Annotated in this window: 102 protein-coding genes, 1 tRNA gene and 1 pseudogene (2 of these 104 running past the window's edge); 46 read left to right on the forward strand and 58 right to left on the reverse strand. The window is 70.0% G+C overall.

Annotation, left to right across the window (positions count from 1 at the left end):
• Both ABIE38_RS09590 and ABIE38_RS09595 read left to right on the forward strand, forming a co-directional pair.
• Positions 1–649, forward strand: partial view of an aspartate aminotransferase family protein gene (locus ABIE38_RS09590; RefSeq protein ID WP_354055727.1) — the 3' end only. 713 nt of this gene lie to the left of the window's left edge; only the last 649 of its 1,362 coding nucleotides appear in the window; its start codon lies beyond the left edge, outside the window; its stop codon occupies positions 647–649.
• Positions 650–655: 6 nt separating this feature from the next.
• Positions 656–1,087 (forward strand): phage holin family protein, encoded by a 432-nt coding sequence (locus tag ABIE38_RS09595; protein WP_354055728.1) that lies wholly within the window; start codon positions 656–658, stop codon positions 1,085–1,087.
• Between the two features lie 174 nt (positions 1,088–1,261).
• On the opposite strand, the gene ABIE38_RS09600 is transcribed toward ABIE38_RS09595, so the two are convergent.
• The 6 genes from ABIE38_RS09600 to ABIE38_RS09625 form a co-directional block, all read right to left on the reverse strand.
• Positions 1,262–2,419, reverse strand: a complete 1,158-nt coding sequence (locus ABIE38_RS09600; RefSeq protein WP_354055730.1) for a glycerophosphodiester phosphodiesterase family protein — start codon at positions 2,417–2,419, stop codon at positions 1,262–1,264.
• Between the two features lie 322 nt (positions 2,420–2,741).
• Positions 2,742–3,842 carry a peptidoglycan recognition protein family protein gene (locus ABIE38_RS09605; protein ID WP_354055732.1) on the reverse strand — a complete coding sequence of 367 codons (1,101 nt, stop codon included), beginning with the start codon at positions 3,840–3,842 and terminating at the stop codon, positions 2,742–2,744.
• A gap of 343 nt (positions 3,843–4,185) precedes the next feature.
• The gene (gene leuA, locus ABIE38_RS09610) at positions 4,186–6,048 is read right to left on the reverse strand and encodes a 2-isopropylmalate synthase (protein WP_354055734.1); all 1,863 of its coding nucleotides are present in this window, start codon (positions 6,046–6,048) and stop codon (positions 4,186–4,188) included.
• Positions 6,049–6,204: 156 nt separating this feature from the next.
• Positions 6,205–6,642 (reverse strand): GNAT family N-acetyltransferase, encoded by a 438-nt coding sequence (locus ABIE38_RS09615; protein ID WP_354055736.1) that lies wholly within the window; start codon positions 6,640–6,642, stop codon positions 6,205–6,207.
• Between the two features lie 73 nt (positions 6,643–6,715).
• Entirely contained in the window at positions 6,716–7,627 is a 912-nt protein-coding gene (locus ABIE38_RS09620; RefSeq protein WP_354055737.1) for a trypsin-like serine protease, read from the reverse strand.
• Positions 7,628–7,879: 252 nt separating this feature from the next.
• Positions 7,880–8,779, reverse strand: coding sequence for a DMT family transporter (locus tag ABIE38_RS09625; protein ID WP_354055738.1), 900 nt, complete (start codon positions 8,777–8,779; stop codon positions 7,880–7,882).
• 71 nt (positions 8,780–8,850) lie between these two features.
• Here ABIE38_RS09625 and ABIE38_RS09630 point away from each other — a divergent pair, with 71 nt between their 5' ends.
• The gene (locus ABIE38_RS09630; protein WP_354055740.1) at positions 8,851–10,113 is read left to right on the forward strand and encodes an aspartate kinase; all 1,263 of its coding nucleotides are present in this window, start codon (positions 8,851–8,853) and stop codon (positions 10,111–10,113) included.
• Positions 10,114–10,210: 97 nt separating this feature from the next.
• Here ABIE38_RS09630 and ABIE38_RS09635 read toward each other — a convergent pair whose 3' ends face one another.
• A complete protein-coding gene (locus ABIE38_RS09635; protein WP_354055742.1) occupies positions 10,211–11,065 on the reverse strand; it encodes an endonuclease domain-containing protein in 855 nt (284 codons plus the stop codon).
• A 366-nt stretch (positions 11,066–11,431) separates the two neighbouring features.
• On the opposite strand from ABIE38_RS09635, the gene ABIE38_RS09640 reads away from it, so the two are divergent.
• The 3 genes from ABIE38_RS09640 to ABIE38_RS09650 all read left to right on the forward strand — a co-directional run bounded on the left by ABIE38_RS09640 (position 11,432) and on the right by ABIE38_RS09650 (position 14,553).
• On the forward strand, positions 11,432–12,466 hold the full coding sequence (locus ABIE38_RS09640) for an aspartate-semialdehyde dehydrogenase (protein ID WP_354055744.1): 1,035 nt from the start codon (positions 11,432–11,434) through the stop codon (positions 12,464–12,466).
• Between the two features lie 201 nt (positions 12,467–12,667).
• A complete protein-coding gene (locus tag ABIE38_RS09645) occupies positions 12,668–13,705 on the forward strand; it encodes an ABC transporter ATP-binding protein (RefSeq protein WP_354055746.1) in 1,038 nt (345 codons plus the stop codon).
• Between the two features lie 62 nt (positions 13,706–13,767).
• Positions 13,768–14,553 (forward strand): ABC transporter permease, encoded by a 786-nt coding sequence (locus ABIE38_RS09650; protein ID WP_354055748.1) that lies wholly within the window; start codon positions 13,768–13,770, stop codon positions 14,551–14,553.
• 57 nt (positions 14,554–14,610) lie between these two features.
• Here the strand turns inward: ABIE38_RS09650 and ABIE38_RS09655 are convergent, their stop codons facing one another.
• From ABIE38_RS09655 to ABIE38_RS09675, 5 genes are all read right to left on the reverse strand, one after another.
• Positions 14,611–15,573: an NAD(P)-dependent oxidoreductase gene (locus ABIE38_RS09655; protein WP_354055750.1), complete on the reverse strand. Its 963-nt coding sequence runs from the start codon at positions 15,571–15,573 to the stop codon at positions 14,611–14,613.
• Entirely contained in the window at positions 15,570–16,931 is a 1,362-nt protein-coding gene (locus ABIE38_RS09660) for an MFS transporter (protein WP_354055752.1), read from the reverse strand. Before ABIE38_RS09660 ends, ABIE38_RS09655 begins: the two co-directional genes overlap by 4 nt.
• Before the next feature lie 134 nt (positions 16,932–17,065).
• Positions 17,066–17,605 (reverse strand): 3-isopropylmalate dehydratase small subunit, encoded by a 540-nt coding sequence (locus ABIE38_RS09665; RefSeq protein ID WP_354055754.1) that lies wholly within the window; start codon positions 17,603–17,605, stop codon positions 17,066–17,068.
• Positions 17,602–18,858: a 3-isopropylmalate dehydratase large subunit gene (locus tag ABIE38_RS09670; protein ID WP_354055756.1), complete on the reverse strand. Its 1,257-nt coding sequence runs from the start codon at positions 18,856–18,858 to the stop codon at positions 17,602–17,604. Before ABIE38_RS09670 ends, ABIE38_RS09665 begins: the two co-directional genes overlap by 4 nt.
• A gap of 3 nt (positions 18,859–18,861) precedes the next feature.
• Positions 18,862–19,728, reverse strand: a complete 867-nt coding sequence (locus ABIE38_RS09675) for an isocitrate lyase/PEP mutase family protein (protein ID WP_354055758.1) — start codon at positions 19,726–19,728, stop codon at positions 18,862–18,864.
• A gap of 165 nt (positions 19,729–19,893) precedes the next feature.
• On the opposite strand from ABIE38_RS09675, the gene ABIE38_RS09680 reads away from it, so the two are divergent.
• The 6 genes from ABIE38_RS09680 to ABIE38_RS09705 all read left to right on the forward strand — a co-directional run bounded on the left by ABIE38_RS09680 (position 19,894) and on the right by ABIE38_RS09705 (position 24,163).
• Positions 19,894–20,700: an IclR family transcriptional regulator gene (locus ABIE38_RS09680; RefSeq protein WP_354055760.1), complete on the forward strand. Its 807-nt coding sequence runs from the start codon at positions 19,894–19,896 to the stop codon at positions 20,698–20,700.
• A 131-nt stretch (positions 20,701–20,831) separates the two neighbouring features.
• Positions 20,832–21,062 (forward strand): helix-turn-helix transcriptional regulator, encoded by a 231-nt coding sequence (locus ABIE38_RS09685; protein WP_095717175.1) that lies wholly within the window; start codon positions 20,832–20,834, stop codon positions 21,060–21,062.
• Entirely contained in the window at positions 21,059–21,589 is a 531-nt protein-coding gene (locus tag ABIE38_RS09690; RefSeq protein WP_354055762.1) for a hypothetical protein, read from the forward strand. Before ABIE38_RS09685 ends, ABIE38_RS09690 begins: the two co-directional genes overlap by 4 nt.
• Before the next feature lie 196 nt (positions 21,590–21,785).
• The gene (locus ABIE38_RS09695; protein WP_179524352.1) at positions 21,786–22,040 is read left to right on the forward strand and encodes a BatC protein; all 255 of its coding nucleotides are present in this window, start codon (positions 21,786–21,788) and stop codon (positions 22,038–22,040) included.
• Between the two features lie 6 nt (positions 22,041–22,046).
• On the forward strand, positions 22,047–23,270 hold the full coding sequence (locus tag ABIE38_RS09700; RefSeq protein WP_354055764.1) for a cupin domain-containing protein: 1,224 nt from the start codon (positions 22,047–22,049) through the stop codon (positions 23,268–23,270).
• Between the two features lie 2 nt (positions 23,271–23,272).
• Positions 23,273–24,163 carry a ferredoxin family protein gene (locus tag ABIE38_RS09705; RefSeq protein ID WP_354056090.1) on the forward strand — a complete coding sequence of 297 codons (891 nt, stop codon included), beginning with the start codon at positions 23,273–23,275 and terminating at the stop codon, positions 24,161–24,163.
• A 14-nt stretch (positions 24,164–24,177) separates the two neighbouring features.
• Here the strand turns inward: ABIE38_RS09705 and ABIE38_RS09710 are convergent.
• Positions 24,178–25,148 (reverse strand): annotated as a pseudogene (locus ABIE38_RS09710) (VOC family protein).
• A 960-nt stretch (positions 25,149–26,108) separates the two neighbouring features.
• Positions 26,109–27,266: a DNA cytosine methyltransferase gene (locus ABIE38_RS09715; RefSeq protein WP_354055766.1), complete on the reverse strand. Its 1,158-nt coding sequence runs from the start codon at positions 27,264–27,266 to the stop codon at positions 26,109–26,111.
• Between the two features lie 221 nt (positions 27,267–27,487).
• Between ABIE38_RS09715 and ABIE38_RS09720 the strand changes: the two genes are divergently transcribed.
• From ABIE38_RS09720 to ABIE38_RS09730, 3 genes are read left to right on the forward strand one after another with little or no spacing between them, the layout of a single operon-like run.
• Positions 27,488–29,275, forward strand: a complete 1,788-nt coding sequence (locus ABIE38_RS09720) for a hypothetical protein (RefSeq protein ID WP_354055768.1) — start codon at positions 27,488–27,490, stop codon at positions 29,273–29,275.
• Positions 29,275–30,648 carry a hypothetical protein gene (locus tag ABIE38_RS09725; RefSeq protein WP_354055770.1) on the forward strand — a complete coding sequence of 458 codons (1,374 nt, stop codon included), beginning with the start codon at positions 29,275–29,277 and terminating at the stop codon, positions 30,646–30,648. Before ABIE38_RS09720 ends, ABIE38_RS09725 begins: the two co-directional genes overlap by 1 nt.
• A complete protein-coding gene (locus tag ABIE38_RS09730) occupies positions 30,645–35,615 on the forward strand; it encodes an FtsK/SpoIIIE domain-containing protein (RefSeq protein WP_354055771.1) in 4,971 nt (1,656 codons plus the stop codon). The genes ABIE38_RS09725 and ABIE38_RS09730 overlap by 4 nt, the downstream gene beginning before the upstream one ends.
• A 450-nt stretch (positions 35,616–36,065) precedes the next feature.
• On the opposite strand, the gene ABIE38_RS09735 is transcribed toward ABIE38_RS09730, so the two are convergent.
• The 4 genes from ABIE38_RS09735 to ABIE38_RS09750 all read right to left on the reverse strand — a co-directional run bounded on the left by ABIE38_RS09735 (position 36,066) and on the right by ABIE38_RS09750 (position 39,687).
• Complete coding sequence (locus ABIE38_RS09735; protein WP_354055773.1) at positions 36,066–36,371, reverse strand: transposase; 306 nt, start codon at positions 36,369–36,371, stop codon at positions 36,066–36,068.
• Positions 36,372–36,597: 226 nt separating this feature from the next.
• Positions 36,598–37,068 (reverse strand): very short patch repair endonuclease, encoded by a 471-nt coding sequence (locus tag ABIE38_RS09740; RefSeq protein ID WP_354055774.1) that lies wholly within the window; start codon positions 37,066–37,068, stop codon positions 36,598–36,600.
• 268 nt (positions 37,069–37,336) lie between these two features.
• Positions 37,337–38,434 (reverse strand): Rv3169 family protein, encoded by a 1,098-nt coding sequence (locus ABIE38_RS09745; protein WP_354055776.1) that lies wholly within the window; start codon positions 38,432–38,434, stop codon positions 37,337–37,339.
• 74 nt (positions 38,435–38,508) lie between these two features.
• Positions 38,509–39,687 (reverse strand): phosphotransferase family protein, encoded by a 1,179-nt coding sequence (locus tag ABIE38_RS09750; protein WP_354055778.1) that lies wholly within the window; start codon positions 39,685–39,687, stop codon positions 38,509–38,511.
• Positions 39,688–39,994: 307 nt separating this feature from the next.
• On the opposite strand from ABIE38_RS09750, the gene ABIE38_RS09755 reads away from it, so the two are divergent.
• Positions 39,995–40,975, forward strand: a complete 981-nt coding sequence (locus ABIE38_RS09755) for an LLM class flavin-dependent oxidoreductase (protein WP_354055780.1) — start codon at positions 39,995–39,997, stop codon at positions 40,973–40,975.
• Positions 40,976–41,019: 44 nt separating this feature from the next.
• Positions 41,020–41,640, forward strand: a complete 621-nt coding sequence (locus tag ABIE38_RS09760) for a maleylpyruvate isomerase family mycothiol-dependent enzyme (protein WP_354055782.1) — start codon at positions 41,020–41,022, stop codon at positions 41,638–41,640.
• Between the two features lie 44 nt (positions 41,641–41,684).
• Here the strand turns inward: ABIE38_RS09760 and ABIE38_RS09765 are convergent, their stop codons facing one another.
• Positions 41,685–42,209 (reverse strand): putative immunity protein, encoded by a 525-nt coding sequence (locus ABIE38_RS09765; protein ID WP_354055784.1) that lies wholly within the window; start codon positions 42,207–42,209, stop codon positions 41,685–41,687.
• Positions 42,210–42,304: 95 nt separating this feature from the next.
• Between ABIE38_RS09765 and ABIE38_RS09770 the strand changes: the two genes are divergently transcribed.
• Positions 42,305–43,783: a glutamine synthetase beta-grasp domain-containing protein gene (locus ABIE38_RS09770; protein WP_354055786.1), complete on the forward strand. Its 1,479-nt coding sequence runs from the start codon at positions 42,305–42,307 to the stop codon at positions 43,781–43,783.
• A gap of 39 nt (positions 43,784–43,822) precedes the next feature.
• Positions 43,823–44,668 carry an SDR family oxidoreductase gene (locus ABIE38_RS09775; RefSeq protein WP_354055788.1) on the forward strand — a complete coding sequence of 282 codons (846 nt, stop codon included), beginning with the start codon at positions 43,823–43,825 and terminating at the stop codon, positions 44,666–44,668.
• Positions 44,669–44,704: 36 nt separating this feature from the next.
• Here ABIE38_RS09775 and ABIE38_RS09780 read toward each other — a convergent pair whose 3' ends face one another.
• Positions 44,705–45,577 (reverse strand): oxidoreductase, encoded by an 873-nt coding sequence (locus ABIE38_RS09780; protein WP_354055789.1) that lies wholly within the window; start codon positions 45,575–45,577, stop codon positions 44,705–44,707.
• Between the two features lie 131 nt (positions 45,578–45,708).
• Here ABIE38_RS09780 and ABIE38_RS09785 point away from each other — a divergent pair, with 131 nt between their 5' ends.
• Positions 45,709–46,143, forward strand: coding sequence for a winged helix-turn-helix transcriptional regulator (locus tag ABIE38_RS09785; RefSeq protein WP_354055791.1), 435 nt, complete (start codon positions 45,709–45,711; stop codon positions 46,141–46,143).
• 40 nt (positions 46,144–46,183) lie between these two features.
• On the opposite strand, the gene bioD is transcribed toward ABIE38_RS09785, so the two are convergent.
• The 4 genes from bioD to bioB are packed head-to-tail and all read right to left on the reverse strand — an operon-like array spanning position 46,184 to position 50,712.
• The gene (gene bioD / locus ABIE38_RS09790) at positions 46,184–46,954 is read right to left on the reverse strand and encodes an ATP-dependent dethiobiotin synthetase BioD (protein WP_354055792.1); all 771 of its coding nucleotides are present in this window, start codon (positions 46,952–46,954) and stop codon (positions 46,184–46,186) included.
• Complete coding sequence (locus ABIE38_RS09795) at positions 46,951–48,210, reverse strand: 8-amino-7-oxononanoate synthase (protein WP_354055794.1); 1,260 nt, start codon at positions 48,208–48,210, stop codon at positions 46,951–46,953. Before ABIE38_RS09795 ends, bioD begins: the two co-directional genes overlap by 4 nt.
• Positions 48,207–49,571, reverse strand: a complete 1,365-nt coding sequence (locus ABIE38_RS09800) for an adenosylmethionine--8-amino-7-oxononanoate transaminase (protein WP_354055796.1) — start codon at positions 49,569–49,571, stop codon at positions 48,207–48,209. Before ABIE38_RS09800 ends, ABIE38_RS09795 begins: the two co-directional genes overlap by 4 nt.
• A gap of 1 nt (position 49,572) precedes the next feature.
• A complete protein-coding gene (gene bioB / locus ABIE38_RS09805) occupies positions 49,573–50,712 on the reverse strand; it encodes a biotin synthase BioB (RefSeq protein ID WP_354055798.1) in 1,140 nt (379 codons plus the stop codon).
• A 118-nt stretch (positions 50,713–50,830) separates the two neighbouring features.
• On the opposite strand from bioB, the gene ABIE38_RS09810 reads away from it, so the two are divergent.
• Positions 50,831–51,367: a TetR family transcriptional regulator gene (locus ABIE38_RS09810; RefSeq protein ID WP_354055799.1), complete on the forward strand. Its 537-nt coding sequence runs from the start codon at positions 50,831–50,833 to the stop codon at positions 51,365–51,367.
• Positions 51,368–51,556: 189 nt separating this feature from the next.
• On the opposite strand, the gene ABIE38_RS09815 is transcribed toward ABIE38_RS09810, so the two are convergent.
• Positions 51,557–52,102, reverse strand: coding sequence for a CAP domain-containing protein (locus ABIE38_RS09815; RefSeq protein WP_354055800.1), 546 nt, complete (start codon positions 52,100–52,102; stop codon positions 51,557–51,559).
• A 137-nt stretch (positions 52,103–52,239) separates the two neighbouring features.
• A complete protein-coding gene (locus ABIE38_RS09820; RefSeq protein WP_354055802.1) occupies positions 52,240–52,830 on the reverse strand; it encodes a CAP domain-containing protein in 591 nt (196 codons plus the stop codon).
• 221 nt (positions 52,831–53,051) lie between these two features.
• On the opposite strand from ABIE38_RS09820, the gene ABIE38_RS09825 reads away from it, so the two are divergent.
• Both ABIE38_RS09825 and ABIE38_RS09830 read left to right on the forward strand, forming a co-directional pair.
• Positions 53,052–54,158, forward strand: coding sequence for a baeRF3 domain-containing protein (locus ABIE38_RS09825; protein ID WP_354055804.1), 1,107 nt, complete (start codon positions 53,052–53,054; stop codon positions 54,156–54,158).
• A 68-nt stretch (positions 54,159–54,226) separates the two neighbouring features.
• Positions 54,227–56,290: an oxidoreductase gene (locus ABIE38_RS09830; RefSeq protein ID WP_354055806.1), complete on the forward strand. Its 2,064-nt coding sequence runs from the start codon at positions 54,227–54,229 to the stop codon at positions 56,288–56,290.
• A 182-nt stretch (positions 56,291–56,472) separates the two neighbouring features.
• Here ABIE38_RS09830 and ABIE38_RS09835 read toward each other — a convergent pair whose 3' ends face one another.
• Positions 56,473–58,053, reverse strand: a complete 1,581-nt coding sequence (locus ABIE38_RS09835) for an MFS transporter (protein WP_354055807.1) — start codon at positions 58,051–58,053, stop codon at positions 56,473–56,475.
• Positions 58,054–58,267: 214 nt separating this feature from the next.
• Here ABIE38_RS09835 and ABIE38_RS09840 point away from each other — a divergent pair, with 214 nt between their 5' ends.
• Both ABIE38_RS09840 and ABIE38_RS09845 read left to right on the forward strand, forming a co-directional pair.
• Positions 58,268–59,041, forward strand: a complete 774-nt coding sequence (locus ABIE38_RS09840) for a SurA N-terminal domain-containing protein (RefSeq protein ID WP_354055809.1) — start codon at positions 58,268–58,270, stop codon at positions 59,039–59,041.
• A 45-nt stretch (positions 59,042–59,086) separates the two neighbouring features.
• Positions 59,087–60,700 (forward strand): hypothetical protein, encoded by a 1,614-nt coding sequence (locus tag ABIE38_RS09845; RefSeq protein ID WP_354055811.1) that lies wholly within the window; start codon positions 59,087–59,089, stop codon positions 60,698–60,700.
• Positions 60,701–60,863: 163 nt separating this feature from the next.
• On the opposite strand, the gene ABIE38_RS09850 is transcribed toward ABIE38_RS09845, so the two are convergent.
• Complete coding sequence (locus ABIE38_RS09850; protein ID WP_354055812.1) at positions 60,864–61,742, reverse strand: universal stress protein; 879 nt, start codon at positions 61,740–61,742, stop codon at positions 60,864–60,866.
• Between the two features lie 128 nt (positions 61,743–61,870).
• On the opposite strand from ABIE38_RS09850, the gene ABIE38_RS09855 reads away from it, so the two are divergent.
• Both ABIE38_RS09855 and ABIE38_RS09860 read left to right on the forward strand, forming a co-directional pair.
• A complete protein-coding gene (locus ABIE38_RS09855; RefSeq protein ID WP_354055814.1) occupies positions 61,871–62,311 on the forward strand; it encodes a Fur family transcriptional regulator in 441 nt (146 codons plus the stop codon).
• A 55-nt stretch (positions 62,312–62,366) separates the two neighbouring features.
• Positions 62,367–63,893 (forward strand): catalase, encoded by a 1,527-nt coding sequence (locus tag ABIE38_RS09860; protein ID WP_354055816.1) that lies wholly within the window; start codon positions 62,367–62,369, stop codon positions 63,891–63,893.
• Between the two features lie 141 nt (positions 63,894–64,034).
• Here the strand turns inward: ABIE38_RS09860 and ABIE38_RS09865 are convergent, their stop codons facing one another.
• The 17 genes from ABIE38_RS09865 to ABIE38_RS09945 form a co-directional block, all read right to left on the reverse strand.
• The gene (locus ABIE38_RS09865) at positions 64,035–65,096 is read right to left on the reverse strand and encodes a phosphotransferase family protein (protein ID WP_354055818.1); all 1,062 of its coding nucleotides are present in this window, start codon (positions 65,094–65,096) and stop codon (positions 64,035–64,037) included.
• Positions 65,093–66,217, reverse strand: coding sequence for a TIGR03857 family LLM class F420-dependent oxidoreductase (locus ABIE38_RS09870; protein WP_354055820.1), 1,125 nt, complete (start codon positions 66,215–66,217; stop codon positions 65,093–65,095). Before ABIE38_RS09870 ends, ABIE38_RS09865 begins: the two co-directional genes overlap by 4 nt.
• Positions 66,218–66,354: 137 nt before the next feature.
• On the reverse strand, positions 66,355–66,834 hold the full coding sequence (locus ABIE38_RS09875; RefSeq protein ID WP_354055822.1) for a Na+/H+ antiporter subunit E: 480 nt from the start codon (positions 66,832–66,834) through the stop codon (positions 66,355–66,357).
• Positions 66,831–68,612: a proton-conducting transporter transmembrane domain-containing protein gene (locus ABIE38_RS09880; RefSeq protein WP_354055824.1), complete on the reverse strand. Its 1,782-nt coding sequence runs from the start codon at positions 68,610–68,612 to the stop codon at positions 66,831–66,833. Before ABIE38_RS09880 ends, ABIE38_RS09875 begins: the two co-directional genes overlap by 4 nt.
• Positions 68,609–70,132, reverse strand: a complete 1,524-nt coding sequence (locus tag ABIE38_RS09885) for a proton-conducting transporter transmembrane domain-containing protein (RefSeq protein WP_354055826.1) — start codon at positions 70,130–70,132, stop codon at positions 68,609–68,611. Before ABIE38_RS09885 ends, ABIE38_RS09880 begins: the two co-directional genes overlap by 4 nt.
• The gene (locus ABIE38_RS09890; protein WP_354055827.1) at positions 70,129–71,637 is read right to left on the reverse strand and encodes a complex I subunit 5 family protein; all 1,509 of its coding nucleotides are present in this window, start codon (positions 71,635–71,637) and stop codon (positions 70,129–70,131) included. Before ABIE38_RS09890 ends, ABIE38_RS09885 begins: the two co-directional genes overlap by 4 nt.
• Positions 71,634–72,002, reverse strand: a complete 369-nt coding sequence (locus ABIE38_RS09895; protein ID WP_354055828.1) for an NADH-quinone oxidoreductase subunit K — start codon at positions 72,000–72,002, stop codon at positions 71,634–71,636. Before ABIE38_RS09895 ends, ABIE38_RS09890 begins: the two co-directional genes overlap by 4 nt.
• A complete protein-coding gene (locus ABIE38_RS09900) occupies positions 72,003–73,058 on the reverse strand; it encodes a hydrogenase subunit MbhD domain-containing protein (RefSeq protein WP_354055830.1) in 1,056 nt (351 codons plus the stop codon).
• Positions 73,055–73,354, reverse strand: coding sequence for a cation:proton antiporter (locus ABIE38_RS09905; protein WP_354055832.1), 300 nt, complete (start codon positions 73,352–73,354; stop codon positions 73,055–73,057). Before ABIE38_RS09905 ends, ABIE38_RS09900 begins: the two co-directional genes overlap by 4 nt.
• Entirely contained in the window at positions 73,351–73,611 is a 261-nt protein-coding gene (locus ABIE38_RS09910) for an MrpF/PhaF family protein (RefSeq protein WP_354055834.1), read from the reverse strand. The genes ABIE38_RS09905 and ABIE38_RS09910 overlap by 4 nt, the downstream gene beginning before the upstream one ends.
• A gap of 19 nt (positions 73,612–73,630) precedes the next feature.
• A complete protein-coding gene (gene mgtE, locus ABIE38_RS09915) occupies positions 73,631–75,079 on the reverse strand; it encodes a magnesium transporter (RefSeq protein WP_354055836.1) in 1,449 nt (482 codons plus the stop codon).
• Positions 75,072–75,449, reverse strand: coding sequence for a cation:proton antiporter (locus ABIE38_RS09920; protein ID WP_182645712.1), 378 nt, complete (start codon positions 75,447–75,449; stop codon positions 75,072–75,074). Before ABIE38_RS09920 ends, mgtE begins: the two co-directional genes overlap by 8 nt.
• On the reverse strand, positions 75,446–75,703 hold the full coding sequence (locus ABIE38_RS09925) for an MrpF/PhaF family protein (RefSeq protein WP_182645711.1): 258 nt from the start codon (positions 75,701–75,703) through the stop codon (positions 75,446–75,448). The genes ABIE38_RS09920 and ABIE38_RS09925 overlap by 4 nt, the downstream gene beginning before the upstream one ends.
• Positions 75,700–76,065, reverse strand: coding sequence for a Na+/H+ antiporter subunit E (locus ABIE38_RS09930; protein ID WP_354055838.1), 366 nt, complete (start codon positions 76,063–76,065; stop codon positions 75,700–75,702). The genes ABIE38_RS09925 and ABIE38_RS09930 overlap by 4 nt, the downstream gene beginning before the upstream one ends.
• Complete coding sequence (locus ABIE38_RS09935; protein WP_354055840.1) at positions 76,062–77,774, reverse strand: monovalent cation/H+ antiporter subunit D family protein; 1,713 nt, start codon at positions 77,772–77,774, stop codon at positions 76,062–76,064. Before ABIE38_RS09935 ends, ABIE38_RS09930 begins: the two co-directional genes overlap by 4 nt.
• Positions 77,771–78,184 carry a sodium:proton antiporter gene (locus ABIE38_RS09940; protein ID WP_182644693.1) on the reverse strand — a complete coding sequence of 138 codons (414 nt, stop codon included), beginning with the start codon at positions 78,182–78,184 and terminating at the stop codon, positions 77,771–77,773. The genes ABIE38_RS09935 and ABIE38_RS09940 overlap by 4 nt, the downstream gene beginning before the upstream one ends.
• Entirely contained in the window at positions 78,181–81,072 is a 2,892-nt protein-coding gene (locus ABIE38_RS09945; protein ID WP_354055842.1) for a DUF4040 family protein, read from the reverse strand. The genes ABIE38_RS09940 and ABIE38_RS09945 overlap by 4 nt, the downstream gene beginning before the upstream one ends.
• 167 nt (positions 81,073–81,239) lie before the next feature.
• Here ABIE38_RS09945 and ABIE38_RS09950 point away from each other — a divergent pair, with 167 nt between their 5' ends.
• Positions 81,240–82,772, forward strand: coding sequence for a hypothetical protein (locus ABIE38_RS09950; RefSeq protein ID WP_354055844.1), 1,533 nt, complete (start codon positions 81,240–81,242; stop codon positions 82,770–82,772).
• On the opposite strand, the gene ABIE38_RS09955 is transcribed toward ABIE38_RS09950, so the two are convergent.
• The 4 genes from ABIE38_RS09955 to ABIE38_RS09970 form a co-directional block, all read right to left on the reverse strand.
• Positions 82,696–84,792, reverse strand: coding sequence for an acyl-CoA dehydrogenase family protein (locus ABIE38_RS09955; protein ID WP_354055846.1), 2,097 nt, complete (start codon positions 84,790–84,792; stop codon positions 82,696–82,698). The genes ABIE38_RS09950 and ABIE38_RS09955 overlap by 77 nt on opposite strands.
• Before the next feature lie 118 nt (positions 84,793–84,910).
• Positions 84,911–84,984: transfer RNA gene (locus ABIE38_RS09960), tRNA-Pro, on the reverse strand.
• Between the two features lie 69 nt (positions 84,985–85,053).
• Complete coding sequence (locus ABIE38_RS09965; protein ID WP_182609467.1) at positions 85,054–86,040, reverse strand: metallophosphoesterase; 987 nt, start codon at positions 86,038–86,040, stop codon at positions 85,054–85,056.
• A gap of 47 nt (positions 86,041–86,087) precedes the next feature.
• Entirely contained in the window at positions 86,088–88,472 is a 2,385-nt protein-coding gene (locus ABIE38_RS09970) for a transglycosylase domain-containing protein (RefSeq protein ID WP_354056092.1), read from the reverse strand.
• 271 nt (positions 88,473–88,743) lie between these two features.
• On the opposite strand from ABIE38_RS09970, the gene ABIE38_RS09975 reads away from it, so the two are divergent.
• Positions 88,744–89,121, forward strand: coding sequence for a WhiB family transcriptional regulator (locus ABIE38_RS09975; protein WP_170114850.1), 378 nt, complete (start codon positions 88,744–88,746; stop codon positions 89,119–89,121).
• Between the two features lie 100 nt (positions 89,122–89,221).
• Here ABIE38_RS09975 and bagB read toward each other — a convergent pair whose 3' ends face one another.
• A complete protein-coding gene (gene bagB / locus ABIE38_RS09980) occupies positions 89,222–90,328 on the reverse strand; it encodes an ArsA family ATPase (RefSeq protein WP_354055848.1) in 1,107 nt (368 codons plus the stop codon).
• Position 90,329: 1 nt separating this feature from the next.
• The gene (bagA, locus tag ABIE38_RS09985; RefSeq protein WP_354055850.1) at positions 90,330–91,406 is read right to left on the reverse strand and encodes an ATPase BagA; all 1,077 of its coding nucleotides are present in this window, start codon (positions 91,404–91,406) and stop codon (positions 90,330–90,332) included.
• A 65-nt stretch (positions 91,407–91,471) separates the two neighbouring features.
• On the opposite strand from bagA, the gene ABIE38_RS09990 reads away from it, so the two are divergent.
• From ABIE38_RS09990 to ABIE38_RS10000, 3 genes are read left to right on the forward strand one after another with little or no spacing between them, the layout of a single operon-like run.
• Positions 91,472–91,642, forward strand: coding sequence for a DUF4177 domain-containing protein (locus ABIE38_RS09990; RefSeq protein WP_179524409.1), 171 nt, complete (start codon positions 91,472–91,474; stop codon positions 91,640–91,642).
• Positions 91,642–92,121, forward strand: a complete 480-nt coding sequence (locus tag ABIE38_RS09995) for a RidA family protein (protein WP_354055852.1) — start codon at positions 91,642–91,644, stop codon at positions 92,119–92,121. Before ABIE38_RS09990 ends, ABIE38_RS09995 begins: the two co-directional genes overlap by 1 nt.
• A 9-nt stretch (positions 92,122–92,130) precedes the next feature.
• Positions 92,131–92,970, forward strand: coding sequence for an MBL fold metallo-hydrolase (locus ABIE38_RS10000; protein ID WP_354055854.1), 840 nt, complete (start codon positions 92,131–92,133; stop codon positions 92,968–92,970).
• A 124-nt stretch (positions 92,971–93,094) separates the two neighbouring features.
• On the opposite strand, the gene ABIE38_RS10005 is transcribed toward ABIE38_RS10000, so the two are convergent.
• On the reverse strand, positions 93,095–93,799 hold the full coding sequence (locus ABIE38_RS10005; RefSeq protein ID WP_182610554.1) for a cyclic nucleotide-binding domain-containing protein: 705 nt from the start codon (positions 93,797–93,799) through the stop codon (positions 93,095–93,097).
• Between the two features lie 317 nt (positions 93,800–94,116).
• On the opposite strand from ABIE38_RS10005, the gene nth reads away from it, so the two are divergent.
• From nth to ABIE38_RS10025, 4 genes are all read left to right on the forward strand, one after another.
• The gene (gene nth, locus ABIE38_RS10010) at positions 94,117–94,911 is read left to right on the forward strand and encodes an endonuclease III (RefSeq protein ID WP_502914757.1); all 795 of its coding nucleotides are present in this window, start codon (positions 94,117–94,119) and stop codon (positions 94,909–94,911) included.
• Positions 94,908–95,573 carry a TlpA family protein disulfide reductase gene (locus tag ABIE38_RS10015; protein ID WP_354055856.1) on the forward strand — a complete coding sequence of 222 codons (666 nt, stop codon included), beginning with the start codon at positions 94,908–94,910 and terminating at the stop codon, positions 95,571–95,573. Before nth ends, ABIE38_RS10015 begins: the two co-directional genes overlap by 4 nt.
• Before the next feature lie 77 nt (positions 95,574–95,650).
• Positions 95,651–96,520: an NUDIX hydrolase gene (locus ABIE38_RS10020; protein WP_354055858.1), complete on the forward strand. Its 870-nt coding sequence runs from the start codon at positions 95,651–95,653 to the stop codon at positions 96,518–96,520.
• Entirely contained in the window at positions 96,517–97,713 is a 1,197-nt protein-coding gene (locus ABIE38_RS10025; protein WP_304812227.1) for a MarP family serine protease, read from the forward strand. The genes ABIE38_RS10020 and ABIE38_RS10025 overlap by 4 nt, the downstream gene beginning before the upstream one ends.
• An 82-nt stretch (positions 97,714–97,795) precedes the next feature.
• Here ABIE38_RS10025 and ABIE38_RS10030 read toward each other — a convergent pair whose 3' ends face one another.
• From ABIE38_RS10030 to ABIE38_RS10045, 4 genes are all read right to left on the reverse strand, one after another.
• Positions 97,796–98,614 carry an alpha/beta fold hydrolase gene (locus tag ABIE38_RS10030; protein ID WP_502914758.1) on the reverse strand — a complete coding sequence of 273 codons (819 nt, stop codon included), beginning with the start codon at positions 98,612–98,614 and terminating at the stop codon, positions 97,796–97,798.
• A 146-nt stretch (positions 98,615–98,760) separates the two neighbouring features.
• On the reverse strand, positions 98,761–99,276 hold the full coding sequence (locus ABIE38_RS10035; RefSeq protein ID WP_354055862.1) for a phage holin family protein: 516 nt from the start codon (positions 99,274–99,276) through the stop codon (positions 98,761–98,763).
• Positions 99,277–99,357: 81 nt separating this feature from the next.
• Positions 99,358–101,325: an acetate--CoA ligase gene (gene acs, locus ABIE38_RS10040; protein ID WP_354055863.1), complete on the reverse strand. Its 1,968-nt coding sequence runs from the start codon at positions 101,323–101,325 to the stop codon at positions 99,358–99,360.
• A gap of 144 nt (positions 101,326–101,469) precedes the next feature.
• Positions 101,470–102,123, reverse strand: coding sequence for a PRC-barrel domain-containing protein (locus tag ABIE38_RS10045; RefSeq protein WP_354055865.1), 654 nt, complete (start codon positions 102,121–102,123; stop codon positions 101,470–101,472).
• A 160-nt stretch (positions 102,124–102,283) separates the two neighbouring features.
• On the opposite strand from ABIE38_RS10045, the gene ABIE38_RS10050 reads away from it, so the two are divergent.
• Positions 102,284–103,042 (forward strand): Fic family protein, encoded by a 759-nt coding sequence (locus ABIE38_RS10050; protein WP_354055867.1) that lies wholly within the window; start codon positions 102,284–102,286, stop codon positions 103,040–103,042.
• Between the two features lie 453 nt (positions 103,043–103,495).
• On the opposite strand, the gene ABIE38_RS10055 is transcribed toward ABIE38_RS10050, so the two are convergent.
• Positions 103,496–104,326 (reverse strand): HAD family hydrolase, encoded by an 831-nt coding sequence (locus tag ABIE38_RS10055; RefSeq protein ID WP_354055869.1) that lies wholly within the window; start codon positions 104,324–104,326, stop codon positions 103,496–103,498.
• Between the two features lie 297 nt (positions 104,327–104,623).
• On the opposite strand from ABIE38_RS10055, the gene ABIE38_RS10060 reads away from it, so the two are divergent.
• The 7 genes from ABIE38_RS10060 (at position 104,624) to ABIE38_RS10090 (ending at position 109,466) form a co-directional block, all read left to right on the forward strand.
• Complete coding sequence (locus ABIE38_RS10060; RefSeq protein WP_354055871.1) at positions 104,624–105,703, forward strand: CpaE-like family protein; 1,080 nt, start codon at positions 104,624–104,626, stop codon at positions 105,701–105,703.
• Positions 105,693–106,877, forward strand: a complete 1,185-nt coding sequence (locus ABIE38_RS10065; protein WP_354055873.1) for a TadA family conjugal transfer-associated ATPase — start codon at positions 105,693–105,695, stop codon at positions 106,875–106,877. The genes ABIE38_RS10060 and ABIE38_RS10065 overlap by 11 nt, the downstream gene beginning before the upstream one ends.
• A complete protein-coding gene (locus ABIE38_RS10070) occupies positions 106,874–107,770 on the forward strand; it encodes a type II secretion system F family protein (RefSeq protein WP_354055875.1) in 897 nt (298 codons plus the stop codon). Before ABIE38_RS10065 ends, ABIE38_RS10070 begins: the two co-directional genes overlap by 4 nt.
• Positions 107,767–108,429 carry a type II secretion system F family protein gene (locus ABIE38_RS10075; protein WP_354055877.1) on the forward strand — a complete coding sequence of 221 codons (663 nt, stop codon included), beginning with the start codon at positions 107,767–107,769 and terminating at the stop codon, positions 108,427–108,429. Before ABIE38_RS10070 ends, ABIE38_RS10075 begins: the two co-directional genes overlap by 4 nt.
• Positions 108,430–108,496: 67 nt before the next feature.
• Positions 108,497–108,733, forward strand: coding sequence for a DUF4244 domain-containing protein (locus ABIE38_RS10080; protein ID WP_354055879.1), 237 nt, complete (start codon positions 108,497–108,499; stop codon positions 108,731–108,733).
• Between the two features lie 47 nt (positions 108,734–108,780).
• Positions 108,781–109,092: a TadE family type IV pilus minor pilin gene (locus tag ABIE38_RS10085; protein ID WP_354055881.1), complete on the forward strand. Its 312-nt coding sequence runs from the start codon at positions 108,781–108,783 to the stop codon at positions 109,090–109,092.
• A gap of 56 nt (positions 109,093–109,148) precedes the next feature.
• Positions 109,149–109,466 (forward strand): Rv3654c family TadE-like protein, encoded by a 318-nt coding sequence (locus ABIE38_RS10090; RefSeq protein WP_354055882.1) that lies wholly within the window; start codon positions 109,149–109,151, stop codon positions 109,464–109,466.
• On the opposite strand, the gene ABIE38_RS10095 is transcribed toward ABIE38_RS10090, so the two are convergent.
• Positions 109,461–111,797, reverse strand: a complete 2,337-nt coding sequence (locus tag ABIE38_RS10095) for a DEAD/DEAH box helicase (protein WP_354055884.1) — start codon at positions 111,795–111,797, stop codon at positions 109,461–109,463. The two genes, ABIE38_RS10090 and ABIE38_RS10095, sit on opposite strands and share 6 nt — an antisense overlap.
• 250 nt (positions 111,798–112,047) lie before the next feature.
• Here ABIE38_RS10095 and ABIE38_RS10100 point away from each other — a divergent pair, with 250 nt between their 5' ends.
• Positions 112,048–112,251 carry a cold-shock protein gene (locus ABIE38_RS10100; RefSeq protein WP_107749373.1) on the forward strand — a complete coding sequence of 68 codons (204 nt, stop codon included), beginning with the start codon at positions 112,048–112,050 and terminating at the stop codon, positions 112,249–112,251.
• Positions 112,252–112,341: 90 nt separating this feature from the next.
• Positions 112,342–112,841, forward strand: partial view of a hypothetical protein gene (locus ABIE38_RS10105; RefSeq protein ID WP_354055886.1) — the 5' portion only. It continues 88 nt past the right edge of the window; 500 of the gene's 588 nt are visible here — the first part of the coding sequence; the start codon lies at positions 112,342–112,344; the stop codon falls past the right edge of the window.

Below are 112,841 nucleotides of genomic sequence, written 5' to 3' on the forward strand. Positions count from 1 at the left end.
GATCTGCGACAAGTACGGGATCGTCATGATCTGCGACGAGGTCATGTCCGGCTTCGGCCGCACCGGTGCCTGGCTGGCCCTGGACAACTTCCGGTCCGGAGACGACGACTGGGCCCCCGACCTCATCACCTTTGCCAAGGGCTCCAACTCCGGCTACGTCCCGCTCGGCGGGGTGATCCTGCACGACCGGATCGCCGCGTCTTTCGAGAACACCCCCTACACCGGTGGCCTGACCTACGCCGGGCACCCGCTCGCCTGCGCCTCCGTGGTGGCCACGATCAACCTGATGCGGGACGAGAGGATCGTCGAGAACGCCCGCACGATCGGCGAGGACGTGATCGGTCCGCGCCTGCGCGAGCTCGCTGAGAAGCACCCGTCGATCGGCGAGGTCCGCGGCCTGGGAGTGTTCTGGGCCGTGGAGATGGTGGCCGACCGCGAGACACGCGAGCCCCTCGCCCCCTACGGTGGGACATCGGAGGCCATGGCCAGGACCTTCGCCGCCGCCAAGTCCGACGGCGTGCTGTTGTTCATGAACTACAACCGATTCCACATCGTTCCGCCCTGCATCATCACGGCCGACGAGGCGAACGCGGGGCTCGACGTGTTCGACCGCGCACTCGATGTGGCCGATTCCTATGTGGGGAGCTGACCGGACATGGCGCTGATACTGGGCCTGATCGTCAACGCCGTCGCCCTGTGGGTGGCGACTCTGATCGTGCCGGGGATCTCCCTGTACGAGACCGCCGGTGTCGCCGACATGGACGCCGGCGCCATCGACAACGAGGTGAGCGTGCCGACCATCGCGGCGCTGCTCATCGTGGCCGTGGTGTTCACGCTGATCAACGCGGTGGTCAAGCCGATCGTGCAGCTGCTCTCGCTGCCGCTGACCATCCTCACGCTGGGGCTGTTCCTGCTGGTGATCAACGCGCTGATGCTCATGCTCACCAGCTGGGTCACCACGACGTTCCAGCTGTTCGGAGCCGAGTACCAGGTGAGTGGGTTCTGGGCGGCGTTCTTCGGGGCGATCGTGATCGGCCTGGTCAACTGGGTGCTCGGCATGGTGATCCCCACGCGCGCCCGCGACTGAGGCCCGGCCCGCCGCACGCGCCGGCGACTGAAGCCCGGCCCGCCCGTCGCCGCTCACGCGCGCCCCGCAGGCCGCCCCGCCCGTCGCGCCAACGAGAAGAGCGTTCCGCACACATCGCCCGAGTGGGGGTGTGCGGAACGCTCTTCTCGTTGGTGCGGCGGCCCCGGGGTCAGCTCACCCCGCGGTGGCGTACTGCCGCGGAAGCGCCCGGCCCCGCTCCGCCATGATGTCCCGGAGCAGGTTCGGGTAGTCGGTGATGATCCCGTCGACGCCGATGTCCATGAGGTACTCCATGGTCGGAACGTTGTTCACCGTCCACGGGATGATCCTCAGCCCGTGCGAGTGCGCGCTCTGGACCATCTTCTCCGTGACGTACGCCCGGCAGGCACTCTCGCCGACCGTGCAGCTCTGGTCCGGGTACGTGGCGACCGGCGAATAGGCAACCACCCCGTCGATGGACGCCGCAGCGGCCACGCCGTCACCGTTGAAGTCCGCGATGTCGATCCCCCCGAGCCACGGTGAGGGCGCCTCGGAGTCGATGCCGAGGAAGTCGTGGTTCGTCAGGGCGACGAGCGGCAGTCTCGGGGCGAGCTCGTGCATCGCCATCAATGCGCCCCAGTCGAACGACTGGACGGTGATCTGCTGCTCGAGACCCGAGTTCGCGATCTCCTCGTGCACCGCTGAGACGAACTCCTCGCGCGGTGCGGTCTGGTCCGGGGCTCCGGCCTCCACCTTCGTCTCGATGTTCATCCACACCCCGTCCCGCCCGTCGGCCCCGTGGGCCTTGACGAGGTCGAAGAGTTCGGAGAGGAGCATCATCCTCTCGCCCGGGTGTGTCTGCTGGTCGGGGTAACCGGGACGACGGAGCGAACCACAGTCGAGCGTCCGGACCTGCTCGAGCGTGAGCTGGTGGATGTAGTTGTCCATGTAGGGGAACAGCGGGTCGTCCTCCACGACAGGCGCGGTGTCCTGGCAGACGTCGGCCCGGGGGCGTCGGTCGTGCGTGACTACCACCGCGCCGTCGGCGGTGACCTGGGTATCGAGTTCCAGGGTGCTCACACCCAGTTCGAGTGCAGCCGAGAAGGCCTGCGGGGAGCTCTCGACGTGAAGGCCCACGCCGCCGCGGTGTGCCTGGAGATCGAAGTCGCGCTCACCGGCACCGAGCGAACCGAGGACGTCGAGTGAGCCCGCCGGTGCGTCGGCGCCCAGTGCGCCCGCCGTCGCCCCGCCGAGTGATCCGGTCGCCGCTGTGGCCACGGTCAAGGACGAGGCGGTGAGGAGACAGCCGAGGGCGGTGGCGCCGACCGTGAAGAGGGCACGTGTGATGAGCATGGGAACCTCGCCGGAAGTGGTGTCGGCATGCCGGGAGAAGTCCCGGGTGCCACTTGCCGGCGTGACGTTATGCGGCGTCGTCTACGGGCGGTTCGACCCGGGGTGAACGCAGGATGACGGCTAGGACAGCCCTTCGGCGGGGATCGGCCACCCCGCGCACGAACCACCCCGCGCACGAGCCACCCCCGCGCCCGCGCACGAGCCACCCCGCACACGAGCCACCCCGCGCCCCGCACACGAGAAGAGCGTTCCGCACACATCGCCCGAGTGGGGGTGTGCGGAACGCTCTTCTCGATGGGAGGGCGGGTTCGTCAGACGAGGCTCAGGAGCCGAAGACGGCCGAGGAGACCGCGTTCGGGGCCCAGCCGCGCGCGGCGGTGTCGCGGATGAACTGCATCTGCGGGTAGAACGAGTTGCCCGGGCAGGCGGTCCCGCCCCAGTCGCGGTGGCCCGAGACGGCCGGCATGTTTCGCGTGGCCCCACCCTGCGGGTTGCGGTAGGTGATGCCGCCGCGCGGGTTGATGCCGGTGGTCGAACAGAGGGCACGGACGCAGTCGATGGTCGCACCCACGGCGGCGGGGGTCGGCGGTGCTCCGGTGAAGTCGCCCAGCACGCAGATGCCGATATTGCCGTTGTTGACGCCGCCTGTGTGGCCCGCGGTGACCACCGGCGGAGCGATGCCGGCGACCGGGGGCACCTGAAAGACCGGGGTGCCGCCGACGGTTCCGCCGCGGCCCTGGTAGATGCGGCCCTCGGGGTCGATGAGCAGGTGGTACCCGACGTCGCCCCAGCCCAGCGTGTTGGCGTGGTAGTTGTAGATCGCGCGCACACTCGCGGCGCGGTCCGGTCCGACGGGCGAGGCCGTGTGGTGGATCGTGATCGCCTGTGCCGGGAAGAACTGCGGCGCCCAGCGGTTCCCCGAGACGTCACCGGGGCCCCATGCCGCCCGAGGGATGATCGGCAGGCCGAGCGTTCCGACGCTGCCCAGGCTGTAGTTTCGCGGTGCAGCCCGGCCGTCGTCGAACGCGGTGGCGCGGGCGCCCGCGGGTGCGTCGACCTCGTAGCCCACGGAGCCCTGCGGCGCGGCGACGAGATCGGACGCGGGAGTGCTACCGCTGTCCGGGGCGGAGTCCATCGCCTCGAGCGGGATCCAGTCGCCCACCGAACCATCGGGGAACGCGAAGCGGATCCGGCCGGCGATTTCCTCGGCGCTGGGGAAGGTGACCCCCACGTAGCCGAGCGGGCCGTTCGGCTGGATCATCCCGCTGCCGGTCGGGACCGACTTGAGCAGGTCCTGGGCCATGCCGAGGGAACCGGTGTCGAACGGGTTGGCCCCGGCGAGGGGACCACGGACGGAGGAGGCGACTGCGACGCCCACCCCGACTGACGCGGCGGTGAGAAACCCACGGCGTGAAACGGGCATAAGGGGGTACTCCAGACTTGTACTGCAGAAACTGACGCCTGGCATATCGGCGCGATCGACCGCCACATTACGCGCTCGACGTAATCAAATCGAGACCTTCGTTACCGGAGTGATATATGTGACGAGTGAGGCTCATGAGGCGGATCCGAAGCCTCTCCTAGGGGAATCCGCGGGCCCCACGCCGGGCCACGGGCCTACTCGGTCGCCGCTCACGCACGCCCCGCAGGCCACCCCGCAAGCCGCCCCGCCCAACGAGAAGAGCGTCCCGCACACCCCGCTCTCGGGCGATATGTGCGGAACGCTCTTGTCGACGGAGCCGGCCCCTGGGAGCAGCCCCCGGCTGTCAGGGAGCCCAGGTCCGGGCGCCCACCGTGCTGCCCACCGTCTCGTCGGAGACCACGGCCTCGTCGGCGTACGCGCGGTTCACGGCCGAGACCACGGCGCGCAGTGTCGCGGTGGTGATGGAACCGGCCCGGCCGACTCCCCAGAACACCCGGTTGCCGAACTGCACCTCGACGTACGCCGCCGCGGTGGCGTCATCGCCGGCGGTCATGGCGTGCTCCGAGTAGTCGAGGATGCGTACCTCGTCGTCGAACATCTCGTTGAGCGCGGCAACGAACGCCGCCAGGGGACCGTTTCCGGACCCCGTCAGCTCCTTGGTCTCGCCCTTCCACTTGACCACGGCGTCGATCGAGTCCACGCCGTCGTCGGTCTCGGCCGGGTCGAGCTGCTGGGAGATCCGCTCCATGGGTGAGACGCGGTCCAGGTACTCGAGGGTGAAGATGTCCCACATCTGCTTGGGCGTGACCTCGCCACCCTCGGAATCGGTGACGTTCTGCACCAGCGCGGAGAACTCCATCTGCAGGCGCCGCGGCAGCTGCAGGCCGTAGTCGCTCTTCATGATGTACGCCACGCCGCCCTTGCCGGACTGCGAGTTCACGCGGATCACGGCCTCGTAGGTGCGGCCCTCGTCCTTGGGGTCCACGGGCAGGTAGGGGACCTCCCACGTGATGTCGGTGATGTCCTCGCCCCGCGCGTCGGCCTCGACCTGCAGGGCGTCGAAGCCCTTGTTGATCGCGTCCTGGTGTGAGCCCGAGAACGCGGTGAAGACCAGGTCGCCGCCGTAGGGGTGACGCTCGGGTACGCGCAGCTGGTTGGCGTACTCGACGGTGCGGCGGATCTCGTCCATGTCCGAGAAGTTGATCTGCGGGTCGACGCCGCGGGTGAGCAGGTTCATGCCCAGCGTCACCAGGCAGACGTTGCCGGTGCGCTCGCCGTTGCCGAACAGGCAGCCCTCGATGCGGTCGGCGCCGGCCTGGAACGCCAGCTCGGCGGCGGCCACGCCGGTGCCGCGGTCGTTGTGCGGGTGCAGCGACAGGATCGTGGAGTCGCGGCGCGCCAGATTGCGGTGCATCCACTCGATCTGGTCGGCGTACACGTTGGGCGTGGCCATCTCGACCGTCGCCGGCAGGTTGAGGATGATCGGGTTCTCCGGAGTGGCGCCCACGACCTCGGTGACGGCGTCGCAGACCTCCTTGGAGAACGCGAGCTCGGTCCCGGTGAACGACTCGGGCGAGTACTCCCAGCGCCAGTTGGTGTCCGGGTAGTCCTTCGCGATGGCGGTCACCAGCTCGGCGGCGTCGGTGGCGATCTTCTTGATCGCGTCGCGGTCCTTACGGAACACGACCTTGCGCTGCAGGATCGAGGTGGAGTTGTAGAAGTGCACGATCACGTTGGACGCGCCCTCGCACGCCTCGAACGTGCGGCGGATCAGGTCCTCCCGACACTGCACCAGCACCTGGATGGTGACGTCGGAGGGGATCGCCTCGTCCTCGATGATCTCGCGGACGAAGTCGTAGTCCGTCTGCGAGGCCGACGGGAACCCGACCTCGATCTCCTTGTAGCCCATCCGGACCAGCAGTTCGAACATCCGGCGCTTGCGGGCCGGGCTCATGGGGTCGATCAGCGCCTGGTTGCCGTCGCGCAGATCCACGGCGCACCACTGGGGCGCGTGGGTGATGACCTTGTCCGGCCACGTGCGGTCGGGCAGCGAGACGTCCTCGACCTCCTCGGCGAAGGGCCGGTACCGGTGGGCCGGCATCGAGGAGCCCTTCTGTCGGTTCCACGACGGCTGGTCGGGGCGTCCGGGCTTGGAGGGGGGAGTGATGGTCGACGACGACGAGACGAATGCGTCAGCGGGATTCATTGCGGGGCTCTACTTCCGTGGAATCGATCTGTGGGGATCGGACCGGCGCGACGAGATCCCGCGACGGGGAGCCGGTCCGCCTCAGCGGGCCCCGCCGCGGCACCCAAGAAGGAGCACGCGCTGCATGGGGGTCACGATACACGGTTCCGCAGGGTGTCACGGAATCGGGATGACGAAGGTCGTGGACCCCGTGGTCGTCTCCGGCGGGGAGAGCGGGGAGTCGGCGCCCAACTCCTGGTCATGGTGCATCGACCCCCACAGCCTGCGACAGCCGGCCTCCTCGGCTATACCGAGGGCCTTGTCCACCAGTCGATGGGCGATCCCTCGGCCGCGCAACGGCTCGCTCACCCGGATCCCGTAGACGAAGAGGTCCGGGCTGGCGCCCAGGTAACCGGTCTCCACCGCCACCAGCATCCCCACGGGGACCTCGTCCTGCAGCGCCAGCAACAGCAGGTTGGATCCGTTGTCGAGGAAGTCCCGGGTCCACTCGGCGGTGGGCGGGTAGCTGAACAGGTCGTCGGCGGTCAGCACCAGGTCGAGATCGCCGCGCGAGGCGCGACGGATCACGAGCTCCGGCTGCTCCGGCGAGGTCATCTGTTCAGTGTGACAAATACACGGGCGGTCCGGTGCGCGTGAGTGACGGCCGGGTGCGACCGGTCCCTCGTCGTCATCGGTTGGCGATCATCCAGTCGATCCAGCCGTTCTGGAACGGGACCGACTCGAACCAGGCCGGATTGGTGCCGTCGGGCTGGCGTCGTGCGTGGTCGGAGCCGGAATGGATACCCACCAGCAGGTCGCCGTGGAAGACGGGCCCGCCGGAGTCCCCGGCCCCGTACCCGCCCTGGATGGTGTGGGACCGGCCGATGCGGGAGCCGGCTCGCGGCTCCATCCGCTCGAGGCGGGTGAGTCCGGTGCGCAGCTCCGCGGCGCGCTGACCGCCGGGGGAGGTGGCGCCGAAGCCGTGGAATCGCAGCACGTCGCCGGCCACGGGTTCCCTGCCCGCGCGCTTGACGGAGGGGGACGGCGCCGGATGCGCCAGCTTGAGCAGCATGACGTCCCCGGCAGGCGCGTGGTAGGCGGCGACGGGGGTGTGGCGGCCGATGCTGCCGGTCTCGAGGGATCCGAACGCACCGACGATCTGGGGGCTGGCGAGCGAGGCGGTCTCCGCGAATCCGCCCGGGACGGTCGCCCCGTTGCCGAATCCCAGTGTGTAGGCGTTCGGTATGGCGGGGCCGCAGTGCTTGGCGGTCGCCACCCAGTACGGGGCCACCACCACTCCGGAGCAGGGGGTGCCGGGGATCCCGCTGAACGTGGTGATCTGGACGGCCCATGGCGCCGGCCCGGAGGGGGTGCCGTTGACCACGGCCCCGGCGGTGGGCGCGGAGGCGGCGAGCGGGGCGATGACCGCGGCGACCGAGGCGAGCGTCGTCGCCACGAGGCGGGACGTGCGGCGTGAGGCACGGCCGGTGACGCCGTCGGGAGCCCGGCGTGAGGCGCGGCCGGTAGCGGAGTCGGGAACGTCGCCGCCCTGCTCGACGCGGCTGTTTCTCAAGGTGCCGCTGGGGCGGGTGAGACGCATGAGGCTCAGCGTAAGCGATGGGATCGACGTGCGCTGCCGCTCGGGGTGGGTCCTCATGGCTCTGGAATCGCGGCCCGCCCGGCCCGCGTTACCCCGGCGGCCGGCTCCGCTCGGCGCGGGTCACCCCCGGCGGCCGGCTCCGCTCGGCGCGGGTCACCCCCGGCGGCCGACTCCGCTCCGCCCGCGTCACCCCCGACGGCCGGCTCCGCTCCGCCCGCGTCACCCCCGGCGGCCGGCTCCGCTCGGCGCGAGTTACCCCGACGACCGGCTCCGCTCCGCGCGCGTCACCCCGGGACCGACTGCGCCTCCTGGGTCGACCTCCTTGTTGGCCAACCGCACGGTCGCCACCACCATCAGGACGAGGGTCGCGGCCAGGATCGCCAGCTCGGGGCCGTCGACGGTGAACCACTCGCCCAGGACCACCACCCCCAGTCCCAGCGCGACGACGGGAGTGGTGACGGTGGAGGCGGGCACCGCCTGGTGCACGGCCCCCGCGGAGAACGACATCTGCTGCAGCGTCAGTGCGATCACCGCCGCCGCCACCAGCCCGTACACCTCGCCGGTGGTGAACACCTCGAGCAACCCGCCCGAGTACCACCGGTCGGCGACACCCTTGGTGAGCAGCGCCACGTAGGCGAACGCGAGTCCGCCGGCGACGCCCAGGAGCAGCGCGCGGTTGCCGTTGCGGCGTCGGTTCCGGGACAGGCGCAGCAGCACGGCGATGACCACCAGCCCGCCTGCGCACGCGAGCGCCCACTCGTACCAGGGCGGGTGCGCGTCACCTCCCGTCGGTCGCCCGTAGATCACCAGGACGACCACACATCCCGCCAGGACGTACCCCCAGAACAACTCGGTCTTGGTCACCCGCCGGCCCGTCACCCACGCTCCGAGCGGGAGCGCGAAGGTCAGTGAGAGGACGGTGATGGTCTGCACGAGGATGAGCGAGCCGAACGCCAGCGCCACACCCTGGAAGCCGAATCCGGCCAGGCTGATCGCCATGCCCGACCACCAGTACCTGCTGGCCAGAACGCCGAATCGACCCTCGAGCCGGCCCCCGGCGCGGTCCTTGGTGCGGTGCCGCATCACGGTGCCGAAGGCCTGGCTGAGGGCGGAGGCGAGGGCCAGGAGGACGGCCAACCACGTTTCAGTCATCGATGATGAGTAAACACCTCCCGTAATGTAGGGCTGCGTTAAGCCGATCAACACCGGAAGGGTGTGACCGCGTGGCACTCGTAGTGCAGAAGTACGGCGGCTCCTCCGTGGAGTCCGCAGAACGTATCCGTCGGGTGGCCGAACGGATCGTCGAGACCAAGAAGGCGGGCAACGACGTCGTCGTCGTCGCCTCCGCGATGGGGGACACGACCGACGAGTTGTTGGACCTGGCGGACCAGGTCTGCCCGGCGCCCCCGCAGCGCGAGATGGACATGCTGCTGACCTCGGGCGAGAGGATCTCCAACGCGCTGCTGGCCATGGCCATCAGCTCGTTCGGGATGGAGGCGTACTCGTTCACCGGCTCGCAGGCCGGGATCATCACCACCACCAAGCACGGCGACAGCCGGATCATCGACATCACCCCGGGGCGGGTCCGCGACGCCCTCGACCAGGGCAAGATCGCGCTGGTCGCCGGGTTCCAGGGTGTGTCCCGGGAGACCCGCGACGTCACGACTCTCGGTCGCGGCGGTTCGGACACCACCGCGGTGGCCATGGCGGCGGCCCTGGGTGCCGACGTCTGCGAGATCTACTCGGACGTCGACGGCATCTACACCGCCGACCCCCGGATCGTCCCCGACGCCCGCAAGCTCGACACCATCTCGTACGAGGAGATGCTGGAGATGGCGGCCGTCGGTTCGAAGATCCTCAACCTGCGGAGCGTCGAGTTCGCCCGCCGGTACCACGTGCCCCTGCGCGTGCGCTCGTCGTATTCGACCAACCCGGGCACGCTCGTGGCCGGAAAAGTGGAGGACATCCCCGTGGAAGACGCAGTCCTGACCGGAGTCGCTCACGACGCCTCGGAGGCCAAGATCACGGTCGTCGGAATCCCGGACCAGCCGGGGTACGCCGCCAAGATCTTCCGCGTGGTGGCCGACGCCGAGATCAACATCGACATGGTCCTGCAGAACGTCTCCAAGGCGGAGGGCAAGACCGACATCACCTTCACCTGTCCCCGTGAGGTCGGGGCCAGGGCCGTCGAGGTTCTCTCGCAGGCCAAGGACGACCTCGGGATCGACCAGGTGCTGTACGACGACAACGTCGGCAAGGTCTCCCTGGTCGGCGCCGGCATGAAGTCACATCCGGGCGTCACCGCGACGTTCTGCGAGTCGCTGTCCGAGGCCGGGGTCAACATCGAGCTCATCTCCACCTCGGAGATCCGCATCTCGGCGCTGGTCCGCGAGGACGAGCTCCCCGAGAGCGTCCGCGCGCTGCACGCGGCGTTCGAGCTGGGCGGCGAGGAGGAGGCCCAGGTCTACGCCGGCACCGGCCGCTGACCTGAGCGCCTGCACCCCCCCCACATCGAGTAGGCACTTCGGCCCACATCGCCCGAGAGCGAGCGTGCGGAACTGTCTTTTCGTCGGCGCACCGCCGTCAGCCGCCGCGCTCGCGGACGCCGGCCCGGATGTCGGCGGCGGTCGCCTGCGCGTCGCGGGTGACCATCGTGGTGGTGAGGGGGTAGACCAGCCATCCCGCGCGACGAAGTCGGTTCCAGCGGGTGAGGTCCTTGGCGTGTTGCGCCGGGTCGCGGTGGTACTCGCCGTCGTACTCGACGCCGACCTTGAGGTCCCGGCGCCCGAGGTCGAGGTGATAAGGAAGGCCGGGCACGGGCACCTGCGTCTCGAACCCCGTGAGACCGTGATTCATCAGGAACAGTCGGGTCCGGGTCTCCCACGGTGACTGGGCGCCGATGTCACACAGGTCGAGCGCCGCCAGGACCTGGCGTTTGCCGGGGATCCGTCGGGGGTTCATCGCGAGTGGCCGGACGTCGCGCTCCGGGTCGACGCCGATGGACGGACCCGCATCCAGCGCGCAGACGGCGCCCGTCAGGTCACCTCGCCGCGCGATGTCGAACAGCGCCCATGCGGGGCTCGCGGCCAGGCCGGCACCCGCGGTTCCGGTCAGGTGGCACACGTGTTCCCGTGGGATCGTGTACTGGCGGCCGATCATGCCGGGCCGACGTACCCGCGTCGAGCCGGCGGCGAACTCGTCGGGGTAGTCCCGCGGCGGAAACGGGTGGCCGTGTGCGTCGGCGGCCAGCCAGCCGGTCGCGATCGCGCCGGGGTACAGCTCGGTGATCGCCGTGATCCGGGTGAGCGGGTGGTTGCGGTCGGTGGTGCGCGGGACCCACAGGCCTCGGTGGTGCGGGACGAGGCCGCTGGAGTGCAGGCGCCGCCCGCGTTCGGCGACGAGGTCGCGGGTGCGGCGGGGTGACGGGTCGGGGCGCATGGGGCAAGCGTCGACGACGACGAGCGTGGCATCCCTCGTCCATCCCGCGATTTCGGCATCGTCTGTGGAGACGGGCGGCCCTGTGGAGCATCGGACCCGCCGGCCCGCCCGAGAAGAGCGTTTCGCGCACCTCCCTTTCGGCCGACGTGAGCCGGACCGACTTCTCGTTGGTCGGCGATGGCGAGGTGGGGCGCGGACGGCGCGGACGGCGGGGGCGGTGTGACGAGAGTCGCTGGAGGGGCTTCGCACGGCCGGTAGACTGGGTGATCATCGGCCGACCCGAGCGCTGGGTGGAGCTCCCACCCGCGGGCGGCCGACTGCAGAGCCCCCACGGGCCACCGAGCACACCAGGAGATGACCTCACAGATGACCACTGTCGCCGTAGTCGGAGCCACGGGCCAGGTGGGGCGCGTGATGCGTGCCCTACTGGAGGAGCGGGAGTTCCCGGCCGACGAGGTGCGCTTCTTCGCCTCCGCTCGGTCGGCGGGCACCACGCTGCCGTTCCGTGGCGAGGACATCGTGGTCGAGGACACCGCCGCGACCACTGACGAGGAACTCGCGGGCATCGACATCGCCCTGTTCTCGGCCGGCGGCACGATGTCCAAGGAGCAGGCGCCGAGATTCGCGGCGGCCGGCGCCGTCGTCGTCGACAATTCCAGCGCCTGGCGCAAGGACCCCGACGTCCCGTTGATCGTCTCCGAGGTCAACCCCGAGGCCGCGCAGAACCCGCCCAAGGGCATCATCGCCAACCCCAACTGCACCACCATGGCCGCGATGCCGGTGCTGAAGGTGCTCCACGACGCCGCCGGGCTCAAGCGCCTCGTCGTCTCCACCTACCAGGCGGTGTCCGGGTCGGGTCTCGCCGGCGTCGACGCGCTCAACGATCAGGTGACCGGCAATATCGGCGCGGGCCACGAGCTCGTGCACGACGGGCGGGCGCTGAGCGTGGACGACACCGGGCCGTACACGGCGCCGATCGCGTTCAACGTGCTGCCGCTGGCGGGCGCGCTGGTCGACGACGGGTCCGACGAGACCGACGAGGAGCAGAAGCTGCGCAACGAGTCGCGCAAGATCCTCGGACTGCCGGAGCTGCTCGTGGCCGGCACCTGCGTGCGCGTGCCGGTGTTCACCGGTCACACGCTGAGCATCAACGCCGAGTTCGAGCGGGACATCACCCCGGAGCAGGCGCGCGAGCTGCTGTCGGAGGCGGCCGGCGTCAAGGTCGTGGACGTGCCGACCCCGCTGGACGCCGCGGGCATCGACGAGTCGCTGGTGGGCCGCATCCGCCAGGACCAGTCGATCGAGGGCAGTCGCGGCCTGAACCTCATGGTGGCGGGCGACAACCTGCGTAAGGGCGCCGCGCTCAACACCATCCAGATCGCGGAGCTACTGGTCAAGTAGCGCGCGCTGCGGGGCTGCGGGGCTGCGGTTCCCACGTCCGCTGGCGTTCCCGCCTCCGTGTCGATAAGAGCGTTCCGTCCACCCGCCTCTCGGGCGATGTGTGCGGAACGCTCTTGCCGTCGAGGCGTGAGCCCAATGGTCTCCGCGGCCAAGCGTCACAAAGTCCTATGCTTGTCACGTCAACAGCGATCGGGGGACTGTGTGGGCGGGAACGACGACGCCGGGCGCCGCGATGGCCGCACGGAAATGGTCCGCGACGGCCGGACGGAGGCAGCCCGCGACGCTCGGACCGAGGAGCGCGTCGACGATCCGATGATCGAGGTCCGCGACTTGCGCAAACAGTACGGTCGCCGTGGCCCGGTCGCGCTCAAGGGCATCGATTTCACGGTCGGTCGCGGCGAACTCTTCGGACTGCTCGGGCCCAACGGCGCCGGCAAGACCACGACGCTCGGGATTCTCACCACGCGCGTGAGGCCGACCTCCGGCAGCGCGCGGATCGACGGGATCGACGTGGTGGCCGGGCCGCAGGCGGTCAAACGGCGGATCGCGGTGATGCCTCAGCAGAGCAACCTGGACCGCTCGCTGACCGCCCTGGAGAACCTGACGTTCCACGGCGCCTACTACGGCATGCGGCTGAGGGACAGGCGACGGCGCTCGCGCGAGCTGCTGGAGCAGTTCGGGTTGGCGGACCGCGCCGACGAGCAGGTGGAGAACTTCTCCGGCGGGATGGCGCAGCGACTGCTCATCGCGCGGGCGCTCATGCACCGTCCGCCGCTTCTCTTCCTCGACGAACCGACCACCGGCCTGGATCCGCAGTCGCGGTTGTTCCTCTGGGACCGGGTGACCGACCTCCACCGATCCGGCACCACGATCATGTTGACCACGCACGACATGGCGGAGGCGGATCGCCTGTGCGAACGGATCGCGATCGTCGACCACGGTGAGCGCATCGCGTTGGACACCCCGGCCGGTCTGCGGGATCTGTTGCCGGGCGGTCGCGGCATCGAGCTCGTGCTGGACGCACCCGACGATCCCGCTCCGCTGCTGGCAGAACTCGGGGAGACGGAGTCCGCCGAGCTCGAGCAGGGTCGGTGGCGGGTGCGGTGCTATGGCGACAGTCGGCTGGGCGAGGCGATCGCCGTCGCCGAACAGCGAGGGGCCGTGGTCCGCGACGTGCGCCGGCTCGAGGGCAGCCTGGAGGACGTGTTCGTGCACCTGACCGGGCGGGAGCTGCGATGAGTGACGTGACGCCAGACAGTGATCTGGCGAGAGACAGTGACCTGACGAGAGACTCGGACCCGATGCTGGCGCGCGCGACCGGTGTCCGCGCCTTCCTGGGCCTGCTGCAGCGAGACATCTGGAACACCCTCCGTCACGAGCTGGGGGGTTTCCTCGCGCAGTCGCTCATGCAACCGTTGGCGTTCCTCTTCGTCTTCGGCCTGGTCCTGCCGGAGATCGGCGCGGTGGATGAGGCCTACGCGACGCAGTTGTTGCCGGGCATCATCGCGCTGACACTCGTGCTGACGGCGCTGCAGAACGTGGCGTTGCCGTTGGTGATCGAGTTCTCGTACACCAAGGAGATCGAGGACCGGCTGCTGGCGCCCATCTCACCGCTGATGGTGGGGGTGGAGAAGCTGGTGTTCGCGACCGGACGGTCCCTGATCGCGGCGCTGCTGATCCTGCCGCTCGCGGCTCTGATCCTGCCGGGTGGGGTGCAGGCCGGAGGTGCGAACTGGGGGGTGTTCGCGCTGCTCCTGATCGTCGGTGGTTTCGCCGGGGCGTCGATCGGGCTGGTGCTGGGCACCTCGGTTCCGGCGCGACGCATCAACATGGTGTTCGCGTTGGCCCTGACTCCGCTGATCTTCACCGGCGCGACGTTCTACCCGTGGCAGCTGCTCGATTCCCTGCGGTGGTTCCAGGTGCTGACGCTGTTCAACCCGCTCACCTATGTCTCGGAGGGCATGCGCGGCGCCCTGACCTCGTCGCCGCATCTGGGGGCGGAGTGGATCGCGCTCGGGCTCGGGGTCTCGACGGTGGCCTTCGCTGCCGTCGGTCTGCGCGGGTTCATCCGCCGTGCGGTGGATTGACGACTCCCGCATCGTGCGCGCGACGGGCTCACCCCTCGGGTCGCGAGGGGTGGGCCGTCAGTAGCCGCGGCCGTACTCGACCACGGAGAGCAGGTCCTCGCCGTCGACGAACCTGCGCAGGTTCTCCGCGAGCGGCCCGGCCATCTCCTCGGTGAGCCGCCCGGCCGGGTTGGCGACGTGGGGGGTGACCACCACGTTGTCCAGGCCGAACAGCGGGTCATCCGGCGCGGGCGGCTCCGGATCGGTCACGTCGAGCGCGGCGCCGCCGATCAGTCCACCGGCGAGGGCGCGGTAGAGGGCCGCCTGGTCGATGAGGGGCCCGCGGGCCACGTTCACGATCCAGGAGTGCGGGCGGAGCAGCGCCAGGGTGCGGTCGTTGATCAGGTGACGGGTCTCCGGGGTGTCGGGCGCGGCCAGCACCACGTGGTCCGCCTGCGCGAGCACCTCGTCGGTCCGCTCGGCCGGTGCCGTGAGGGCGGCCCCCTCGACCGGGCGGCCGGACCTGGTGACGGCGAGGGTTCGCGCTCCGCACGCGGTGAGCAGGGGCACGAGTTCGCGCCCGATGCCGCCGGCGCCGATGATCGCGACCGAGGCGCCCCGGAGCGTGCGGACCGCCGGATCGACCGCATCCTTGGCCCAGCGGGTGTGGGCTGAACGGACCACCTGCCGGGTGCCCGCAAGCAGCAGGGCGAGCGCATGCTCGGCGACGCCCCGGGCGTAGAAGCCGGAGGCGTTGGTCCAGGTCCGGTGGTCGTCGAGCGCGCCCGCGGCCACGAAGTTCTCGATGCCCGCGGTGCTCAGCGCCACCCACTCGACCCGGTCGGGCAGGGCCGGGAACCCCTCGGGCCCGCCGATCCACACCAGGACCCGGGCCTCGTCGAGCGACACCACCGAGCCGCCCGCGCCCTCCACCGCGGCGACGAGGTGGGGGTCGCGGGTCGGCTCGACGGCCACACGCAATGCGGCGTCACCATTCCCGGGCCGGTCGGCGCCGTCCGCAGAGGGTGGCGAGGGGATCATTTCGGAAGGGCCTTCTTTCCCGTCTCGGCGATGGTGGACACGGTGAGGAGTCCGATCACGCAGACCCCGATGACCCAGTATGCGGGCGCCATGCCGCTGCCGGTCCAGGCGACGAGCTGCGCGGCGAAGTACGGCGCGGTCCCTCCCGCGACGATCGTCCCGATGTTGAAGCCCAGGGCGACGCCCGTGTAGCGGACGCTCCGGCCGAAGAGCTCGGTGAACAGCGGGAACGCGGGCACCTGCACCACGCCGTTGAGGACCATGTAGACGAAGTACACCAGCCCCACCACGACGATGCTCTGCGTGGCACCCAGCACCATGAACACGGGGACCGCGATCACGATGTAGGACAGGTACCCCGCGATCAGCACGGGCTTGCGGCCGAAGCGGTCGGTGAGGGCGCCGCTGATCGGGAAGGTGGCGCACGCGCAGGCGATCGCGATGGCGGACGTCCAGTACACGGCGCTCTTGCTGAACCCGAGATCGTTGGTGAGGTAGACGCTGAAGTAGGTCAGCGCGATGTAGCCCGAGCCGTTCATCGCCACGGCGACGCCGACGACCTTGGCCACCGACCACGGGTGGTCCCGGAGGACGCCGAGGAGGGGGTTCTTGACGACCTCCTTCTTCTCGGCCATCGCCTCGAACTCCGGGGTGTCCTCGAGCTTCATCCGGATGCGCAGGCACACAAAGGCGAGGGGGAGGGCGAGGAGGAACGGGATGCGCCAGCCCCACGAGGCCATGGCCTCCTCGCCGACGATCAGGGTGACCAGGCCGACGACGGCGGCGGCCACCGCGAACCCGAGGGTGGCTCCGATCGGGGTGAAGGAGCCGAAGAAGCCCCGTCGGCTGGCGGGCACGGTCTCGGCGATGTACGTCGCCGCGCCGCCGATCTCGCCGCCGGCCGAGAAGCCCTGCGCGAGGCGGACCAGGACGAGCAGGATCGGAGCGGCGACGCCGATCGCGGCGTGGGTCGGGAGCATCCCGAGGATGCCGCTGGCGACGCCCATGGCCACGACGCTGGCGATCAGCGCCGTCCGGCGGCCGATCCGGTCACCGAGGCGACCGAAGAAGATGCCGCCGACCGGTCGCGCCACGTAGGCGACGCCGAACACCGCGAGGGTCGAGAGGATCGACGCGGCGGGGTCCTGCGACGGGAAGAAGAGGGGGGCGATGAAGATCGCCAGGAACCCGTACACGGCGAAGTCGTAGTACTCGATGAGGGTGCCGACGCCGCCGGCGAGCGCCGCCCTGCGGGTGAGCCTGGGGTCGGGGGTGCGGTGCGTGGCATCCGCCGTGGGGTGGGCGGTCGCAGGAGGGGCAGCCGCGTCATGTTCCTGCGGCTGGTGAACTTCGGTCATGGTGTCGCGTCCTTGCAGTTCAGGAGGAGCAGTGGGTCAGGAGGAGCAGTAACGAGGGGGAGTGGGGAGGGGGAGTTGGGAAGGAGGAGCGGGGAGTGGGAATGCGGCAGTGGGGAATGAGGTGGGGAGGCCGGTCAGGTCGGTAGTGAGGTCCGCGCGGGAGCGTGCTCGGCCAGCAGTAGGTCGTAGGAGCTGCCGGCCTCGATGATCGCGACGGTACGAGGGTTGGGTGGGGTCCCTGTGATCCGGGTGCCGGTGGTGGCCTCCAGGGTCGCGGTGCGCCAGTCGAGCGTGATCTCGTCGCCCTGCGAGACCGCCGCGGTGATTCCCGGGATGGTGATCAGGGGCATTCCGTTGAACGTCTCGCCCCGCCAGAAACCGGGGGAGAACGATTCGGCGACGACGGCGGCGATCCCCAGGTCCCGGAGGGCGATCATCGGCGGGTAGTGCGGGTGGCCGTACCCGAAGTTCCGGCCTCCTACGACGATGTCGCCGGGCCGGACACGTTCGACGAAGCCGGGGTCGAGGTCCTGCATGCACGCCGCCCTCAGGAGTTCCCGGTCGTAGGTCTTGATGTTGGCCACGCCCACCACCAGGTCGATGTCGAAGTCGTCGCCGAAGACCCAGGCGACGCGGCCGGTGATGAGGTCGGGCGGCGGCGGGTACGCGCTCATCGGGAGGCCTCCCCGATGGTGCCGGTGATCGCACTGGCGGCCACGGTGTACGGCGAGCCCATGTAGATGTTCGCCTCGGGGCTGCCCATTCGGCCGGTGATGTTGAGGACGCCGGTGGAGATGCAGTTCTCGTCGGGCTGGAGGGGCTGCTGGTAGCCAAAGCAGAAGTCGCAGCTCGACTCGGCGATCGTGGCCCCGGCGGTGCGTAGGACGTCGAGGATCCCCTCCGCCTCGGCCTGGGCGAAGACTTTCTTGGACGTGGGGACGATGTTGAGCTCGACCGTCGGGGCCACCTTCTGCCCGTCGAGGACCAGGGCGGCTGCCCGCAGGTCCTCGATCCGTCCGCTGGCACACGAGCCGATGAAGGCCCGGGTGATGGGGGTGCCCTCGAGCTCGGCAGCGGTAGAGGTGTTGGCCACGCGCGCCGAGCCCGGTCGGACGACGCGGGGGACGAGAGTCGACAGGTCGATGCTGTGGCGGGCGGCGTAGGTGGCGTCGGCGTCGGGGTACACGGGCTCGAACTCCCCGCGCGCCACCTCGGTGGCGTAGGCGATCGAGACGTCGTCGGGCTCGAAGATCGCCGACACCGCGCCGGTGAACATCGCCATCCCGCACAGGCCCTGCCGGTGGTCGATCGCCATGGCGCGGGCGCCGGGGCCGCCGAACTCCATGACCTGGTGGGCGCAACCGTCGGCGCCGACGAGTTCGATGATGGTGTGGACCAGGTCGCGGCTGTCCACCCCGTCCGGGAACGTCCCCGTGAGCTCGAACCGGGTGGTCCGGGGGATGTCCACGTGCACCTGCCCGGTGACCCAGGCCTCGATGAGGTCGCGTCGGATGCCCCAGCCGAGGGCGTTGAAGGCGCCCACCCCGCTGATGTGGCCGTCGAAGTGGACCAGGAAGTCGCCGGGGGTCGCCAGGCCGAGTTCGGCGGTCAGTTGGTGGCCGATGCCCTCGGCCTCGTGCAGCTCGATGCCGTAGAACTCGCACCAGTCACGGGTCACCTTGTGGACCTCGGTCTCCCGCTGGTCCTTCCTGGTGAGCATGTGGTCGATAAACACGACGTACCGGCCTGGGTCCTCGAGCTCTGTGATGCCGAAGTCCTCGTGCATCTGCCGGAACATGACGTCGGTGTACCCGGGGAAGTCGTAGGCGATCATCCGCGAGGGCCGGACGGCGTGGTTCTCCCCGGCGTGCACGGTGGCCTGGTCGGTGGTCCTGGCGAGGATCTTCTCCGCGATCGTGAAACCCATCTGTCAGGCCTCCTTCGCGGGAAGGTACTCGTTCTGCATGGCCTCGACCTCGGGGAAGCCGATCATCTCGACGAACTCGTGGTGTGCCATCGCGTCCGCGCTCACCTCGGCGGGGGGTTCGCCCGCCGCGAGTCGACCCAGTACGGTGCGGGCGGCGCCGGTGGTGGCCATCAGCAGCTGGGTGGGCAGCAGCGCCAGCCGCACGCCGACCTGCTCCAGCACCTCGGGTGTGAACTCCCGCTCCGTCCAGGTGGACGCGGTCAGTGTGGCCATGAGCGGGACGCCGACCTCGGCGTGGCAACGCTCCCATTCCTCCACGGTGCTGAAGGTCTTGGTGACCGGCATGATCATGTCGGCGCCGGCCTCGACGTAGGCCCGGCCGCGCCGGAGGGCCTCGTCGCCGGTGGCGTCGGTGCGGGCGATCAGCAGCACGTCGTCCGGGGTGTTGTCGCGCACGGCGCGGATCTTGCCGACCGCCTCGGGGACGGGGATCAGGTCGACGGGCTCGCCCACGCAGATCGGGCAGGACTTGGGGGAGACCTGGTCCTCCATGAACATGCCCTGCACGCCGGCCCGGACGAACATCGTGGCAGTGCGTGCGGCGTTGACGGCGTTGCCGTAGCCGGTGTCGATGTCGGCGACCACCGGGAGGGTCGAGGCGGCGGTGATGGTGCGGATCGCGGTGAGGTTCTCGCTCATCGTGTAGAGCTCGGCGTCGGGGAGCCCGAGCGCGGCGGAGATCGCGAAGCCGGAGGCGCACAGCGCGTCGAAGCCGGCCTGTTCGGCCAGTCGCGCAGTGAGTCCGTCCCAGACGCCCGGCGCGTACACGACCCCTTCGGATGTGAGGTCTTTCAGGGTGGGCACGGTCATTCGGGCTCACCTCCATTTCGTATAGCGGAACTCATTCCGTAATGCGATACGAACATAAACGTGGTCCGCGTCACATGTCAAGCGACGGGCGCGCGGATCACTCACGAGACCGGCTGCCTACGATGGCGGGAACACCCGACACCCCGGACAGAACAGGACCACCCCGTGCCCAGTCCGCCCAGGCCCACGTCGCCCGCATCCGACGCGTCGCAGAGCAGGGAACTGGTGGGCGCCCTCCTCAAGGCCTGCGCGCTTCTCGATCACTTCGGGGCGGACCGCTCCACGTGGACGCTCACCGAGCTGACCGAGGTCAGTGGCATGAACAAGACGACCGTGCACCGCCTGATGGCGACCCTCATTCACGCGGGGTGGGTCGACCGCACGCCCGAAGGCGGCTACCGGGTCACCGTGCGTCTGTTCGGGATCGGGGCCTCGGCGCTCGCGGATCTGGACATCCGCTCGGCCGCGCGGTCGTTCATGACAGGGCTGGTGGCGGAGTTCGGCGACACCGCGTACCTCATGGTCCCGGCGGAGGAGGGCGCCGTGTGTATCGACAAGGTGGAGGGGAGCGGAAGTCTCGTCGTCGCCGGCATCAACATCGGGACCGTCCTGCCGTATCACGCCGCCGCCGGGCCGGTCGCGATGCTGGCCTACTCTCCGGAGCTGCGCGAGACCTGGATCCGGCAGGGCCTGAGCGCCTACACCTCCCGCACGGTGCACGAACCGGGCACCCTGGCCGCCCACCTGGACGAGGTCCGCGCCGCCGGTTATTCGCTGAGCGAGTCCGACTTCCTTGAGGGGGTGTCCGCCGTGGCCGCACCGATCCTCGACGACGAGGGGGCCGTCCTGGGGTCGATCAGCATCGGGGGGCGCTCCGAGAACTTCACGGGCGAGATCCTCGAGGCCAAGATCGCCCGGATCAGGCGGGCGGCCCACCGGATCTCGTCCGCCCTGCAGGCCGCGCGAGGGTGACGGCCGCGGGTCGGGAAGGCAGGTAGGGGCACGACGACGACAACGTCAGCCTCTGAGCCGTCGGAGGTCGCCGCTCACGCGAAGGTCAACTACTCTTGACATGAAAAGTCAAGGCTGGTTAACATCGGTCCATGGCAGTCCGAGAGTCCGATGCGGCCGGATCGAACCCGGTCCGGGAGTGCCGCAAGGTCCAGCGGGTCACCCAGGCCGAGCTCGCCGAGGCGGTGGGTGTCAGTAGGCAGACGATCATCGCGGTCGAGCGGGGCGACTATTCGCCGTCGGTGTATCTGGCGATCCGTATCGCGAGGACCCTGGGGCGGTCGGTCGAAGAGCTTTTCACTCTGGAAGAGGAGTCCCGATGAATCAGCGCAGCAGCGTGTTCGACAGGCTGTCGGACCGGGTGATGAATCTCGACAGCCCGGCGTACGGGGACGAGCGCGAGCGCACCGTGTTCATGGAGGCGAGTGCATTCGGACTCTCGGTCGGTCTGTATGCGGGGCTGGCGGGGTCCGTCGTGTCCGCGGCGTTCGGCCTGATCCTGCTGCCGACGGTGCTCCTCGTGCTCACGATCCTGCCCGCGGCGGCCACCCAGTGGTACGCGCGGCGGCGGGGAGTCCACCTCAACGCCCTCGCCGAGAAGTCCGGGGCCAGGTCGACCATGGTCACCATGGTCGTGGTGTGCGCACTCATGGCCCTTACGTTCGCCGCGATGACCTACACCGTCTTCGCCGGTCAGCCACTCCTGCCCTTCCCCTCGGTCACGGTGACACCGGGGGATGGCCCTCTCGGGGGTGCGGCACAGGGCGCCGTGGTCGGTGGGATGGTCGGAGCGGTCGCCGGGATCATCGGTTCGATTCTGAGCTACCGCAAGGCGAACCGCCGGAAGTAGAGGCGGCGCTGGCGGATCTCATCGCGGCCGGGGTTAAGGAGCGAGCCAGCACTGGCCCGTCGACCGGTCGTGCCTCGAGTCCCTCCGGTGGCATAGTGGCAATCGCAGCACCCATCGTGTCCGGGCCAGTCCGGGCACGTGGCGACACCGCACGAATCCGTGCAGGTCAACGCCTGCACCGACGAGAGGATCGCACATGGCTATCAGTGACGACGACATGACGACCACCGGCAACTCGGGCGAGGGAGTCGCCGACGGCGGCTCGAACCCGCAGGGCCATGACGGCGGGGCCGACGGCTCGGCCAACAAGGGCGAGGGCACCGCCGACGGCGGCTCGAACCCGGGCGGACACGACGGTGGAGCCGACGGCGCGGCCGGCTCGGGCGAGGGTGTCGCCGACGGCGGCTCGAACCCGGACGGGGCCGATGGCGGCGCCGACGGCACGGCCTGAGCAGTAGTGCTTGAGCGGTGCGTCGCATGCGGGCGGGATGAGTTCGCGGCAGCGGTCTGGGGTCAGCGGCCCCTGCTGACCCCTGCGGCCGAGTTGCCGCGCGACTTCTCCGATCTGCTGTCTCCGCAGATGGTCGACGAGATCATCGCCGAACGAGGGGTACGCACACCCTTCGTCCGGATGGCGCGGGAGGGCACGCTCGTCGACCGGGCGTGCTTCACCCGCGCCGGCGGGTTCGGCGCGCAGATGCCCGACCAGATCGACCCCGACGGCGTGCTCACGCAGTTCGCCGCCGGGGCGACGATCGTCCTGCAGGGCCTGCACCGGTTCTGGCCGCCGATCATCGACTTCGTCCGCGGCATGACCTCGGACGTCGGCCACCCGGTGCAGACCAACGCGTACATCACCCCGCCCGCGAACCGCGGATTCGATCCGCACTACGACGTCCACGACGTCTTTGTCCTCCAGGTGTCCGGCACCAAGCGGTGGCGCGTTCACGAGCCCGTCCACCACCACCCGCTGCCTGATCAGCCCTGGACCGACCACCGCGAGGCGATCGCCGAGCGTTCGAGGGACGAGCCGGTGATCGACGCGGTGCTCCAGCCGGGGGACTGCCTCTATCTGCCGCGCGGCTGGGTCCACTCCGCCGAGGCGCAGGGCGACACCTCCATCCACCTCACCGTGGGCGTGGCCCCCTTCACCGGGCACGATGTCGCGACGGCGATGATCGAGGCGCTGGCCTCGGAGGAGGAGCTGCGTGCGTCGTTGCCGCTCGGGCTCGCCCCGGTCGATGCCGCTTCTACCGCGGAACACACCCGCGAGGTCCTCGACGTGCTGGCCCGGCTGATCGCCGAGAAGCAGGATCAGCTCAGCGATCTCGCCGGCGACGCGCTGGCGACGCAGTTTTTGGACCTCACACGACCCGCCCCGGTCCGCCCGCTGGCCACGCTCGACGCGGTCGACTCGCTCGACGTCGACACCCCGCTGCGGTGGCGCGAGGGACTCCACGCACGGGTGGACTGCACCGACTCCGACGCCAGTAATACCGACACGGTGGTGTTGCGGCTGCCCACCAAGTCGGTGACGTTCCCGGCGGTATGCGCTTCCGCCCTGCGCGCTGTCCTCGATGGCGACCCCGTGAGCGCCGACGCGCTCCCGGGCCTGGACGCGGCAGACGGCATGGTGGTCCTCCGCCGACTGCTGCGGGAGGGCGTGGTGGTGTCGCTGTGAGCATGCCTGCGGACTGGGAACCGTGCAGTGACTCGTCGTTGCGCCGCGGCGATCCCCTGGACGGGTCGGGCTCCCGGGGATTGCGGTGGCTGATGGTCGAGTTGGCCGGCCCGTGGGGCTACTCGGCGTTGCTCGACTCGCCGTCACTCCTTCCGCCCGAGCTGGGTCGCGAGATCGCCGGGCGTGCCCAGGAGGCCGACGTCCGGGTTGCCGCGATCCGCAGGCCGGGTCGTCGACACACAGAGGAGCAACGCTGGCGGTGGGCGCTCGCCGACGCCCGGCCCGGGCACGAGTCGCTGCGGTGGGGCGAGGTCGACGGTCCGGTCGGGTACGCCGAGATCCCTCTCGACGGTTCCGCCGGCACCCTGTCAGCGGAGCCGCTGGTCGCCGTGTGCGCGCACGGCAAGCACGATCAGTGCTGCGCCGTGAGGGGGCGCAGCGCCGCGGCGCGGATCGCCGAGCGGTATCCGGAGGCGACCTGGGAGTGCTCGCACCTGGGTGGCGACCGCTTCGCCGCGACGATGCTCGTCCTGCCGCACGGTCTCTTCTACGGCCGCGTCGACCAGGCGGAGGATCCCGCCGACATCGTCGCCCGCTACACCGAGGGCCGCGTCGATGAGCGGTACCTGCGTGGACGGAGTAGTCATTCGGCGGCGGTGCAGAGTGCCCAGCACCACGCCCGTGCGGTGGTGCCCGACGACCGCATTGACGCCTTCGCCCCGGTCCGCGTGGTCGAACGGGACGAGCACGTCGAGGTGATGCTTGAGGGCCCGCGCGGTCCGGTCGAGGTGTGGCTGCGGGAGACCTACTCGGAGCCGATCTTTACGATGTGCCGGGCCCACGCCCCCGGCCCCGTCAGGCAGTGGGAGCTAGTCGAGGTCAGGGGCGCGTAGGTCGCATCAGTGCGTCAGACGGTCTCCACCACCGGCTCGGACAGGGAGTCGGCCACGGCTTCGGCGGCGGTCTTCTCGAGCGGGATGGTGCAGGCCAGGGGCTCGCTGCCGGACCAGTCGTGGCCCCAGTAGCTGTCGGCGGTGATGTTCTGCGGCAGGTACTGGTCCTCGTCCACTATGAGGCCGTCGTAGCCGTACTCGATGTCCCAGCCGCCGGGCGCGCGCAGGAAGTAGGACACCATCGTGTCGTTGGTGTGGCGGCCGAGGGTGGAGGAGATGCCGAACCCGTGCTCGGTGGTGCGCTCCATGGCCTGGGCGACCATGTCCATCTCGGCCACCTCGAGCATGATGTGGACGATCCCGGGGCCCATGTGCGGGGGGGCATCACGGCGAAGCTGTGGTGGCGCGGGTTGACGCCCATGAACTGGATGCGCAGCGGAGGCATGCCGGGGGCGGTCGGGAACGGGAAGGCGCCGCGGGTGTGGAAGCCCAGCACGTCGCGGTAGAAGACGATGGTGGCGTCGTAGTCCGTGGTGGGGACCTCGAGGTGGCCCAGGCCCAGCTCGTCGGTGACGAACTCGGTGCGGTACTTGGTGGAGACCTTGGAGTGGTCGAGCTCGGCGCCGTGGAAGATCTCCAGGCGCTGGCCGCAGGGGTCGTCCAGGGTGATGGCGCCGTCGACCTTGATGGCCTGCGCCTCGTCGTGGGTGAGGTCGCGGTAGGCGATGTCGTGCTCGGCAAGGGTGGCCCGGACGCGGTCCAGGGCGATCTCGTCGCGCACCTCCCAGCCCACGGCGGCGAGGTTGTCCTTCTCCGCGCGGCGCAGCGTGATGCGGCGGGCGCGCTCGTCGAGGCGCAGGTGGAGGGTGTCCTCGTCGCCGCCGGCGCCCACGCCCAGGTCCAGGACGTCGTGTGCGAGGGTGCGCCAGCGGTCGAGGTCGGTGGTGTCGATTCTGAGGTAGCCGAGGGCCCGGATGTCGCCCATGGAGTGTCCTTTCGAGAGGTTTGGCCCGCGAAGGCCCGGGTGTCACCGCCGGGAGCGCCGCACGCGCGCGCCCGTGTAGGGATGAGGACACTGTGATCGCGTTGTGGCGGGCGTCACCAGGCGATTCCGGTGGATGGGAAAGGTACAGGTGGGACGGTAGGTTCTATCACGACGACGACGAGGCGTTCGGCCTCGATGCCGGAGCTCGCGCCCACACTGCGATTGAGCGCCGCGACGATGGAATTACCCTCGGATCTGGAGTTCCCTTTGACTTCGGCTAGCTTCCTGACTCCGGCGCATTCGACGCCCTTCTGGAGTACGCGCATTTGCGAGGCGACCATGACACTTGCGCGCTTCTCAAGTGAGTCCCTTGTTGGCACTTCCGACGTACCGCTGCGAGGCTGCGGGCCCAGCCCCTTATGCCCCCCAAGAAACTGTAGATTCATCGCTCCGAGCATTGGATTCCCGTTCCGCGAGCCGACGCGGGAGTGGATCGGCGACGAGGTCACCGACCCGCCCGACTAGTCACGGGTGATCGGTGGTGCGCCACTTTGACGGCGTGTTCGCCGAGGGCGGCGAGCCGGCAGGGGCTTTGCGCTAAGCCGGTTGAGGCTGGTTAGTCATCGGGTCCGGGTACGGGCCGGTTCTATGCGGGCGCAGACGGACTAGGAGTTCAATTGCGTAAACGGGCTGTAGCCGAAGAACGGGGAGCTTTGTCAGCCGCACATTCGGGAAGACAGCCGTGACCAAGCGGCCCACCAGACGGAGTCGCGGCTTAAGGGGCGTTCGAACACTTCGTCAGCAGCTGTTAGACACCTAGAACTAAGTTCGACACTGCCAGAGGCGGGAGGGGAGGCAGCCTCATATTAGTCAAATAACCCGGCGCTGCCTCAGCAGACGCTGGAGACAAACCGTAACGGCGTAACGATCAATTTGGCACTTGGGTCGCGTGTCCCCGGCTTATGCGGTCATGGTGATTTCCTGACTGTCCGCCGCATGCAGAACGCCCGCATTTATCAGCCCAGTTGTTAGGGCTTCGGTGAGGGCGGGAGGCACAGCGTTACCGATAATTACCGACAGCTTCGACCGGGTAGAAGCAGCATCGAACCTAAAATAGTCTGGGAAACCCTGAATCCGGGCGGCCTCATGTGCGGTCAACGTCCGAGGCTGCGAGGGGTGGCCGTAACGGCCTTGGCCCAGGCTGCCGAACCCACTCGTTATAGTCTGCGCAGGTAAGTTCCACGACAACCGCCCGTACATTGAGGTATAGGAGTGCTTACCTTGGTGGCACTTCGGGCGATATCGATTTGGAAGGTTAACCTCGTTGTTTCGGATAAGCCATTGAATCCTGCGTCGGTTGTCCGCACTCATTCGCGCCGGAGCATCGATCCACAGGCCGGTGGAAGCATGCTCAAGATCGCCTATCGCCCACCTCAAGTCACGCGCCGGCTGCGGAGCGAACCGTAAAAACTCCTGAACATCGCGCCCGTCCGGCAGCGATTCTTTTCGGATAGCAAGAATCACGTGTCGCTTACGAGTTTGGGGAATACCTAGATCGGTGAACGAAACCACAGCACTGGCGACTGAATAGCCGGCGCCTTGCAAGAATTTCTCGGCCTGAAAGACAACGTTCTGGGAATCGTGCACAACGGCCGGAACATTTTCAATCAGTACTGCACGTGGCCGGAGGACCTCGGCGGCACGTGCCATTCGGAGGTACAGGCGATTCTTCGGATCGTCGCGGCGCGTGTAATTATTGAGATTTGAATGGCCTTGACATGGCGGACCACCAATAAGCAGATCCACGTCTCCGCATTCGCGAGACACCTGTTGCTCCCTGCTCGTAGGCGGGGCGCCATTGGGACCGTCGAAGAACTCTTCAACGAGGCCGGTCTCCGCCCGTGCAGACGAAAAGTTGGCTTTGAGTACGCCTATGGCGGCTTCCTCAAAGTCGATAGCGAGAGCGAGCCGGGTCGCGATGCCTCTAGCATGAGCGGCTCTCGCGACGCCCAGCGTCAGTCCCCCACAGCCCGAGAACAGATCTACGACTGAAAGGGGTCCGGTGCCCTCGCCAAACCGGGGCCGCCTGAGCTCACGCAGGGGGTGTCCAGATCCCATATCTACCGTCCGCTCTACGACATCGTCGACAGCCAGCGGTGTCAACCAGCCGCGGGCGCGCGCCTGAGAGCATAGCCGAGTGCGCGCTGGGCTACCGCAGGTGGTGGCAGGTCGACTGAACAACGCCGCCCGATCGCGTCCAGCCTACTAGAACCGAAACCGGCGAGTTTCCCCCGTGGCGGCGCATATGCTGGGTCGTGGAACGTCAGGAAGGATAAAAAGTGTCGCTCCTAGTCAACGGGCATGTCGAAAAGCTCCATAAGTACCAGCCATTCGATGCCGACAGCGGAGACCTAGTATTTGAGCAACAGTCAACCTACGACCAGCCTATGTTCAAGGTAGAAACGCGGGTTTTCCTGGAGCGCCTTGTCAAAGGTTCAGCCATACGGCTGATTGTGCTCACCGGTGACGCCGGCCATGGGAAGACCAGCCTTTGCGCAGCGCTTTTGGAGGATCTTGGCGCCAGCCCGGCGCAAGCCGCACTGAGCGTGGAGGAATACGGCTTGGCGGGCGAGTCTCCGGCTGGGCAGACGTCCGCTGGACGGCCAATTTATATCATCAGAGACCTGAGCGAATTCAAGCCTGAGGTCGGTGCGACGCACTTAAACCGTCTCCTGCAACCGCAGGAAAACGGGATAGCAGTGGTGTGCGCCAACGAGGGGCAGTTACGAAGTTGCGTAGCTGCAGACACCACCGAAGAATCACGGGTAATAGTAGAAACACTTAGTGCCGGAGTGTCGCAAGGGGCCGTAAAAAGCGCCGACGGTACAATCGCTGTAATCAACCTGAACTACCAATCCGTTGCGCCGACTGGTCGGCCCGGTCTTCTGGATTGGGCGCTAGGGCAGTGGGCGGTCGACCGCCGGTCATGGCAGATTTGCAAACGATGCGATGCTCAAAGCGTGTGCCCGATATGGGCCAACCATGAGGCCCTTTCAGACAAGACTGCCGGGCCTAGGCGCAGGGACGCGCTGAGGGATCTGTTCGGTGCGGCTGAAAAAACCGGCGCGGTGATAACTACGCGGCAAGCTCTCTCGGTCGTCTCCTACGCCGTCACCGGCGGTATTCGCTGCGCCGACGTTCATAAGAAATATTCGCGGGACCAAACTTCGGTTGAGTGGCAATCTGCCCACCTGTACAACCAGGCATTATTTGGCGACATGCTCTCACCTCGCCAAAGGGAGCAGGTACCGGTCATCCTGGCGTTACGACGACTCGACCCCGGCTGGGTCTCAAGGCGAGAGGTGGACGATTACCTTGACCCAGATAGTGCACACACACAATTCCTGCCTCCACAGCCGGGTATGGAAGCGAATCCTACGCGCACTTTAAGACAACTCCGAGAGGACGCTAAGCTGCTGCGGCGGCTCTATGCATTTCTCCGTCGAGCTGACTTTTTTGACGCAGAGACGGGAACGCGGTACCCGCGATTGGGGATAAGCGCGGGGGATCAGTTCATGGCGGTTCAGGGAGAAATCGGGGACGCTGAGAAAACAGTTATCCGAGACACCCTACTGAAGGGCCTCGAAGCGGTGCAGGGCGTCCACAGAGTCGGTAGAAACCCAGACTTTTTAGTCTTGGACCCCGCATTCTACGCACATCGGGCGAGGGCGTCGGTCGTAGCGCAGACGGTCACTAATCGTGACGTGCAACTCATGGATCAGCTGTCACATTGGAGTACGACAGCTCAGAAAAGTGCGCTCGAACCGGAGCTTCAGTCGGCGGTTGAATGGTCAAATAGGGCGGTATTCGTACGCATCCCGCTGCGGGGGCAGGAGTCCACTGCGTCAGTGGAGTTAAACTTACTGCGGTTCGAACTCCTGACGCGCTGGGCGGGGGGACTCCGGAGCGGGGCTCAGCATGAGGCGGAGATTAGAGGACTAACGAACTCCCTCGCAGCTCTATCTGATGGAGGCGATGAGGGCCAAGACATTCAGGTGCTAGTCGGTTCGATTCCACGAAAATTAACCATAGACGTTGGAAACCAAATAAGATCGGTGCGTACCTAATGGCGGCTGACCGGACTAAAGCACAAATCGTCCAAGATCTTTACGGGGTCAATCTTGAAGAGCAGGGACGTGGGTACTACATTGCACTTGAGTTCTTGGCTATCTGTCGAGGCGTGTATCTCACGAGTCCGGCCGAATTGCTTTCGGCCGACGCCGAGATCATAGAGTATCAGCGGAAATCGCATGACTTCGCGAGGCGGGTCGCAGTAGGTGAGACGGTTGAAGAAGCCACACTGCGAGTCGCAATCGATGGCGACGAAACGCTGGCTACGCTCCAAGCCCTGGCTTCATCGTTGCTGATTCAGGTTCCGGGCCGCCGAAAGGCGCCAAGCTGGTATAACACGCATCTGTACCCGTTTGTCGGCCAGCTCATCCACTATGACGCGGTGGAACGCCCCGCGACTAGGGAGGGCGTTCGCACGCGCGTACCCAGCATAGAGCGGTACATTTTCCGAGGAGGCGGTCAATGGGTGTACCGCGCGTTGAGGACTGACTCCGACAGTCTCAGGCGCAATGAGACACGGGGCGGTCTCGCCGATTTGGTAGGTGACGCTCCGTCGCCATTGGGTTACATCTCAGAGGCGATGACCGCTCACGATTACGCGCGCGAAAAAGCGCCGTTTGCTGACGGCAGGGAAGCCGACATCAATATATATGACCGCGCAAGCCCGTGGCCAGAATATCTCCGCCAAGGAGTCAACAATATTGTGAAGCGAATTGGTATTCCACGCGCTAAACGAATTGAGTCGATAATGCACTGGGCACCATACTGCCTGGCCCGCCACCAACTACATCTGGCACGGACCTCTCTGCGCAGGGGTTCCGAGGTAATGTACATGGATTTCGTCGGCGGGCCGAGTCTGTTACGACGAGAATCGCAGAACGCCCTGGACGAATTTCGAAAAGACACGGTCAACGCCTTCAACTTGAAAGCAGCGTCGCTACGCGAAAAGGCCCTCATGGAAGGCGACGAAGAGCTGGCTTTGAAGTATGAGCGTCACGTACCTTCGAATTCGACTGGCTCAAGTTCTTCTCGCGCCTTCTTCTCGGAGACAATGGCCGCGATTGGAGCTTTGAACGCGACTACTGGAAGACGCTTTTTTACGCTGAAGCCACCTATGCTTGAAGCTCTCGTGTTGGCCGCTCTAGAACCGGGAACGGAAGAGGAGTATTACTCGTTTTGCAGAAGGCTTTTTGATACTATGGGAATCTTGGTAGACGACAGGACCGCGGGTGAACATCACTTGACCCTTGACGTGGATACCAACGTATATAGACGAAACTCCGACGCTTTCCATGAGAGGCTTAGTGCAACCGGACTGTTGACTCGCTATTCAGATGCCACAAGCATTGTGCACGGTGAGGCCAAGTGACCGTGGACATCAGTATCCAGGCAGATAAAGCGCTCGGCAGTCTCGTTGCCCAGGTAGCAATCGACGATATTGCCACTTCTATCGGTGAGGGGCGAGCGGCACTAAGAGTCTCAGGTTTTGATGACGAGATCGTGCGAGCTGCGGTGGCTAGTCTAGTGAATTTGCTCGCCGAGCGTCGTGATCTCTACGTCGTTGTCAAAGTTGGGACTTCTGAGCCGACCGAGGGGATCCCGGAAGATTATCTTCTCAAGCCGGGTGAGCAACTTACAGCTTGGCGAAACCGTACGAAGGTCGGGGGAGGTTTGATTCTGTTCGATTGGGGCACGCCTCCTGACGATCAGGGGTTGCGAGCCGTGAGTCAGCTTGATGGGGAGATCCTTTTCGGTCCGGATCGGGTAGACGACACCTTTATTCGCCTTTCGCAAGAAGGCTGGCACGCGGCCGGTGGCGTCGAAAAGGTGCCGGACTATCTACGGACTGGACAGAAACGCGTTTGGGACGCTATCAGTAGCGTCGGAGAAGAATCCCGGTCTCTGCGGCGATTAGCGCGCTACATAGTTGAATCGGCGCAGATTGCGCTTGCAGACCATGTGCGCGTCCAGGCGACAATTGACTTCGCACTACAATCGGCGCTGCCCAGCCTGGGTCTGTTCTCCGATGCCGATCTGTTCTCGGAGGGCGTCGTCTTTGATAACCGGATCAGGAAGAATGTGCGGGTTAGTGCGCTCCAACAACCGAGCGGCGCTCTAATCCCGGACGAGGACATCCTCGCTAGGATTGCCAGCACCCAGTTTTCTCCAGAGCGCCTCCTGTCTGCAGGGCTGAGCGCAGAACAAGCGCGCACTTCGATGCGTGATTTTGTGATGACGAGCCATGGGCGCGAGACCTACATGCGTACCCTAGATCTGGGGTTATGGCTTGAGCTGTTCGAACGGAACTCGAAGAAGCAAGGGCTTGGAACGCGCATACGGGGGTGGCTAGCGGAGAATGAGCCCGGAAGAGTCGTCGAATACGAAGACTTGGGGATTGCAGAACGCCTGGACGAAGGCGAGCAGGAGGCTGCCGAGACCCTTCTGTCGGTAGAAGCGAGCGACGGCGACGACACGCTGTTCGGGATTCTGCCTGCTGTATTAAGGCGGCGGGCTGAGAAAGTGGCCTATCCGTCGTCGGTAATGACAGCCGACCCGTTGCGGGCGGTGCTTCGCGAACTGCCGCAGTTCGACGACGAGGAGTCGGGCACGGTGGGAATCCGATTAGAGGGCAGCATGCAAACCGGGATTCTCTCACGGTGGCTGTTCGGGTTTTTATATGGTGCAACGCTGCTAGAGGTGAAGGAGGCCGCGGGCCTGCGGCTCGCGTTGGCTATCGACCCACAGCTTGTGCCCGCTGATCTCCCGCGGCTACCCCCGCCTGAGGAGCCGTTCGACGACGAGCTCTATTGGGCTCCTCTGACCCTTTCGTTGGATTTCGATGGAGCTCCGCGACGGCGATTGTCCTGGGCTCCGTTGCAGACACCAGGGTTAATCGCTCTTGCGGCTTTCGTTTGCGGAAGCGAGATGCAGCCCGGCGAGAATGTCAACGAGACGTTTGACGGCTTTTTGGAGCGGTGGAATGATCCCCGCGAGTGGGTAGCGACGGAAGAAGCTCAGGGTCTGACATATTATGCGGCCGCTGCTCGCGATATGCGTCGGGAGCACTTCCTCAGGCTTAGAGCTGGTCTAAGCGCAAGTGGGCTCGAAGACTACAGTCTCGCTTGGGGAGAACTGGCGGCCGAAACCAGGCAAGAATTGGTCCCAGCCAATGCGCCAAGCACTGACCTCCAGAACTTCGTTCTTAGTGATGTGATCCGGCTGCTAAATGGCCGGCTACTGATGCTCGGTACCCACCCGTTGCGTCTTCGCTGGCTAAGCCGACATCTTTCGCGGATGTCTGACTTGATTACAACTGCGCTCACAGACCGACTACGACTGAACCCTGAGAACGACGACCTCTTCTTTGAGGCCATTGGGGCAGCTTCTCCACACGGGACTCCGGCAGTGCTTGTGAGCACGAATCAGACGGTGGCGGTGCCGACAAGAGAAGCGGCGGGCCACGAAGAGTTTGCGCCAATACGCGAACGTGGAAATCAGTCAAGGGACTGGCTATCGGCGGTGGATCAAACCGCTATCGATGAGATGGTTAAGGTAGTTGGGGATTACGTTTCTACCTATCCTCACAAGCTTGATGGGTTAAACATCCTATTGCTTGACAGGAACGGTGACCCGCTCCTTCCTGTGCGCGTGGCAAAGGCTGTCAAGACAGGGAACGGGCAGCTACGCTTCAATCTGGTAGTGCTTGCCCCGGAGGGCAGTCATCACGCAATTATTCAGGAGTTTGACGAAGAATTTTCGGGAGTCGATATCTCTCATGATCGCTTACTTCCCGATGTGCAGCTTGTTCTGCAGACGTGGCAATCTGACGTTGAACTAGACCACCGGATACTAGAGGGAACGATAGATATCGCCCTCGCGCCCTCGCTGTTTGGCACTCAGATCAGCCTGAAGGAGAGCACGCGTGCGTCACAAGGCGTCATCGTCGGAAGGTATGACGCATGGACCCATGCCGGTTCGCATGAGATACCCGTTGTGGGTCAGAACATGGTACGCGAATTTCTCCCCAGCACGTCGGACGGCATTCTTGAGACTTGGTCTACGCTATGCGTTCGGAGCCATCGGCAGTCTGCGGTAGCGCGAGAAAAGGTGGCGAATACCGATTATTTTGAGATGCAAGTGGAGTTCGATCATCACCAGCAGTTGTTCTTCAAACTCCACCAAATCGCTCATTGGGTAGTTACCCTTGATTCTTTCGTCGGACGAAATCAGATCGACAATCTGCAAGAAAGACCAGACATCATTTTGTTGAAGCCCAGGGTGGGAAAGAATGAGGCGTACACGCTAATTGTTAGTTCAGCTACCGGGAAAGAGTTAGTCGCAGAGCGGCTTCGAAAGCGGCTACTAGAAATGGGTGTCGTCAGTCCTGATGCGGCCGGGTCGACGGCGGCGAGATTCTATTCAGTGTCTAGGAACATCGCCCCGGGCGCCGTGCTCCGGTCGCTAGGAATCGGAACGTCCGTAAACGAGATCGTAGGATTGGTCGTTTCTCGCTTCGTGGTAGCTCAGCGATACCCGCTTTCGCAGAAATGCAAATCGCTTGAAGTGTGGATTAGTTTTGATGAGCAGCATCGTTGGTTCGGACGCAATCTGAAGACCCGGGCTGATCTGGGACGGTTTGTTCTCAAGGAGGATGCTACGGGTGGAATCGAGCTGGACGTTCTAGTGGTTGAGTCGAAGTTTAGACAGACCTATGATCACGGCTCGGCCGAAGAGCAGCTAAGTCGTACGACGAACCTGTGTCGCCACGCTTTCGAATCGAATGAGAATGCTCTGGATGACCACGGATTCTGGCGGTCGGAATTGGCATCCGCCATTGAACAAGTCAGTGGGCAGAATCTGTCTGGATCCGAGTTGCCTTCAAGGCGCCAGACTGGCCCGTCGGATGAAAATTTTCAGACTCAGGTCGTTGAAGAGTTGCGGTCCGGAAGTGTCCGGTTGAACTCAGTGCATGGCGTTGCGGTCGCTGTGGCGGCTGGGTCCACCGAGCCCGCTCCGGAGTCTCGCTGGCTTGGGGAGCACGAACTGATTCGAGTCAATCGTCCCGAGTTGCAGCAGATAGTCGCGGTATTGAGGGCGGGACATGACCCCTACGTCGGGCCTGCTCAAGAGTTCTCTGCTGCAACTGGGGGTGGGCGGCGCCTGTCTGGCAGCGCTGCAGCCGGCAATCCATGTCCGAAAGGTAAGCCGGGAGTGCAAGATTCCGACAGGGGTGAGTCTGTAAGCTCAAATTTGGTTGGTGTTGATAGTGGCTCGCATCAAGGTCTTGGAGAGCGCGAGCTAGCAGTTCGGTACAACCTCGTTCTGGATGTCTTCAATCTGCATAATGTTGCTGTGTCGGCGCCGTCGAAACTGCGGGCGTGGCAGGAGGGCCCCGGCTATTACATTCTACGATTCGTTCCGAATCCCGGTGTGCCTGTCGATAGGTTGGTTAATCGTCGCCATGAGATCTTTCTGGCGTTGGAGCTTCCATCAGGTTTTGAAATGAGGGTGGTGAGCGATAGGGGTGCTGTGGTCTTTGAGATCCCGAAGATTGAGGACGAGAAGTTTGGGGTCTCCACGGAATCTCTGTGGGAGGCTTGTCCACTGAGCGCCGAGTCGCTCAAGGCTCCGGTAGGTACGGACATTGAGGGCCTCCCCGTGGAAATTGAGTTCTCATCGCCCGAGTCACCTCACTTACTGGTGGCGGGGACAACGGGCTCTGGGAAATCGGTCGCTCTAGATACGATCCTCAGGGGATTTCTGCGCTATGAGCCGAGCCGTCTTCGACTGCAGCTTATCGACCCAAAGGGAACGGAGCTGGTCGACTTCGAAGGGGACTCTCATGTTGATGGCCTGATAGGCATGGATGCCGAAGATGCCATCGCTATTTTGTCTGCGGCGGTTGAAGAGATGGCTGCACGTTACGGCATGATGAAAGAGCTGAGGACCCACAACCTCGTCGAGTACAACAAAAAGGTGGATGCTGGTGATCGTTTGCCCTGGAGAGTCATCGTGTTGGATGAGTATGCCGATCTAACAAGTGACCCCGAACAGAAAAAGCAGATAGAATTACTGTTGAAGAGGCTTGCGCAGAAGGCGCGGGCGGCTGGTATTCACGTGATCATCGCCACGCAACGCCCGAGTGCGGACGTTATATCGTCAACTATTCGGTCGAATTTCCCGGCGCAGTTAGCGCTCCGCGTTAAGAGCGCGACTGATAGTCGGATCATCATCGACGAGCCGGGTGCCGAGGCGCTCGCCGGGCGGGGTGATGCCCTCCTGAGTACTGGTGTCGCAGTGCGGCGAATTCAGGTCGGGTATCACGCTGGTCACTAGAACATATATTAGGCGTGGACTGTTACCGTTCCGGCCTCGGAAGTGGTGGCGATAGCACCCTATTGGCACTTGAGTTGCGCGCGTCTTGCGTTGTTAGACGGTTAGGTCGGGGAGCGGTGATGCCGGCTCGTATCCAAGGCTGCACTTGGTGGATTTGTTAGTTGGAGTGGGTGGATCTCGGGCGTTTGCGCGTCTAGATGTAGTCCGCGAGGAGGTCGCACCGTATCCTCCAAGACGGCCCCCCGGGTGCAAACAGGAGCTCCTTGCGCTCCTGGGGGAGACCGTAAGGCCCTGGACTTACTTGGCCGGAACTCGGGGCGGCTCTGCGAGCCTCGCGGGATTTGTGCATACGGGGGTGGTGAGAAGTAATGGTTGGGGCGGCTGGGGTAGTCGGCTGCGCAGCGGGCCCGGGCTGGGGCCCAGAACGAGACGGCCTCGGTATCCCGGACCCTATTTTTTAGGTCGTTCTTGATGGCCGCCGCGGTCGACGCCAACGGCGATGTGCGCGGAGCGGTCCAACGTGCGGTGACCTTGGCGGACCTTGATATGGACCGCGTGCAGATGGGCGACCGGGTAACTTTCCTTCAGCGGGCGGCTCCGGTGCTCCACTCCAATGGTCGTCGCGGGTCGTGTTCGAGCTCCCGCAGGCCATCCCACCCGCGAAAATCTGGTGGCCATGGCGTCAAGCCTAAGAAGTCGGAGTTGGCCCTTGCGAGACAGCAGCGGGTGAACTTGCCCCCGGATTTTAGCCGACATCAATGGTGAATGAGCTGGCCTTGCACTAGACCGTCCTCTAGGAGGTGCCGCTACGATCGTTCGGGCGCCTTGCCGGTGCGGGCTCGCTCTTCTTGCGCCCGGGTGGCCGAACAGTTCCGTATTCTCTTCAGAAACTTCCGCCCAATTTTGCCATGGTGGTGGTCGCTTCTGTCGCCTCGCCCGGTGCCCTAGGCTGGGGAGCTTACGTAGTTTGTATCGGCGAGTTCTAAGTTGCGTGGTTGCTACAGGTGCTGTTTGGCTTTAGTTGCTGCTGGATTGTTGACGCAATATGGGCGGGGTATTCGTGTTCCCAGAATCGGAGGACAGTCCACCCCCTCGCGCGGAGGACCTCGTTAGTCCGTCTGTCTCGCTGGGAATTCGCTTGGAGCTTGGCGGACCACCAAGCCGAGTTGCTCTTGGGGAGTGTCCCGTGGGCGGGGCATCCGTGCCAGAAGCAGCCATCGATGAACACGGCTATTTTGTACTTGCGCCAGCCGATGTCGACTCTGAAGCGCTCTTCGGGAAGTGGGCGAAAGTCGACCCTGTAGCGGATCCCTTCTGCGTGGAGGATCCTTCGGACCGCCATCTCGCATCCGGTATCGCGTCGCTTCTGCCGCGACATGTTGACGCGAACCGTCTCCGATGATGCGGCTGGCCGCCTTGTGCGAGGTGAAGGTTGCTCTCGTTCGGCCGTCATCGAACGTGCTGGCCTATCGATGCAGCGGCGCTCCACCCGTCCGAGTGGATCGGTTCTCTGTCGCGACGCCGCATCTGCTCACCGCGGAATCTACGAGTGGTCAGCAAGTGGGATACCAGCGTGCTCGGTGCCTGCGCCTCGGTGACGCCGTCAGTGGAGCTCGCCTGAACTGACGCGGGCCGATGTCCGTTCACGTCGGCATTCTACGGCGGTGAACCGCTCCGGGTAGAAGTGCCGGTCAGCCCGCATCTGCGGTTACCTCCGGCTCTCACGCCATATCGCCCCACCCGCCGAACCCTGAAGGGTCGTGCCTGCCCATGTTGGCGTGCTCGAACAGGCCCCATCCCTCGTCGCCGTTGCAGGTCGCGCGTGCGACGTGGTCCACGACGTTGAACGGCAGCATGCCCACCACGTCAGGGGAGGTCATGTCGTAGGTGACGGACTCGCTCCAGTCGCGGCCCATCCAGCGACCGTGAGACCACGCCGGGTCACCCACGTAACCCGCGCCCATGCTCAGCGGGACACCGCCCAACGTCTCGACCTCCAGCAACAGCGGCTTACCGCGGGGTGTGGTCAGGTGCAGCCTCGCGCACTCCGGATGGCGGGTGCCGCTGCGGTAGTCGACCTCCAGGCGCGGCCAACCGAGCTGTTCGATCCGTCCGTCGGCAAACACGCGGCTCGCGTGGTTCAGCGTGCGGTGCCCGTCGGGGCTCTCCTGGAGGATCACGACCATCGCGTTTTCGTCGAAACGCAGTGGAATATAGGTCCACCAGAAGCCCTCGCGCGGTTCGGCGGCCCACCGGCCCGGCGGATCGGACTCGCCGCTCGGGCGGATCCCCCACGAGCGATCCCTGGTGCCCAGCCACACGTCGGGGTCGACTGAGAAGTCACGGCCGTCGACCGAGAGCGTCCCCGACCAGCTGCCCACCTGCGCGAACCGGCTCGCGTCCAGCATCGCGCGCGTGCCCTCCAGCAGGACGTGCCGGTCCTCGAGCAGCGCGTCGAACGACCCCTCCCACGTCATGTCCATAGACAGATCCGGGTGCTCGCAGACCAGGCGCAACGACCGCAGCGGGTCGATCACCTCGATCCGGTACCCGCCCACGGTCGTCTCCAGCGACCGCGACTCGAGTGCATCCGAGAACCGCACCGATCGCTGCGTGTCGCCGTGGCGCACCGTCGCGAACGCATCCACCACGCCGAGGTTCGGATACACCCCGAACCCGGTCACCAGGAACACCTCGCCGGTGCGGTCATGCGCGTTGAAGTAGTAGCGGTCGTAGAAGTTCCGATCGCTCGTGCCCACCTGCGCCATCGGCAGCGGCGTCTGGTGGACGGGGAACTCGTCGAGCGGGGTGGGTTTCACGTGGATCCTCGGGCAGTAGACGAACGCTGGCGGGGTGGGGGAGAGGCTGGTGGGTGCGGGTCCGGTGGGCGCGGTCAGTCGGCGATGAGCTGCGCCAACTTGGTGTGGTGGAGGACGTACTCGTCCGGGTGGGCGGGGGTCTCCACCTCGCCGAAGTGGATACGACGACGAGTGATCCGCGACAGGATCACGGCCTGCCGCAGCCCCGCGTACACGTAGTAGAACGGCAGATCCCGGACCGTGGATCCGGTGAGGTGCTCGTACTGCTCCACGACCTCGCTGTGCTCGAACAGGCCTGGGGTCCCGGGGAAGTCAAAGGCCACGGCGAGTTCCTGGAACACGTCGTGGAAGTACAGGAACCACCCCAGATCCACCTCGGGCGGCGCGATGGTGGCCATCTCCCAGTCCAGGACTGCGGTCGGTCGCGTTCCCTCGTAGAGAATGTTGCCGATCCGCGCATCGCCCCAGCTCAGGGCGTCCGGGCTGGTCTCGTCAGGCCAGTGGGCCTCGATCCAGTCGAAGGCGCGGTCGATGACGGGGATCGTCAACCCGTCCTCGCGGGTCGTCCACTCGTAATAGGCCCGCTGCTCATCCACGTGGGCCCGCAGCGCGCTCATGCCGGGGGCGGGGGCGAGCGCGGACACCAGTTCGGCGGGCTGCGGGATCTGGTGAATCGCCGCCAACACGGCCAGGGACTCGCGCTGCACTACCCGCCGCTGCTCGGGGTCCATCTCCAGGAGCCAACCGTCGAAGACGTACGGGGGATTGTCGACCGGGGCGCGGCCGCTGGCCCGGTCCATCACCAGGAAGGGCGTGCCGAGGACGGCGGGGTCCTGCTCCAGCCAGCGGACGCGGGGGACCGGCAGTTCGGTGTTCTCGCGGACAACTCTCATCACGTCGAACTGCTTCTGCAGGTCATAGACGGGGAACACCGGGAACGCGTCGTCCTGCGGGCACATCCGGGCCACCAACTCCGCGGACTGGCGCTCGGTCGAACCGGCCGGGGTCCAGGCGGCGTCGAACAGCACCGAGATGTTGGACATCCCCGAGCTCTCCGGCCGGCTCACCGCAGAGACCTCGACCCCGGCGTCGGAGTCGACCTCGTCCCGGCCGGCCAACCACTGCGTTAGGCGCTCCCGGAACTCATCGAGGTCGGCCTCGCCCGAGGTAATTCGTTGGTTGAGCGGTTCATCTGAACGCGTCGGTGTGGAACTGGACTCGGCGGACGTCGACTCCGTCGCGTGGTCGGTCATGTGGTCGGGACCCTTCGTGCGGACCTGCCGTGCGGGAGATACCCGCACTCGGCCCAGTGTGACCCACGGCACATGGGGAGATGCTCCAAATGCGCAACCCCGGCGCCGTTCCCGCCGGAGGGGGAGCGCGCGTCGTCGTCGTCATACTCAGGCGTAGAGACTGACTGCCCCACTCGCCTCATGGGGGTGGGGCGGGGCGGACAGGGGTTTCGGTGATCCGTCACCGAACGCCTCGCGTCGGTAGCCTCGGAACGCGGGTCGTGCCGACTCCAATTCTCGAAGAGTGAACGCAGAAAAAGGTGTGCAGTTGTCGATCCCCTTGAGCATCCTCGACCTGGTCTCCATCTCCGAAGGCTCGACCGCCCGGGAGGGCATCGCCGCCTCGATGGAGTCCGCGCGCCTCGCCGACCGGCTCGGGTACCACCGGCTCTGGTTTGCCGAGCACCACAACACCCCCAACCTCGCGTCCAGCGCCACGGCGCTGTTGATCTCGCAGGCGGCCTCGGTGACGGAGAGCATCCGCGTGGGCTCCGGCGGCGTGATGCTGCCCAACCACGCCCCGCTCATGGTGGCCGAGCAGTACGGCACGCTCGCCAACCTCCACGGCGACCGCATCGACCTGGGCCTGGGCCGCGCCCCCGGAACCGACGGGATGACCGCCCAGGCGCTGAGCCGGTCGTCGGCCGAGCCGCAGGCCTTCGCCCAGCACATCTACGACCTGCAGGCGTGGTTCGGCGAGTCCGGTACCGCGCACAGCACCCCGATCCTCTCGTCGGTCTCGCAGGGCATGGAGGTGCCGATCTGGGTGCTCGGGTCCACCGTCAACGGCGCCTCGATCGCCGGACAGCTGGGGCTACCGTTCTCGCTGGCCTCCCACTTCGCGCCCGACCAGATCGACGACGCCATCCGCGTCTACCGGGAGTCCTTCAGCACCGAGGCGCCCACCGCGCGCATCGACAAGCCCCAGGTGATGGCCGGGATCAACGTCATCGTCGCCGACACCGACGCTGAGGCGCAGCGACAGTTCACGACCCTCCAGCAGATGTTCCTCGACCTGCGGGCGGGGCGACGCCGCAAGATCCAACCGCCCGTCGACCCGGAGCAGTTCGCCGGCAGCTCGCCCGGGATGCTCGAGATCAGCGCGGTGGGATCGCCGGAGACCGTCAAGGCGCAGCTGGACGAGTTCGTGGAGCGCACCGACGCCGACGAGTTGATCACCGTGACCTACGCGTTTGATCCGGCGGTGCGGAACCGGTCCCTGGAGTTGCTGGCCGACCTCTGGTACTGAATACAGCGGACACCGAATCGGTCGGTAGCGAGGTGGAGGCTGGCATGGATGCCTGGGAGGCGATACACCGGGCCCGTCGAGAGCTGGCACAGGACCTGGCGGGGTTCGATGAGGCGCAATGGCGTCACCCGACCCTGTGCGGGCAGTGGGACGTCGAGCACGTCGTCGCGCACCTCACCGCCGCGGCGTCGGTCGGGCAGTGGGCATGGATGCGCAGCATCGTCCTGGCCGGGTTCCGGCCGGCCGTGCACAACGAGCGACGACTGCGCGACCACCTGGGCACCACGCCGGAGGACACACTCGACCGTTTCAGGGCCGTGATCGACTCGACCGTCGCGCCCAGCAAGGACCTGCCCGCCTACCTGGGGGAGGTCATCGTGCACGGCGAGGACATCCGCCACCCGCTGGGATTGCCGAGTCAGAGCGACACGGACGCCGTGACGGAGGTGGCGGAGTTCTACGTGAGCCGCAACTTCACGGTGAACAGCAAGACGACCGCCGCCGGACTGGCCATGCGCGCCACCGACGGACCGTTCCGGGCCGGGGCAGGCCCGGAGGTGGCCGGCCCGACGCTCGCGCTGGTCATGGCGATGGCCGGCCGGCGCAGCCACCTCGACCAGCTCGCCGGCGACGGCGTGCCCCGACTCGCGGAGCGGTTGGACTAGCAGTAGGCGACGGCCGTCGTGTGGGGCCGTGGATGACGCGGTGGCTAGTCGTGCTCCCGAATCGCTGAGTCAAGAGCGCTCATCAGCTGCGAGACGCGTGACCTGCCAGTTGGTGCCTCCGGGTACCGGCGAAGAATTTCGGGCAAGGGCGGAGTCGCCCGATCAGCGAGAACACGGACCCTGTCATCGTCTGTCGTGCCGGCCTTCACCTCTGCCACCCGCGCGGCGCACGCGGCTGCGCGGAGTATGTGCCCGACCTGCGACGCCTTCGCGATCGGGTGAAGGTAGGCGGCCGCCGCGGCGTCGCCGCAGGCGAGTGCCGCGAGCTGCGCGGTCTCGTCGGAGACCTCCTTGGCCGCGCGGTGGGAGGCGAAAGCGGCGGTTCGTTGCAGGTTCGACCGCCGAGCACCGTCGGCGAACGCGCGCGCCGCGTCGATCGCGTCTCGCGGTCGTGAATCCTCCGGGGCGACGGCGTCGAACTCGGGGAGCAGTTCCTCAGCGCAGTCGGCGGCGAACCGCACGACCGTTCTCAGCTCGTCCATCGTCAGATCAAAGTCCGCTGCGCCCATGTCCCTATCCTCCCGTGCTCCGGGCGGAAGTGAGCGGTCACGACCGGGGGATGCGCTCCGGTGGGGACTGCGGCGCGACGCTGATAGAACGAGGCATGGCCATCGACGCATTCGAACCCCACCCCCTCGTCCGCCTGCTCGGCACGCCCTCGGCCGAGTTCACCGCGGGCGCCCTCGTCCGGGCGGTCGAAGAGCTGGGCCTGGAGCAGGTGAATCTGCGCTACGTCGGCGGCGACGGTCGTCTGAAGACCCTGGCCTTCCCCATCAACTCGCGCGAGCACCTTCTCGAAGTGCTGACGCGAGGCGAGCGCGTGGACGGCTCGAGCGTCTTCCCCGGGACCGACACCGACGCCAGTGACGTCTACATCGTCCCGCGCCACCGCACCGCCTTCCTCAACCCCTTCGGCGAGCGGACCTCCCTCGACGTCCTGTGCTCCTTCTACCGCGAGGACGGCACGCCGCTGCCGTATGCGCGCGAGCAGGTCGTGCGCCGCGCCGCCGAGGTGCTGACGCACGAGACAGGGATGACGCTGGAGGCCTTCGGCGAGCTGGAGTACTACCTCGTCGACCGGCCCGAGGCGCTCTTCCCCGTGGAGGAGGAGCGCGGGTACCAGGAGTCGGGACCCTTCTCCAAGCACGAGCGGGTCCGGGAGCAGGTGCTGGGTCATCTCTGCGCCATGGGGGTGCCGCTGAAGTACGCCCACGGCGAGGTCGGCAACATCCTCGAGCCCGACCGTCAGCTGGTCCAGCACGAGATCGAGCTCCAACCCGTGCCCCTGGAGCAGGCCGCCGACAACCTCGTCCTGGCCAAATGGGTGGTGCGCGAGGTCGCCTACGCCCACGGTCTCGAGGCGACCTTCGCGCCACTGGTGAGCGGCGAGGGCGCCGGGAACGGCCTGCACATCCACAGTCGACTGGTCCGAAACGGCACCAATACCGTCGTCACCAAGCAGGGGATCAACGACACCGGGCGCCGTCTGATCGCCGGCTACCTCTCGGCGGCCAGGGCGCTGGCCGCGGTCGGCAACACGGTCCCCACGTCCTACCTGCGGTTCACCGCCGGTGACGAGTCGCCCGAGGACATCTGCTGGGGCGAGAAGGACCGCACCGGTCTGGTGCGGGTCCCACTGGCCTGGGGCGGCGACGTCCTGGCCGGCATGGTGGCCCACGCCAATCCCGGCAGCACCGAACCCATTCCCGAACCCGCTACGCACCCCCAGACCATCGAGCTGCGACTCGGAGACGGCTCGGCCGACGTCCACCTGCTGCTCGCCGGCATGGCCGTCGCGGCGACGCGCGGGTTGGGCGATCCCGCAAGCCTGGACCAGGCGGAGCGGCTGAAGGCGGACGACAACGACGACTTCGAGCAGCTGCCCTCCTCGTGCACCGAGGCGGCCGACGTCCTCGAGGCCGAGCGCGAGATGTTCGAAGCCGACGGCGTCTTCCCCGAGCAGCTCATCGACGCCCTGCTCGCGGGCCTGCGCGAGGCCGACGAGGACGCGCCGGACGGGAAGAGCGCCGACCACGAGGCCGCGCGGGAGGAGCTTATCCGCCGCCACTGGCACGTCGGCTGACGGCGGAATAGCGCTCGGCCGGGCGGGGTTGGACGGGTCATGACAGCTCAACCGACCCTCGCCGTCACGGGAGCCACCGGAGCACTCGGGGGTTCCGTCGCCCGGCGGTTGGCCGAGCGCGGAGTCCCGCAGCGCCTGATCGTCCGGAGCGCGGAGCGAGCGCCATCGTTGCCGGGCGCGGACGTCGCCGAAGCGTCGTACGAGGACCGCGAAGCTCTGGCCGATGCCGTGCCCGGCATCGAGACCGTGTTCTTCGTGTCCGGCAACGAGGCCGCGGACCGCGAGTCGGTGCACCGGTCCGCCGTCGAGGCATTCGCGGCGGCCGGTGTGCGCAGGGTCGTGTACACCTCGTTCCTGGGCGCCTCCCCGGAGGCGAGTTTCACCTTCGCGCGGACGCACCACGCGACCGAGGAGATGATCAAGGCCACGGGGATGGATTACGTCTTCCTGCGCCCGAGCTTCTACCTGGACCATGTCGCCGGCTGGGCCGATGCAGAAGGAGTCATCCGCGGACCCGCCGGGGACGGGCGGATCGCGTGGATCGCCCGGGAGGACCTCGCCGAGGCGGCGGCCGGGGTCCTGACATCCGAGGGACACGACGGCCGGACCTACGACCTGACCGGCGACGAGCTGCTGACACTGGACGAGACCGCAGCACGGTTGACCGAGGCAACGGGCAAGGCATACCGGTTCCAGGACGAGTCGATCGACCAGGCCTACGCCTCCCGTCGGCAGGGTTACCCCGGGACGCCGGAGTGGGAACTCGACGGGTGGGTCGGGACCTACCTGGCGATCTCCCGCGGCGAGATGGCGGTGGCCAGCGGCTCCGTGAAGGAACTCACCGGCCACCGGCCCCGGGGGATCTCGGACTTCTACGGTAGGTGAACGCCTACGCCGGGTGAGTCCCCGCGCCGACGCCTGTCAGAGGCCGATCTGGTCCAGTGCTGCCAAGTCCTCGGGGGAGAGGGTCAGGCCGGCGCCGGCGACATTCTCCCGCAGGTGCGCTGCCGTGGATGTGCCGGGAATGAGCAGGATGTTGGGGGAGCGCTGGAGCAGCCAGGCCAGTGCGACCGACATCGGGGCCGCCCCCACGTGGTCGGCGACCGCCGTGATTTCGGTGGACTGTAGGGGGCTGAAACCTCCGAGGGGAAAGTACGGGACGAAGGCGATGTTCTCGGCATCGAGCCGGTCGATGAGGTGATCGTCGTGGCGGTGGGCGAGGTTGTACATGTTCTGTACGCACACGATCGGGGCGATGCTCTGGGCCTCGGCGGCCTGCTCGGCGGTGACGTTGCTGACCCCGAGGTGGCGGATGAGTCCGTCGTGGTGAAGTTCGGCGAGGGTCTCGAAGGCCTGGGCGAGCGAACCCGGCTGCGGCCCCTGGGCGTCTCCCATCCTCAGATTGACCAGGTCGAGAGCCTCGACCCCGAGCGACCGGAGGTTGTCCTCCACCTGCGTGCGCAGGTCCTCAGGTCGCCGGGCCGTCGGCCAGCCACCCCGCTCGTCACGGTTCGCGCCCACCTTCGTGGCGATGACGAGCGACTCCGGATACGGGTGAAGCGCCTCACGGATCAGTTCGTTGGTGAAGCGCGGGCCGTAGGCATCACTGGTGTCGATGTGAGTGATCCCCAGGTCGACCGCGGCGCGCAGCACCGCCAGTGCGCCGCTGCGGTCGGCCGGGGGGCCCGTCACCCCGGGGCCCGCGAGCTGCATCGCGCCGTAGCCGAACCGGGTGACCGTCAGATCACCCAGGTTCCAGATGCCGCCGGGAAGAGTCACAGAGGGAGTAGACATGGTCTTTCCTTCGTCGTTGCCGTGGGGAGTGGACGGTTCCACCTCCTTGCACCATTCTCGGGAGGTAACTTCCCCGGGGGAAGTAGGCACTTGAAAGTGCCTAACCCGCCCGAAGGAGAGGGGATGGTTCCGTGACGACGACTGCGGCGCAGAAGAAGGACCAGGCCACGATCGAGTACAACGCGTTTCTCGCGGTATGTCCCAGCCGTCAGCTGTTGGACCGAATTTCGGACAAGTGGGTGGTTCTGGTCCTCTGCGCGCTGGGCGGCGAGGCCTCCTCTGACACGGCAGTGACGAGCACGCCCCGAGCAATGCGCTATTCCGAACTCGCCCGCGCCTTGGTCGGGGTCAGCCAGAAGATGCTGACCCAGACGCTGCGGTCGTTGGAGCGCGATGGCCTGCTCACCCGCACCGTCACCCCGACCGTGCCGGTCACCGTCACTTACGAGCTGACGGAGCTGGGAGTCTCTCTTCATCACATGACTCGGGGTCTCAGGGCCTGGGCGCAGACGCACATGGCCGAGGTGCTGGCCAACCGCGAGACTCACGACGCTGCTGCCACCTGAGCGCCCGCATCGTCGAGACTCGCTTTCGAGAAAACCGTGCCTATGGAGTCCGGTGCCCCCCTCGGAGGGCGGGCACGACGTGATCGCTGAACCAGCTCGGGGCGGTACGGGCGAATTCGTCGGGCGAGAACGCCCCGGCCCCCTCAGGAACCCGGCCGACCACCGGGACCCCGGTCAGGCGGGGCAGGTCCTCCAGATTGAGGCGCTCGGCAAGGTCCGGGTCGTACGGCCACGAGCCGATCACGATCCCGGCACACCGGAGTTCGGCGGCTTCGATCGCTCGGACCGTGAGCTCGGTGTCGGACAGTGTGCCCAGTCCCGCGCGGGCCACCACGACCACCGGGGCGGCGAGTGACCGGGCGAGGTCGAGCACCGTGAGGTCGGTGCCCAGGCGCACGAGCACGCCACCGGCGCCCTCGATCAGGTCCAGCCGACCGGTCGGGGTGGCGGGCTCCTCAGCAGATGCGGAGGCTTCGGAGGAACCCGCGTCGGCGCCGCCGAGCCAGCAACGGATCGGCCCGAGGAGGTCGTCGAGCGTCGCCTGCGGCACCCCGGCCACTCGCGCGGCGGTCTCGGGGGCCAGCGGATCCGGCAGTCGCCGCACCTCCAGGACGCGTCGGGTCCCCGACAGTCGTGCGGCCTCGTCCGCGTCACCCGGTTCGCCGGGGGCAAGGCCTGTCTGGACCGGCTTGCAGATGCCCACGTCCAGGCCCGCCGAGCGGGCGAGCGCGGCCAGCGCGGCGGTGGCGATGGTCTTGCCGACATCGGTGCCTGTCCCGGTGATGACGACAGGCGTGGGCGCGGCAGTCATGCGCGAGCCCCGGTGGAGGCGACTGTGGTGGGGGAGTTTGAACCCCCGATCGAGGAGGGGGAGCGCGAGGCCTGGGCCGATGCTGGGGAGGCCGAGGAGTCGGGAAGGCGGTAGCCGTGCTCATCGAGCACCCGGGCGAGCACCTCACACGCACGGTCGAGGTCGGCCCCTGAGATGTCCGCGCGGGCGGTCAGTCTGAGTCGCGCTGTGCCCTCGGGAACCGACGGCGGGCGGAAGCAGCCCACGCGCAGGCCCAGCTCAGCGCACCGGGCGGCTGCGGACGCGGCGCGGGACGGATCCCCGAGGATCACCGACACCACCGCCGACCGCGGCCGGTCCGCGCCGGTCACCGTGGCGAGGTGCTCGGCCACCTCCAGTACACGGAGGGCCCGTTCGGGCTCTCGCCGCAGCACTGCCAGTGCCGACCGCGCCGCGCCCACGCTCGACGGCGCCAGGCCGGTGTCGAAGATGAACGTGCGGGCGGTGTCCACCAGGTGCTCGCGTACCCGCTCCGAGGCCAGGACCACCCCGCCCTGCGAGCCGAGCGCCTTGGACAGCGTCGCCGTGACCACCACGTCCTCGAACCGAGCCAGCCCCACCTCGTCGACGAGCCCCCGCCCGCCGGTCCCGCGCACGCCCAGCCCGTGGGCCTCGTCCACCAGCAGCACCGCGCCGTGCGCCCGGGACGCCCCGTGGAGGGCGAGCAGCGGCGCGAGGTGGCCGTCGGCGCTGTACACCGAGTCGGTGACGACCAGCGCGCGCTCCTCGGTGCGCCCGGCCAGGGCCCGGGCGACCGCCTCGACGTCACCCCTGTCGACGACGACAACGCGCGCCCGCGACAACCGGCACGCATCCACCAGGGAGGCGTGTGAACCCCCATCGGAGACGATGAGCGATCCCCGCCCGGAGAGCGCGACCACCGCCCCGAGGTTGGCGGTGTACCCGGAGGAGAACACCAGCGCGGCCGGCCTGCCGGCGAACTCGGCGAGCTCGGACTCCAGCGCGGAGTGGTCGCTCGTCGTGCCCGTGACCAGCCGCGACCCGGTCGATCCCGCACCCCAGCGGCGGGTCGCCTCGACCGCGCCCTCGATCACCTCGGGGTGCCGACCCAGGCCCAGGTAGTCGTTGGAGGCCAGGTCGATCACGCGGTCGTCGGCGGGCCTGGGCCGCAGGACGCGGTGCACATGCCGGGCCGCCCGGTCCTCGGCGGCGCCGTCGAGCCAATCCAGGGCGGGGGAGCGCAGCTGCTCGCTCATCGGCTCGCCCCCGCTGCTGCGGCCCCCGCCACCGCGGCCGCACAGATCTGATCGATCTCGTCATCTGTAGAGACCAGCGGGGGCATCGTGTAGATGAGATCCCGGAAGGGGCGTAGCCACACGCCGTGAGAGGTGATCGCCGTTGTCGTCGTCGTCATCTCCACCGGCCTGTCCAACTGCACCACACCGATCGCCCCCAGCACCCGTACGTCCACCACGCCGGGCACGTCGAGCGCGGGCGCCAGGCCACGGCGCAGGCGCGCCTCGATTCGCGGCACCCGCTCGCGCCACTGACCGGACTCCACCAGGTCCAGCGACGCGCACGCCACCGCGCAGGCCAGGGGGTTGCCCATGAACGTCGGCCCGTGCGCCAGGCCGCCCGCCTCGCCGGCGCTGATCACCTCGGCCACCCGGTCGGTGGTCAGCGTCGCGGCCAGGGTCAGGTATCCGCCGGTCAGCGCCTTGCCCAGGCACATGATGTCGGGCGCGACCCCGGCGTGGTCGGCGGCGAACAGCGCGCCGGTGCGGCCGAAGCCTGTGGCGATCTCGTCGAAGATCAGCAGCGCGCCGGTCTCGTCGGCCAGGCGCCGCAGGTCGTGCAGGTAGTCGGGGTGGTGGAAGCGCATACCGCCCGCGCCCTGGACCACCGGTTCCACGATGATCCCCGCCAGCTCGCCCGAGTGGCCGCGGATCACCCGCTCGACCTCGGCGGCGTAGGCCGGGTCGTAGTGGACCGGCGGCGCGGGTGCGAACACCTGGTCGGCCACCACGCCGCGCCACATGGAGTGCATGCCGCCGTCCGGATCACACACGCTCATGGGGGCGAGCGTGTCGCCGTGGTAGCCGCCGCGCCAGGTGGCCAGGCGGGTGCGCTCGGGGCGGCCCCTCGAGCGCTGGTACTGGAGGGCCATCTTGGCGGCCACCTCCACCGACACCGATCCCGAGTCCGCCAGGAACACCTTGTTCAGCTCTCCCGGCGCCATCCGCGCCAGCCGCGTCGACAGCTCCACCGCCGGCGCGTGGGTGAGGCCACCGAACATCACGTGGCTCATCGTGTCGACCTGCCGGTGTGCGGCGGCGTCCAGGTGTGGGTGGCGGTAGCCGTGGATGGCCGCCCACCACGAGCTCATGCCGTCGATCAGCTCGGAGCCGTCCGCCAACCGCAGCCGCACCCCTGACGCCGACGCCACCGGCAGCGGCTGCGTGGACGCCGGGAACCCGCCGTACGGGTGCCAGACGTGCTCGGCGTCGGCGGCCAGGAGCGCGGCGGTGGCGGCCTCGTGCGCCGCGCGGCCCAGTCGCTCGACGGCAGGGTTCGGGCGCTCGGCAGCGGAGGTGGTGAGGTGAAGCGGGGCGGACATGTCAGGCGTTCGCGGGCTCGCCGGTGCCGGCGCCGCGGGTGCGGATCGCCACCTTCTTCTCCTGCGCGACCGGCGCGGCGGGAGCTGTCACGAGCGCGGCGGCCTCGGCGATCTCGCCTGCCCCGTCGGCCCCGTCGGCCCCGTCGGCGTCCTCCATCCGCAGGATCTCCAGCCCGGCGTCGGCGATCATCTGCAGGTCCTCGCCGCCGGGCTGGCCCTCGCTGGTGAGGTAGTCGCCGAGGAACAGTGAGTTGGCCACGTAGAGGCCCATGCCCTGGAGGTATCCGAGGTGCCGTTCGCGGCCGGCGGCCATCCGGATCTCGGTGTCGGGGGCGACGAACCGGACCATCGCGAGGATCCGCAGGCAGTCGCGCGGGTTGAGCGTGTCCACGCCCTCGAGCGGGGTGCCGTCGAAGGGCAGCAGGAAGTTCACCGGGATCGAGTCAACGCCCTTGGCGCGCAGGTCGAAGGCCAGCTCGACCAGCTGCTCGCGGGTCTCGCCCATGCCGGCGATGAAGCCCGAGCACGCCGACAAGCCCGCGCCGTGCGCCTGGCTCACGGTGTGCTCGCGGTCCGCGTAGGTGTGGGTCGAGCAGATCTCCTCGTAGTGGCTCTCCGCCGTGTTGAGGTTGTGGTTGTAGGCGTCGGCGCCGCTCGAGCAGAGCTTCTCGGCCTGCCCGTCCTTCAGTGCACCCAGGCACGCGCACACCTCGACGCCCGGGGTGTCGGACTTGATGGCCTCGATGATGTCGGAGACCTTGCCGACCTCGCGGTTGCTCGGGCCCGTGCCGCTGGCGACCAGGCACACGCGCGAGGCGCCGGCCGCGATGCCCGCCTTGGCCGCGGTGACGGCCTCCTCGGTGTTCAGCCAGGTGTAGCGCAGGATGCCGGCGGTGGAGCCCAGGCGCTGCGAGCAGTAGAAGCAGTCCTCCGGGCACAGGCCACTCTTGAGGTTGACCAGGTAGTTGACCTTGACCTTGTTGCCGAAGTGCTCGAACCGCAGCCGGGACGCGGCCGCGACCACCTCCATGAGCTCGGCGTCAGACGAGTCGAGCACGGCGAGCGCCTCGGTCGCGTCGATCGCCCCGCCGCCCTGAATGCGGTCCGCGAGCTCGTGCCAACGGGTGGTCGTGATGGCCATGGTTCCTCCTGAACGCCGTTCATTGAACGCCGTTAAGGTAGCGGGAATCCGCCGACTTGTACAGCGTTCAGGTTCCAGGCGCGTCGGAGCTGCGACGGGGGCGATAGGGTTACCGGTCGTGGCTCTCAACAAGTCGGCCGTCGTCGACACCGCGCTCGGACTCCTGCACGAAGCGGGGTTGCCCGGCATGTCGATGCGCACGCTGGCGACACGGCTGAACGTCCAGCCGAGTGCCCTGTACTGGCATTTCCCGTCCAAACAGGCGTTGCTCACCGCGGTCGCCGAGAGGGTCCTGGCGGACGTGGCCCCGGTGGAGGCCGGCGCATCGGCCGCCGACGAACTGCGCGGGGTGACGCGGGCGATGCGGATCGCAGTCGCGGGGGTGCCCGACGGGGCCGAGATCGTGGCACTGGGGCTGGCCGCCGGTGCCGTGAACCCGGTGGCCGAGGCGGTCGCACGGACGTGTTCGAGGCACGGGGGCGGTGATCGGGCGGCGGGCCTGACCACGGCGCTCACCGCCTACGTCCTGGGCGTGACGATCGAGGAGCAGACCCACCACAACCTCGCCGCCGTGGACCCCGCGATGCCGCGCGTCGACTACGACTCCCGATTCCACGAGGGGCTCGAGGCGATGCTTGCGGGAATGGTCGGCTGACGCGGCGCCTCGGCCATGGCCCGCGAGCGCCGACCGTGCCGCCGGGCGCCCGCCGGGCCCGCACAACGATAAGGACGTTCCGCACACTCGCTTCTCGCGAAACGTGTGCGGAACGTCCTTATCGATGAGTGGTGTTCTCGATGAGTGGTGTTCGGTGAGCGCTTCCGACCGGGACCGGCCGGACCCGACTCAGCTCCGGGTGAACACCTGGGTGGCGTAGAGCCTGTTGTCGCCGGCCACGGCGACGCCCATGCCCATCGAGGTGTGGTCACTGCGCAGCAGGTTGAGCCTGTGGCCGGTGGACGCCATCCACTGGTTGACCAGCTGCTGAGGCGTGGCGTTGCGCCAGTTCTGCAGCACGTTCTCCGACCAGCGCGTGGTACCGCTCGGCACCTGGTCGCGCAGGTCGGGGTTGTGGTACATCCGGTTCTCGGCGGCCTGCACCTGGCTCCAGGCGGTGGCCAGCTGAACGAGCGCGTCGTTGGACGGGAGCGGAGCCCGGCCGTTGGCCACGCGCGCCGCGTTGGTGGCGTCGTGGAGTTGCTGGCGGTACTCGTCGCTCGTGGGGTCGAGCGCCGGGACGGTGCCGCCGCCGCCGACGGCGACGCCGAACGACGAGCCCGGCATGAGGAACTGCTGCGCAGAGGCCGCGGGCACGCCGAGTCCGGCGACCGCCATGGTGGCGGCAGCGCAGACGGCGAGGGGCTTGACGAAACGAGGGGAAGTGCGACGCACGAGGGATCTCCAGTTCTGCACACCCCGAGGGGGAGGGCGTGCAGAGGCCACGGTAGAGAGCAAATCCCCGGCGGGCTAGGGGGAAAAGAAATCTAGCCGAATTTTCACACTGTTAACCGGAAGAACCCCTGGTGGTGCTACCCCCGCTCGAAGTCGAGTACGACGTGGATCACTCCGTCCTCGTCCGCGGCCGTTCCCACTCCCACCTTCGTGAACGCGCCGTCGAGCATCCGCTCGCGCATTCCGGTGTCGGTGAGCATCGCGGTGAGCACGTTCTGCGGCGTGGCCTCCGGGGGCAGGGTCAGGACCGTGCGGTCCCGGGCCTCGCCGCTGTCAGGGACCGGGAGATCGCCGGTCGTGGGGTCGCCCGCCGCCAGTTGATCCGCGCGGACCGCGGCCTCGACGGACAGGATCGCGTCGGTGACCAGGCGCTCGGCGCCCACTGCGGTCCGGGCCTCGTTGACCCCGGCCACCACGCTGCCCTCGAACGCCTTCCGGGCCACCTCGGGCGGAACCACCACGAGAGGGGCGTCCTGCTCGGCGACGGTGGTGGCCGTGGTGGCGCCCGGTGCGGGCGCGCCCGACATGAGCGAGGCGAGGCCGGGGATGTCCAGCGGAAACGGCAGGGCGAGTTCGAGCGACCCCTGGGCGGAGGCCGTGCCGGCGCCCGTGACGAGCAGGAGGGCGGAGGCCCCGGCTGCGACGGCGGAACGGATGGGATGACGCACGTGGGTGTCCTTTCCTGGGGTGGCGGCCGGAGCCGGACCCGGCGGGGATCGTTGACTCACATAGTAATGCTGCGAGTTCACTCACGCATCTTTCGTCACAGAAGTCACATCTGTTACACCGCCTGTAGTGGCTTGCGTAGGCCTGCCCGTACACATCTCCGGCGTGCAACGATCGGCTCGAGAGCCCGCGTCGGGCTGTGATCGGCGTTACGGTCGGAGTCATGACGTCGATCCAACGAACCCGGAACATCGATCCGATCACCGCCGCCGACCTGGAGTCGCTGGGCACCGCCTCCGGACCGGCGGTGTCGGTGTTCATGCCAACGCACCGCGGCGGACCGGAGACGCGGCAGGGCCCGCTGAGGTTGCGCTCGCTGCTCGACCGCGCGCAGGCCGAGCTGGTCACCCGGGGCACGCCGGCCGAGGAGGCCGCCGAGCTGCTCGCGCCGCTGCGCGAGCTGGGGAACGAGGACCCCTTCTGGCAGCACACCGCCCACGGACTGGCGCTCTACGCCGCACCCGGGATCGCACGGACCTTCCGGCTGGGCACGGAGATGCCGGAACTGGTCCACGTGTCCGACTCGCTCGCCATCCGCCCCCTGGTCCCGTCCGCGGTCGGCGACGGCGAGTTCCTCATCCTGGCCCTGAGCCAGAACTCGGTGCGTCTGTTCGAGGCCACCCGGGGTTCGGTCCACGAGCGGGACATCGGCACCGCTCCGGCGTCCATGGAGGACGCCGAGGGTCGCACCGAGCGCGAGCCCCAGCTGCAGCACCAGGCCGCGGCCGGGGGCACCGCCGCCTTCCACGGGCACGGGGCCGGCGGCGAGGTGGACCGCGTGATGCTGCAGAAGTTCTTCCGTCAGGTGGCGGCGGGTATCGACGAGCTGCTCGCGGGGCCCGACCGTCGACCGCTCGTGCTGGCGGCGGTGGCCGAGCATCACCCGATGCTCAGGGACGAGCTGTCCTACGCCCACCTCCTCGACGAGGTGGTGGCCGGGAACCCGGACCACGTCGGCGGCGCGGAGCTGCAGGAGAAGGCGTGGCCGATCGTCCAGCCCGTCCTCAGTGCCGACGCGGCCGCCGCGACCGAGCGGTTCGGGGAGGCCCTCGGGACCGGGCTCGGGGTGAGTGATCCCAGGGATATCGTCACCGCGGCCTTCGAGGGCCGGGTGGAGACGCTGATCCTCACCGGGGCCGCCTGTCGCCCGGAGGATCAGCCGGGCGACCTCGACGACGCCGTGGGTCACACCTGCGCCACGTCCGGACGGCTCGTGGTGCTCGAGGCCCTCCCGCACGGCAACGCGGTGGGCGCGATCCTCCGCTACTGACCGCGGTCCCGCCCGACACGACCTTACCCGCGGGTAAGGTCGTGTCCGGTCAGGGCACAATGGGCACCATGAGCTCCAGCCACCCGCACTTGACCAGCCCTCTTGTCGTCGGGCCCCTCACCCTGCGCAACCGCGTGGTCATGGGGTCGATGCACACCGGGCTCGAGGACCGCAGCAAGCACCTGCCCGAGCTCACGGCCTACTTCGCGGAGCGGGCGCGCGGCGGCACCGCCATGATGGTCACCGGCGGGTTCTCGCCCGACGTCGAGGGCTGGCTGCTCCCTGCCGGGTCGATGATGGCCAGCCGGCGGATGGCGGACAAACACCGCGGCCTCACCGACGCAGTCCATGCCGAGGGCTCGCACATCCTGCTCCAGCTGCTGCACGCCGGCCGGTACGGTTATCAGCCGTTCGTCCGCTCGGCCTCGTCCACCAAGTCGCCCATCAGCATGTTCAAGGCGCGGGCCCTCAGCTCCCGGGGTGTCGAGCGCACCATCGACCACTGGGTGCGGGCAGCGCGCCTGGCGCGCCGGGCCGGGTACGACGGCGTCGAGATCATGGGCTCCGAGGGATACCTGATCAACCAGTTCCTCGCGGCCCGGACCAACCAGCGCACCGACGCGTGGGGCGGCACCGCGAGCAAGCGCATGCGGTTCCCCGAGGAGATCGTCCGCCGGGTCCGCGCCGAGGTGGGCCCCGACTTCCTGATCCAGTACCGCATCAGCGTGCTCGACCTGGTGCCGGACGGGCAGACCTGGGACGAGACCGCCGAGCTCGCGCACCGCCTCGAGGCCGCGGGCGTCGACGTGTTCAACACCGGAATCGGCTGGCACGAGGCCCGTATCCCCACCATCGTCACCTCGGTGCCGCGGGCGGCGTTCGTCGACCTGGCGGCCCGGCTCAAGCGAGGAGTGGGCGTACCGGTGATCGCCTCCAACCGCATCAACACCCCGGACGTGGCCGAGCGGATCCTCGCGAGCGGGCAGGCCGACCTGGTGTCGATGGCGAGGCCGCTGCTGGCGGACCCGGCTTTCGCCGCCAAGGTCGCCGAGGGGCGGGCCGACGAGATCAACATCTGCATCGCCTGCAACCAGGCGTGCCTCGACCACACCTTCGCCAACAAGCGGGCGTCCTGCCTGGTCAATCCCCGCGCCGGCCGGGAGACGGAGCTGCTGCTCACCGTGGCGCCCACGCGCCGGCGGGTGGCGGTGGTCGGTGCGGGCCCGGCCGGCCTGGCCTGCGCGGAGGCGGCCGCATCGCGCGGGTTGGCCGTGGAGGTGTTCGAGACCGAAGACGAGATCGGCGGGCAGTTCCGCTACGCCATGCGCGTGCCGGGCAAGGAGGAGTTCGCCGCGTCCCTGGCCTACTTCAGCCGCCGCCTCGACGTGCTCGGGGTTCCCGTTCACCTGGGGCGGCGCGCCGCCGCCTCGGATCTGGCCGGGTTCGACCACGTCGTGGTGGCGACCGGCGTCCGCCCGCGGGCGCTGGAACTGCCGGGCGCCGACCATCCCATGGTCATGACCTACCCCGAGCTGCTCACCGGTGCGCGCAGACCCGGCCGTCGCGTGGCGGTGATCGGTGCCGGCGGGATCGGCGTCGACGTCTCCGGGTTCCTGCTCGCCGGCGGGCCGGGACTGGATCTCGACGGCCGGTGCGCCCACGGCCACTCCACCGACGTAGAGGCGTGGAAGCGGCACTGGGGGGTGACGGACCCGGCCGTCGACCGCGCGGGCCTGGGCACCGCTGTGCTGGACGACCCCGCGCACGAAGTGCACCTGCTCCAGCGCAAGGCCACCTCGATCGGCAAGGGCCTGGGCAAGACGACCGGCTGGGTCCACCGCGCCGAGCTCAAGACGGGCGAAGTCCAGCAGTACACCGGGGTGACCTACGAGAAGATCGACGACGACGGGCTGCACATCCTCGACGCCGACGGCCTCCGCCGGGTGGTGCGCGTGGACTCGGTCGTGGTGTGCGCGGGCCAGGAGTCGGTGCGCGACCTCGCCGACGAGCTGGTCGGTTCCGGAGCCGGCGCGGGGGCCCGGGTTCACGTGATCGGCGGCGCCGACGTGGCCGCCGAGCTGGATGCCAAGCGCGCGATCAAGCAGGGCGTGGAGCTCGCGGCCACCCTCTGAGCGGCCGCCCCTGCCTCCGACCCCGACCCCCTCCCTCACTTGGCGGACCCCTCCAGCCAGTTAGCGGAACCCCCCGGTCAGCTGGCGGACAGGTTTCGCGTCCGCGGGCCCTCCTTCGCCACAGAAGTCCGCTAACCGGGGGAAGGGTGAGTACCGGAGCCCGCGTGGAGGGGCTGCCCGGCTCAGGCGCAGCGCTTCTCGCGGCGGCGGTCGACCACGCTGAACGCCAGCGCTCCCCCGGCCAGCGCGGCGATCAATCCCAGGGCCGCCCGGAACGCGAGCAGCCAGTCGTCCTGGGACTCGACGATCCAGAACAGCACGCCGGGCACGACGGCCGTGCCGATCGCGGTGCCCATGCGCTGGCCCAGCGAGATGATGCTGCCGGCCACCCCTCCGTACGCGGGGTCGACCGCCCGCAGCGTCAACGTCTGATTGGGCGAGATGGTCATGCCCTGGGCGGTGCCCATCAGCGCGGCGGGGGCCATGAAGACCAGGTAGCCCACCGCCCCGGATTCGACCAGCCCCGCGAGCAGGATGAACGTGCCCAGCGCGGTGAGGGTGAGACAGAACCCCACGATCACCAGCCGGCGCCCGAGCTTCAGCACGAACCGTCCCGCGACCTGCGCGGACACCGCGGCGCAGATCGAGGCGGGCAGGCTGACCAGCGCGGAGTCGATCGGCGCGTACCCCAGGTGGAACTGCAGGTACATGGGCATCACGATCCACAGGCTGGTCCCACCCATGAAGTAGATCGAGACGATGATCATGCCGTTGCGGAACGCCGGGTCGCGGAAGATCTCGGGGTTGACCAGGGGCGGTCGACCGACCCGCTCGTAGCGGCGCTCCCACCAGGCAAACGCCCCGAGCAGGGCCACCCCCAGCGGCACCAGGGCCCACAGCGCGGGGTGGGCCCCGCGGTTGAGGAAGGGCAGCATCACCGAGAGCACGGCCGCCCCGAGCAGCACGATGCCAACCGGGTCCAGGTCGAGGCGGCGGCGTGCTGCCTTCTGCGGCGGTGTCACCGGCGCGGAGGCGTTGGTCGCGGCCGCGGCCCGGGAGGCGGCGTCCTCGTCGTCGTCGTTCTCCAGATAGGCCAACGCGCCGGCGCGCGCCCTGGATCCGCCGACGTCGCGGCCGTCGTGGTCGGTCCTGGGAAGCGCGCGGTCGTCGGGCAGCCACCGCTGGCCCAGCACCAGGGCGAGCACACCGAGAGGCACATTGACCAGGAACATCGCGCGCCACCCCAGGTCGTCACCGAGGGCTTCGATGAGCAGGCCGCCGACCAGTGGACCCGAGGCGGTGGCCACCGAGACCGTGGTGGCCATGGTGGCGAACGCGCGGGCGCGGGCCGACCCGCGGAAGTACTTCTGGATGAGTCCGAATGTCTGCGGGTTGAGCATCCCCGACCCGATGCCCTGGACCACCCGCGCGGCGTTGAGCATCTCGATGCTCTGCGCGAAGCCGGCGATCACGGCCCCGGCGGTGAAGACGGCGACCCCGGCGAGGAAGAGCCGCTTGCGGCCGGTCGCGTCGCCGAGTCGTCCCGAGGGCACCAGCAGCAGGCCGAACGACAGCGCGTACCCGGAGACCACCCACTGCAGGCCGCGGGAGTCGGAGCCGAGGGCCGGGCCGATCACGGGCAGCGCCACGTTAATCACCGACAGTGCGAGCAGCGCCATGAACAGCGGAACCATCAGGGTGGTGAGCACCCGCGCCGTACTCACGGGCGGCTCGGCCGCGGGAGTCACTGGCTGGTCGGTCACCCGGGCGATGGTATCCGTGGGCCGACGGGAGGCCGCCGGTCGCCGGGCGGCGGACGCCCCCGTGCGCGGGTCCGGGTCCCGCGTGCCGAGGTCCCGCGTGCCCAGATCGCGCCCGCCCAGGTCCCGCGTCCACAGGCCGTGCGTGCACAGCTCCCGCCTAACTCCGGTGTGTAGCCTCGGCGGACTGATGCACCCATCAACGTCAGGAGATCGAGTGCTGAAGAACACATGGCGGCTGGTCGCGGTCGCGGCGGCGTCCGTGCTCATCGCAGCGGGCTGCAGTGCCCCGGGCGACGGCGACGGCGCCGCGGAGGGCGAGCCGACCGCGGCGACCGAGCAGGCCGATACCCAGACCGACGGCGACCAGGACGGCTCGGGTCCGAACATCGACGACATCCCGGATCCGGTGGCCGAGGTCAACGGCACCGAGATCACCAAGGACGAGTTCGTCACCGTCTTCCAGGGTCAGTACCAGCAGATGACCATGCAGGCGCAGATGACCGGGCAGCCCGTGGACGAGAACCAGCTGAGGTCGCAGACCCTCGAAGGATTGGTCGGGAGCGAGCTGCTGCGGCAGGAGGCCGTGGAGCGCGGACTCGAGGTCTCGGACGCCGAGATCGACACCGCGCTCGCAGGGTTCGCCGAGGCCAACCAGGCCAGCGAGGACGAGTTCATCGCGGCGATGGGCGAACAGGGTCTGGACCGCGACGCCGTGATGGAGCAGATCGAGAAGCAGCTCCTCGTGGACAAGCTGATCGTCGACGAATACGGCGAGTTCTCCGCGACCGACCAGGAGATCGAGGCCGCCTACGAGCAGTTGGTGCAGCAGCAGGCGATGTCCGGAGGCCAGGCGGGCGGCGGACTGCCCCCGCTCGAGCAGGTCCGCGGGGAGGTCGAGGAGCAACTGGTGGCCGAGCAGCAGGCGCAGGCCATGCAGACGCTCTCCGAGGAGTTGCGCGAGGGTGCGGACGTGACCGAGCACCTCTAGCGGAACCGGCGCTAGGGCGCCTGGGTCCGTGGTGGAATCGGTCCCATGGGCGCACCGGGCAGGATCGACTCGACCGGCTTCGCGGCACTCACCGCCGCTGGCACCGCGACACTGACCGCGGTTCTGGCCGCGACGGTGACGAGTGTGGTGGTGCTGAGCTCCCCGACGGCCGCCGCGCAGCCGCACGCTCCGCAGCCCGGGCCCACGGTGGCCGCACCGCCCGGACTCGGCCCCGCCGGCACCTCCACGGTGCACGGGGACGTGGCCTCCACCGACACGATGCCCGGTCGGGGGCCGGGTGCGAACCCCGCGATCGTGGGCGCGCTGACGGGGGCGACCTGTTCGACCGTGTTCGTCGGCACCGACGGCATGCCCGTCGCCCTGTGCACCTCGTATGTGGGGCTCCATCCGCCGACCCCGCTCGCGCCGACGGTCAAGCTCTTCCATCCCGACACCGCGGCGGTACTCGCAGAGGTGCAGCTGGCCAAGGGTGCGCTCCTCGGCGGGGTGTACGGCTACCTCGACGACCGCGACCGGGTGGTGGTGGCCGACGGCAACCGCAGGCTCCTCGCCGTGGGGCACCACCGCGACCCGAACGGCACCTGGCACATGTCGGTCGACGTCCTGGCGGACCTGTCCGCGGGCGTCCCCGACGGCGACGCGGTCACCGGCCTGATCCCGGCGTTCGACGGTCGGGTCTGGTTCGCGACCTCCGGTGGGGTGGTGGGAACCGTTCGGCCGGGCGACGACGACACCGTGCGCACCCTCGCCCTGCCCGCAGGGGAGAGGATCACCAACGGGCTGACGGTCCGACCCGGCGGCGCGTCGGTGATCGCCACCCGGGCCCTCTACGAGATCGATCTCGAGTCGGACGGGACCCCGGTCGTGAGCTGGCGGCACGGTTATGAGGTGGGCCCGGCGCGCAAACCCGGCCTGCTGGCGCACGGCTCCGGAACCACGCCAACGTACTTCGGCCCGGGCGACTCGCTGGTGGCGATCACCGACGACGCCGAGCACCCCGATCTGATCGTCCTGCGCCGATCCGACGGTTCGGAGGTGTGCCGGATGCCGGCGTTCGCGACCTCGCTCGCACCGGCCTCCGCCGCTCCGGACGGCGTGCTGATCGAGGGACCTGCGGCCACGGAGAACTCGATCATCGCGGTCGGGGACTCGCTCGTGCTGGTCAACACCTACGGGTATGAGTACCCGCCGTTCGCCGTCGACGGCCCGGCCCTCCCCGCCTCCGCGCCGTACACCGGTGGGATGACCCGCATCGACGTGCGGGCCGACGGGACCGGGGGCGCGGACGGCAGCTGCTCCCGGGCGTGGACCTCGCTCGCCCGCACCGCGTCGCTCCCCAAGCTCACGACCGGTGACGGGCAGATCCACGCGCTGGCCTACGGCCCGCCGCGGGCGGAACTAGGGCTCGGCCCGGAGCTCGGACCCCTGCTCGATCAGGGGCTGGCGCAGAAGTTCGGCCCGGTGGATGTGACCTCGACGGATGTGGAGACCGGCCGGGAGGTGGCGCGTTCCTTCGTGGGCGTGGCACCGCTGGACGAGCCGATGGAGCTCACCGGCACCGTGGTCTCCCGCGGTGACGCCCCGGGTGTCATGTGGCAACCCACGCTCACGCGCATGCTCCGGATCGGGCCCGCGTAGCGCCAGTCCCTCTGTCGCCCGGACCCCGCCCCCACCCGCATCGATAAGAGCGTTCCGCGCACCCTCTTCTCGGCCGATGCGTGCGGAACCGACTTCTGGATGGGGCCGGATGGGACCGGATGGGGTTGGACGGGGTGAATGGGGTGGGGTTGGGCGGGGAGGGTCAGTCGGTGGGGCGGACGACGGCGACAGCGCACGGCGCCGTCTGGAGCAGCCGCCGACTGACCGATCCGAGCAGGAGGCCGGCGAACCCGCCGTGTCCGCGCGATCCGGTGACCAGGAGCGCGGCGCCCGCGGCCTCGGTGGCGATGGTGGTGGCGGGTTCGCCGACCACGAGGACCAGGTCGACGGTGACGCCCGGGTGGCGGGCCTCGTGCGGCGCGAGGGCGTCGGTGACCACCTTCTCGTCCTCGGCCAGCACGCTCTCGGCCAGCTGGTCCAGGTCGAACAGCGACGCGCCGGGCAACCGGGGGACCTCGACGGAGTGGACCACCCGCAGGGTGGCGCCCCGCCTCTCGGCCTCGGCGAAGGCGAACGCCGCGGCGGGGTCCCCGGCCTCGGATCCGTCGGCGGCCAGGACCACCGGGCCGCTGCTGTGGCCCTCCGGTGTGCGCGGGGTGATCACGAGGACGGGGCACCTCGCGTGTTCGACCACCCCGGCTGAGGTGGACCCCATGGCGAAGTCCTCGCGGGCGGTCAGGCCGCGGCTGCCCACGACGATCGCCGAGGCGTATCCGGTGGTCTCGACGAGCGCGCCGACGGGGCTGTCGGCGACCACGCGGTAGATCGCCGGGACCTGTCCGACGAGGTCGGTGAGCTGGTCCCGCATGGCTCCCTCGACGTTGGCCCGGGCGGTCTCGTCGAAGGCGACCACGCGGCCGACGGCGCGGTCGGCGGAGATCACCTCGAGGCTCGCATCGTGGTCGCGCGCCCAGTTCGCGGCCCAGGCCACTGCCCGGCGGGCGTCCCGCGAACCGTCGTAACCACACACGACCGGTCCGGTGGCGGTCTCCGTCATGGCGTCCTCCTGCGGGTTCGGCATCGCTGATCAGCCTAGTCGGCGCGTGCGACGGCAGCAGGGCGAGCAGCTGCGGTGCAGCCGACATCGTTACCAAAGCGGAACCAGTCCTTTTCTGGACCAGTTCCAGAAAGTCGGCTAGGGTGATGACCATGACGACGCAAATGCAGGATCCGGGAGCGCTGCTCCGGACAGCCGGGTTGAGGGTCACCTCTCCTCGGTTGGCGGTCCTCGCGGTCGTCGACAGTCGTCCCCACATCGCGGCGGAGGACGTCGCGGTACTGGTCCGGGAGCGGCTGGGCGCGGTGTCCACGCAGACCGTCTACGACGCGCTGCGTGTGTGCACCGACGTCGGACTCATGCGGCGCATCGAACCGGCCGGCTCACCGGCCCGGTACGAACGCCGCACTGGGGACAACCACCACCACCTCGTGTGCCGGCAGTGTGGCCGGATCGAGGATGTCGAATGCGCGGTGGGGCATGCGCCCTGCCTGCAGGCGGATCACGATCACGGCTTCCTGATCGACGAGGCCGAGGTCAACTACTGGGGCACATGTCCCGAATGTCAGGCGGGCCGTGCCCGGCTCGGTTAAGACTGAGACGCAGACCACATCGCCCATCACCCCACCACAACGAGGAGCACCAGACGTGACCACGCATCCCGCCGACCGCGGCGTACGCGACTTCCAGCCCAAGTCCGCCACCACCACCGACAGTGGCCAGCCGGTACCGAGCGACGAGTTCAGCGCCCGGTTGGGCGAGCTGGGTCCGCAGCCGATCCACGACTTCTACCTGATCGAGAAGCTCGCCCACTTCAACCGCGAGAACGTCCCGGAGCGTCTGCCCCACGCCAAGGGTTCGGGCGCCTTCGGCGAGTTCGTCACCACCGAGGACGTCTCGGACATCACCTGCGCCGGCCTGTTCCAGCAGGGCGTCACGACCCCGATGCTCGCCCGCTTCTCCACCGTCGCCGGCGAGAAGGGGAGCCCGGACACCTGGCGCGACCCGCGCGGCTTCGCCCTGAAGTTCTACACCGACGAGGGCAACTACGACATGGTCGGCAACAACACGCCGGTCTTCTTCGTCCGCGACGCCCTCAAGTTCCCCGACTTCATCCACTCGCAGCGCCGCAAGAACGCCTCCGGGCTGCGCAACCACGCCATGCAGTGGGACTTCTGGACCCTGAGCCCCGAGTCGACCCACCAGGTCACCTGGCTCATGGGCGACCGCGGCATCCCCGCCACCTGGCGCCACATGGACGGCTTCGGCTCGCACACCTACCAGTTCATCAACGCCGCCGGCGTGCGCCACTGGGTCAAGTTCCACTTCAAGACCAACCAGGGCATCGACTTCCTCACCCAGGCCGAGGCCGACAAGCTCGCCGGTGAGAACGCCGACTACCACCGCCAGGACCTCTACGAGTCCATCAGCAACGGCGAGTTCCCGTCGTGGGACCTGCACGTCCAGGTGATGCCGGTCGACGAGGCGGCGACCTACCGCTTCAACCCGTTCGACCTCACCAAGGTCTGGTCGCAGAAGGACTACCCGCTGCGCAAGGTCGGCACCATGACGCTGAACCGGAACCCGCAGAACCACCACGCCCAGATCGAGCAGGCCGCGTTCGCGCCGACCAACATCGTCAAGGGCATCGGCTTCTCGCCCGACAAGATGCTCCTCGGCCGCGTCTTCGCGTACCCGGACATCCAGCGCTACCGCATCGGCCCCAACTACCAGCAGGTGCCGGTCAACCGTCCGCTGTCGCCGGTGAACTCCTACTCCAAGGAGGGCGCCATGCAGTACGAGTTCCCGCACCCGGCCCAGGCCGAGTACGCCCCCAACACCCTCGACGGCCCGGTCGCGGATCCGGCCCAGGCGTTCGACTTCGGTGATTGGGACACCAAGGGCTCGGAGATCTACCGCGGGGACGTGTCGCCGCACTCCGACGACACCGACCAGGCGCAGGCGACGACGCTGTACCGGGAGGTCCTCGACGACGCCGCCCGCGGGCGCCTGGCGGGCAACATCGCCGGCCATGTCAGCAAGATCGACCCGTCCGAGACCGAGCTGCTCGAGCGCGTGTACGCCTACTGGGCGGCCGTCGACCAGAGTCTGTGCGAAGCCGTGAAGGCCGGCGTCGAGTCCGGTCCGCGCGGCAACCACCGTCGCCAGGAGTGACCACTCCGTAGCCGAGCACGATTCGACCGAGCACGATTCGACCGAGCACGATTCAGCCGAGCTCGACTGAGACGAAGGGCCCGATCCCGCGACCAGCGGGGTCGGGCCCTCCTCGTGCGCGGGCGTCCCGCCCGGGCCCCGTCAGCCGCCGCGAACCACCGTCAGGGCGTCGTGATCGGCGATCGCCCGACAGGCCCGCCGCATGAGCAGGGCGAACATCTCGTCCCCGCGCGTGGTCCGGGTGCCGTACATCCAGCCGAAGATCCCGAGCACCGGGGTCTGGAGCAGCCCGTAGATGTAGTCGTCCCAGCAGGTCTCGAGGGAGTAGTCGGTCACCCCGTGCCCGACGAGCGCGCGGTGGTAGTCGGCCACTATTCCGCGTTCGGCGGCCCGGCGGTCGGCGACGTCCAGGCTGGAGCCGAGGAAGCCGCTCAGGTCGCGCCCGGGCAGCCCCACCGTGAGGGTCTGCCAGTCGCACGCCAGGGACGGCCGGTCCCCGGAGGGGTCGATCAGCATGTTGTCGGCGCGGTAGTCGGAGTGCAGCAGCGCGAAGCGATCGGTCCGCCCGTTGGCCCAGTCGGCGATCAGCGGCGCAATCTCAGACAGGATCCGTTGCTCGTCGTCGTCGAGCCGGTCCCCCAACTCCGAGAGGAAGGCCTCCAGCGCCGGCCCGCCGAGTTCCTGGAGGGTGACGTTGTCCTCTGCGGAGGGGCAGGAGAGGCCGTCGATGCCGCGTAGCGCCGGATCGCACCAGCGCGGGCCGTGCAACCCGGCCAGGTTGACCGCGCAGTCGCGGGCGTCCTCGATGGTCAGCCCGGTGAGCTGGTCGCCCTGGACCAGCGGCGCCACGTCGTCGAGCACGAGCGTGAACTCGCCCTCCCGCTCCCCGAGCGCGGCGAACCGCGCCCGCGGCACCCGCACGGCCACGGTGGGGGCGAGGTCGCGGTAGAACAGCACCTCGCTCCGGTAGACGCCGTGCAACAGCGGACGCATGCCCTCGTCGGGGTTCGGGAGCTTGACGAACAGCGTCGGCGGGAGCCCGTCGCCGTCGACGTGGGCGACCACGCAGCAGCCGATCTGACCGGTCCCCACGGCCTCGGTCCGTGCCGACCGGACCGGCGTGCCGAGCGCCTCGGTGAGCCACTCGGCGGTCACGTCCTCCGGGGTGCAGACGATCGCCGGGCTCGACTCGATGCTGGTCATGACTGGGGGTCCTTCCGCAGGTGGAGACGTCCGGGGTTGGGTGAGAGATGATCGAACCGACGGGGATCCCGTCGGCGGCGCCAGGCGTCCAGGACCGGGGCGAGCTCGTCGGGGGTGGCGCCGTGCAGGACGACGGAGTCCGCGCCGAGCGCGAGCTGGCCCTCGATGCGGCCTGAGCAGTGCTCGGCGCTGCCGACCGCCGCGCAGGCGAGCCACTCGTCGGGCAGCACGTCGCGGGCGTGACGGAGGATGTCGAGGTCGTCGGTCGCGTCGAGCGCACCGGAGTGGGCGGACAGGCGTTCGTCGGCGCGGAACCGCTCCAGCCCCGCCGGGTCCCAGCCGTTTACCCGGACCAGCACGTCGCCGTACCCGGTGAGGTAGGTGGCCAGGCGACCGACGAGTTTGCGCAGACGCGCGGTCTCGTCGAGCGAGTCCTCGATGGTCGCCATCACCGACCAGATCCGCACCTGCGCCGGATCGCGGCCGGCCCGCTCGGCGGCCTCGCGGACCAGCCGGACGGATCTGGCCACGGCGGTGTCGGACATGAAGGTGTGCAGGACCACGCCGTCGGCGATCCGTCCGGCGAGCCGGAGCGAGTTGTCCCCCATGGCCATGAGCAGCACCGGGATGTCCTCGTCGAACGAGGCGTCCTGCACGAGATAGGGATAGCTGCCCGCCGGGCCGTCGTGCCCCGCCACCGACCCGCCGTGCCACAGCGTGCGGTAGATGCCCACCGCGTCCTCGAGCTGCGCGGACGTGACGTGGGGCAGGCCCATGATGTCGAACAGGAGCGGGATGCCGCGGCCCAGCCCGAACGCGTACCGGCCGCCGGACATCCGGTGCAGCGTGGTGGCCATGGTGGCCGTCACCAGCGGGTGGCGGGTGTTGTGGTTGGTCGCGGCGGTCCCCACGCCGATCCGGGTGGTCGCCGCGACCGCCGCCCCGGCCATGACGGCCGCGTCCTTGAGGGCGAAGCGCTCGGACAGCAGGATCGACCCGAGTCCCAGCTCCTCTGCGCGGGCGGCCTCGGTGATGAGATCGGCCGGTGACGCGCTGTGACCGGCCAGGCCGTAGCAGGCTAGTTCGGGCATGAGCGGCGGGGCGGGGTCGTCGTGGGTCATGCGTGCCCTTCGGCAGAATGGAGCAACCGGGGAGAAAGTGACACGTGTCACGTTACCCCGGTGGGGGCGGCCACCCGGCCGGATCCGTCGGCCGGTTCTGCCGACCCGTTCGCCCGACCTGGCCCGGTCGGTGGGGGTCAGTCCCCGATGATGCGACCCAGGCGCCGCTCGAGTCCGGCCCAGGCCTGTTCCGCGTCGATGTCCGCGGCGAGCACGTGCAGGTCCACCCAGTCCTCGCCCTCGTCCGAGACCAGGGTCCCGGGCATGAGGTTGATCATCCAGAGCGCAAGTCGGCGTCCCGCCGGGGTCCCGGACCGGATCGGCAGACGCCGGGTGTGCGGCGAGATGGGCATCCGGGGATCCAGTGCCCGGCGGGCCACGTCGACTCCGCCACGCAGGAGCGCCAGCAGGAACCATCCCGCCAACGCGGGGATCTCCCACGGTCGCCGACCGGTCCGCGGGCGCGCGGGTGGGACCGCCCGGAGGCTCACGGCCGTCGCGGCCGCGGTCGCGACGAGGCCGTAGTGCCAGAACCGGGTGTCGCCCTCGGCGAGGATCCACCACAGGAGCAGCAGAACCAGAAAGCGGACCGCTCCGGCCCGCACGTAGCCGGTCATGAGGCCACCTCCGCGGCGACGAGGACGGTGGCCAGGCCCAGCAGGAGCAGGCCGCGGCCGGCGCGGGAGCGCAGGAACGTCTCGATCGCGTCGATCCCGCTCCCCGCTGTGGCTGCGGGGTGGTGTGTGGACAGGCGGTCGGTGACCCGGCCCTGTACGTGTCGGGGGGCCACGGCGGCGGACCGCGTGAGGGCCACCGCCGAGCGGGCCAGTCGTTCCTCCGGGACGACCAGGTCCCCGGGCGGCAGCGCGCGGCCATCGGGGTGCGCGGCCCACCCGGGCAGGATGTCCCGGGCGGACAGCCACCAGGCCAGGCCGCCGATCGCGAGCCCCAGAAGGATCGGCCACGTGGCGTCCCACAGGGTCACGGCGTCGAGGCCGGGGACCGACCCGACGGGCAGCCACAGGTCGGTGACCACCCAGGGCAGGGCGATGCCGCCGGCCACCAGGACCAGCCACGCGCCGAGTTCGGCGTCCCCACGCCGGCGGGTCTCCGGCTCACCGTGGGCGAGCAGCCACCCGAAGCGCAGGAGGAGCAGGGTCGAGCCGGTCGCGATGAGCGGGAGCAGGGAGACGAGGTCCATCCCCAGCACTGTGGCCTCGCCGACGGCCGACTTGGCGGCGTACTTGCCCACCGAGCCGGAGCTGAACGGGGCCCCCGCCACCGCGAGCCCGGCGCCGACCAGCCCCGCCCCGACGATCCACCGCCTGACCCCCCGGGCGTGGTGCTTCCACACCGGGACGCCGAGGAACAGCGCGCCCTTGGCCAGAGCGTGGTGCACCGCGTAGGCCACGGCGGCCGGTGCGACCGCGGGCGCGAGTTCGGGGGCGGCCAGCGCCACGCCCACGAGGGCGGCGAGGAACCCCATCTGGCTGATGGTGGAGTAGGCCAGCACCACCTTGGGGTCCTTCTGCAGCTCACCGGCCGGGACCGCGAGGAACGCCCCGCCCAACGCCAGCAGCACTAGGGTCAGGCCCCACCCGGGCAGGGACACCTCACCGAGCGGGAGGAAACGCAGCCATCCCACGAGGCCGGCCTTGACCATCGCCCCGGACAGGACGGCGCTCGCGGCGGGCGGTGCCGCCGGGTGGGCGAGCGGGAGCCACACGTGCAGGGGGAGTGTCCCGGCCTTCACGCCGAACCCGATCAGCAGGAGCGCGACGATCACCCCGGTGTTCTGCGCCTCGGCCACGGCGGCCGGTGCGTCGGCCAGACGCGTCCCGCCCGCGGCGGCCACCATGAGGATCGCGGCCAGGATGGCGGTCTCGCTCACCACGGTGAGCACCAGGTAGACGCGCCCGGCCCGCATCGCCGCCTCGGTCCGGTAGTGCACGACCAGCCCGTAGGCGGCGAAGCTCATCACCGCGTACCCGAGGTAGAAGGTGACCGCGTCGGCCGCGGTGAAGACCGCGGTGGTGCCGGCGTGGCAGATCAGCAGGAACGCCACCAGGTCGCGACCGCGGTCCGTGCCCGTCCACGCCACCGCGGCCACCGCCGAGCCGTAGAGCAGGGCGGACACCAACACCAGGGGGCGGGCGAGCGCGTCGAGTTCCAGGCTGGTCCCCACGAGCAGCCAGGGCACGTCGAGCGGGAGGCCCTGGCCCGCCCCGGGGGCCACGGTGAGCAGGAGCGCGGGCAGGCAGGTGAGGGGGGCCAGGCGGAGCAGCAGTACGGTCCCAGCGCCCGGCTCGTCGGCGCTGCGGGTGGCCAGAACCCCCAACCCCGCGGCGACGAGGAGCGGGAGCACGAAGGTGGCGGTCCACAGGGCCGTGGTCATGGGAACACCCCCCTCGCGATGAAGGTGGCCATGGCCAACGGGGCGTAGGGGGCGGCCGCGACGATCCCGACGGCGAGGGAGAGCCCGGCGGTGATGACCGCGGGGACGAGGAGGGCGGCAGGTGCTTCGATCCTGGGCCGTCGCCGGTACTCGGGGGTGTCGTGGCGGGCCTCCGCGCGTCGGAACCACATGGCCACCACGGGCGGGAGGAAGTACGCGCTGTTGAGCACCGCACTGGCCACCAGCACCCAGATCACCCATTGGTTCTCCGAGTCGAGGGCCCCGAGCCCCAGTTCCCATTTGGAGATGAACCCCGCGACCGGCGGGACGCCGATCATGCCGAACGCGCCCACGGTGAACGCGGCGCACGTCCACGGCATGCGGCGGCCGAGCCCGGCCAGGGCCGAGACGGTCTTGATCCCCAGGACCTCGGCGAACAGCCCGGCGCAGAAGAACAGGGTGATCTTCATGAGGCCCTGGTGCACGAGGTGGGCCAGGCCGCCGGCGGTGCCGACCGCGCTCACCAGCGTGATCCCCAGCGTGATGTAGGAGACCTGGCTGACGGTGGAGTACGCGAGCCGCTTCTTGAGGTCGTCCTGGAACAGCGCGCGCAGCGACCCGTAGAGCACGGTGAAGGAGGCTAGGACGAGCAGCGGCGTCAGGACCCCGAGAGTCGCGGCCACCTCCACGCCGTAGACGTCGTCGATCACCCGCACCAGGCCGAACACGCCCGCCTTGACCACTGCCACCGCGTGGAGGAGGGCGCTGACGGGTGCGGGCGCGACCATCGCGCGCGGCAGCCATCCGTGGAGGGGGAACAGGGCGGCCTTGACGCCGAGGCCCGCGACCATGAGGACGAAGATCGCGACGGCCGTGGCCGGTGAGTCGGTCGCGAGCGCGCCCACCGCCTCGACACCGCCCGGGGTGAACTCGACGTCGCCGACGAGGGCGGAGAGCCAGACGATCCCGGTGAGCAGGCTCAGCCCGCCGCCGAGCGTGTACAGCATGTAGAGGCGGCCGGAGCGTCGCGCGGCCGCGGTGCCGTTGTGCACCACCAGCGGGTAGGTGACCAGCGTGAGCAGTTCGTAGAACAGCAGGAACGTCACGAGGTTCCCGGAGAAGGCGATGCCGACGGTGGCGGTCACGCACAGGGCGAAGAACCCGAAGAACCGGCTGCGGTGCGGGCGGGCCTCGAGGTAGCCGATGGCGTACACGGTGGTCAGGAGCCACAGCAGGGACGACAGGCCGGCGAACAGCAGGGACAGCGGTTCGACCCGCAGGACGAAGTCGATCCCCGGCAGCAACGCGGTCCGCCACTCGGGCCTGGCGCCGCCCACGACGAGCGGCACCATCATCGCGATGAGCCCCAGCTTGACCACCGCGGCGGCGAGGTTGACGGTCGATCTGGCGCGGACGCCCCCCTCGGGGATGAGGAAGACGGCCACGGCCGTGATGAGGGAGATCGCCAGGGGCGCCAGGACGAGCAGGCCCCCGGGGACGAGTCCGATCAGGTCCGTCATCGCGGGCCCCCCGGGGTCTGGCCGATGATCGCGAGCTCGGCCAGCGGGACGGCGGCGAAGGTCGCGCCGACGGTCACCAGGGCCAGCAGGAGGGGCAGCACGGTCACCACGCGCGGCAGGGGGGAGTGCGGTCGGTCGGGCGCGGAGTCGATCCCGTCCTCGGACGCCCCGGTCAACAGTGCCTGCAGCGGGCGCAGGAGGTAGCCGGCGGCCACGAGAGTGCCCGCCGCCACCACCGCCACGATCCACCAGGCCTGCACGCCGACGGCCGCGGAGAGCAGCTGCCACTTGCCGGCGAAACCGAGCGTCACGGGGAGCCCCGCAAGGCCGACCGCGCAGATCCCGATCGCCATGGTCACCACCGGCAGCTCGGCGCCCCGCCCGGCGAGCGAGTCGATGCGGCCGTCGCCGACGTGCTCCTTGAACATCCCCGCGGCCAGGAAGAGCGCGGACTTGGCGAGCCCGTGCGCCACGGCGAGGGTGACCACCGCGCCCAAGGCCGCCGTCGCGGGCATCCCCTCCCGTGCCGCGGCCGCGGAGAGCGGGAAGAAGAGGAACAGGTATCCGACCTGGGAGACGGTGGAGTACGCGACGAGCTGTTTGAACCCCGTGGCACGCAGGGCGACCAGGCCCGCCCACAGGATCGACCCGGCCGCCGCGACCCCGACCACCGCGGCCACCTCGGGAACGGGCCCGGAGACCTCGGACCACACCCGGATCGCGACGACGAACGAGGCCTTGACCACGAGGCCGGACAGGATCGGACTCACCGCAGCCGGCGCGTCGCCGTGGGCCCCGGGGAGCCAGCCGTGGAGCGGGAACAGCGCCGATTTGAGCGCCATTCCCGCCATGGTCAGCGCGAGGACGGCAGTGCGCACGGGACCGGAGTCCGGCCCGGCGAGGCGCGAGCCCGCGAGCGCCAGATCAAGGGTGCCGGTGGCGGAGTACACGAGCGTGAGCGCCAACAGGAACAGCAGGGAGCCGGCGACCGCCACGATGAGGTAGCGGAAGGCCGCCCGCCAGGCGTCGGGACCGCCCAGCGCGACGAGCAGGACCGCCGCCAGCCCCACGATCTCCAGCGCGACGTAGAGGTTGAACAGGTCGCCGGAGACGAACACCGCCGCCAGTCCCGACCACGCGAGCAGCCATGCCGGCCAGAACCAGTCCCTGGACCCGGCGACCCCGGTCGACGGCGGGTGGACCGCCGCGTGGACGGACACCACGCCCCCCACCACCGCCGAGAGCAGGAGGAACACCGCGCTGAGCCCGTCCGCGCGCAGGGCGATGCCGAGCGGGGGGCGGTGCCCACCGAGGGACACCACGAGCGGGCCGTGCGCGATGACCAGTGCCGCCACGGCGATTCCGGCCGCGGCGGTGAGAGCCGCGGCGACCAGTCCGACCACCCGTCGGGTGGGGGAGGGGACGACGACGACGAGGACCGCCGCCGCCAACGGCAGCAGCACCACTGATGGCACCAGGGCCGGTGCCCAGGCGGGGCCGATCACGCGTCCCGCCCCCCGTCGCCGGAGCGGTGGTCGGCCGGCCCCTGGCTGTCGGGCTCGTCGTCGTTGTGGTCGTTCTCGTCGTGACAGTCGTCCTGCTCGTCGAGTTCGTCGATCCGGCGCGCGAGCACCACTCCGAGGCCGGTGAACGCCACGGTGATCACGATGCCGGTGAGGGCGAGGGCGTGCGGGACGGGGTCGGGATCGAGCGCTCGCCCGGCCACGGCCAACAGAACGACCAGTGTCCCTGAGGCGGCCACGTTGAGGGCGACCAGTCTGCGGAAGCGGTCGGCCGCGAGCAGCATCACCACCAGGCCCAGCGCCACCAGGACGCAGCCGACCGCCGAGTACCACGCGAACGAGCTCATCTAGTGACCACCGTCCCCGATCCGCGCGGTGTCCCTGCGGACGGCCAGGAAGAGCAGGGTCAGGCCCGCCCCGATGGACACGGTGAGCGCGGTCTCCACCCCGATCGTCGCCGCCGACTCCCAGCCCGGGGGCATGGCCAGCCAGTGGCCGGCCAGGAGTAACCCCAGGCCACCGGCGGCGAGGAACGCGGTGGGACCGATCGCCACGAGCCACCGGCCGCGGCTGCCGTGCAGGATGCGGGGCGGGATACCGGCGAGGGTGGCGAGGATCAGCACCCCGGCGACGGTCGCCCCGCCCTGGAACGCTCCGCCCGGCCGGTACGCCCCGGAGAACAAGAGCCATGCGGCCAGCAGCAGCAGGACGGGCGAGGCCAGGCGGAGGAAGTCGCCGAGCGTGCGGTGGACGGGCCCGGCCCCGGCCCCGGCCCCGCCGGACCGGTCCGCCGCCCTGCCGGCCCCGTCGGCCCCGGTGGCCCGCGGGGCGACGGCGGCCAGCGCGAACGCCCCCACCACGGCCACGAGGATCACCGCGACCTCGAGCAGGGTGTCGTAGGCGCGGAAATCCAGCAGGACCGCGGTGATGGGGTGCCCCGTGGCGGTGGTGTCCATGGCCCCGGCGACGGTGTCGGTGAGCGGGGGATGGCGGTCCGTCCCGTCCGACGCGAGGACCGCTCGGAGGAGCAGCGCCGCGAACCCGGCGCCGATCAGGGCGCCGACCGACCACACCGCGACGCCCGCTCGTCCGAACCGCGGGGGTGCGCCCCGGCGTCGGTCGGCCACGGCGTCCACCAGGAGCGCGCCGGTGACCCCGGTCCCGATGGCGGCCTCGGCGAGCGCGACGTCCGGTGCGCGGACCCCGGCCCACACGAGCGCCAGCAGTCCGCCGAGCAACACGAACGACACGAGCGCGGTGAGCCGGTCGCGCACGGTGAGGGCCACGGTCGCCGCGACGAGGGCCGCGACACCCACCACGATGTCGGTCACGCCCAGGTCGATCACCCCCGCCTGCAGGCCGAGCGCCTCCACTTCGAGCGCATCGACACCGAGCGCGCTCATATCGCCGCGCCCCGGTCCGGGTCCGTCGCGAGCAGGGTGGCCGCGACCGCGGCCACGGCCATCCCGAGCACCCAGATGGTGGCGTACTTGGCGATCTCCCAGCCCGAGTCCGCGCGGAGGGACAGCGCGAGCATCACGAACCCCAACCCGAGGGTGTCCGCCTTGGTGACGGCGTGGAGGCGGCTGCGCAGGTCCGGGAAGCGGAGGAGCCCGAGGGTCCCGGCGGTGAAGAACAGACCGCCGAGGACCGCGGCGATGATCGCCGCGATGTCGAGGACGGTGTCCGCACCGCTCATCGGGTGCCGGCGGTGACCATCGTGACGGTGAGGACGAGTGCCAGCGCCACCAGGACGAGCGCCGCGTCACGCAGCGAGGGCAGGTGGCCGGTCACCGAGAGGACCGCCAGCGACGCCGCCCCGGTGGTGCCGGCCAGGACCACGCCGGTGACGCGGTCACGCGGGGACGGACCGCGGGCCACCCGGATCAGGCAGGCCAGGATGTTGAGCACCAGCACGACCACCAGTGCCTGCAGGACCAGGGTGACGACGTCCACCACTACGACCCCGGCACCGCTACAACCCCAGCACCGAGCGGGCGATGAGGAAGTACACGATCAACCCGATCGCGTCCACGAACGTCGTGATGAACGGGTTGGAGAACACCGCGGGGTCCGCTCTGACCGACTGCGCGAGCAGCGGCATGAGTCCGCCCACCGTGGCGGCGATGGTGCACAGCGCCAGCAGCGTGAGGCCGATGACCAGCCCGAAGTCGAATCCGAAGATGAACCCCGCGGCTAGAAGACCGACCCCGCCGAGCGCCAACCCCAGGATGAACCCTGTCCGCACCTCCTGGACGAGCACCCGCAGGGCATCGCGGGGGCGCACGTCACCGAGGGCCAGGGCTCGGGTGACCGTCGTGGCAGCCTGGTTGCCGGTGTTGCCGCCGGTGCCGATGATGAGCGGCACGAACAGTGAGAGCGCGACCACCTGCTCGAGCGTCGTCTCGAACACCGCGAGTACCTGCACGGTGAGCGCGGCGCCCAGCGCCAGTACGAGCAGCCACACCACGCGGGAGCGGACGATGGACCGAACGGGCGTGGACAGGTACGGCCGACGGAGTGGCTCGGCACCACCCTGGCGGGCCGCGTCCTCGGTCTCGGCGTCCTCGAGGATCCGCAGCGCGTCGTCGACGGTGAGGATGCCCACGAGGCGGTCCTCCTCGTCCGTGATCGGCAGGACGATCACGCGCTCGTCCGCGCTGAGGCGGGCGGCCTCCTCCTCGGAGGCGCGGGCGTGGATCGAGATGGCGTCGTTCATGAGGTCCCCGACGAGCTCGCGGGGATCCGCGCCCATCAGGGACCGGAGGCCGACGACCCCGATGAGTCGGCGCCCCTGGTCCACGACGGGGATGGTGTAGATGGTCTCGACGTCGACGAGCCGGTCATGAACCCGCGCGAGTGCCTGTTCGGCCGTCATCTCCGGTCGGGCGGAGACGAACTCGGGCGTCATCCTGCGGCCGATGGAGCCGGCCGGGTAGCCGAGGATCTCGTTGGTGAGTGCGCGCTCCTCGGGCGGCAGCCCGCGCAGGAGGCGCGTGGCGACGAAGGCGGGGAGCTCGTCCATGAGCGCCACGCGGTCGTCGGGGTCGAGTTCCTCGAAGAGGTGGGCGACCTGCTCCTCCCGCAGACCGCGCAGCAGTTCGGACTGCACCGGCGCGTCGAGGGCCTCGAACAGCACGAGCGCGCGCCCCTTCGGCAGCAGGCGGAACGCGACCGCCCGGTCGCGGTCGGCGCTGCGCTCGAACATGTCCACCACGACCTGGTCGGGCAGTGACGCCATGAGCCGTGAGGCCGCCCGGAGATCGCCGCGGGAGCGCAGCCGGGCCAACCGCCGGGTGGCCTCGTCCAGGCTCATCTCGCTGTAGGTGCCGTCCTCGTCGACATGATCGTCGACCAGGGCGAACCCCGTGGCGTCGGTCGGCGGTCCCCCGGGGTCGTCCGGGAAGTCGCGAGGCTCACTCATCACCGGTCTCCTTCGGGGGATCGGACGGGGTGTCGGTCGCGAACTCTATCTGCGAATACCGGGTCGCCGTGGTGGGGGCGGCACCCGAGAGGAACCCGGAGCGGGCGATGGCCATCGCGCCGATGGCGGAGGAGGCGAACTGGAGTACTGCCGCCACGGCCACCTTCGGCGCCGCCTCCCAGCTGGGGTGGAGCAGGAAGGCCCCGGCGATCACGAAGACCAGCCCGAGTCCGGCGGCCGCCCCGATCGCCGAGGACCGCACGTAGAGGTCGGGGAACCGCAGGAGGCCGATCGCGCCGCCGAGGAACACCACGGACCCCACCAGGACGGAGACCGATCCCAGGACGGTCGCGAGCAGGTCCCAGCTCATCGCCGACCCCCGGACATGAGTCGGGCCAGCGAGAGCGCGGAGACCAGGCCCACCAGCGTCGCGACCAGGACCAGGTCGTAGACGAAGGGACTGTCCACCCGCACGCCGACCAGGGCGAGGAGCGCGATGAACGCGAAGAACAGCAGGTCCGCCGCGATGGCCCGGTCCCCGGCGTGGGGTCCGCGGACCATCCGGTAGGAGGACAGGACGGCCGCGATGGAGACCAGGACGATGGCGATGTCGACGACGATCATCGGGCCAGCCCCTCTCTCCGGATCGCCCGCAGCATGTGGTTCTCCATATCGTGTAGCGAGGCCGTCAGGTCGTCGGGGTCCGGGAAGTACATCCCGTGGACCACGATCTCCCACCCCTCACCGCCCCCGGGATGGTGGGCGCCCAGGGTCAGCGTCCCCGGGGTCAGGGTGATGAGCGAGGACAGCACGGTCACCTCGAGTTCGGTGCGGCACCTCGTGGGGAACCGCACGAAGCCCGGGGTGATCGAGGCGTGGGGCAGAAAGGCGTCGCGGACGACCTTCGCGCTGGTCGTGGTCTGCTGCCAGAAGAACCAGAGCAGGAACCACCCGATCCGCAGCGGCCAGGTCAGGGTGGCGGTCATCCGAGCACCGCCTGGACGTATCCGGTCGGGTCGTACAGGTTGGCCGCCGCGGTCCCGGACAGCTCCAGGAGCACCTGACCCCCCAGACCCAGCGCCAACGTCACCACGGCCAGCGCCAGCGCGGGCGCCGCGAGTGCCAGACCGATCCGGCGACCCGGGGGCACCATGACGGGGTCGTGGGGACCGGCTTCGGCCGTAGCCGTAGCCGTAGCCGTAGCCGTAGCCGTAGCCGTAGCTGTGGACGTGGCGGTGGCCGTCGTGGTGCCCCCGGCCGCGTCGACCCCGCCCCCGGTCGAGTCGACCCCGCCCGCGTCGAGCCCGGCCCGGTCCCGGCCGTCGGGGATCCCCGGGGCATCGGAGTAGGCGGGGTCCAGACCCTCCGGGAGTGTGCGGGAGTCGGTGGCGGTGGGTTCGCCGAGGAAGATGCCCGTCCAGATCTTGAGCATCGACAGCAGGGTGAGGATGCTCACCGCCACGGCGACGGCCGCGGCGGCGATCTGGCCGGCGTCGAGGGCGGCGATGATGAGGCTGAGCTTGGCCACGAAACCGGAGAAGGGCGGGATCCCGGCCAGCGACATCGCGGAGGCGAAGAACGCGATCGCGATGAGGGGCTCGGTCTTGGCCAGGCCCGAGAGCTGCCCGAGCCGTCTGGGACCGTAGCGCACCTCGATCGCGCCGATCGCCAGGAACAACCCGGCCTTGACGATCATGTGGTGCAGCAGATAGAAGATGCCGGCGGTGAGCCCGAGGGGACCGAACAGGGCGACCCCGAGCAGGATGTAGCCGATCTGGCTGACCATGTGGAACGCGAGGATCGAACGGGGCGCGGCCTCGCCGACCGCGCCGAGGACGCCGATCAGCATGGTGGCCGAGAACACGACCACGCCCACCCAGAGATACCGGGAGTCGCCGTCGAAGATCACCGCGTAGACGCGGTAGATCGCGTAGATCGCGATCTTGGTGTGCAGGCCGGAGAACATCGCGGTCACCGCGGGGGACATCTTGGGGTAGGCCCGGGCCAGCCACCCGTGCACAGGGACCACGGCGGCCTTGATCGCGAGCGCGAAGAGCACCAGGGCGGCGGCCACGGCCACAGCGGTGTCCTCGGACGCCGCCCCGTGGAGTTCGGCGATGTTGACGGTTCCCGTCAGCCCGTAGATCAGGGCCACGCCGATCAGCAGGATGGTCGAGGCGAGCAGGTTGACCGAGATGTAGAGCCGCGAGGCCGCGACACCGGCCACGCTCGCGCGCCCGGACCGCGTGATCATCATGAGCCCGTACGAGGGCAGGAGCATGACCTCGACAAAGACGAAGAAGTTGAACAGATCCCCCGTGAGCAGGGCCCCGTTGACGCCGGCGGTCACGAGCAGGACCAACGGCGGGTAGAACCGCTTGAACGCCTCCCCGGCCGCCACGGCGAAGGCCGCGCACGTGAGCGTCAACAGGCTCGTCACCGTGAGCATGAGAGCGGAGAACATGTCGAGCACGAACGGGATGGCCACCCCGGGCGCCCACAGCGCGACCTGGTGCACCACGACCGACCCGTCCGACACCCACGGCACGGTGGCGACGGCCGCCGCCAGCTGCGCCACGAGCACGACGAACAGGACCGTCAGGACCAGGCGCGTCCTGGAGGCGACCGCGACGAGCAGGCCCGCCGCCAGCAACGGGACGGCGACGAACAGGGTGAGGGCGGACTCCAGCATCATCGGTGGACCCCTTCCGCGTCGTGGTTCGTCGGCTCGTCGGGCTCCGGGTCCTCCGGGTGGGCGCCCCCCGGGATCTCCGGGAGGAGGTCCAGGTGGTCGAGATCGCCGACGTCGGTGTCGTCGTCGTCCCCGCCGATCACCGCCAGGACGAGCAGGTAGATCGTGATGGCGAAGGCGATGACGATGGCGGTGAGCACGAACGCCTGCGGCAGACCGTCGGCCGTCAGCGACGGGTCGGGGTCGGACACCAGCGGTTCCTCGCGCCGGGATGCCCCACCGGCCGCCATGAGCGTGAGGTGCGCGGCGTGGCTGAGCAGGATGAACCCGAGGATCACCCGGACCATCCCGCGCTGCAGGACGAGGAAGACGAAGCCGGCCATGAGGACGCCGACGGAGATCGCGAGGGTCATGCCTGTACCTCCCGGTTGTCGGCCGCGTCCCGGTTGTCGGCGGCGTCGAGGACCGGTTCCGCGTCCTCCGTGGTGGCCGGGTCGGTGGCCTCCGCGCCCGGGCCGGGGGGCGGCGGCGGGACGGCGGGTTCGTCGCTCCGGTCGTCCCCGCCGAGCTTGTCGATCGCGGCCATGACCACGCCGAGGACGGCCAGGTAGACGCCCACGTCGAAGACCAGCGCGGTGGTGAGGTGCACGTCACCGAGGTAGGCGTGCAGGGGCAGGAGGAACGAGCCGTCGGCGAAGCCCGCCAGGCCCGTGAGGACCCCGATGATCACGCCGGCCGCGATGACCGCGACGTACGGCACCCGGATCCGCGCCGCCTCGTCGCTCGGCGCGCGCAGGTAGTAGATCGCGATCCCGGCGCCGCCGATGAGCGCCGAGTTGAAGCCTCCGCCGGGGGCGTTGTGGCCGCGGACGAGGAAGTAGAGCGAGAGCAGCACGATCAGGGGGCCGAGGACCCGGGCGAACGTGCGCAGGAAGACGCCGTTGTCCCGGGCGGGCAGGAGCGGCGAGTCCGCGTGGACGGCGAGCGGCACCTCGCGACGGGGCAGGGCGCGCCTGGCGTGCAGCGCGAGGATCACCGCGAGTCCTGCCACGCCGAGCACGGTGAGCTCCCCGAGGGTGTCCAGCGCTCGGTAGTCCACCAGGACGGTGTTGACCACGTTGATGCCGCCGGTGTCCTCCTCCGCGTTGTCGAGGAAATACCGCCCGACGTCGGAGAGCTCCCGGCGACCGGTCATGGCCCACACCGCCGCGCCCGAGGCCAGGCCGACCACGATCGCGACGGCCGCGCTGACGAGCGTCCGCGAGCGGGAGACCGTGTGGAAGGCGCGGGGGAGACGCTGGAGGACCAGGACGATGACGACGACGGTGAGGACCTCGACGAGGAGCTGGGTCAGGGCCACGTCGACCGCGCCGAGCGTGAAGAACCACAGCGCCATGGCGAACCCGACGATCCCGACGTTCGCGACGGCGCCGAGACGGGAGCGGGAGACGAGCATCGCCGCGGTCCCCACCACGAGGAGCACCACCACGACCCAGTCCTCCGCCCGGACGGGTGATCCCACCTCGGGTTCGGGGCGGACGGTGGCCACGCCGACGGCGGCGAGGGCGACCAGCACCACGAGGACGGCCCACACGTGCCGGGAGATCCGGTCGGTCCGGGTCACGTCGCCGACGCGCGCCCCGCCCGCGATGGCCCAGCGGCGCAGCGCGTCGACCGTCGCCACGCCGGTGATCGGGGCGAGCTCGCGGTCGAGGAAGCGGTCCACGGGATTGCGCACCAGGACCAGCACGATCCCGAACGTGATCACGGCCATCGACATGAACAGCTCGGGCGCGAACCCGTGCCAGAGGCCGAAGTCCGCCTCGTAGCCCTCGCCGAGGGAGGCGCGGGCCGCGGCCGCGACCGCCGGCTCGAGGAGGAACCCGGTGAACCCGAGGACCAGGCCGAGGACCGCGGGGAGGGCGGCGGGGAGGAAGAACGAGGCGTGCGGGGCCTCGATGGTCTCCGGGGTGCTGTGCACCGGCTCGGGTCCGGGGCCCGCCGGGGGGCCGTGGGTGACGAACCCACCGAGCAGGAAGCGTGCCGAGTAGGCGAAGGTGAAGGTGGCGGCGAACACGGCCAGGGCGCCGAGCGCGGGCCCCGTCCACGCCGCCCCCGGCGCGTCCAGCATGGACTTGAACATCCACTCCTTGGACACGAAGCCCAGCAGAGGGGGCAGCCCCGCCATCGACGCGGCGGCCAGGCCCACCCCGATCGCCGTGCCGGGCATGATGCGGTAGAGCCTCGGGAGTCCGCTCATGGCCCGGGTGCCGGTCTGTTGGTCGACCACTCCCACGAACATGAACAGGGACGACTTGAACAGCGCGTGGGCGATGGTGTGGATGATCGCGGCGACCATGGCGGCCGGGGTGCCGACGCCGATCGTCGCCACCAGGAAGCCCAGCTGGCTGATCGTGGAGTAGGCGAGGAGTTCCTTGAGGTCGTCCCGCTGCATGGCGAACACGGCGCCGAGCACGGCGGTGGTCATGCCGCAGGTGATGAGGAGCAGGTTCCACACCGGGACGTCGTGCAGTGCCTCGGAGAACCGCAGCAGCAGGTAGATGCCGGCCTTGACCATGGCGGCGGCGTGCAGGTACGCGCTGACCGGGGTCGCCGCGACCATGGCGTCGGGCAACCACGCCTGGAACGGGAACTGCGCGGATTTGGTGAACGCGGCCATGGCGATCAGCACGGCGATCACCGCGGCGAAGCCGGGGTCGGCCGACCACACCGGGTCGACCAGGATCTCCGACAGGACGGTGGTGCCGGTGCGGACCACCATGAGCGCCGCGGCGGTGAGCAGGCAGAGCCCGCCCGCGACGGTGACGAGGAGCGTCCGCACCGCGGGCTGCGTCCCCTTGGGGCCGGCGAGCGTGATGAGGAAGAAGGAGCAGAGGGTCGTGAACTCCCACGCGACGAACAGCAGGACGACGTCGTCCGCCAGGACGAGGCCGAGCATGGACGCGGCGAACAGCGTCATCAGGCCGTAGTAACCCCCGTGACCGCCACCCCGCCCGAGGTACCGGGACGAGTAGGCCATCACCACGGCCCCGATCCCGAGGACGATCATGGTGAACACGCGGGCCAGCGGGTCCAGGGACAGGCGGAGCTCGACGCCCAGCGCGGGCATCCACGCGACCGTGGAGACGGTGTCGACGGGGACGGCGAACCAGATATACAGGGCGAGGCCGCCGAGCAGCGCCGCGAGCGGCCATCCCGCGTCCCGCCCCATGGTGCGGGCCAGCAACGGTGAGATCGCCGCGATGCCGAAGGCCACTGCGAGGGCGAGGGTCAGGGTCACGTGCCGTTGGCTCCGGAGGTGGTCGAGATGGGCGTCGGAACAGACCCGTGGGTACCGAGCCCGCCGGGCCAGGCTAACACTCTCCGCTCGGGCGGATTCGGGCAGGATTCCGGGGCATGCCGAATGACCTGCGGGAACGAGTGCGCCACGTCACTACCATCCACGGCATGCCCCCCACCCCCAGTGCAGCCGACCGCGCGGACGAACCGCTGGAAGAACCGCCGGCCGACCCGGCGGTGGACCCTGCCGACGAGCCGGCCGACCCGGCGGTGGACCCGGTCGACGACCCGGTCGCCGGGACGCCGAACGGCCCGGGGCCCGGCAGGCGGGCCCTCGCGCTGGTCGTGCTGATCCTGCCGCTGGTCCTGGCGGCGCTGTGGGCGGCCGTCGGTCCCACCCCGGCCGGGGACGCCGACCGCGCCGGCGCGGGGGGTCCGCTCCAGTCCGCGCTCGCCGACGCCTCCGCCCAGTCCACCTTCACCAGAGCCGGGGCGGAACAACTCCGTGACGGGTCGGCCGAGCTGGCGGACGGCGCCGAGCAGATGCGTGCAGGCGGCGCCGAGCTCGCGGACGGGATGGACCAGCTCCAGTCCGCGATCGGTCAGGCGGGTTCCGGCGCGACCGAGGTCGCCGGGGGAGTGCGTGAGGTCGTCGGCGCGGTCCGCGGGGTGGCGGTGATCCAGGGCCAGGTCTCGACGGCGATCGACGACGCGCTGGGCCGACTGCAGGGCGACGCCCCCGAGGTGATCCGGGCCCGGGAGGCGCTGACCGGGCTGCAGCAACAGCTCGCGACCCAGGGGATGGGACAGGGCACCCTCGACGGACTCGACGCCCTGGAGGGTGGGGCCGACGAGCTCGCCCGTCAGCTCTCCGCCCCGGGCGCGCCCCTGCGGGACGGCGTCTTCCAGGTGACCCGCGGCTCCCATGAACTGCGGGACGGGGCCGCCGAACTCGCCGCCGGGACCGGGGAACTGCGCGATGGTGCCGCCAGCGTCGCCGGGTCCGCAGAACGGACCGATGACGCGATCGGCCGGGCCGGGCGGGCCCTGGCGGCGGAGCGCGGGGACGCCGGGGCCGCGGCCGCCGAGGCCGCCGACGACACCCAGCGCCGCACCTCGGCCGGGATCCTCGCCCTGGCCGCGGCGGCGGTGCTCGGCGCCCTGCTCGTCAACCTGGTCCGCCGGCCCGGCTCCGGCGTCAGCGAACCGGTGCTCGCTCTGGCGGTGCTCTCCGCGGGTCTGTCCGCGTGGGCCCTCGCCACGGCGGACGCGCCGACCGCCGCGACCGCGGCGGCCGTGGTGGGACTGATCCTCCTCGTCGTCGTCGCCTCATCGGCCCTGTGGCACGCGCTGACCGTCGTGCTCGGCACCTGGCCCGGCCGCGCCGCCGGACTGCTCGTGGCGGCCGCCTCGATCGGGGTCGCCTGGTGGGTGTGGGTGTCCGGAGGCGCCCCGACCGCCGCGCTGACGGCGGTGTCGGGTACCCCGACAGGCCAGGCCACCGCAGCCCTCGACGCGGTCCTGCTGGGTGGTCCCCCCACCGTGGCGTGGACGGCCGCCGCGGTGCTGGTCGCGGTGGCCCTGTGCGCCGCGGTGGCGGCCGGGATCTGTGGGCAGCGGCCCGTCAGCCGCGCTCGCCGGCTCCCGACGTGGTCTCGAGGGAGTCGGTCTCGAGAGGGGCGTCCACTCCGCCGTCGGTGAGCATCGGGACGTCGAAGACGAACTCGGGGATCGCGAAGGCGTCCACCAGGGTCCGCGCCTTGCCCGCGAGTTTGGTGCACAGGCGGTTGCGGGCGGCGGTCGCGGCCTTGGTGCGCTCGGTCGTCAGGCGGTTGTGCTCGAGGAACCACCCCTTGTCGCGGTCCACGATGTCCAGGACGTAGAGGTCGCACAGCGTTCCCAGGACCTCCTTGGCCGCCGGGTCCTCGCAGGCGTCCACGGCCTCGGCGAAGCGGGCGAACACCCAGCTGTCCATGTGCGCTCGCCCGGCCTGGAGCATGTGGTCCTGCGCCGAGTTGAACACCTTGAACGCCGCCGAGCCGTCCTCGCCCTGGGCCTTGCGCAGGCGCCGCGCGACCGTCTCCAACAGGTGCTCCTCACGGTCCACCAGCAGTTCCAGCTGGTTGGCCCGGTCGAGCAGGTCGGTGTTCTCCCTGTCCGTCACCGTGTCGATGAGCTTCTGCCACAACGTCGACGCACGGGCCTTCTCCTGCACCACGTCGACCGCGGTGGTGAGGGCGAAGGCCACGGTCTCCCGCTGGTCCATGTCACCGAACTCCGCGGCGTAGGCGCCGAGGAGCTCCTTGGCCACCAACTGCGTCAGCACCACGTTGTCGCCCTCGAACGTCGAGAAGACGTCGCAGTCCCTGCGCATCTCGGTGAGCAGGTTCTCGGCCATGTACCCGGCACCACCGCAGGCCAGGCGGGCCTCGATGATGGTGTCGTTGGCGAACCCCGTCACGGTGGCCTTGATGCCCGCGGCGTGGGACTCCATCTCGCGCCGCCGCTCGGCGTCGAACGCCTCCGGGTTCTTCTCGAAGTCGTGGAGCTCGGCGACGATCGCGTTCTGGGCGCACGCGTAGGCGTACGCGCGGGCCACCCGCGGCATCAGTCGACGCTGGTGCTCGCGGTACTCCAGCAGCGGGATGCCCTTGCCCGTCGCGGGGTGGTCGAACTGGCGTCGGATCAGCGAGTACCGCACCGCCAACGCCAGTGAGGTCCGGGCCGCGGCACCGGCGGCCGCACCCACCGAGACCCGGCCGCGGATCAGCGTGCCGAGCATGGTGAAGAAGCGGGCACCGACGGAGTCGATGGGCGACGAGTACTGTCCGTCGGCGTCGACCGCACCGAAGCGGTCGAGGAGCGCCTCACGGGGGACACGGACGTGGTCGAACATGATCTTGCCGTTGTCCACGCCGAGCAGTCCGCCCTTGTGCCCGTGGTCGGTCGTGGTGACCCCCGGCAGGTCGTTCCCGGCCTCGTCGCGGATCGGCACCACCAGGCAGTGGACCCCGTGGCGGAGCTCCTCGCCGTCCTCGGCGTGGGTGATGAGCTGCGCGAACACCGCGGCCATGGAACCGTCGCGAGCCGCGTTGCCGATGTACCACTTCTCGGAACTCGGAGTGGGGGAGTGGACGACGAACTCGCCGGTCTCCGTGTCGAAGGTGGCGGTGGTCTCGAGGTTCTGCACATCCGACCCGCCGCCCAGCTCGGTCATGGCGAAGCAGCCCATCAGGTCCAGGGACATCACGCCCGGCAGGTACTTCCCGCGCGTCTCGGCGTTGCCGAGATTGGCGATCGCCCCACCGAACAGGCCCCACTGCACGCCGGCCTTGACCATGAGGGACAGGTCGAGGTGACCGAGCATCTCGAAGGAGGTCAACGCGCCACCGGTGTCCCCGGTGCCGCCGTCCTCGGTGCGGAACCCCAGCCCGGGCATGCCCGAGTCCGCCAGGCGCCTCATCTGGTGGAGCACGTGGGCGCGGTGCTCCTCCATGGTGGCCCCGATCGGGTTGAGCATGTCCGGGGTCATGGCCTCGCGCGTCATCTGGCGCGCGTCCGCCCAGCGTCCGTCGAGGACCTTCTGGAGTCCGGCGGCGAGGGCCGGGTCCCCCTGGCCGGTGGTGGTGATGCGGCCGTAGTGGGGATGGCCCGTGTGGGTCGTCTGGGGGGCTGCCGCCCCCGGGGCCGCGGCGTTCTGGACGTCGGTCTGGGAGGTCATGACACGACTCTACGGATCGTCCACGCCGAAGTGCACCGGTAGCGCGGCCGCAATCGGACCGTCGGGGGCCGCAAATGACCGAGGTCCCGAACCGTGAACGGCCCGGGACCTCGCATTGTCGGGGTGGCGGGATTCGAACCCACGACCTCTTCGTCCCGAACGAAGCGCGCTACCAAGCTGCGCCACACCCCGGTGACAACGAGGGATACTCTAGCGCCCCGCTGACTGATTAGCGAAACCGGGGTGATTCGCGAAACCCGGTCAGGCCGGCAGCGGCACCCGTTCGCGCAACGGCGTCTCCGGTACCGTCGCGTCGTCCCCGCCACCGCCGGGTCCGGCGACCAGTTCGAGAAGTGTGGCCTCGGGCCTGCAGAACGTCCGGACCGGCACGTACGGCGACGTCCCGAGCCCTGCGGACACGTGCAGGACCAGGTTCCGGCCCCACGCGGACAGGCCCTGCGCACGCGAGCGGTCGATGCCGCAGTTGGTGACGATCGCCCCCGTGGGCAGACAGAGCTGCCCGCCGTGGGTGTGGCCCGCCACCGCGAGGTCGTACCCGTCGGCGTCGAAGCGGTCCAGAACCCGGGGTTCCGGGGAGTGGACCAACCCGATACGCAGGTCGAACGCCGGACCGGCGGGTCCCTCGATCTCGCTGTAGCGGTCGCGACCGATGTGCGGGTCGTCGACGCCCGCCACCAGGACGCGACGGCCGTCCACGACGATCTCCGCGCGCCGGTGCGTGGCGTCCACCCAGCCGCGCTCGGAGAACGCCGCCTTGAGGTCGCGCCACGGCAACGGGACCGACGAGTGCTTCTTCCGGCCGATCCCGAGGTAGGACAGGGGGTTCTTGGGCACCGGGGCGTAGTAGTCGTTGGAGCCGAAGACGAACGCCCCGGGCCGGCCGAGCAGCGGGCCGAGGGCCTGCACGACCGACGGCACCGCGCGCACGTCCGAGAGGTTGTCGCCGGTGTTGAGCACCAGGTCCGGCTCCAGCCGCGCCAGGGCCGCGAGAAAGTCCTGCTTGCGCTTCTGACCGGGCATCATGTGCAGATCCGAGATGTGCAGGATCTTGAGGGGCTCCGACCCTGGTGCGAGCAGCGGGAGCGAGTGCCGACGGACGGTGAACGCGTTGCGTTCCCACCCAGATGCGTAGACGGTTCCGGCCACGACCGCCCCCGCGAGGACGGCCGCGGCCCGGGCGGAGGGACTCGACGGGGTGCTCTGGGGCCGACGTGAGGGGCGCTGCATCTTTCCACCCTACCGGCGGCGGCGGGAACCCTCCCCGGCCGCGGCGACTACCTGGGGGGCGAGATGGTGATCGGCGCGAGCCCGGGGACGTTGAGGACGACGGGCTCGTCGCCGATCGCGGCCCCCGGTCCGGACGCGCCCTGGCCGTCGGTGCCCCGCGCCGCGGCACCGCCACCGCCGCCCGAACCGTCGGAGACGCGGAGGGTGACCTGGGATCCGGGGATCCCGGTCCCGCCGTCGAGTCCCACGACCGTCCCGTAGGGGCGTCCCGTGCCGGACACGAACTGGGTGTTGACGACGAATCCGGCACCGGTGAGCAGGGAGGTGGCGGCCGACTGGCTCATCCCCTCGACATCGGGTGTCCCGGCCCCGCTGGTGCCCGCCTGGAACGCGGGATCCGGCGCGGGCAGCTGGACAGGGCCGTAGATCTGGGCGATCGGGGCGAACGCGGAGAACCAGGTGTTGGCCGGCTCGAGACCGCCGAAGAGGTTGCCGTAGGAGCACTGCCGCAGCGGGCTTGTGCACAGCTCGCTGGTGGTGGTGCCGTCGTTGAAGGCGTAGACGGCGGCGGAGTAGTGGTTGGTGAAGCCGAGGAACGCGGAGGAGCGGTTGGCCTCGGTGGTCCCCGTCTTGCCCGACATGGGCAGGTTCCACCCCGCGGCACCCGCGGCACCCGCGGCGGTGCCGGCCCCCACGTGGTCCTTGGACAATGCCACCGAGAGGGTGTCCGCCAGCCCCGGCTCGACCACCTGCTCGCACCCCGGCTCGCTCAGTTCGACCGGCTTGCCGGTGCGGTCGGTTATCGACTCGATGGGGCTCGGCGGGCACCACATCCCGCCGGAGGCGAGGGTGGCGCCGACGTTGGACAACTCCAGCGCGTTGACGGCCGTGGGTCCGAGGGTGAACGAACCCAGGTTGTTCTTCTTGATGAACCCGGCGATCGAGTCGCCGTCCGCCGCAGTCCCCTTGCGGTCGTACGACCGCATACCGAGCCGCACCGCCATGTCCACGGTGGGGGCGACCCCGACGTCCTTGATGAGGTTCACGAAGGTCGTGTTGGGGGACTGCGCGAGGGCGTCCGCGACGGACAGCGAACTCGGGTACGACCCGGCGTTCTCCACGCAGTACTCGGCGGGTGGACATCCGCGCGCGCCGCCGGCGCCCAGGCCGGAGACCTGGACGCGGCGCGGGACGGACAGGCTGGTGTTGGTGCCCATGCCCTTCTCCATGGCCGCGGCCACCGTGAAGACCTTGAACACCGACCCCCCGCCGTCGCCGACCAGCGAGAACGGCTGCGGCTGGACGGTCTGGCTGTCGCCCAGTTCGAGGCCGTACTGGCGGCTCGAGGCTATCGCCACGACCTTGTGGGACTCCCGGCCGGGGCGCACGACGCTCATGACCTCGGCCACGCCCTGGCCCGTCGGGTTGCCGTAGGTGTTGAGCGACCGCTGCACCGAGTCGTGGACGGTCGGGTCGAGGGTGGTGCGGATGGTGTACCCGCCCTGCTGGACCATCTCCCGGGTAAGTCCGTTCTGGTCCAGGTAGTCCAGCACGTAGTCGCAGAAGAACCCCCGGTCACCGGCGGTGATGCAGCCACGGGGAAGCGAGTTGGGGCGCTCCAGTACACCCAGTGGCTCGGCCACGTAGGCCGCGCCCTCGGCCGGCGTGATCGCGCCGGTCTGGACCATGGTGTCGATGACGGTGTCGCGGCGGTTCTTGGTGTCCTCGGGGTGGGCGTACGGGTTGAACATGCTGGTGGACTGGATCATCCCCGCGAGCATGGCGGACTGCGGCACGGAGAGGTCCGCGGCGTCGACGCCGAAGTAGGTCTGGGCGGCGGTCTGGACCCCGAAGGACCCGTTGCCGAACGAGATCAGGTTGAGGTACTTGCTGAGGATGTCGTCCTTGCTCATCTCGCTGTCCAGAGTGAGCGCCATCCGGATCTCTTTGATCTTGCGCGCCGGGGTGGTCTCCACGGCCGCGCGACGTTCCGCGTCGTTCTCCGCGGAGACGAGGAACTGGTAGTTCTTGACCAGCTGCTGATCGATCGTCGAGGCGCCCTGCTGCACGTCCCCGGACGTGGCGTTGGTGAGCGCCGCGCGGATCGTGCCCCGCCAGTCCACGCCGTTGTGGTCGGCGAACCGGCGGTCCTCGATCGCGATGATCGCCAGCTTCATGTTCTGCGAGATCTCCTCGCTCGGGACCACCACCCGCTGCTGGTCGAACAACCAGGCGATGGGCGTCCCCTCGGAGTCGGTGACCGTGGAGATGGACGGGAGATCACCTTTGATCAGGTCCGCCGAGGTCCCGGACAGCGAGTCCGCCATCTTGTTGGAGGCCAGCCCCGCCGCCCCGGCGATCGGGAACAACGACCCGGCCGCCACCACCCCGGCCGCGACACAGGTCGCGACCAGCTTTCCCAGCGAACTCATAGCCGACACGGGGCCAGAGTACGTGAACACCCCTGTCCCGCCACCCCGTGAGGCCTCCGCAGCACACGACTCTTTACTTCTGTTGTGTGACTACGGTAACAATATGAGTGAACGCGGGACGTTTCGAACCCGGATGAGGTCGTGGTCCGACGGCACTCACGGCCGAGAGGCTCCCGTGGACACCGTGGGCCCGCCGCGCCGGGTGGGCCCAGAAGGCCGGAGGCGTGTGCGGCAGACCCGTCCGCGACTCCACACAGACAGGGGTACATCGATGACGGCCACCCTTCCCGGGACCTCCCGCACCGACGACGCCGGGGTCCGCCCCGGTTCAAGCAATCCCCTCGGTTCCGAGGAGACGATCATCGGGGAGGGGCGCCAGGAATGGGTCGCCCAGGCCCGGTGTAAGGACATCGACCCGGACGAGCTCTTCGTCCGCGGCGCCGCGCAGCGCAAGGCTGCCTCCATCTGTCGCCACTGCCCGGTTCTCCTGCAGTGCCGCGCCGACGCGTTGGACAACCGCGTCGAGTTCGGGGTCTGGGGCGGGATGACCGAGCGTCAGCGCCGAGCCCTTCTCAAGCAGCATCCCGAGGTACGGTCCTGGGCCGATTTCTTCGCCCAGCAGATCGAGCGGCACACCGTTATCTACTGACGTCTCCTGATCGGCCCCGTACCCCGCCACCGACGCGACCCGCGGCATTAGCCGCGGGTCGAGTCATATGTCGGACCGGTCTGCTCGCCTGCCGGCCTGGTCACCCGCAGAGCTGGTCGCCGACCGAGCGCAGTGCCTCCAGGTTGGAGATCTCGAACGGCAACGAGGGCACACCCACGATCCGCACGTCCGGATGGGTGTCGGTGAACGACTCCAGCAGGCGGACCTCCTGCTTGGCCGTGCCGGCCCGGTCGGCGTGGATCCGCAGCACCGCCTCGGCCTCCGGGTTCCCCGCCAGCCGGTCGGCGGCAGCACACGCCTGCTCGGCCGTGAGGTCGGTGAGTCGAGGATGGGTGCGGTTGATCACGACCCCCGCGAGCGGCATCTCCTCCTCCGAGAGTCGTTCGGCGAAGAACGCGGCCTCGCGCAGGGCGGGCCGTTCCGCGGACGAGACCACCAGGAACTCGGTGCCCTTGCGGCGCAGGATCGACTGGGTGCGCGAGGCCCGGGTGGCGAACCCGCCGAACGTGGAGTCCAGCGCCACCACCATCTCGGAGGCGTCCTTGAGCATGGACGAGCCGACGACGGCCGAGACCCCGCGCATCGCCGTGCTCATGGCGCCGGTCATCAATCGGCCGACCCCGCGACCGGGCGCCGCGAACACCCGCATGAGGCGGCTGTCCATGAACGCGCCCAGTCGGCGCGGCGCGTCGAGGAAGTCGAGGGCGTTGCGGGAGGGAGGGGTGTCGACGACGACGAGGTCCCACGACGAGTCATCGAGCAACTGGCCCAGTTTCTCCATGGCCATGTACTCCTGCGTGCCGGCGAAGGAGGTGACCATGGTCTTGTAGAAGTGGTTGTCCAGGATGGACTGCGCCTTCTCGGGCGTGGTGTTGGCGGTGACCAGCTCGTCGAACGTGCGACGCATGTCGAGCATCATCGCGTGCAGCGACCCGTCCGAATCCGCGTGCTCGGGTCCCAGGTCCACCCGGGACGGCTCGTTGGAGAGGCTGTCGATGCCCAACGCCTGAGCGAGGCGCCGGGCCGGGTCGATGGTGAGGACCACGGTGTCGCGGCCGAGCTCGGCCGCGCGCAGGGCCACCGCGGCGGCCGTGGTGGTCTTGCCCACGCCGCCGGCGCCCGTGCAGACCACGACACGTGTCGCGGGGTCGGTGAGCATTCCGGTGATGTCGAGACGACGTGTCATGTCAGTGCACTCCCTGATCGGCGAGGGCGGAGGCGAGGTCGTAGAGATCGGCGACCTCGACGCCGTTGGGCAGGGCCGGCAGCACGAGGGTCGGGCAGCCGGAGGAGGTCAGGGTCTCGCCGGCCTTGAGCTGGCCGCGTGCGACGCGGGCGTGTTCGATGGCCTCCACCAGGAGCCCCTGCAGGCCCTCGTCGTCGAGCTCCACACCGGTCTCCTCGAGTCCGGCCAGCACCGCCTCGGCGTCGATGTCCTCCTCGGCGATCCGCTGGAGCGCGGCGTCGTCGAGGTGCCTGGTCTCGGCCCGGTTGATGATCACCTGGCCGACCCGGAGGTCGTGGGAACGCAGCTCCTCGATCGCCTCGATGGTCTCCTGGACCGGCAGCGATTCGAGCAGGGTGACCAGGTGGACGACGGTCTGCGGGGAGTGGACCAGCTCGGAGACGGCATCGGCCTGGCGGCGGATGGGCCCGCCGGCGGCCAGGTCGGCCATCGCGGTGGTCACGTCGAGGAACTTGCCGATACGGCCCGTGGGCGGGGCGTCCACCACCACGGCGTCGTACACGACCTCCTTCTTGGCGTGCTGGCGCGTGACGACCTCATAGATCTTGCCGGTCAGGAGCACGTCCTTGAGTCCGGGGGCGATGGTGGTCGCGAACTCGATCGCGCCCACCGACTTCATCACCTTGCCCACTACCCCGAGGTGGTAGAAGGTGTCGAGGTAGTCGAGCATCGCGGCCTCGATGTCGATGGCCAGCGCGAACACCTTGCCGCCACCGTCCACGCGGGCCACGAGCTCCTCGCGGTACGGCAGTGGGGCGCGGTCGAAGATCCGGGAGATCCCCTGGCGTTCCTCCACCTCGACCAGCAACACGCGCTTGCCGGTGGAGGCCAGTGCCAGCGCGAGCGAGGTGGCGACCGTGGTCTTGCCCGTTCCCCCCTTCCCGGAGACGTAGTGGAGGTCTGCGCGGGCGGAGGGGTCGGACCAGCCGGTGGACAGCTGGTCGGCGATGGTCGCCCTCGTCGACTGTGTCCCCTGAGTTCGTGTCGCCTGCGTTCCTGAATTGTCGGTGGACGGCATGCGTTCCACACTAAGCGGTTCCACCAGAGCGCGCGGGCGGCTCTCGACTTCCCTAGAGTGGGGGCATGAGCGAATCCACCTCCGCAGCCCGGTTCGAGTACGCGACCGTCCCGCTGCTCACCCACGCCACCAAGCAGATCCTCGACCAGTGGGGCAGTGACGGCTGGGAGCTCGTGTCCGTGCTGCCCGGGCCCACCGGCGAGCAGCACGTCGCCTACCTCAAGCGCCGGCTCTGATGTCGGAGGGCGAGGCCGGCGGCTACTGGACCCGCAAACTGGAGCAGCTGGGGATCGACCTGCCGACCGTGGTCCCCCCGTTGGCCAACTACGTCCCCGCCGTGCGGACGGGGGCGTACGTCTACACCTCCGGTCAGCTTCCGATGGTCGACGGCGCCCTCGCCGCGACAGGCAAGGTCGGAGCCGCGGTCAGTCCGGAAGCGGCCGCCGGTCTCGCCCGGACCTGCGCCCTCAACGCGCTCGCCGCCGTCGACGGCCTGGTGGGCATCGACTCCGTGGTGCGGATCGTCAAGGTCGTCGGGTTCGTCGCCTCGGCGCCGGGCTTCAACGCCCAGCCCGCGGTGATCAACGGCGCCTCGGACCTGCTGGGTGAGGTCTTCGGCGACGCCGGCGTCCACGCCCGCTCCGCCGTCGGGGTGTCCGAGCTGCCGCTCGACGCTCCCGTCGAGGTCGAGCTCATCGTCGAGGTCGAGGGCTAGGGACGGATCATGGCGACGTCCGGCGGTCTGGCCCCGATCACGTTCCCCGCGTACGAGACGCTGCGCCCCGTCACCGACCTGGCCGGGGTGATCCTCTGCGACAACCCCTCGGAGATGACCTTCGAGGGGACCAACACGGTCGTGCTGCGGGCGCCGGGATCGCCCACCGCCGTGGTGGTGGATCCCGGTCCGGACGATCGCGCGCACGCCGAGCGGATCGCCGCCATCGTGGGGGAGATCGAGCTCGTCGTCGTCACCCATCGCCACGGGGACCACACCGACGGGATCGACCACCTCCGCGCGCTGACCGGCGCGCCGGTCCGGGCGGTCGGGGAGCGGTACTGCCGCGACGCCGCGCCACTGGTCGACGGCGAGGAGATCCACGCCGCGGGGCTGGACATCATCGTGCTGGCCACTCCCGGGCACACCGCGGACTCGATCAGCCTCGAGGTGCGGCCCGCGGGTGCGGGGTTCACCGCGCCGGCGGACTGCGTAGTGCTCGGCGACACGATCCTGGGTCGCGATTCGACGGTCCTGGACTCGACCGACGGCGATCTGGGCGACTACCTCGAGAGCCTCGACCTGCTGGCCGCCCGCGCCGACGGCGTCGTCGTCGGTGTTCCCGGGCACGGGCCGGACGTGGACAACACCGCGCGCGCAGCCCAGGTGCTCGCCCGCCACCGACGGGACCGGCTCGAGCAGATCGTCGCCGCCCGCGCGGAGCTGGGCCGCGACGCGTCCGCCGAGGCCATCACCCAGCACATCTACCGGGATGTCACGCCGTTCCTGCTCAAGGTGGCCGAGCAGTCGACGCTCGTGGCCCTGCGCCATCTCGACCGATCCGGCTAGCCCGACGGCTCCGGCCCGCCCAACGAATCCGGCCCGCCCAACGAGAAGAGCGTTCCGCGCACCCCTTCCTCGGGGGATGTGTGCGGAACGCTCTTGTCGATGAGGCCAGCGGGGCCGGCGAGGCTCAGCGGGCGCGGCGGGCCAGGCGCTCGGTGTCGGAGATGATGACGCTCTTGCCCTCGAGCCGCAGCCAGCCGCGGTGGGCGAACTCGGCCAGGGCCTTGTTGACGGTCTCGCGGGACGCGCCGACCAGCTGGGCGATCTCCTCCTGCGTGAGGTCGTGCGTCACGCGGATGTTGCCGCCCTCCTGGGTGCCGAAGCGCTGGGCCAGCTGCAGCAGCGCCTTGGCCACGCGACCGGGGACGTCGGTGAAGATGAGGTCGGCCAGGTTGTTGTTGGTGCGGCGCAGGCGGCGGGCCAGCACGCGGAGCAGCTGATCGGAGATCTCGGGACGCTCGGAGATCCACCGCTTGAGCGCGGAGCGGTCCATGGCCTGCACGGAGACGTCGGTGACGCAGACCGCCGACGAGGTCCGCGGGCCCGGGTCGAAGATCGACAGCTCACCGAACATGTCCGACGGGCCGAGGATGGACAGCAGGTTCTCGCGGCCGTCGGGGGCCTTGCGGGAGAGCTTCACCTTGCCGGAGGTGACGATGTACAGGCTGTCGCCCTGCTCGCCCTCGCGGATGATCACGTCACCCTTCGAGTACTCCTCGCGGGTCAGGTCGGCACGCAGCGCCGAGACGGCCGCGGGCTCGACACCCTGGAAGATGCCGGCCCGGGTGAGTACGTCGTCGGCAGACTGGTCCGTGCGGCGATCTATCGTCACAGTCTGTGACCCTCCCGTTCGGGCGCGGACGAGCGAGGTCCGCGACATGGCGTGCGTGTGGCGAAAGCCACTGTAGCCGTTCCGGTGCCCCAGGTGTGACCAACGCGCGGCGACCGGGGTGGGTCAGGTCTCGATCTTCTCCGGCTCGGCCAGGATGGCGGCCTCGAACTTATCCATCAGGAGGGCGAAGCCGGCGAGGAGGACCGGGACCAGGACGACGAGGATTCCCTGCATGACCCCGAGTAAACACCCCCGCAGGTCGGCGCGCACGCGCGGCCCGGCGCACCCGAGGGTGGTCCGGGCCGTAATGTGGTCTCATGCCCGACCCCGCTCCAGCTTCCACGAAGCGCCGCAGACCAGGGGTGGCCGCGAGGGGGGTGGAAACCGACCTCGGGCGCACCCGCCGTGCCAGGCGCATGCTCCGCACCCTCGAGAGCGCGTTCCCGCACGTCTACTGCGAGTTGGACTTCCGCGACCCGCTGGAGCTGAGCGTCGCGACGATCCTGTCCGCGCAGTGCACGGACAAGCGGGTCAACGAGGTCACGCCCGCACTGTTCGCCCGGTACCGCACGGCAGCGGACTACGCGGGCGCGGACCGCGAGGAGCTGGAGGCGTTGATCCGTCCGACCGGTTTCTACCGCAACAAGGCACGCAGCATCCAGGGTCTGGGCGCGGCGCTGGTGGAGAAGTACGACGGCGAGGTGCCGCGGCGGCTCGAGGACCTGGTCACCCTCCCCGGGTTCGGACGGAAGACGGCCAACGTGGTGCTCGGTAACGCGTTCGGCGTGCCCGGGTTGACGGTGGACACGCACTTCATGCGCCTGGTCGCGCGCTGGAAGTGGACCGAGGCCACCGACCCGGTCCGCATCGAGCGGGAGGTGGCGCGGCTGCTCCCGCGCGCGGAGTGGACCGACGCCAGTCACCGGATCATCTTCCACGGTCGACGGGTGTGTCATGCGAGGACCGCGGCCTGCGGGGCGTGCGTCCTGGCCGACGACTGCCCGTCCGCGGGCGAGGCCGGCCCGCTCGATCCGGTGGCCGCCGCCCGCCTCGTGGCGGGACCCGAGCGCGCCCACCTGCTGGAACTGGTCGGGTTGGGGGACCAGGCGTGAGCCCCTCACTGAGATGGTCGCTGGTCGCCCTGGTGGCGCTGGTCGGCGTCGTCGTCGCGCTGGTCTCCACCCTCGGCGGCGACGAGGGGGCCGGATCCGCCGCCCCGGCCCCGTCCGCGCCCCCCGTCGGAGCACCCCCGCTCGACGAGCCACAGACGGTCGTGGACGACCAGACCCGTGCGACGGCGGATCTGCCCGCCTGTCGCGACAGCGCCGCCGCGGCCACGACCGCCGGCCCCGTCGCCGGATTCATGGTGCGCTGCATGGACGACGGCAGCACCACCACCCTCGGCAAGATCCAGGCGGACCGTCCGATGGTGGTCAACCTGTGGGCGTACTGGTGCGAACCGTGCCGCAGGGAGCTGCCCGCCATCCGCGACGCGCAGGCCACCCTCGGCGACAAGGTGCGGGTGGTGCTGTCCCACACCGACCCGTCGGAGACCAAGGGGTTCGACACCCTCGCCGCGCTGGGCGTCGAGGAGCTCATCTCCGTCTCCGACCAGGACGAGGAGCTGCCGACCCTGCTGGGGGCGCCGCCCGTCCTGCCGCTGACCGTCTTCGTCCGGGCCGACGGGACGGTGGCGCACGTGCTCATCCAACCGATGGACACCGAGCAGGACGTGCTCGACGCCGTCTCCGAACACCTGGGGGTCTCCGCATGACCGGTTCCGCGCGTGACACCCCCGAACCACGCCCCGGCTCCGTACCCCGACCCGGCTCCGTACCCCGACCCGGAGACGTGACCGGAGTGCCGCACCCCGGGTGGATGGACCCCCTCATGGCGGCCTGCACCGACGGCACCTTCGACGGTCTGCTGCCCAGACGGCGCCCGCCCGAGGACCGCGGCCCCAACGAGGTCGGCCGCCCGCACCGGGACGCCGCGGTGCTGGTCCTGTTCTCGGGCTCGGCGGATGCGCCCGGCCCACACCCCCCGGAGGACGCCCGCGTCCTGCTCACCCACCGTGCCCCCACCCTGCGCAGCCACTCCGGACAGATCTCGTTCCCCGGGGGCGGGGTCGACGACACGGACAGCGGACCGGTCGAGGCGGCGCTGCGCGAGGCGTGGGAGGAGACGGGGCTGGAGAGCCACGGAGTGGACGTGCTCGCGGTGCTGCCCGAGTTGTACATCCCGGTTTCCAACTACTCCGTCGCCCCCGTCCTGGCCTACTGGCGCGAGCCGATGGAGGTCGCGTCGGTCGATCCCGCCGAGACCGCGAGGGTGATGACGGTGCCGGTCGGTGAGCTGCTCGACCCCGCCAACCGCTTCCTGCTGAGGCACTCCACCGGGTGGACCGGTCCCGCGTTCCAACACGACGACCTGGTGGTGTGGGGTTTCACCGCCGGAATCCTGGCCGCCATGTTCCACTCCGCCGGCTGGGACCTGGAGTGGGACACCGAGGACGTGCGCGACCTGGAGCAGACCCTGGCGGCCTCGGCGAACGGGGAGCAGCACCGGTTGTCGGCGGAGGAGGCGCGGCGCGAGTCCACCGACCCGTTGGCCGACAGGACGGTCGCCGGCGTGCCCGGGGTCCGGTCCGGCCACGCCCCCGACCAGGCCGAGGAACCGCTCGATCTGCCCGCGGACGATCCCCGCAGGGGCTACCGGTGACGGGCTCGCAGTGGCTCGACCTCGCGCTGTACGCGCTCGCCGCGGCGGCGGCGATCTCGGGGTGGATCAACGGTGCGGCGGCGTCGGGCTTCGCGCTGCTCGGCGTGGCGATCGGTGCCACCTCGGGACTGCTCGTGGCGCCGCACCTGGTCAGGGAACTCGACTCGCCCGTGGGTCGGCTCGCGGCGGGTCTGGCCGTGATCGCGGTGATGGTGATCATCGGCCAGATCGCCGGCGTGACGATCGGCCGGGCCGCGAGGCGCTACATCTCCGGGGCGGGGGCCAAGGTCCTCGACAGCACCGTCGGGGCCGTCCTCCAGGCCGCCGCGATGCTGCTGGTGGCGTGGCTGGTGGCCATCCCCGTGGCCGCACAGGAGGGCCCGGGGCTCGGCAAGGCGGTGCGCGGGTCGTCGGTACTGGCCAAGATCGACGACGTGGCGCCCGAGCAGATGCAGCGCATCCCCGCGGCGTTCACCTCGGTCCTCGGCACCACCGGGTTCCCGGACATCCTCGGCCCGTTCGGCACCACGCCCATGCAGGAGGTGCCCCCGCCGGACCCGGTGCTGGCGGGGTCCGAGGTCGTGGCGGCCGTGCAGCCGTCCGTGCTCAAGATCCTGGGCCGCGCCGAGTCGTGCAGCCGCGCTCTCGAGGGCTCGGGGTTCGTCGCCGCCCCCGGCCTGGTCATGACCAACGCGCACGTGGTGGCCGGCACGGGCTCGGTGAGCGTCGTCGCCGGCGACCAGGAACTGGACGCGGACGTGGTGGTCTACGACCCGGGCGTCGACGTGGCCGTCCTTCGCGTGCCGGGACTGCAGGCCCCGGTCCTGCCCTTCGCCGACCGCCGGGGCCGCAGCGGTGACGACGCCATCGTCGTGGGCTACCCCGGCAACGGCCCCTACCGGCCGGACGCCGCCCGCATCCGGGAGCGGGTGACCCTCCGCGGGCCGGACATCTACCGCGAGGCCACCGTCGAGCGCGAGGTGTACATCCTGCGCGGGTCGGTGCGCGAGGGCAACTCCGGCGGACCGCTGATCACGCCGCAGGGGCAGGTCGTGGGCGTGGTGTTCGGAGCCGCGATGGACGCCGCCGACACGGGGTACGCGCTCACCGTCGAGCAGGTGCTGCCGCAGCTCGAGCGGGCGGTCGACTCGCTGGAGCCCGTCTCCACCGGCAGCTGCGTCGGGGCCCGCTGAGCGACGCGCGAGCCGAGGAGGCGGCGGGGCGAGGCGAGGACCCGCGTGGGTGGGTCCGGCTCCGGCGGGAGGCGCCGGGCGGTCAGAGCCCGTTGACCCGGCGCGCGAAGTCCACGATGAGTCGGGAGGTCGCGCCGGGCTGCTCCATGGCCGGGTAGTGCCCCGCGTCCGGGACCAGCTCGGTGCGGAAATCCCTGGCCCACGCCGCCGATGCGCTCACCGTCGACGGTCGGATGAACCGGTCCTCGGCGCCGCTGATCCCCAGCACCGGTTGGTCGAGGACGCCGGAAACGGTCCGCCGGAAATCGCGGCCGTCCGGACGGAGCTGACTGCGGACCATCCAGCGGCGGGACTCCAGGGACAGGTGCGCGACCTTGGGGATGAGCATGGCCCGCCTGAGCAGCGCGGCGGTCTCCCGGAAGTCGTCGGTGTCCGGCCACGTCGGCCCGGAGCGTGCTCTGAGCATCGCCTCCACCGACGCCGCGCCGTCGGCGGTGAGGCGGCGTTCGGGGAGTCGGGGCGCCTGGTCCGCCAGGAGGCGGGGGACCAGGGCGCGGCGTTGGTCGCGATCGCGGAGTGCGGCGTGGCGGGTGGCCAGCGGGTGGGGAGACCCGACGACGACGAGGCCCCGCACGGCGCGCGGCCGAAGGTACGCGGCGGTCCAGGCCACGAATCCGCCCTCGCCCTGCCCCACGATCACCGCCGAGGAGTGGCCGAGAGCGCGGATGAGGTGCGTGATGTCGGCGGCCAGCGTCCACCCGTCGTAACCGCGCGGTGGTTTGTCGGAGTCCCCGTGGCCGCGCAGGTCGACCGCGACGGCGTGGAAACCGGCCTGGGCCAGCGCGACGACGGGAGCCCGCATGGTCCACCAGATGCCGCCCAGGCCGTGGATCATCAGCACCAGCGGTGGCAGCTCACCGGGGACGGTGTCGGGCGGGAGCGCTTCGGCGACGTGCAGACGGATGCCGTTGGCCGAGACGTCACGATGCCGCCACGACCCGTCGATCCTGACGATCGACGGGTCGGGCGGCCGGTGTGCTGGCGTCTTCAGCTGCGCGTGGCGGGCTGGGGCGTCTCGGTGACCCGGACCGTCCCGGGCCGCGGCTCGGCGCCCGTGGGCATGGCGAGCTTGAGGTCGGACACCGAGTCGATGGTGCGCTGGGGCTTACGGATCTTCTTGATCTTGCGGTAACCCAGTAGCCCGCACACCGCCGCCAGCAGCACGAGCACCACGAAGACGATGAGGAACCCGATCCAGTCCCACGACTGGGTGCCGAACCACAGCGAGATGAGCTTCGCCCACATGAAGACGAACGGGAAGAAGGACATGAGGAGCAGCACGAGCGCCGCGACGAAGAAGCCCGACCCGGTGGCCGCCTTCTTGACCTGCTCGGTGACCTCGGTCTTCGCGAGCTCGATCTCTGCGCGGACGAGCGTGGACACCTGCGTCGTGGCGTTCTTGACCAGGGTCCCGATGCTGGCGTCGCCCCGACCGATCGAATCCGCGTCGTGCAGGGGGATCGATGCCTCGGTCGGCGAGTGGGTTCCCTGGGCGTGGCTCACGGTTGTTCCTCCATTGTCAGGCGACGGATGCACCGCCGTCCATCGTGCCACGACACGTGGCTGGCTTCACCCGCTACCCGGTCAGCCGCGCGTGCCCTTCTCCCTGATCTGCTCCATGATGGTCGGATCCGACAGCGTCGAGGTGTCCCCGCCGTCGCGGCCCTCGGCCATGTCCTTGAGCAGGCGCCGCATGATCTTCCCGGACCGCGTCTTGGGCAGCTCGGGCACGATCGTGATGTCGCGCGGCTTGGCGATCGGGGAGATCTCCCGCGACACCTCGGCCCGCAGCTCGTCGATGAGTTTCTGCCGGTCCTCCTCGGCGTCGACGTTGCCGCGCAGGATCACGTAGGCGACGATCGCCTGGCCGGTGGTCTCGTCGTTGGCGCCGACCACGGCCGCCTCGGCGACCGCGCGGTGACCCACGAGGGCGGACTCGACCTCCGAGGTGGAGATGCGGTGACCGGAGATGTTCATGACGTCGTCGACGCGGCCCAGCACCCACAGGGCGCCGTCGGCGTCCCACTTGGCGCCGTCACCGGCGAAGTAGTACCCCTCCTCGGCGAACCGGGACCAGTAGGTGTCGCGGTAGCGCTCCATGTCGCCCCAGATGCCGCGGAGCATGGACGGCCACGGCTCGGTGAGTACCAGGAAGCCCTGCTCCTCGGCGGCGACCTCCTTGGCGTCGCTGTCGACGATGGCCACGTCGATTCCGGGCAGCGGCCGCATGGCCGAACCGGGCTTGGTCTCTGTCACGCCCGGCAGCGGGGAGATCATGATCGCGCCGGTCTCGGTCTGCCACCACGTGTCCACGATGGGGGCCTTGCCGCCGCCGAGGTTGTCGCGGTACCAGCGCCACGCCTCCGGGTTGATCGGCTCACCGACGGAGCCGAGCAGGCGGATCGAGGACAGGTCGTGGGCGGCCGGGATCTCGGCGCCCCACTTCATGAAGGTCCGCACGAGGGTGGGCGCCGAGTAGTAGATGGTGACGCCGTACTTCTCGATGATCTGGAAGTGGCGGTGCTCGTCCGGCGAGTTGGGGGTGCCCTCGTAGACGATGCACTCGGCACCGTTCGAGAGCGGGGCGTACACGCCGTACGTGTGGCCGGTGACCCAGCCGACGTCCGCGGTGCACCAGTAGACGTCCTGGCCGGCCTTGTGGTCGAACACGTTGTGGTGGGTGTAGGACGCCTGGGTGAGGTAGCCGCCGGAGGTGTGGACGATGCCCTTGGGCTTGCCCGTGGTGCCGGAGGTGTAGAGCAGGAACAGCGGGTGCTCGGAGTCGAAGGCCTCCGGCGTGTGCTCGGCGGACTGCTGCGGGATCACCTCGTCCCACCAGACGTCCCGGCCCTCTGTCCACTCGACGTCCAGGCCGGTGCGGCGTACGACGAGGACGTTCTGCACGGACTTCGCGTGCCCGTCGACGCCCTCGAGGTTCCCGGCCAACGCGTCGTCCACACCGGCCTTCAGCGGCGCCGGCTTGCCCCGACGGAACTGTCCGTCGGCGGTGATCACGAGCTTGGCCTCGGCGTCGTCGATACGGGAGCGCAGGGCGGCGGGCGAGAAGCCGGCGAACACGACGGAGTGGGTCAGGCCGAGGCGGGCGCAGGCCAGCATGGCGATGTAGACCTCGGGCAGCAGCGGCATGTAGATGGCCACCCGGTCGCCGGCGACCAGCCCGAGGGAATGAAGATAGTTGGCGGCGCGGCTGACCTCGTCTTTGAGTTCGGCGTAGGTGATGTCCCGCGCGTCGTCCTCGGGCTCGCCGATCCAGTGGATGGCCACGCGGTCGCCGTTGCCGGCCTCGACGTGGCGGTCCACGCAGTTGTGGGCCACGTTGAGCGTGCCGCCCACGAACCACTTGGCGACCGGGGCGTCGGACCAGTCGAGGACCTCGGACCACTCGGTCGACCAGTCCAGGCGCCGTGCCTGCTCGTCCCAGAACCCGAGTCGGTCGGAGGCTGCGACGTCGTAGAGGTCGGCCTGCGCGTTGGCCTGTGCGGTGAAGTCGGGGTCGGGGGCGTAGGTCTGGGTGTGGTCGTGATCGGTCATCAGCGGCTCTCTCTCGGGATATGTGTTCACGGCGGCCGGAGTCGACACGGCGGAAGCGACCGGACCGGTTTCTGTGAGCGTAGTCACATACCTACTGCCGTGTTTCGCAACACACCCGATAGGGGGACGCGGGGGGAGGCGGGGTCAGGACCTCGGCCCGCGGCCTGCGGATTCGCCGGTCTGCCCGCCCTCGTCAGGGGTGCCGCCGGCTCTCTTCGGGGTCTCGGTCTTCGCGTTCTCGGGGCCATCGCCCACCGAGGTGTCGGGTGACGTCGTCGTCGTCGCTCGCGTCCCCCCGTCCTCCGGCGCCCCGCCCGGCGACGCCCCGGCGGCGTCGGGCGCCGTCTTGCCGGCCGGCTTTACTTTCGCCGGTTTCTCCGCGGCTGGCTTCTCTCCCGCCGGTTTCTCCCCGGCCGGCTTCTCTGCGGCCGGCTTCTTCCCCGGGGCCCCCGTCGCTGCCGGCGTGGCCTCGCGACCGCGGACCGGGGCCTCGAGCCCGTAGTACTCCAGAAGCTTGACCTCCTGTTCCGGCGTCAGGGCGTCCTCGGTGTGGTCGGGGCGCGGGGAGTCCCGGATGACGGCTCGGGTGTGGTCCACGTGCAGCTCGTCGTCGAGGAGTCGCGCACCATGGAGGGGGACGATGGCGTCCGAGGAGAAGATGCCGGTCGAGACGGTCGCGAACGTGATCTTGCCGCTGGCGTCGTCCACGTACACCTGGCGGACCGCGCCGATCTTGGTCCCAGTCGAATCGAATGCCGTCGCGTCCAGCAGTGCGTCGAGTTGGTCCTTGAGGGTCACGGGAACTCCGGGGGTCGAGGTGGGGGCGGGGCCGGGGAGCCCCCTGGGGTACTGCTGATTACACCAGCTAGACAGCGGTTGAGCCGGGTCTTGACCGGCTGTGTCGGCGGATTGCGGTGCGCGGGGCGGCGGTCGCCCACGGGTCGGTAACCTCGTCCGGGTGAACACTCGCGCCCAGGACCCCCTCGCCCCGCTGGTCTCCCTGCCCGGCGTCGCGGAGGCCTCGGAAGCCGCCAGGAGCGCGCTCGCCACCGTCCACCGGCATCCCGCCAACCGTCGGGGCTGGCCCACGACCGCGGCGGAGTCGGTGCTGCGCGGGGCGCGGGCCTCGGCCGGTGTGGAGGGCGCGTCGGTGCGTCTGGATGCCGACGGCGACCACGACGAGGTGCTCTCCGGTGCGCTGCGGGTGGCCGGTGAGCTGACCGGCGAGTCGCTCGACAGGGCCGTGTCGGTGTGGACCCGGTCGCCGCTCCAGGAGCTCGCCCACCTGCATCTGCTGGCCGCGTCCGGCCCCGGGGTGGACGCGGCCTCCCTCGGTCGGCCCCGCTCGGATCGGGGGGTGGCCGAGCGGCTGCAGGGGCTGGCGGAGCTGGTGACGGGCGGGACGAAGGTGCCCGCCCCGGTCCTGGCGGCGGTGGTCCTGGGCGAGCTGTCCGGGATGCGGCCGTTCGGGTCCGCCGACGGGGTGGTGGCCCGGGCGGCGTTCCGGCTGGTGACCGTGTCCACCGGCCTCGACCCGCACTGTCTGGGTGTCCCGGAGGTGACCTTCTACCGGGATCCCGCAGCGCACCGATCGGCCCTGGACGGTTTCGTCTCCGGCGACGAGGAGGGGGTCGGCTCATGGATTCTCCACTGCTGTAGAGCACTCGAGGCCGGTGCCCGCGAGGCCACCTCGATCGCCGACGCCGCCGGGACCTGAGCGCCCCACGCCCGGCACGCGAATGGCGGGTCGGCACGCGTGCCGACCCGCCAACTCACTGCGGTTCCATCGAGAGATCCGGGTACCAGGCGTCCTGTGGTCCGCCGTGTGGCCGGTCCGGGACAACCGTCGGTGACGGCTGGCGCGGACCCACGGCTGGTGTGCCTCTCGGGCGTTATCCGTCGCGTGGGTTCCGGAGTATCGATGACGGTGGCTCGGACGGGGGACCATGACTTCTCTTCCGTCACCGCCCTGGCGTCTTGCGTCACCGTGCCCTGAGCATGCCGCGCGGACAGGCGCCCCGGCGATGGTGGGATCCCACAAGGAACCCGGGGACTTGCGGGTGGTTCCCGCCATCGCGTCCCGCCTCGTCGGCGGCGCACGATGGGGGGTTGGGGCCGAGCGCGGGCGGGTCGGGTGACCGGGCTCAGCGGAGGTGACGTGGGACCGGGTTCAGTGGTCTCGCCGCGCGGAACGCGCGAAGGAGAACGTCGCCGCCCCCACTGCGAGCGCGATCGCCCCGACGCCGATGATCGGCCCGGTCGCGCGTTCCAGCGTCGGCAGCAACGGGGTGGGACTGGAGAAGGTGAGGATCGGCCACCCGCGCTCCAGCGCCTCACGGCGCAGGGCCCGGTCCGGGTTGATCACCGTCGGATGCCCGACCTCCTCCAGCATCGGGAGGTCGGTGGAGGAGTCGGAGTAGGCGTACGAGGCCTCCAGGTCGTAGCCGTAGCGTCGGGCGAACGCACGGATCGCCTCGGCCTTTCCCGGTCCCTGGCAGTAGAACTCGATGGACCCGCCGTACCGCCCGTCGGCGTCGCGGTTCATGCGGGTGCCGGCGTAGTGGTCCACGCCGAGCATCCGGGCGATCGGCGCCACCAGCTCCTCCCCGGAGGCGGACACGATCACCAGGTCGTGCCCGAGCGCCCGGTGCTCGGCGAGCAACTCCTGCGCCTCGGAGTACACGGTCGGCGAGACCTTCTCGGTGAGTGCCTCGGTGACGATGCGTTCGACCTTCTCGGGCTCCCACCCCTTGGTGGCCGTGGCCATGGCCTGGCGCACCTTCTGCATCTGGTCGTCGTCGGCGTCGGAGAGGCTGAACGCGAGCTGCGTGTAGGCCAGGTCGATCACCGATCGGCGGGACAACAGCCCCTCGTCGAGGAACGATTTGTTGAACGCGAAGACCGACGAGGTGGCGATGATCGTCTTGTCGAGGTCGAAGAACGCGGCGACCCGGCGAGGTCGGTGCGATGACCGAGGGCCCTGGCGGCGTGGGGCGGACACGCCTCCACGATACGGTTCTTGTGCTCACCGCGCGGATAAGTGATACTGATCACGCTTGAGAGAGCATCCCCCTACAGGTGCTCGATTCGTTCCCCCACGAATCGGGACTTCGAGAAACCGCGGCGTCCCCCTGCCGCGGTTTCTCTCATTTCGGGCGGGGTTCCCGGGTGGGGCCCGCGATGCGGGACCCTCCGGAACTGGCGGACGTCCTCCACAGCCCCCGGCCTCTCCACAGGCGCCCCCGGGACGGCGCTGTGGGTCGGGTCCGCCGACCGGTGGGTGCGCCACGCTGTGCCCGTGACCCAGAACTCCCGCGCAGCCCACGACACCGTCCCCGACTCACTCTCAGACAGAGCCGTCGCGGTCGACGTGACCGACCCGGACCTCGACGCCGACGTCCGCGCCGTGCTCGCCGCGCTGTCCCTGGACCCCGTGTCGCCGGACAGCGCCACGGCGGACGTGGTGGTGACGGACCGTGAGGGCACCGGCGGGGGACCCGGCGTGGCGCGTCTGGTGCGGGTGGGCGCCGACGGTGGCGGTGGCGACGACGAGGTGGTCCGACTGCCGTCCGGGACCGCGGACCTCGTGGGGGCGCTCACGGCGCCGGTCGCCGCGGGGCGTGGGTCCCTGGTGGCCGTGGTGGGAGCGGTGGGTGGGTGCGGTGCCAGCACCCTGGCGGCCGCGATCGCGATTCGCGCAGCCGACTCCGGCCAGGCCCTCCTGGTGGAGGCGGACCCGCGGGGGACCGGGATCGACCTGGTCCTGGGGACGGAGTCCGAGCCGGGGCTCAGGGTGGAGGACGTACGCGCCGAACTCGGCGGCCCCGACCCCGACGCCCTGTGGGGAGCCGTGCCCGAGGCGGGGCCCGGGTGCAGGGTGCTGGCCCGGGCCAGGGGCGGCGATCAGGCGCCGGCGGGACGGTCCGCCTCCGGGGGCGCGGTGGGGGCCGCGCTGGCCCACCGGTCGGCGGGGGGACTGGTGGTCTGCGATGCCGGCGGGTTCACCGCCGGAGACCCGGTACTCGCCCGGGCCGACCTCGTCGTCGTCGTGACCAGGGCAGATCTCCAGGGCGCCGTCGCGGCCGGACGGATCGTCGGCGACCTCCGCGGCGCCGCCCTGGTGATCCGGACGCACCGCGGGGACCCGCTCGACGCGGCGGACGTGGCCGACTCGGCGGGGCTCGCACGGTGGCACGTGCTCCCGGAGGTCCGGTCCGTGCGTCGGCTGACCGGGACCGGTGACCTCGTCCGTGCGCTCGGGCGCGGACCCCGTGGTCGGCGCGGTCGGGATGGAGGGGGCGGACCGGGTGGCCGGGTGCGGCGGCTCAGCGCCGTGGCGGACGCCCTGCTGGAAGAGGTGAGCCCCGGTGACCGGTGAGGGATCCGGTACGGCCGCGCTCCCCGGGGACCTCGTGGACCGGGTCCGCGCCCGGTTGGCCGGCCTCGGGGTGGAGCCGGACCCCGACGAGGTGGTGCGCGCGGTCCGGGCCGAGTCCGACGTCCTGCACGGCCACCTGGACCTGCTGCGGACCGCTCGCCTGGTGCGGGAGCACCTCGCGGGAGCGGGACCACTCGAGGCGCTGCTGGCGAGCCCGGGGGTCACCGATGTGGTGGTGGACGGGCCGGGTCCGGCGATGGTGGACCGCGGGCGGGGACTCGAGAAAACCGACGTGGTGGTGGCCACCGAGTCCGAGCTGCGGGCCCTCGCGGTGCGGCTGGCGGGCCGGGCCGGGCAGCGGCTCGACGACGCCCGGCCCTGGGCGGACGGGGTGGTCCGGTCCCGGGACGGAATGGCGTGGCGGCTGCACGCGGTGTTGCCCCCGGTGGCGGTGGACGGGACCTGTCTGTCGTTGCGGGTCTCGCGGCCCGCGCAGGCCACCTTCGACCGGCTCGTGGATTCGGGGACCGTGCCGCCCCAGGCCGGGCCGCTGCTCCGCGCGCTGGTCGCGGCCCGGATCGGATACCTGGTGGTCGGCGGGACCGGCTCGGGAAAGACGACCCTGCTCGCGGCGCTGCTCGGCCTGGTGCCGCCGGGCGAACGGCTGCTGTGTGTCGAGGACTCCCCGGAGCTGCGGCCGGCGCACCCGCACGTCGTGCGGCTGGTGGTGCGGCACGGCAACGTCGAGGGCGCGGGCGGGGTGGCGATGTCCGAACTGGTCCGGCAGGCGTTGCGGATGCGCCCGGACCGGATCGCGGTGGGCGAGGTGCGCGGCGGCGAGGTGGCGGATCTGCTCGCCGCACTCAACACCGGGCACGACGGCAGCGCCGGCACCGTCCACGCCAACTCGCCCACCGAGCTCCCGGCCCGGCTCGAGGCCCTCGGGGCACTCGGTGGGCTCGACCGAGCGGCGCTGTCCGCGCAGGTCGCCGCGTCGCTCAGGGTCGTGGTGGGGATGCGTCGACTGCCCGACGGGAGGCGGACCGTGGACTCCATGGGCGTGGTCCGACGGGATGTGCAGGGGATCGTCGTGGACCCCGCCTGGCGCGCCGACGGGGGAGCGGTGCCCGGCAGGCCGGCGTTCGACACGCTGATCGCGGGGGCCGGCGGATGACGGCGGCGGTGCTGCTGCTGGCCGGGGCCCTGCTCGTGTGGCCGGACGGGGTGGCCCGGATGCGCCTCCGGCACCTGAGTGGCGTGCCCGGGTCGCGCGGGCAGGCTCTACCCGCGGTGCTGGGGCGGGTACCGGCAACGGTGGTGGTTCCCGTGGCCGCGGGGATCGCGGGCCTGGTCGTGGCCGGGCCCCTCCACGCCTGCGCCGCCGCCCTGCTCGGGGTCGTGGGGGCCGACCTGCGCAGGCGCGCTGGTGTGCGGGGACATCGGCTGGAGCGCCTCGGTTCCTGGGAACGCGCGCTCGACGACGCCTCGTCGGCGCTGCGGGCCGGCGCCGGCCCGGAGGAGGCCTTACGCCGCGCTGCGGAGGGTGCACGGTCAGGGGATCCCGGGGTCGCGGCCGTGCTGAGCGCTGCCGGCTCCCACGCCCGGTTGGGTGGGGACGTCGCCGCGGCGCTGTACGCGGCCGCCGCCCGGCAGACGGGTGGGACGGAGTCGGGCAGGGTTGCGGCGGGCAAGGCAGCGGCGGGTGGGGCCGCGGCGGGTGACCGGCGGGTCGATCGCGTGGCGGGCGAACTCGCGGGTGCCTGGCTCCTGGCCGCCCGGCACGGGGTGGCATTGGCCGTGGTCGTCGACGGGCTCCGGGCGGACGTGGCCTCGCGCCGCGAGCGGGCGGTCCGCGTGGACGCCGCGCTCGCCGGTCCCCGCGCCACCGGGGTGATCCTCACCGCCCTGCCCGGTTTCGGCGTGCTGCTGGGGTCCGGCTTCGGGGCCGATCCGCTCGGGGTGCTGCTCGGTGGCCGGATCGGCGGAATGTTGTGCCTGATCGGCGCCGGGTTCCTCGCGGCGGGCCTGTCGTGGACGGACCGGATCGTTGACGGGGCGTCGAGATGAGTGTCGCTCTGCTGTTGCTCGCCGCCGCGCTGTGCGTCGCCCCGTGGCGGGGCGCGGCCACCGAAAGGCTGCGTGAGCTCACCGCCGTTTCCGCTTCCGTCCCCGCCGCCGCTCCCGACCGGAGCACACCAGGACCGTTGATGCAGACAGTCCTGCTGTCCCCGGTCCTCGATCTGGTCCGCCGGCGGCGCGCCGGGCCCGCGGACACCGAGTCCCTGGCGCGGATGCTGGACCTGCTCTCAGTGGCGCTGCTCGCCGGGCTGCCCACCCATCTGGCGCTGGCCGCGGTCGGCGACGCGATCGCCCCCACCGACCCGGACGTGGCCGGGCCCCTCCACGCCGCCGCGGCCCGGGCCCGCCTCGGTGCGACCCCCGGCCAGGCGTGGCAGGACGTACCCGGCGCGGATCGCCTGGCCCCGGTCGCGTCGGTGCTCGCCCGGGCCACCGACGGCGGCGGATCCGTCCGCTCGGCGCTCGATCACGCGGCCCACCGCATGCGCTCGGGTGCCGACGCCGCCGCGACCGCCCGCGCCGAGCGTGCCGCCGTGCTCGTGGCCGGCCCGCTGGGCCTGTGCTTTCTCCCGGCATTCGTGTGCCTGGGAGTCCTCCCCGTCGTCGTGGGTCTGGCCGACGGGATGCTGCCGGGGGTCCTGCCGTGATCGGGAGTCCCGCCCACCGATTCCGGGGTGGAGACGCCGCCCCGGTCACCAAAAAAGGAGAAGCACGATGACCATTCACACCAGCACCCGGATCACCTCCACCCTCCGCCGCGCCCGCGTCGGTCTGGCGCGCCGGTTCGAGACCGTCGCCCGACTCGACGCCGGGATGTCCACGGTGGAGTACGCGGTCGGCACGATCGCTGCCGCCGCCTTCGGGGCCGTGCTCTACACGGTCGTCAGCGGCGACTCGATACCCGACGCCCTCGGCGGGATCATCGAGCGGGCACTCAACACCTCGGTGTGAGGGTGCGGCGGCCGCATCGAGGGGACGCGGAGGCGGACCGCGGGTCGGTGACCGTCGAGGCGGCGCTCGGGATCGCCTCGCTCGTCGTGGTCCTGGCCGTGGCCGCCTCCGGGGCCGCCGCGGCGCTCACCCAGATCAGGGTCGTGGACGCCGCGCGGGAAGCCGCCCGGGTGGCGGCCATGTCCGGTACGGGGGAGGGTGTCGCCGCCGGGCGGGCGGCGGCGCCCGCTGCCGAGGTGTCGGTCGACAGCGGCGGCGGGAATGTGACGGCGCAGGTCAGCGTGCCCGCCAGGGGCCTGCCGGGGGTCGTGCTGACGGGCCGCGCGGTGGCGAGGGCCGAACCCGGGGTGTCCGGGTGAGGGGGCCGGGTCGGGGCCGCCGGCCTGTCGGGTGGGGTGACGACGACGAGGGGTACATGAGCGCGGTGACCGCGTTCGCGGCGGCCGCCGTCCTGGCCCTCACCGTGGCGGTGCTGCTCGTGGGGCGGGCGGCGGTGGCCGCGCACTCCGCCCGGTCGGCGGCGGATCTGGCCGCCCTCGCCGGGGCCCACGCGCTGCGAGCCGACGAGGACCCGTGCTCGGTCGCTGCCGGGGTGGCCACCGCCAACCGGGCCGTCGTTGCCGGATGCACGGTCGACGGCCACGACGTGGTGATCCGGGCCGAGGTGCGGCTCGAGCTCGGGGTGCTGGGAGTGCGGGCGGCGTGGGCGGTGGCCCGCGCGGGACCGCTATGAGTCGACGGCCTCCGAGAGCTGCCCCACGACCTCCATCAGCAACGCGATCGCGCCGGTCTTGGAGAGCGGGTCGTTGCCGTTCCCGCATTTGGGGGACTGGATGCACGAGGGGCAGCCGGTCTCGCACTCGCACGAGCGGATGGCGTCCAATGTTGCCCGGAGCCACGAGGTCGCGCGCCGGTACCCGCGTTCGGCAAAGCCGGCGCCGCCCGCGTAGCCGTCGTAGACGAACACCGTGGGCAGTCCGGTGTCGGGGTGCAGGGCCGTCGACACGCCGCCGATATCCCAACGATCGCAGGTCGCGACCAGCGGGAGCAGGCCGATGGCCGCGTGCTCGGCGGCGTGCAGCGCGCCCGGCCAGTCCGCCTCCTCCAACCCGGCGACACGGAGTAGCTGCGGGGTCAGGGTGTAGACCACCGCTCGGGTGGCCAGGACGGTCTCGGGCAGGTCCAGCGGCGTCACGTCGAGGATCTCCCCGCCGCGCAGGCGCCGCTGGTACCCGGTCACGCGGGCGGTCACCTCGACTTCGGCGTAGGACAGCGTCACCGGCCCGGCGGAGACGGATTCCAGGGTCTCGATCAGGTCGATCGAGACCTGCTCACGGGCCGAGGTGGTCCATTCCGGTTCCTCCGGGCGACACAGGGCGAGCCCGTCGTCCAGGTCCAGCTCGTCCACCACGAAGGACTCTCCCTGGTGCAGGTACAGCGCCCCCGGGTGGACCTGCGACCGCGCCCGAACCGAGTCGATGGTCCCGAGCATCCGGCCGTCGACGGCGTCGACGATCACCACCTCGGCCCCGCCGGTCCCGCGGATGTCGACCTCCGAGTGCGGGGTGTGGTCGTCCGCCGCCGGGTACCACCCTGCGGGCCGGCGCCGGACCAGTCCGCGCTCGGCCAACTCCTCCAGGACCTCGGTGGCGCCCCACACGCGGGCCTCCTCGTGCGACATGGGCCGCTCGCTGACCGCGCACCGCAGCTGCCCGGCCAACAGGACGGGGTTGCGGGGGTCGGTGACGGTGGCCTCGACCGGTTTGCCCAGCAGCGCCTCGGGGTGGTGGACCAGATAGGTGTCGAGGGGGTCGTCGCGGGCCACCAGGACCACCAGCGCACCCTGTCCCCGTCGACCGGCCCGGCCGGCCTGCTGCCAGAACGAGGCGATGGTCCCCGGGAATCCCGCGCTGACCACGGCGTCCAGTCCGGAGATGTCCACCCCCAGTTCGAGCGCGGAGGTCGAAGCCACACCCACCAGGTCCCCCTCGGCCAGCCCGCGCTCGAGTCGTCGTCGGTCCTCGGCCAGATACCCGGCGCGGTAGGCCGCGATCCGCCCGGCCAACTCACGGCCCCGTTCGCCGTGGTCGGAGATCAGCCGCTCGCGCGCCCGCAGCGCGGTGGACTCGGCGCCCGCGCGCGAGCGCACGAAGGTCAGCGTCCGGGCGCCCTCGGCCACCAACCCGGCCATCAGGGTGGACGCCTCGACGGGGGCCGGCCGCCGCACGGGGGCCCCGTTCTCCCCGGAGAACCCGTCCATGAGCGGTGGTTCCCACAGCGCGACCGTCCGGCCCCCCTGGGGTGAGGCGTCGTCGGTCACCTCGACGCAGGGGCGGCCGACGAGGGTGCCGGCGGCCGCGCCGGCGTCGGAGGTGGTGGCGGAGGCCAGGACGAACGTCGGTTCGGCCCCCAGGGCCCGGGCGAGCCGGTCGAGCCGCCGCAGGATCAGGGCGACGTTGGAGCCGAACACGCCGCGGTAGGAGTGACACTCGTCGACGACGACGTAGCGGAGCCCCCGCAGGATGCGCGTCCACTGGCGGGACCGACCGAGCACAGACAGATGGAGCATGTCGGGGTTGGTGACGATCCAGCGTGAGTTCTCGCGGATCCACGGCCGGGCGTCGGTCGGGGTGTCGCCGTCGTAGGACGCGGGGGCCACATGGGCGAGCCCGGGCACGGCGTCCACCAGCGACACCACCGAGGCCAGCTGGTCCTGGCCCAACGCCTTGGTGGGGGACAGGTACAGCACGCAGGCCCCCCGGTCCGAGGCGAGCGTGCTGAGCGCGGGCAGCTGGTAGCCGAGGGACTTGCCGGACGCGGTGCCGGTGGCCACCACCACGTTCCTCCCCGAGTGCGCGTGCTCGGCGGTGGCCACCTGATGGGCCCAGGGCCTGTCGACGCCCCGACCACGCAGTTCGTCGACCAACCCCGGGTGTGCCCAGGCCGGCCAGTCGGCGTACCGGGCCTCACGGGCGGGCAACTCCGCCGTATGGGTGACAGGCGACGGCCCGGCCGGGAGCTGCTCGAGCAGGTGGCCCAGGAGTTCGCGTCCGTACGTCGTCACCCCTCGACGGTAGAGGGCGACCCGCCCGGGTCCTCACCCGAGCACGTTCCGGAGTCGGGTCCGGGCCGGATGCGGCTGCCCGGCGCGGTGGGCTGCCCTGCGGAGACCGGTTCACCCGGCCCTGATCTCGTGGTGTACTTGTCCCGGTCGCCGATGCCGGTCGCGGGCTCCCCGCGGGCGGTGGGGCGACCCGACCCGCGTGGCCATCCCGGGGGTCGCTCCAAGCAGTACGGAAAAGGAACGCAACAACATGGCACAGGGCACCGTCAAGTGGTTCAACGCGGAGAAGGGCTACGGGTTCATCGCCCCGGAGGACGGTTCCGCCGACCTCTTCGTCCACTACTCCTCCATCGAGGGCTCGGGCTTCAAGTCGCTCGAGGAGAACCAGCGCGTCGAGTTCGAGCTCGGCGAGGGCCAGAAGGGCCCGCAGGCCCAGGAGGTCCGCGCCATCTAAAGGCGCCACCGCCCGTGATCGACGAGGCCCCCGACGCGTACGCGTCGGGGGCCTCGCCTCGTGTCGGGGGCCGGCCGTAGGCTCGGCCCCGTGACGCAGCTGTCGTTCTTCGCCGCCGACTCCCGCGTCCCCGAGCCGACAGACCTCGAGGGCGCCCTCGCCGCACGCGGCCAGTCCACCCTCGCGGGGGCCCTCGCGCAGGTCTCCGTGGGGCTCGATGCCGCCTGGCGTGCCGACGCCCTCGTCGCGCTGCTCGCCGAGGCCGGACTCGACCCCGTCCGCTCCGCGGCGGGCCCGGACGGCCGGTGCACCGTGTCCACCGCGCGGACCGCGGTTCTCGTCCCGGTCGTGCGGCGCTGGCGGCGTGGCGCCGTGACCGCCGTGCCGGCCGGGTGGACCCCGTCGGCGGGGGCGCTCCGGGTCTGGTTCATCACCGCCGGCCGGATCACCGCCGCCGGTGCGGTCGATCTGGGGATCGACGCCGGAGTCGAGCAGCACGCCCCCCGACGAGTGGCACTCGTCGAGGCCCTGGCCAGGGCCGGGATCCGCACCACCTACGTCGGCCCGCGGGGTGACGGGCCGCTGCTGCG

This window comes from Dietzia sp. 2505, from assembly GCF_040546785.1.
GTDB lineage: Bacteria > Actinomycetota > Actinomycetes > Mycobacteriales > Mycobacteriaceae > Dietzia.

What these genes read in the sequence shown, in the direction of transcription:
- ABIE38_RS09595 (WP_354055728.1), top strand. Translation starts at nt 656, where the DNA reads ATGGCGCTGATACTGGGCCTGATCGTCAACGCCGTCGCCCTGTGGGTG.
- ABIE38_RS09600 (WP_354055730.1), bottom strand. Translation starts at nt 2,419, where the DNA reads ATGCTCATCACACGTGCCCTCTTCACGGTCGGCGCCACCGCCCTCGGC.
- ABIE38_RS09605 (WP_354055732.1), bottom strand. Translation starts at nt 3,842, where the DNA reads ATGCCCGTTTCACGCCGTGGGTTTCTCACCGCCGCGTCAGTCGGGGTG.
- leuA (WP_354055734.1), bottom strand. Translation starts at nt 6,048, where the DNA reads ATGAATCCCGCTGACGCATTCGTCTCGTCGTCGTCGACCATCACTCCC.
- ABIE38_RS09615 (WP_354055736.1), bottom strand. Translation starts at nt 6,642, where the DNA reads ATGACCTCGCCGGAGCAGCCGGAGCTCGTGATCCGTCGCGCCTCGCGC.
- ABIE38_RS09620 (WP_354055737.1), bottom strand. Translation starts at nt 7,627, where the DNA reads ATGCGTCTCACCCGCCCCAGCGGCACCTTGAGAAACAGCCGCGTCGAG.
- ABIE38_RS09625 (WP_354055738.1), bottom strand. Translation starts at nt 8,779, where the DNA reads ATGACTGAAACGTGGTTGGCCGTCCTCCTGGCCCTCGCCTCCGCCCTC.
- ABIE38_RS09635 (WP_354055742.1), bottom strand. Translation starts at nt 11,065, where the DNA reads ATGCGCCCCGACCCGTCACCCCGCCGCACCCGCGACCTCGTCGCCGAA.
- ABIE38_RS09640 (WP_354055744.1), top strand. Translation starts at nt 11,432, where the DNA reads ATGACCACTGTCGCCGTAGTCGGAGCCACGGGCCAGGTGGGGCGCGTG.
- ABIE38_RS09650 (WP_354055748.1), top strand. Translation starts at nt 13,768, where the DNA reads ATGCTGGCGCGCGCGACCGGTGTCCGCGCCTTCCTGGGCCTGCTGCAG.
- ABIE38_RS09655 (WP_354055750.1), bottom strand. Translation starts at nt 15,573, where the DNA reads ATGATCCCCTCGCCACCCTCTGCGGACGGCGCCGACCGGCCCGGGAAT.
- ABIE38_RS09660 (WP_354055752.1), bottom strand. Translation starts at nt 16,931, where the DNA reads ATGACCGAAGTTCACCAGCCGCAGGAACATGACGCGGCTGCCCCTCCT.
- ABIE38_RS09665 (WP_354055754.1), bottom strand. Translation starts at nt 17,605, where the DNA reads ATGAGCGCGTACCCGCCGCCGCCCGACCTCATCACCGGCCGCGTCGCC.
- ABIE38_RS09670 (WP_354055756.1), bottom strand. Translation starts at nt 18,858, where the DNA reads ATGGGTTTCACGATCGCGGAGAAGATCCTCGCCAGGACCACCGACCAG.
- ABIE38_RS09675 (WP_354055758.1), bottom strand. Translation starts at nt 19,728, where the DNA reads ATGACCGTGCCCACCCTGAAAGACCTCACATCCGAAGGGGTCGTGTAC.
- ABIE38_RS09685 (WP_095717175.1), top strand. Translation starts at nt 20,832, where the DNA reads ATGGCAGTCCGAGAGTCCGATGCGGCCGGATCGAACCCGGTCCGGGAG.
- ABIE38_RS09690 (WP_354055762.1), top strand. Translation starts at nt 21,059, where the DNA reads ATGAATCAGCGCAGCAGCGTGTTCGACAGGCTGTCGGACCGGGTGATG.
- ABIE38_RS09695 (WP_179524352.1), top strand. Translation starts at nt 21,786, where the DNA reads ATGGCTATCAGTGACGACGACATGACGACCACCGGCAACTCGGGCGAG.
- ABIE38_RS09705 (WP_354056090.1), top strand. Translation starts at nt 23,273, where the DNA reads ATGCCTGCGGACTGGGAACCGTGCAGTGACTCGTCGTTGCGCCGCGGC.
- ABIE38_RS09715 (WP_354055766.1), bottom strand. Translation starts at nt 27,266, where the DNA reads ATGGGATCTGGACACCCCCTGCGTGAGCTCAGGCGGCCCCGGTTTGGC.
- ABIE38_RS09725 (WP_354055770.1), top strand. Translation starts at nt 29,275, where the DNA reads ATGGCGGCTGACCGGACTAAAGCACAAATCGTCCAAGATCTTTACGGG.
- ABIE38_RS09735 (WP_354055773.1), bottom strand. Translation starts at nt 36,371, where the DNA reads ATGTCGGCTAAAATCCGGGGGCAAGTTCACCCGCTGCTGTCTCGCAAG.
- ABIE38_RS09740 (WP_354055774.1), bottom strand. Translation starts at nt 37,068, where the DNA reads ATGACGGCCGAACGAGAGCAACCTTCACCTCGCACAAGGCGGCCAGCC.
- ABIE38_RS09750 (WP_354055778.1), bottom strand. Translation starts at nt 39,687, where the DNA reads ATGACCGACCACGCGACGGAGTCGACGTCCGCCGAGTCCAGTTCCACA.
- ABIE38_RS09760 (WP_354055782.1), top strand. Translation starts at nt 41,020, where the DNA reads ATGGATGCCTGGGAGGCGATACACCGGGCCCGTCGAGAGCTGGCACAG.
- ABIE38_RS09765 (WP_354055784.1), bottom strand. Translation starts at nt 42,209, where the DNA reads ATGGGCGCAGCGGACTTTGATCTGACGATGGACGAGCTGAGAACGGTC.
- ABIE38_RS09770 (WP_354055786.1), top strand. Translation starts at nt 42,305, where the DNA reads ATGGCCATCGACGCATTCGAACCCCACCCCCTCGTCCGCCTGCTCGGC.
- ABIE38_RS09775 (WP_354055788.1), top strand. Translation starts at nt 43,823, where the DNA reads ATGACAGCTCAACCGACCCTCGCCGTCACGGGAGCCACCGGAGCACTC.
- ABIE38_RS09780 (WP_354055789.1), bottom strand. Translation starts at nt 45,577, where the DNA reads ATGTCTACTCCCTCTGTGACTCTTCCCGGCGGCATCTGGAACCTGGGT.
- bioD (WP_354055792.1), bottom strand. Translation starts at nt 46,954, where the DNA reads ATGACTGCCGCGCCCACGCCTGTCGTCATCACCGGGACAGGCACCGAT.
- ABIE38_RS09795 (WP_354055794.1), bottom strand. Translation starts at nt 48,210, where the DNA reads ATGAGCGAGCAGCTGCGCTCCCCCGCCCTGGATTGGCTCGACGGCGCC.
- ABIE38_RS09800 (WP_354055796.1), bottom strand. Translation starts at nt 49,571, where the DNA reads ATGTCCGCCCCGCTTCACCTCACCACCTCCGCTGCCGAGCGCCCGAAC.
- bioB (WP_354055798.1), bottom strand. Translation starts at nt 50,712, where the DNA reads ATGGCCATCACGACCACCCGTTGGCACGAGCTCGCGGACCGCATTCAG.
- ABIE38_RS09825 (WP_354055804.1), top strand. Translation starts at nt 53,052, where the DNA reads ATGACGTCGATCCAACGAACCCGGAACATCGATCCGATCACCGCCGCC.
- ABIE38_RS09830 (WP_354055806.1), top strand. Translation starts at nt 54,227, where the DNA reads ATGAGCTCCAGCCACCCGCACTTGACCAGCCCTCTTGTCGTCGGGCCC.
- ABIE38_RS09845 (WP_354055811.1), top strand. Translation starts at nt 59,087, where the DNA reads ATGGGCGCACCGGGCAGGATCGACTCGACCGGCTTCGCGGCACTCACC.
- ABIE38_RS09850 (WP_354055812.1), bottom strand. Translation starts at nt 61,742, where the DNA reads ATGCCGAACCCGCAGGAGGACGCCATGACGGAGACCGCCACCGGACCG.
- ABIE38_RS09855 (WP_354055814.1), top strand. Translation starts at nt 61,871, where the DNA reads ATGACGACGCAAATGCAGGATCCGGGAGCGCTGCTCCGGACAGCCGGG.
- ABIE38_RS09865 (WP_354055818.1), bottom strand. Translation starts at nt 65,096, where the DNA reads ATGACCAGCATCGAGTCGAGCCCGGCGATCGTCTGCACCCCGGAGGAC.
- ABIE38_RS09870 (WP_354055820.1), bottom strand. Translation starts at nt 66,217, where the DNA reads ATGACCCACGACGACCCCGCCCCGCCGCTCATGCCCGAACTAGCCTGC.
- ABIE38_RS09875 (WP_354055822.1), bottom strand. Translation starts at nt 66,834, where the DNA reads ATGACCGGCTACGTGCGGGCCGGAGCGGTCCGCTTTCTGGTTCTGCTG.
- ABIE38_RS09880 (WP_354055824.1), bottom strand. Translation starts at nt 68,612, where the DNA reads ATGACCACGGCCCTGTGGACCGCCACCTTCGTGCTCCCGCTCCTCGTC.
- ABIE38_RS09885 (WP_354055826.1), bottom strand. Translation starts at nt 70,132, where the DNA reads ATGACGGACCTGATCGGACTCGTCCCCGGGGGCCTGCTCGTCCTGGCG.
- ABIE38_RS09895 (WP_354055828.1), bottom strand. Translation starts at nt 72,002, where the DNA reads ATGAGCTCGTTCGCGTGGTACTCGGCGGTCGGCTGCGTCCTGGTGGCG.
- ABIE38_RS09900 (WP_354055830.1), bottom strand. Translation starts at nt 73,058, where the DNA reads ATGAGCGCGCTCGGTGTCGATGCGCTCGAAGTGGAGGCGCTCGGCCTG.
- ABIE38_RS09905 (WP_354055832.1), bottom strand. Translation starts at nt 73,354, where the DNA reads ATGAGCGGTGCGGACACCGTCCTCGACATCGCGGCGATCATCGCCGCG.
- mgtE (WP_354055836.1), bottom strand. Translation starts at nt 75,079, where the DNA reads ATGAGTGAGCCTCGCGACTTCCCGGACGACCCCGGGGGACCGCCGACC.
- ABIE38_RS09920 (WP_182645712.1), bottom strand. Translation starts at nt 75,449, where the DNA reads ATGAGCTGGGACCTGCTCGCGACCGTCCTGGGATCGGTCTCCGTCCTG.
- ABIE38_RS09925 (WP_182645711.1), bottom strand. Translation starts at nt 75,703, where the DNA reads ATGATCGTCGTCGACATCGCCATCGTCCTGGTCTCCATCGCGGCCGTC.
- ABIE38_RS09930 (WP_354055838.1), bottom strand. Translation starts at nt 76,065, where the DNA reads ATGACCGCCACCCTGACCTGGCCGCTGCGGATCGGGTGGTTCCTGCTC.
- ABIE38_RS09935 (WP_354055840.1), bottom strand. Translation starts at nt 77,774, where the DNA reads ATGATGCTGGAGTCCGCCCTCACCCTGTTCGTCGCCGTCCCGTTGCTG.
- ABIE38_RS09940 (WP_182644693.1), bottom strand. Translation starts at nt 78,184, where the DNA reads ATGACCCTCGCGATCTCCGTCGGCGTCCTCATGGCCGGCTTCGTCTTC.
- ABIE38_RS09950 (WP_354055844.1), top strand. Translation starts at nt 81,240, where the DNA reads ATGCCCCCCACCCCCAGTGCAGCCGACCGCGCGGACGAACCGCTGGAA.
- ABIE38_RS09955 (WP_354055846.1), bottom strand. Translation starts at nt 84,792, where the DNA reads ATGACCTCCCAGACCGACGTCCAGAACGCCGCGGCCCCGGGGGCGGCA.
- ABIE38_RS09965 (WP_182609467.1), bottom strand. Translation starts at nt 86,040, where the DNA reads ATGCAGCGCCCCTCACGTCGGCCCCAGAGCACCCCGTCGAGTCCCTCC.
- ABIE38_RS09970 (WP_354056092.1), bottom strand. Translation starts at nt 88,472, where the DNA reads ATGAGTTCGCTGGGAAAGCTGGTCGCGACCTGTGTCGCGGCCGGGGTG.
- ABIE38_RS09975 (WP_170114850.1), top strand. Translation starts at nt 88,744, where the DNA reads ATGACGGCCACCCTTCCCGGGACCTCCCGCACCGACGACGCCGGGGTC.
- bagB (WP_354055848.1), bottom strand. Translation starts at nt 90,328, where the DNA reads ATGACACGTCGTCTCGACATCACCGGAATGCTCACCGACCCCGCGACA.
- bagA (WP_354055850.1), bottom strand. Translation starts at nt 91,406, where the DNA reads ATGCCGTCCACCGACAATTCAGGAACGCAGGCGACACGAACTCAGGGG.
- ABIE38_RS09990 (WP_179524409.1), top strand. Translation starts at nt 91,472, where the DNA reads ATGAGCGAATCCACCTCCGCAGCCCGGTTCGAGTACGCGACCGTCCCG.
- ABIE38_RS09995 (WP_354055852.1), top strand. Translation starts at nt 91,642, where the DNA reads ATGTCGGAGGGCGAGGCCGGCGGCTACTGGACCCGCAAACTGGAGCAG.
- ABIE38_RS10000 (WP_354055854.1), top strand. Translation starts at nt 92,131, where the DNA reads ATGGCGACGTCCGGCGGTCTGGCCCCGATCACGTTCCCCGCGTACGAG.
- nth (WP_502914757.1), top strand. Translation starts at nt 94,117, where the DNA reads ATGCCCGACCCCGCTCCAGCTTCCACGAAGCGCCGCAGACCAGGGGTG.
- acs (WP_354055863.1), bottom strand. Translation starts at nt 101,325, where the DNA reads ATGACCGATCACGACCACACCCAGACCTACGCCCCCGACCCCGACTTC.
- ABIE38_RS10070 (WP_354055875.1), top strand. Translation starts at nt 106,874, where the DNA reads ATGACGGCGGCGGTGCTGCTGCTGGCCGGGGCCCTGCTCGTGTGGCCG.
- ABIE38_RS10075 (WP_354055877.1), top strand. Translation starts at nt 107,767, where the DNA reads ATGAGTGTCGCTCTGCTGTTGCTCGCCGCCGCGCTGTGCGTCGCCCCG.
- ABIE38_RS10080 (WP_354055879.1), top strand. Translation starts at nt 108,497, where the DNA reads ATGACCATTCACACCAGCACCCGGATCACCTCCACCCTCCGCCGCGCC.
- ABIE38_RS10090 (WP_354055882.1), top strand. Translation starts at nt 109,149, where the DNA reads ATGAGCGCGGTGACCGCGTTCGCGGCGGCCGCCGTCCTGGCCCTCACC.
- ABIE38_RS10100 (WP_107749373.1), top strand. Translation starts at nt 112,048, where the DNA reads ATGGCACAGGGCACCGTCAAGTGGTTCAACGCGGAGAAGGGCTACGGG.